Consider the following 115,343-nt stretch of genomic DNA (forward strand, 5'->3'; position numbering starts at 1 on the left):
ATGCCATGCAATGTGTGAGCGAGGCTCAGCGGGTTTCGCACTGCGGTGAAGGCTCGCCACTCAATGCATCCATCATCGGCGGATGCTCCTGCACTGCTTGGCGCAAGTCTTCGGTGACGCGTAGCTCCGCGCCTGTCGGCGAGAAGGTGGCCGCTGCGGCAAACGGCGCGGGGTTGGCTGGAACCGGGCGTTTGCCGCGGCGCCAGAAGAAAAACGTGACCATGCACAGGTTGACCACGGCGAACACCCAGAACAGGCCGTTGGCGCCGATGGCGTTCATCACCGGCGAAATCATCATCGGGCTGATGGCCGAACCCAGCGAGTTGATCAGCAGCAAGCCTTGAATCATCGGCACCAGCGCTTCGGCAGGAGCGCGGTCGGCGGCGTGGCTGACGGCAACCGGGTACAGCGCAAACACGCCGCCGCCGAGCAGAAACAACATCGCCGCGAGCATCGTCGATGACAACGGCAGCAACACAATCACCAGCGACAACACGGTGCAGGCCAGCGTCAACAGGGTCAGCACCTGCAAGCGATCCTTACGGTCGGACCAGCGTCCGACCGGATATTGCAGGAGCATCGCGCCGAGAATCGTCCAAGCCATCATGCTTCCGACTTCACCGACATTCAGCCCGGTGCGTTGCAGGTACAGCGGCAGCAAGGTGTAGATCGCCGCAATGGTGATGCCCGAGCCGAAACAACCGACCAACCCGGTCGGCGTGACCCCCAGCAACTGCCGGGGCTTGAGCGGCTCGACCTGATCGAGCAATGGCGACACGCGCGGCAGGATCACGATCGGCAGCACTGAAAACGAGGCGAGCATGCCGGCGACCATGAACGGTGCGCTGTCGCCCAGCCCGGTAATCTGCCCCAGCGTCGCCTGGCCGAGCACTCCAGCGCCGTACAGGACGATCATGTACAACGCCAGCAAACGCCCGCGAATCTTCGCGTCGCCCGCCAACAGCAGCCAGCTTTCGATCACCAGAAACACACCGACCGTGGCCCACCCGTTGAGCAGGCGCAGCACGAACCAGCCCCACGTGTCATAAAACAAGCCCTGCAACAGAATGGTCACGGCAATCAGCGACGCGAAGCTGCCGTAAGCGCGGATGTGGCCGATGCGCAGAATCAGGCGGTCGTTGAACAGTGCGCCCAGCGTCAGGCCGATGAAGTAAGCGGACGAAACGATGCCGATCATCGTCGCCGACGCACCGGCGGCGTCCAGGCGCAGGGTGGTCAGCGACGACAGGAAACCGTTGCCCAGGGCAACAATGAACAGCCCGAGCAGGGGCGCCAGCGCCATGGCCAGCAAACGCGGAGACATAAAAACCTCTAGAGATCGAACAGCGCAACGTGCGCTAATGCGCAGGCATGCCAAGCCAAAAATGTGTGGGGTGCGGGGCGGTGGACCTGGACACGTGATTCAGTGTCGCCGGCCATTCGGGAGCGCGCTTTGAGCCTTGCGCCTCCGGGTCTGCGGCGGCAAGAGAGCGCGGGATTCTACGGCTTGTGCGGGATTTGCCAAGTGCTGTTGCCTGCGACGTTAGGACGCAGGCCAGGCAAGGCTCATGACATAACCACAGCGCATCGTTTACACGGCACAAATGTCGCTTTATCAGGCCCGTTGCACTGGTTAGCCTGTGCGGTCGGGTTGGCAGTTTTAATCAGGGGGCAGGATGCAGATCAGAGGCGAGCGGGCCGCCACCACGTGTGGTTTGGTGGCGATTGTTTTATGGAGTACCGCCGCCGGATTGATCAGGGGCGTCAGTGAACAGTTCGGCCCGCTGGGCGGCGCGGCGATGATTTATTCGTTGGGCGCGATGCTCTTGCTGATGTTTCTTGGACGCCCGCGCATTCGCTCGACGTCAACTCTTTATATTGTGCTCGGCAGCGGCTTGTTCGTTGCCTACGAGGTGTGTCTGTCGCTGGCGCTGGGGTTTGCCAGTGATCGGCAGCAAGCCATTGAACTGGGCGTGGTGAATTATTTGTGGCCGTGCCTGACCGTGGTGCTGGCGATTGTCATGAACGGACAAAAAACCCGCTGGTTCATCGTTCCGGGCTCGGCGCTGGCGATCTTCGGCATCCTGTGGGTTGTCAGCGGTGACGGCTTGTCGCTGCCGGGGATTGTGCGCAATGTTCAGTCCAATCCGCTGAGCTATAGCTTGGCCCTTGCCTGTGCGATCACGTTCGCGCTGTATTGCAACGTCACGCGTCGCTACGCGGGCGGGCAGAATCTGGTGGTGTTGTTTTTTGCGCTGACGTCCGCGGTGCTGTGGCTGAAGTGGTCAGCCAGCCTCGAGCAGATTCCGCCATTCAGTTGGGCAAACTCTCTGGAGCTGCTGGCGGCCGGAATCGCCATGGCCGGTGGTTACGCGTTGTGGAATATCGGCATCCTGCGAGGCAATCTTACGCTGCTGGCGACGGCATCCTACTCGGCGCCTGTGTTGTCCTCGGCGTTTGCCGCGCTGTGGCTGGGCGTAAGTCTTCATGCCCAGTTCTGGCAGGGCGCCGTACTGGTGACGGCGGGCTCGCTGCTCTGTTGGCAGGCGACCCGCCAGCGCGAAGTCTCCCTGGCGGCACCGGTCGAGGTCAGCACTGGCAAGCTTCCTGACTGAGCTCAGGCCTTGAGAAACCTCGCGGCGTAGCTGACAAATAGCAGCAGGACTATCAGGCCACCCAGTGCGACCACCAGAGTGCTGACGTGGGCAACCATGCCAATGAAAGCCGGCCCCATCAGAATTCCGGCATAGCCCATGGAAATGATCGCCGGAATCGCCGTGCGCTGCGGCATATGCTGCTGCCGACCCGCTGCGGTGAACAGCACCGGAACAATGTTCGAGCAGCCGATGCCGACCAAGGCATAGCCCAGCAATGCCGCTTGCCAACTGTCGAGCGCAAGTGACACGAGCATGCCGACCGCCGCGCAGATGCCGCCGAGCGCCACCACGCGCCGGCCACCCAAGCGGCTGACAATCGCGTCGCCGGTGAGGCGGCCAAGGGTCATCGCCGCGGCAAAACACGCGTAACCCAAACCGGCATAGCTGGGTTGCATGTCGCGCTGTGAAGCGAGGAACACCGCGCTCCAGTCGAGCATGGCGCCTTCAGTCAGAAAAACGATAAAGCACAGGCTGCCCAACAACAGCACGATCCCGCGCGGAATCGCAAACAGCGGGCCGTCTCGCTCGGTGCCGTACGGCAGCAGACTTGGCGCAGCCTTGTACAGCGCAGCAAGAATGATCGCCACCAGACACAGCACCGACGGCAAAGGATCCAGGCCCAGGCTGAGCATCGCCGTCATTGCCCCGGCACCGGCGATCCCGCCGACACTGTAGAGTCCGTGGAATCCGGACTGCAGGGTTTCGCCGCTGTTCTTTTCAACGATGATCGACTGGATGTTGATCGCGCAGTCGAGCATGCCCATGCTGGCGCCAAACACCAGCACTGCGAGCGCAAGTCCCGGCAGCCACGCCAGGTAGCTCAATAGGGGCAGCACCGCACACAAGGCGATGGTAGAAGCGACGATCACCGGGCGGCAGCCGAAACGCGCGGTCAGGTAACCGGCAAAGGGCATGGCCACGATCGAGCCGATGCCGAAGACCAGCAACAACAGACCCAGCCCGCCATCGTCGAGCCCCGTGCGGGTTTTGACCAACGGAACCAACGGCGCCCACGCCGACATGACGATGCCAGTAATCAAAAAGACGATGCGCGTGGACACGCGTTCGCCGTAGTTGTCAGAACCACTCAGGGCTGACGTTGAGGTATTCATGATCGGGGCATCCTTTTCGGCGCTTTGTGGCTGCAGGTTTGCGCGAACATCCACCGACAGTTTTGCGCCATCACCGGCCAGCGAAAGACAAAAAAAATCCCCGAGCATCCGCCGGGATGCTCAAGGGAAGAGGGAACGTATGGACGTTGCAGTGAGTGCGATCAGCCTACCGACTTCAGCGGGATCGGCCCTTTGAGCCGGTCGAGCATGGTGGCGCAGTACCAGTCATCGAACTGACAGACGCCGGTTTCCGCCGTTTCCGAGTACGGGCCGGGCTCGTACGAAGGCGAGGTCACGCCACGCTGAGTGCCTTCCACTAATGTGCGGTCCTGATCGTTGGTGGCGATCCACACTTTGGTCAGGCGATCGATATCGTAGTCAACGCCTTCCACCGCCGTTTCAGGCACCAGCCATTTAGTGGTGACCAGGGTTTGCGTCGCGCTGATCGGCAGCACGCGGAAGCTCAGCGCGTGGTCGCCGAGGAAGTGATTCCAGGTCGAGGGATAGTGGAAATACAGCAGCGCGCCGATGTCCGCTTCCGAGGTTTTATCCAGCCGCCCGGCAACGGCGGGCTTGCCGTCCATGGTGTAGCTGACGGCACCGGACGACAGCGGGATTCGGGTCATACGGAACTGGCCATTGATGTCCATCACCAGTCGGCTCGGCAATCCCGCGCTCTCGCATTTGGCCCAATAGGCCGAGAGTTCCGGATCGTCTTCGCCGCTGATGCCGCCAACCGACAGGTTATCGACGAACGAATGCAGCAGTTCGGGGTGCGAGCCGTCGCAGTGGTAGCACTCGCGATTGTTCTCGAAGACCAGTTTCCAGTTGCCTTTCTCGACGATGTTCGACTCGAACGCAACTTTGCAGTTTTCCAGATAATGTGGCGCGACAAACGGGCTTACGGCCTTGCGGAAGCCTTCGAAATCGGGGGCTTTGGCGGCAACGCAGACGTAGATATAGGTATCGACGATTTCGCAGTGCACGCTTTTCAGGTTGTATTGCGACTTGTCGAAATCCTGGCCCATGTTGCCGGCGAACAACAGATTGCCGTCCAGTTCGTACGTCCATTTGTGATAAGGGCAAACCATCTTCGCCACTTTGCCGTGATCGGCCTCACAGATTTTCGCGCCACGGTGGAGACAGGCGTTGTGAAAGGCGCGGACTTGGCCATCTTTGCCGCGGACCACGGCGACCGGATAGTCACCGATCTGCAGGGTGAAATATTGCCCTGGCTTGGTGATTTCGAATGTATGGCCGGCGAAGATCCAGTCCTTGTGCCAGATCTGCTCAAGATCCTGACGGTAAACGCTTTCACTGCTGTAGAGCGCGCCGGGCAGCGAGTGCCAGGGCTTGCGCTGTGCAATCAGATCAAAAACACTGTCTTTATTGTTCATTCTTATCCTCCCAGGACATCCATCTTGAGCGGTCACCTTTAATCGTGACTGGGTAAAATCTGAAAAACCTGCGCTGATTTGCAGTCGGACTCACGACCCGATAGAGGGACGATAGTCTTCAGCCTATATCGCTCGGGACAATCGCCACAAACGACTTTTGCTGCGGGCAATGCATGATTTGCGGTTATCAATGGGTGTCGCGCGACAATCCCGGAACACCGTGGAAAATCGGCTCGAGCGCGGTAATCGCACAGCTTGCCTGAGCGATATTGCTGATCGCGCTTTTCACCGCGGCACTGCGCTCATCACCGAGACCACGGGCAAACAAGTCGAACTTGTCACTCAGTTCATTGACGCTCAACGGCGTTTCGGGATCGCCGCGCGCCGCGGTGAGCGGAGTCACCAGCACTTCGCCATTCTTCAGGGTGACGGTCAGACGCGAGAGGATTTCATCGGGGAATCTGGCGGAGATATCCGCTGCCTCGACAATCTCGATACGCGCGCTCAGAGCCAGGATATCCGGGGCGAGGATCGCTTCTCCGGTGACTTCCTCTGGCCCGACTTTGCCCCTGACGATCAGCGCTGCCAGCGGAAAGGCCAGGGCGTATTGCGCCTGGTCGGCATCGCGCGGGGTATGTCCCTGCAAGCACATCGATTCAAAGAACGTTTCCACGCGCACGGTTTCGATCGCGTCGGCATTGAGCCGAGGGTTTTCGCGCTGCAACTCAAGCATGGCGGTCAGCGCCGGCTGCGCCCAACGACAGACCGGCCAGGGTTTGAAGTATTGACTGTCGATCTCCCAGCGCTGACCAATGTCGGTCCAGTGTTCAGCAACCGTGACATCGTCCACGGTTTCCGCCGGGGCGCCGGTGATGCCTTCCATGGCCATGAACAGCGCGTTCAACCCTGTAAATGCGCCTGCACCGTGGGCATCGCGCAGCATCGTTGGCGCTTGCACCACGCGCATCATCGGGCAGCGCGCGCTGAAGTACTCGGCGATGCCCAAGGCGTGGCGAAACGTGGGCTCATCCAGGCGCAACAAGCGCGCGCCGGCGCATACCACGCCCATCGCGGAAAAACCGCCCGAGGCATGATACGTAGGCGAAGTTGCCATGAGCGCGGAGCCTGCGCGCAACGCCGTCTCGTAACCGATGCACAAAGCGCTCAGCAACTCATGCCCGCTGATGGATTGATGTTGATCATGCAGCGCATCGGCAAGGGCGAGCAGGGCAGGGACGACGGTGGCTCCGGCGTGGCCCTTGGACTTGAAATGACCCTCGTGGGCGTCGAGGCTGTCCGCGCTGAAACCACCGGCCCAGGCTGCACCGAGGACATTGACCCGTGGCCCGCCGAAAATCAGGCGACTACTGTGAGTGCCGGCCGGGTAGTGCCGTTCTGCAAAACGCCGCATCGCGACACTGGTGTCATTGTTCGCAGCACCCGCCATGACGCCGACGATATCGAGCAGGCTGTTTTGAACGATTGCGCGGGTATTGGGCGGGGCATCCAGGAAATCAAAATCGCGACAGAATTCGAAGAGTGACATTCAACAAAGCCCTTCCTGTGAGTGGCGTCGGACCGATCGTGGCCGGCGCCGCTCAACAATGAGTCAGGCACGCGTGTCGCTCCAGCGACATTTTCGTCGGGCAATTGATAACCAAAACGCCCGACAACCGGGCGGATGGCATCAGCGCCGGGGAAACTTCGCCAGAATCCATTCGCGGAAGCGCCGCAATTCGTCTTCATTGTCCGAGTTCTCGCGACAGCTGAGATAATGCCAACTGTTGCGCAACTGCACCTGTTGCTCGATCGGGCGTACCAGCAAGCCTTGCTGCACCAGTGGCGTGACCAGGTGATTCCAGCCCAGCGCAATGCCTTGATGGGTCAGCACCATGCTGATGAGCAGGTTGTAGTCGTTGGCGTTGAAGATTTGCGGGCTGTTGGGCGGACGGTCATCGATGTCGACCGCCTGAAAGGCCAGCCACACGCCCCAGTCGACGTGCTCGGCGACTTGCGAGCGACCGTAGGGGCTGAGATTGAGTAACGCTGAATCGCGCACGCCTTCTATCGTTGAAATCTCTGGGTGCTGCTCCAGGTACTGCGGGGTGCAGACCGGGTAAATCACGTCGTGGCACAGCGGATAGCTTCTATAGCCTTCGCGGATCCGCGAAATCTTGGTGATGAAAATGTCCGGCTGCACGCCGGGCTCCATGGTCAGGAAATTCTGCGTGGTGATCAGATTCAGTTCGATGTCCGGACACTGGGCAAAGAACTCCTGCAGGTGGTTCGATAGCCACAACGCGGAAAACGCCGGGGAACAGCAAACGGTGAGTACCTTCTTGCTCGATTGACTGCTGCGGATGCGTTCCGCGGCCTGGGCGATATTGACGAACGACAGTTGCGCCGCGTCGAAAAACACCGCACCGGCAGCCGTCAGTTCCACCGCGCGGCCGACGCGGGTAAACAGTTGCGCGCCCAGGTAGCTTTCCAGCTCACGAATCTGCCGGCTGATCGCGGCTTGCGAAACGCACAGCGCCTCGGCGGCGCGGGTGAAACTCTCGTATTTGGCGGCAGCGACAAATGCCTTCACAGCCCTCAAGGACGGCATTTTCAGCAGGATGGTGTCAGGGTCGACATGCTTGGTCATTCGTACACTCTCCTAACGATACAGCTCCCCAACGAAGCGCAAGGAGGGTAACGGAACCGTGCGTGGAGGGCCACGCCAGCGTCGCTTTGGGAATAGACCCGGTCGCTCACGGTGCGAAGCACCCGCTCATGGGCGTCCTGCGCCGCAACCGATAACCCGACGTTATCAAATTGTCCCTGTAAATGTAGTTGGATTAAGCGGGGTGATGCTAATAGATTTGAAACATCCCTTATTCCTGGGTCGCCAAAAATAATAAAAGGAAGCCCGTCGTGAAGACATCAATTCATTACCGCTGCCGTTTAAACATTATTTTGCCCGTTTACCTGTCGCTTGCTGCGATAGACGCACGGTGCGAAGGAGGCAAGGTATGACAAGTTCCGACGAGATCATCTGCGTCAAGAATGTGTTCAAAGTCTTCGGTACGCAGCCAGCCCTGGCCATGAAGATGATTGAAGAGGGCGCTACAAAAGCAGAAGTATTCAAGAAGACTGGTCAGGCCATTGGTGTATTTGACGCCAACTTTTCGGTTCGTCGTGGTGAGATTTTTGTGATCATGGGTTTGTCCGGGTCCGGCAAATCGACCATGGTCAGATTGTTCAACCGGCTGATCGAACCCACCTCCGGCAAGATCTTTCTGAATGGCAAGGAAATCACCGGCCTAGCCGATAAAGACTTGCTGCAAGTGCGCCGCAAAGACATGGGCATGGTGTTTCAGTCGTTTGCGTTGATGCCGCACATGAGCGTCATCGACAACATCAGCTTTGGCCTGGAAATCAGCGGCGTCAGCGAGAAAGAACGCTACTGTCGGGCAATGGGCGCACTCGAACAGGTCGGCCTCTCCGGCCAGGAGTTCAGCTTCCCGCATCAACTCTCCGGCGGCATGCAACAGCGCGTCGGCCTGGCCCGCGCCTTGGCCAACGACCCGGCCATCCTGCTCATGGACGAAGCGTTTTCGGCGCTCGACCCGATGATCCGCAGCGAAATGCAGGGCGAGTTGCTCAAGCTTCAGGCCGAGCAGGATCGCACCATCATCTTTATCTCCCACGACATTGAAGAAGCGGTTCGCATCGGTCACCGCATTGCGATCATGGAAGGCGGGCGGGTGGTGCAGATCGGGACACCGCGTGAACTTCTTTGTAATCCGGTGAATAAATATGTCCGCGACTTCTTCAACGGTTTCGATACCAGTCGAATATTGAAGGCCGGCGATATCGCCCAGCAGGACAGCAATGTTGTTTATTTGCCCGGCAGCCAGGCCACGATCAAGGCGGAAGCATCATTGCGCGACATCTTCCATATTGTTGCCGCCTCGGCGACACCGATGCCGGTGGTGGATGAAGTTGGACTTTATAAAGGTTCAATTTCTCAAGGCCACTTACTGAGCTGCCTAAGTAACAGCTGAACTCCGAATAATCAGAATTGATAAAGCAGTTTCTGAGGGCGAGGTAGCACCATGTCAGACTTCAACTATTTAGATCCCTTCCAAAGTCTCAATATACCCTTGGGTTCGTGGGTAGAAACCGCGCTCAAATATCTGGTGAGCAACTTCCGCGAAGTATTCCGTTCAATTCGCTGGCCCGTCGATCAGGTATTGGACGGCGTGCAGTGGAGCCTGCTGTCGGTGCCTCCCACGGTATTCATCATCATTGCCGGACTGATCAGTTGGCAGATCGGCGGCAAGCGCATCGCCATCTTCAGCGTCGCGACGCTTACCGGGCTCGGCCTGATCGGCGTGTGGAACGATGCCATGGTCACGTTGGCGCTGGTGCTGACATCGCTGTTGTTCTGCGCGGTCATCGGCATCCCGCTCGGCATTCTCTGTGCGCGCAGTGATCGCACGGAAATGATCATCCCCAGTGCTCGACGCCATGCAGACGCTCCCGGCGTTCGTTTATCTGGTGCCGGTGGTGATGTTGTTCGGCATCGGCAATGTGCCCGGTGTGATCGTCACCATCATCTTCTCGGTCGCGCCACTGGTGCGCCTGACCAACCTCGGCATCCGCCAGGTGCCGGCGGACAAGGTCGAAGCGGCGCGCGCATTCGGCTGCACGGCTACGCAAATGCTGATGAAGGTGCAGTTGCCCCTGGCGGCGCCGACGATGATGGCCGGGCTCAACCAGACGTTGATGCTGTCGCTGTCGATGGTGGTGGTCGCTTCGATGATCTCGGTGGGCGGTCTGGGCTTGATGGTGTTGAGCGGCATCGGCCGCCTCGACATGGGCCTGGCCAGTGTCGGCGGTGCCGGGCTGGTGCTGCTTGCGGTGTTCCTCGATCGCCTGACCCAAGCCATGGGTGAACGCAGCAGCGATCTGGCTACCGGCCAACGCTGGTACCAGTCCGGCCCGCTGGGGCTGGTCATGAAATTCAAGAAAAAGAAGAACGTTGCACGTCCAGTGACGAATTAAGTTGGCCTGCTCACCCCTCAACAATTCCAAGCGTGGTGAAACATGAAACTGACAAATCTCAAGAAAAGCATGGTTGCGAGCCTGGTGGCTTCGGTGTTCGGCACGCTGCTCTGCTCGGCGGTTTACGCAGCCGATGCCAACAAGCCCGGCGCCGGTGTATCGATCACGCCGATTTTCCCGACCATCGCCGAAGAACGTTTTCGCGGTGAGGTGGTGCTCGCCGGCCTGAAGGAGCTTGGCTATGACGTCAAAGCGCCGAAAGAGGTCGACTACCCGGCAATGTTCCTCGCGCTCTCTTACGGCGATGCGGATTTCACCGTGCATGAGTGGGAACACTTGCACGAAGCATTCTATGAGAAGGCCGGCGGCGATGACGTGATGGTCAAGGTCGGGCAAGTCATGAAAGGCGTGCTGCAGGGCTACATGATCGACAAGAAAACCGCCGAGGCTTATCAGATCAAAGATTTGTCCGATCTGAAGAAGCCGGAGATCGCCAAGCTGTTCGACAGCAACGGCGACGGCAAGGCCGATCTGACCGGCTGCAACCCGGGCTGGGGCTGCGAAATCATGGTTGAACACCACATGAAAGCCTATGGCCTCGGCCCGACCGTGGTCGACAACCGCGGCTCTTACTTTGCGCTGATGGCCGACACCATCGCGCGCTATCAGCAAGGCAAACCGGTGCTGTTCTTTACGTGGGTGCCGCAGTGGATCGCCAGCGTGCTGGTTGAGGGCCGCGACGTGGTCTGGCTGCCGGTGCCGTTCACTTCGCTGCCGGACGGCAAGGAAAGCAAGGACACATTCCACGACGGCAAGAACCTCGGTTTCCCGGTCGACACGGTCAATGCGGTGATGAACAAAGAGTTCGCCGAGGAGAACCCGGTCGCGCGCAAGTTTCTCTCGGAAGTCAGCATTCCGACCAGCGCTGAAAGTGCGCAGAACCTGCGCATGCAGAAGGGTGAAAAGTCGCTCGCCGACATCAAGCGGCATGCCGCGGAATGGATCAAGGCCAATCAGCAGGCCTACGACGGCTGGTTGAGTGACGCCCGCGCGGCAGCGAAGTAATCGGTTCGACCACGTTCTGGCGGCGGGGATGCGTGCCGCCAGAACGCAAGGTCGTCGTTTCAAATGATGGAGAGTGGGTAAAGCGTGATGGAAACATTCCAGAGTCCGTTGAAACAACAGAACATCGGGTTTCGACAATCCACGGCGATGTCGGGTCATGAGCGTGTCGTGCGGGTAGCCTTTGTTCTGCTCGATCATTTTTCGCTGACGACCCTTTCAACAGCGATGGATGCCTTGGCAACCGGCAACCTGATCAACGGCGACACGCTGTACAAAGTGTCGATCTATTCACTTCAGGGTGGGCCGGTCGAGAGTGATATCGGCGTTCCGTTGTCCTCACAGCGATTGATGGCGGACGGTTTCAATTACGATGCGCTGATTGTGATCGGCGGTCAGCGCGTGCGGTTGGCGGCGCAACCGTTGCTGCGTCGAGTGCTGAAAAAAACCGCCGCCAAAGGCATCGTCGCCGGCTGCTGGAATGGCGCTTTTTATCTGGCCGACGCCGGGTTGCTTGATGCACAGGAGTTTGCCTGCCACAGCGACAGTTGCGCGCTGCTCAGTGAGTACTTCCCGCAGTTGCAAGTGTCCGGACTGGACTTCACCTGCGCCCAACGCCGCGCCACTTGCGCCAATGCCCAGGCGGCGCTGGATATGACTCTGGCGATTATGCAGGAGCTGGGCTCGCGCAACGACGCGGCGCTGGTCGATGAAATCAAGCGGGTGCATCAGCCACGCCAGCGCCATCCAAAGCTGTCGGCTGCCGATGAAAACATCCGTCATTCATCGATCCCGAAGCCGTTGAACATCGCGCTCAATCTGATGGAAAAAAACATCGAAGAACCGATGGAAATCGATGAGATTGCCAGCCAGGTCGGCGTGTCACGCCGGCAATTGGAACGAAGGTTTGCCCGCTACCTCAACGCAGCACCGAATCGTTATTACCTGGAGCTGCGGTTGACCCGCGCGCGGCAACTGATCGTGCAAAGTGATCGCTCAATGACCGATGTGGCGCTGGCCACCGGGTTTGTCAGCTATCCGCACTTCTATAAGCGCTTCAAGGACCTGTTCGGCTTACCGCCGATGAGCTTCCGCGATTATTACTACTCCAGCGACTGTGCCAATAGCGGGCGTTATGCCGTAGTCGCCAATTATTGATTCAAGCGCTCGATTTACTGTTTCAACGAAGTCCGTTTTTACAAGTTTCCCGATCAACGCCACTGCGTGCGTTCGCTTTGTGCCGCGTGCGTTTTGCAACTTCACCGATTAACGGTTCAACACTATGAAAGTCAGTTCATTACCCGCCGATGATGATAGCTGTGGCTGGTTTCATTTGAGTAAGCCGCGCAGCCCCGCGCCTGCGCACCGCGGCCATCGTGCAGCGCGGTGGGTAATCATTGGCGCCGGGTTCACCGGGCTCGCTTGCGCGCGGCAACTCGCGTTGAATTTTCCCGACGACGAAGTTGTGTTGGTCGAAGCGCAGGAGGTCGGGCTCGGGCCATCGGGGCGCAATGCCGGATTTGCCATTGATCTGCCCCATGACATCGGCGCCGACGATTACATCGGTGACATCACACTGGCGCGCACCAGTCTGAAATTGAACCTGGCCGGACAATCGATCCTTCGCGATCTGGTCGATCAATACAGCATCGACTGCCAGATGAAGGCGTGCGGCAAGTATCAGGCGGCAGTGGAAAATCGCGGGATTGCCGTACTCGATGCGTATCGTCGTGGTCTGGAGAAACTCGATCAACCGTTTCAAATGATCGATGCCGACGAGTTGCCGGAACATCTGGGTACGCGCTTTTATCGCAAGGCTTTGTTCACGCCCGGCGCGATTTTGTTGCAGCCGTCTGGACTGGTGAAGGGCCTGGCCGAGCATCTGCCGGCGAACGTGACGCTGTATGAGCGCACGCCAATTCTGGAAGTGGAATACGGCGCCAAGACCCTTCTCACACATGCTCACGGCAGCATTACCGCCGACAAACTGATCCTGGCGAACAATTCGTTCGGCATGCGCTTCGGTTTCCTCCAAGGGCGGATGTTGCCGATCTACACCTACGCCAGCATCACCCGGCCGCTGACCGAAGAAGAGCAGGCGCGCCTGGGCGGCAAACCGTTCTGGGGCGCGATTCCGGCGGACCCGTTCGGCACCACGGTGCGGCGCACGCCGGACAACCGCTTGCTGATTCGCAACAGTTTCACTTTCAACCCGGACGGCCGCAGCAACCGCAAGTACAACGAGCGTTTCGTGCGTCGGCACAAAGCCTCGTTCGATCAGCGTTTCCCGATGTTGCCGGACGTGACGTTCGACTACACCTGGGGCGGCGCACTGGCAATGTCGCGCAATCACAACGGCTTCTTCGGTGAACTGGCGCCAAACGTTTATGGCGCGCTGGGCTGCAACGGGCTCGGAGTCACACGCGGAACCGTCACCGGCAAGTTGCTCGCCGACTGGCTGGCCGGCGAGCGCGGCGGGTTGATCGATTTCCTTTTGCAGGCGCCCGGACCCAACAGTAATCCGCCAGAACCTCTGCTGTCGCTCGGGGTGAACATGAACCTCAAGTGGGGGCAGTACCGCGCCGGGAGAGAAAGCTGAGTCTCCGGTTGCCTGAAGTCGCGAAGATAAGGACTAGCAATGAATAATGTGAGTGTTTCAATCGAAGACGTGCCGCTCAATGGCTTTCATCGTCTGTTGACGATCCGTTCTGCCGGTGGCTCGCTGGTCGACGGCTACGTGCTGAGCATCATCGGCGTGGCGCTCATTCACATGTCGAGGTCTTTGGCGCTGGATGATTTCTGGCAGGGCATGATTGCCGCCTCGGCGCTGATCGGGATTTTCTTTGGCGGCTTTCTCGGCGGCTGGCTGACCGACGTCATGGGCCGCAGACGTCTGCTGTTCGCCGGCCCGACCTTGTTCGTCCTCGCCTCGCTGGGCCAGCTCTGGGCGGACTCGGCCGCTGTGCTGTTCGTGCTCAGATTGCTCCTGGGTGTTGCGGTGGGCATCGAGTACCCGGTGGCGACCTCGCTGCTGGTCGAATTCCTGCCGAAGAAGTATCGCGGCCCGCGTCTGGCAATGCTGACGATTTGCTGGTTCGCCGGTGCGGCGTTGGCCTATATCGTCGGCGAATTGATGTTCAAGGTCTGGGGCTCGGATGCCTGGCGCTGGGTGCTCGCCAGCGCCGCCGTCATCGGCGCGATCCTGTTTCTGGTGCGCATCGGTACGCCCGAATCGCCGCGCTGGCTGTTGAGCAAGGGGCGGGCGGCAGAAGCCGAGGTGATCATCAAAAAGATCTACGGAGACGACTTCTCCCTGGCCAATCTGCCCGAGCAGGCAACCGGCGCCAAACTGACGATTTTCAATCTGGTGCACTCCGGTTATGGCAAACGCATGCTGTTTGTCGTGGTGTTCTGGACCTGCTCGGTGGTGCCGCTGTTCGCCGTGTACGCGTTCGCGCCAAAGGTTTTGGCCGCATTGGATCTGCGGGGCGACTGGGCGTCGCTGGGTTCGGTGGCGATCACACTGTTTTTCGTTCTGGGCTGCGTGATTTCCACCCGCATCATCAATCGCGTGGGGCGGCGAAATCTGCTGATCTACAGCTTTTTGTGCTCGGGGCTGGCATTGCTCGGGCTGGCCATCGGGCACGCCGGGCCGAGTCTGCTGGTGCTGTTCTTCTTCGCGGTCTACGCGCTGTTCATCGGTGGCGCTCAAGTGCTGACACTGGTGTATCCCAACGAACTTTTCCCCACGGAAATCCGCGCCTTTGCGGTGGGCGTCGGCACCTCGCTGTCGCGCATTGGTGCCGCGGCAGGCACTTATCTGGTGCCGATTTCCCTAAGCCAGTTGGGCATCGCTCAAACCATGTACGTCGCGGCGGCGGTCACCCTGGTCGGGCTGATTCTGTCATGGATCCTCGCGCCGGAAACCCGCTCGCTCAACCTGCAACAAGCGGCCTCACTCAATTAACCACGCTGCCCCGGCGTGCAAGTCGGGGCGCGCATCAAACACATTGAACCCCTGGAGACACGCAATGAACTTTGACGGAATTTTCACCCCAGCCATTACTCCGCTGGCCGCCGATGGCCAGATCGACTACTCGGCGTTCTCCGAGGTGCTCGAATACCTGATCGAGTCCAGAGTTCACGGCATCGTGATTGGCGGTTCGACCGGCGAATACTACGCGCACACCGCCGAGGAGCGCGTTGCCGTGGCCGAGCGGGCAAAAGATGTGATTCGCGGTCGTTTGCCACTGGTCATTGGCACCGGCGGCATTCGCACGGAAGACTCGGTGTACTTCGCCGAGAAAGCCAAATCACTCGAAGCGGATGCCATTCTGGTTGGCTCGCCGCCCTATGCGCTGCCGACGCAGAAGGAAATTGCCGCCCACGTGCTCGCCGTGGACAAGGCTGCCGGCCTGCCGATCATGCTTTACAACTATCCGTCGCGAATGGGTGTCGCCATGGGCGACGAATTTTTCGAAGCCATCGCGGGTTGCCAGAACATCGCCGCGATCAAGGAAAGTTCAGGGGAGATGAGTCGCCTGCACCGCCTGGCGCATGCGCATCCGTCGATCCAGTTGTCGTGCGGCTGGGACGATCAAGCGCTGGAGTTTTTCGCATGGGGCGCGCGCAGCTGGGTGTGCGCCGGTTCCAATTTCATCCCGCGCGAACACATTGCGCTCTACGAAGCCTGTGTGCTGGAGAAGAACTTCGACAAGGGCCGGCGGATCATGTCGGCGATGTTGCCGCTGATGGATTTCCTCGAGAGCGGCAAGTTTGTGCAGTCAATCAAACATGGCAGCCGACTCAGCGGCCTGCGTGCCGGCGGCGTGCGCGCGCCGCTGCAAGCGCTGGAACCTGCCGAGGAGCAGGCATTGGAAAGCGTGATCAAAACCCTGCAGAAAAATGTCGCGCGGATCGTCGAGGAGGCTTGAAATGGCAGACCTGTTGAGCAAAGAGCAATACCGTGAACTGGCGGCGACGCTGGAGTTTCGCAATCAGGCGTTCATCAATGGCCAGTTTTGCGCCGCGCGGTCGGGCAAGACCTTTACCACTACCAACCCGGCCACCGAGCAGGTGCTGACTGAAATTGCCGCGTGCAATGCCGACGATGTCGAAGATGCGGTCGCGGCGGCCAAGCAGGCTTTCGATGATGCGCGCTGGCATTCGCTGGCGCCGGCGGCGCGCAAGTCAGTGCTGCAGCGCTTCGCCCAGTTGCTGGAGGACAACGCCCATGAGCTGGCGGTGCTGGAAAGCCTGGACAGCGGCAAGCCGATTCGTGAGTGCCAGAACATCGACGTGCCGGAAACCATTCATACGTTGCGCTGGCACGCCGAGCTGATCGACAAGATCTATGACGCCACGGCGCCCGTCGGCTCCGGTGCGGTGACCATGGTCGTGCGCGAGCCGATTGGCGTCGTCGGTCTGGTGTTGCCGTGGAACTTCCCGCTGCTGATGCTGGCCTGGAAAATCGGTCCGTCGCTGGCCGCAGGCTGTTCGATTGTGGTCAAACCGGCGAAGGAAACCACGCTGAGCACCTTGCGCGTCGCCGAACTGGCGCATCAGGCGGGAATTCCCGCCGGCGTGTTCAACGTAGTGCCTGGAGGCGGCAAGGAGGCGGGCGAACCGCTCGGCCGTCACCCGGACGTGGCCATGGTCAGCTTCACCGGTTCGACGGACACCGGGCGGCTGTTCCTCAAATATTCCAGCGAATCGAATCTGAAACGCATTGTGCTGGAGTGCGGTGGCAAAAATCCGGCCGTGGTGATGAACGACGTCGAGGACATTGACGTTGTCGCGCAACACGTGGTCAACGGCGCGTTCTGGAACATGGGCGAAAACTGCTCGGCGTCGTCGCGGTTGATCGTTCACGCCGACGTCAAGGATGAGCTGCTGCAGCGTGTTCAGGTGCACTTGGGCGACTGGAAAATGGGCGATCCGATGGACCCGGAAAACCGCCTGGGTTCGATGATCAGCAAGGCGCATTTCGAGAAGGTGCGCTCGTACCTGGACGTGGCCCGCGAGGAAAGCCTGAGCGTGCTGGTCGGCGGGCAGACCAGCAATAACATCTTCGTCGAGCCGACCATCGTTGACGGCGTGGGTCGCGACAGCCGGCTGTTTCAGGAGGAAATCTTCGGCCCAGTGCTGAGCGTCACCACGTTTCAGACCGTCGATGAAGCCATCGCGCTGGCCAACGATACGGCGTACGGCCTGGCGGCCTCGGCGTACACCGGCAACCTGCGCCACGCGCTGAAACTGTCGCGCGGGATTCGCGCCGGGATCGTCACGGTCAACTGCTTCGGCGAGGGCGATGCCTCAACGCCGTTTGGCGGTTACAAGGAGTCGGGATTCGGCGGGCGCGACAAATCGATCTGGGCGCACGACCAGTACACCGAGCTGAAAACCATCTGGATCGACGCTTCCTGAGGCAATTTTGCATCGATAACCCATCGCCCCGACCACTGCATTGAGTGGCGGGGCGATTTTGTTCGCGCGATCCATTTACTCCCCGGCTCAACGGCTCAACGACGCCCGGTGCGCGTGCTCACGTCGACCCACACCGCCAACACCAGAATGCTGCCCTTGACGATCATCTGCCAATAACTGTCGACGTCGAGCATCGACATGCCGTTGTCGAGGCTGGTGATGACCAGCGCGCCGAGGAGGGCGCCGTAGACCGTGCCGGAGCCACCGCGCATGGAGGTGCCACCGATGAAGCAAGCGGCGATGGCGTCGAGTTCGCCCATGCTGCCCGCCGAAGGCGATCCGGCCGCCAGACGCGCGGTATTGACCACGCCGGCGAGGGCGCACATCACGCCCATGATCCCGAAAATCCACAGCTTCACCGCTTGCACATTGATCCCGGACAGGCGGGTGGCTTCCATGTTGCTGCCCACGGCGTAGACGCGGCGGCCAAACACGGTCTGACTGGTGACGTAGCTGAAAACGCCCAGCAAAATCAGCAACAGCAGAACCGGCACCGGTATGCCGTCGTAGCTGTTGAGCGTCTGCACAAAGCCGGCCAGCACCGCACCGATCACCAGCACCCGCACCACATCACGCACCAGCGAATGCGCGGCCAACCCATGCAGGGCGCGATTGCGTCGCTGTTTCCAGGTCAGGAACACCGTCAACGCGAACAGCAGAACGCCCAGGCCAGTGCCGATCGCATGGGGCAGATAACCCTGGCCGATGTAGACCAGTTCCGGCGAGACCGGGGCGATGGTCGTGCCGCCAGTGATGCCCAACAGAATCCCGCGAAACGCGAGCATCCCGCCAAGGCCGACGATGAACGACGGAATGCGCAGATACGCGGCCATGTAGCCGTTGGCGAGACCGATTATCAATCCACACAGGGCGACCAGACTGAGGTTGGCGAGCAGCGGGATGTGATAGACCACGTCGAGAATCGCCGCAAGGCCACCGAGCAATCCGAGTAATGAGCCGACCGACAAATCGATCTCGCCGCTGATGATCACCAGCACCATGCCGCAGGCCAAAATTCCGGTGATCGACATTTGCCGCAGCAGGTTGGAGAGGTTGCGCGGGGTCAGAAATCCGCCCTCGGTCTGCCAGCTGAAGAACAGCCAGATAAACACCACGGCAAACACCAGCGCGAGCATCTTGTAGCGGGTGAACAGTTGTTTGACCTGATTCATTTACGCGGTTTTCCGATCATTATTGTTATGGCTGCCAGGTTGGCTGAGGGCGGCGGCGAGCAACTGTTCCTGGGTGAGGTTGTGGTTGACGAAGTCGCCGCGCAACTGGCCTTCGCCGATCACCAGCACGCGGTCGGACACGCCGAGCACTTCGGCCAGTTCCGAGGAAACCATGATGATCGACACGCCGGCGGCGGCCAGCGCGCCCATCAATTTGTAGATTTCATATTTGGCGCCGACGTCCACCCCGCGGGTCGGCTCGTCGAGGATCAGCACCCGCGGTTTGGCCAGCAGCATTTTTGCGAGCACGGCTTTCTGCTGATTGCCGCCCGACAGGCTGGTGATCGGCAGGAACGGGCTGGCGGTCTTGAGGTGCAGACGGGAGATTTCCCGGTCGATGCAGCCCAGTTCCGCTTCGGCATCGATGCGCGTCAGTTTCGAATAATTGTCGAGTACGGCGAGGGTGATGTTCTGACCGACGCCGAGGTCGGGAATGATGCCTTGGCGTTTGCGGTCTTCGGGGACAAGACACAGGCCGGCGCGGATGGCTTTGAGCGGCGTGCAGGTGTCGATTGGCTGACCATCGAGCCAGACTTCGCCGTCCTGGCGGCCGGGATAGGCGCCGAACAGCGCGGTCACCAGTTCGGTGCGGCCAGCGCCCACCAGCCCGGCAATGCCGAGGATCTCGCCGCGCTTGAGACTGAACGAGACGTCGTCGACGCGTTTACGCTTGGGGTTGTCGACGTCGTAACACGTGATGTGCCGCGCCTCGAAAATCACTTCGCCAATGTCGTGCGGCTCGCTGGGGTAAAGGTTGCTCATTTCGCGACCGACCATCTGCGTGATGATCTGCGCAATGTCCATGTCGGCCATGGCGGTGGTGGCGATGTGTTTGCCGTCGCGGATCACCGAAATGGTGTCGCACACGGCGGCGACTTCATCGAGTTTGTGCGAGATATAGACGCAGGCGACGCCCTTGGCCTTGAGGTCGCGGATGATGTCCAGCAACACTTCGATTTCCGAGCGGCTCAGGGCCGAGGAGGGCTCGTCGAGAATCAACAGGCGTGCCTGCTTGTTCAGCGCCTTGGCGATTTCCACCAGCTGCTGATAGCCGCCGCCGTACTGCGACACCGGCAGCGATACGTTCATGTCAGGCACTTTCAATTCGCGCATCAGGGCTTCGGCGCGGTGGATCATCGCCGGATAATTCATGCGCCCGCCGGGCAGTGTCAGTTCATGCCCCATGAAAATGTTTTCGGCCACCGACAGGTCGGGCACCAGGGTCAGTTCCTGGTGAATGATGACGATACCGGCAGCTTCGGTATCGCTGATCGATTGCGCGCGCAGCGGCTCGCCGTCCCAAAGGATTTCACCGTCCCAGGTGCCATGGGGATAGACCGCCGAGAGGATCTTCATCAACGTCGACTTGCCGGCGCCATTCTCGCCGCACAGGCCTACGCACTCGCCGGGGCGAACCTTGATGTCGATGCCATTGAGCGCTTTGACACCGCCAAAGGTTTTGACGATGCCGTTCATTTGCAGCAGATAGTCGGACATAACGAGGGCTCGCATTCCAAAAGCTCAGACACTTGACCTGTGTGGGAGCGAGCCTGCTCGCGAAGGCGTCGGTTCAGACACAGCATGGCTGACTGACACGCCGCCTTCGCGAGCAGGCTCGCTCCCACACGGGTTTTGTATAACCAGAGTTCTTACACTCCGGTTATTTGCCAGCGATTTGCGCCTTGGTGTAGAAGCCGTCCTGTTCGAGCAGGTCGATGTTGTTCTTGGTCAACGGCGTCGGTGTGAGCAGGATGGTGTCGACTTTTTTGCTGCCATTGTCGTACTGCGAGGTGTAGGCCGGTTTCTCGCTGCGCGCCAGTTGCACCGAGAGCTTGGCCGCTTCGGTGGCGATGAGTTTCAGCGGTTTGTAGACAGTCATGGTCTGCGTTCCGGCGATTACCCGCTTGACGGCCGCGAGGTCGGCGTCTTGCCCGGAAATCGGCACCTTGCCGGCCAGTTGCTGCGCGGCCAGTGCCTGAATGGCGCCGCCGGCCGTGGCGTCGTTGGAGGCGACGATGCCGTCGATCTTGTTGTCGTTACGGGTCAGGGCGTTCTCGACGATGCTCAACGCTTCGGTCGGGTTCCATTCCTTGACCCACTGCTGGCCGACAATCTTGATGTCACCCTTGTCGATGGCCGGTTGCAGCACCTTCATCTGGCCTTCGCGCAGGATCTTGGCGTTGTTGTCGGTGGGCGCACCGCCGAGCAGGAAGTAATTTCCCTTGGGCGCCGCTTTCAGCACGCCGCCAGCCTGCATCTCGCCGACCTTTTCGTTATCGAAGGAAATGTAGGCGTCGACATCGGCGTTGAGAATCAACCGGTCGTAAGAAACAACCTTGATCCCGGCTTTCTTCGCCTCGGCGACTGCGTTGGTCAGCACCGTGGCGTTGAACGGCACGATGACGATCACGTCGACGCCACGGGAGATGAGGTTTTCGATTTGTGAGATCTGCTTCTGCTCGTTGGCATCCGCCGATTGCACGAAGACCTTGGCGTCCATTTTTTCTGCGGCCGCGACGAAGTAATCGCGGTCGCGCGACCAGCGTTCCAGGCGCAGGTCATCAATGGAGAAACCGATTTTCGGGTGGGTGGCGTCAGCCATCACCGGCAGCGACAACAACGCCAGGGCACTGGCCAACAGCGTACGTTTCAAGTTCTTCATGGTGGTGCGTCCTTTTATTTTTGTTGGAAAGACACGGCCTGACGATGAATCGGGCTGGTAGAACTGTAGAGAATCTGCCGACGCCGCAGGTACAGAATTGTCGTGCAATTGTCACAGCGTCGTTGCGCCGGCAGAGTCCGTTGGCGATCAGCGATAGAGATAGCGGTTGACGATGTTTTCGAGCATTTCCTGACGGCCGCTGACCGCTTGCGGGTTCAGTTCGTTGCTGAAGGCGTGTTCGGCCAGGGACTGAAGGTTGAAGTCGCCAGCCAGCACTGCCTGGCCAAACGGCTGCCGCCAGCCGGCGTAACGCTGGTCTTTGAGCGCTTGCAACTGATCGTTCTCGACCATGGCGGCGGAGCGCTCGAGCGACAGGGCGAGGACGTCCATGGCGCCGACGTGGCCGTGGAACAGGTCGATTTCGTCGAGACTCTGGCGGCGCACCTTCGAGTCGAAATTGAAGCCGCCATTCTTGAAGCCGCCGGCCTTGAGAATTTCATAAGTGGCCAGAGTCATCTCTTCGACGCTGTTGGGGAATTGATCGGTGTCCCAGCCGTTCTGCGGGTCACCGCGGTTGGCATCGATGCTGCCGAAGATTCCCAGCGAGGCCGCCGTGGCGATTTCGTGATGGAAGCTGTGACCGGCCAAAGTCGCGTGGTTGGCTTCGATGTTGACCTTGATTTCCTTCTCCAGGCCGTACTGCTGGAGGAAGCCGAACACCGTGGCACTGTCGTAATCGTATTGGTGCTTGGTCGGCTCCTGTGGCTTGGGCTCGATCAGCAGGTCACCGGTGAAACCGATCTTGTGTTTGTGCTCGACCACCATGCGCATGAAGCGCCCGAGTTGTTCGCGCTCGCGTTTCAGGTCGGTATTGAGCAGTGTTTCGTAACCCTCGCGACCGCCCCACAGCACATAATTCGAACCCTTGAGACGCTGGGTCGCGTTCATCGCGCTGAACACTTGCGCAGCGGCGCAGGCGAATACTTCTGGATCCGGATTACTCGCTGCACCCGCGGCAAAGCGTGGATTGCTGAAGCAGTTGGCGGTGCCCCACAGCAACTTGATGCCGCTGGCTTCCTGATGTTGCTCAAGATGATCGACCATCTTCGCGAAATGCTCGCGATACTCCTTCAGCGAGTTGCCTTCAGGGGCAACGTCGGTGTCGTGAAAGCAGTAATAGTCGATGCCCAGCTTGCTGAAAAACTCGAACGCTGCTTCGGCCTTGCCGATGGCCAGCTCAAGCGGATCGCCGCTGCGTTGCCATGGACGTTTGAAGGTGCCGGCGCCGAACACATCGGAGCCCGGCCAAACGAAGGTGTGCCAATAGCAGGCGGCCATGCGCAGGTGTTCGCGCATGGGTTTGCCAAGGATCAGTTTGTCGGCATCGTAGTGACGGAAGGCGAGGGGAGAATCACTGTCCGGGCCTTCGAAACGAATCGGCTCGACATCGGGAAAGTACTGCATGGGGCCATGTCCTTGTTGTTCTGGGCGGTGTCTCGATACTAGCAACGGCCCCAAGCCTGCTGATTATGAAAAGCATCAACCGACAGTGCGATTTTGCGTATTGAGCTTGAGCGGCTTCGCGCCTAGTCTGTGTCCACAGCCGCCGCGACAAGGCAGCTCGCAAATGGCTTAACACAAAATCCGGATCCTGAATGAAAAGCCTACCGCCCGTGCACCGCATCGCCCTGTTGTTCAACGGCAGCAAGATTTATGACCGTGGGATCATCAGCGGCATCGGCAATTACCTGAGCAGCACCCGCGCTTCCTGGGACTTGTTTCTGGAAGAGGATTTTCTTTGTCGCTTGAAAGGCATCGAGCGCTGGCAGGGTGACGGGATCATTGCCGACTTCGACGATCCGCTGATTGGCGAGGCGCTAGCCGACATTCATTTGCCGGTGGTGGCGGTGGGCGGCTCTTATGCAGATCAGAGCGCCTATCCGAAAGCGATTCCCTATGTCGCCACCGATAACCATGCGCTGATCACATTGGCGTACTCGCACTTGGTCGAGGCTGGGCTGCAGCGTTTTGCCTGCTTCAGCCTGCCGGAAGCGCAAGCCAATCGCTGGGCTCAGGAACGTGAAAAAGCCTTTCGCAAACTGATGCAACGCGATGGCCTGCACGCCGAAATCTATCGCGGCATGGGCACCAGCGCTCCGCTGTGGGACAGTGCGGTCGAGCAACTGATCGCCTGGCTGCAAAGCCTGCCCAAGCCCATTGGCATCATCGCTGTCAGCGACGCCCGCGCCCGGCAGTTGCTGCAAGCTTGCCTGACGGCCGGCATTGCCGTACCGGAGCAAGTGGCGCTGATTGGCATCGACAACGACCCGCTGACCCGCAGCCTGACCCGTGTCCCGCTGAGTTCGGTGATTCAGGGCACCGAAACCATGGGCCGTACCGCCGCGCAGTTGCTGCACCAGATGCTTCACGGCATGCCATCCAGTGGCACGCAGATTCTGATCCCGCCTGATGCGGTCAACGTGCAGGTGTCGAGCCTGCACCAACCGTTGGGCAATCCCTACGTCATGCAAGCGCTGCTGTTTATCCGCCAATATGCCTGCCAGGGCATCAAGACTGCGCAAGTAGCGGCGTACGTCGGTGTTTCGCGCTCATCGCTGGAGGCGCATTTTCGCGCTGAGCGCGGTTGCAGCGTGCATGACGAGATTTTGCGTTTCAAACTTGCGGCGGCCACCAGCGGATTGAAAAACACCGACTCCGCAATCGCCGACATCGCCCATGCGTGCGGCTTCAAATCCGCGCAGTATTTGCACACGGTGTTTCGCCGCGAGTTTGGTTGCACGCCGCGCGAGTATCAGCAGGGTGACCGCTGATCACGCGACCGCAGCGGCGCTGGTTCTGGCGCGCCAGGCGAACCCCAACACCATCAGCAGCCCCAGGCCCGCCATCGCCGCGCCGGCCAGGGATATCGCCGGATAACCCAGCCCGGCGTTGATCACCGCGCCGCCCAGCGCCGCACCGATTGCGTTGCCGAAATTGAACGCGCCAATGTTCACCGCCGAGGCCAGGTTGGGTGCGTCCTTGGCCGCTTCCATCACGCGCATCTGCAGCGGCGGCACCAAGGCGAAGCTGGCGATGCCCCAGATCAGAATGGCGACAGCGGCGGGCAGCGGCCAGCGCATCAGCACGGTGAACGCCAGCAAGATCACAATCAATACGCTCAGCGACACGATCAGGGTGCGATCGATCGAGCGATCAGCCGCTTTTCCGCCCCACATGTTGCCCAGCGTCAATCCGACACCGAACAGCACCAGCATGGCGGTGATATACGCGGTGGACGCGTGGGTTTCGCTGCTGAGAATTGGCGCAATGTAGGTGAAGACGGTGAACATCGCACTCGAACCAACAACCGTCAGAGCCAGCGCTGCCAGCACCGGACCGCGGCCGAGTACGCGGATTTCGGCCAGCGCACCGGCGCTTGGCGGCGCCTTCAGGTCGGGCAGGGCGAACCACAATGCCGCCATGGTCGCTGCGCCGAGCCCGGTGATGCCCCAAAACGCGGTGCGCCAACCGAACATTTCGCCAAACCAGGCGGCCAGTGGCACGCCGCCAATGGTCGCAAGGGTCAGGCCCATGAACATCGCTGCCACCGCGCCGGCGCGTTTTTCCGGCGCGACTAGACTGGCGGCGACGATGGAGCCGACGCCAAAGAATGCTCCGTGGTTAAGCGAGGTGACCACGCGGGCGATCATCAGGCTGTAGTAATCGGTGGCCAGAGCGGACATCAGATTACCCATGGTGAAGATCGCCATCAGGCCGATCAACAGATAGCGCCGGGGAATCTTGCCGGTGGTCAGAGTCATCAGCGGCGCGCCGAGCAAGACGCCAATGGCGTAAGCACTGACCAGGAGACCGGCAGCGGGAATGGAAACGCCGAGATCCGCAGCGATGCCCGGCAACATGCCCATGGGCGCGAACTCGGTGACGCCGATGCCAAAGGCACCGACGGCAAGTGCAACGAGAGGTGGGTTGATACGCATGGAAGTCTCCTTATCTGTGCCGCCAATGCTACGATTCATCGTTTTAGGGCGGTAGATAGCGATTTTGGCAATCACCTTTGCGCAAGAGGCACGAATGGACTTCAACGGTAGGTCAGGTGAAATGAGCGTGTTCGTCACCGTGGCGCGGGAGGGCAGCCTTTCGGCGGCTGCGCGCGCGTTGGGGCTGACGCCCTCGGCGGTGAGCCGGATCATCGCGCGCGCCGAACAGCGGCTCGGGACGCGCCTGTTGTTGCGCACCACGCGAGCCATCACTTTTACCGCCGAAGGCGAGGCGTTCCTGCGCGGTGCCCGGCGGATTCTCGCCGACATGGATGAGGTCGAAGAAGCCATCGCCGACCAAGGCGTGCCCAAGGGCCGCTTGCGCATCAGCGCCGCGCTTGGCCATGGCCGGATGGCCATCGTGCCGTTGGTCACAGCTTTCACCGCACGCTATCCGAATATCGTCGTCGACCTCACGCTCGGCGATGAAGTGGTCGACATTCTCGCGGGCCAGGCGGACGTCGCCGTGCGTTTCGGCCATCTTCCCGACAGTCCGCTGACCGCGCGCCGTATCGGCGCTACGGGGCAGATGGTGGTCGCATCGCCCGATTATCTGCAGCGACACGGCATTCCGCAGCAACCGGAAGACCTGTTGAAACACAACTGCCTGCGCTTCAACTTCCGCCGCGCCGAATCCGACTGGCCGTTTATCCGCGACGGCAAAGCGTTTGCCCTGAAGGTCAACGGCAATATCGAATGCAGCAGTGGTGAAGCGCTGGCGCAATTCGCGCGGGTCGGCGCCGGCATTGCGCGCATTGGCGAATTCACCGTCAGGGAGGACTTGCAACGTGGCGATCTGGTAGCGCTGTTGGAGCCCTGGAACCCCGGCGACGAGGAACCGATTCACGCGGTATTCGTTGGCGGGGCGACCATGCCGGTGCGGGTGCGGCTGTTCGTGGACTTTTTGCTTGAACATCACCGGATTTAGGAAACGGGGCTTATGTCACACCGGGTACATCCATGTTGATCTTGCGCCAGAACGCTTCGGAAAAGCTGTAAACCGAGAAGGCGATCAGGCCTAGCGCCATCACCATCAGAATCAGCCAGCCGGCGGGCAGATTCTGGAGTGCGTCGAGAGCTTCTTTCATGCCCGGTGGGTCCATGGCTTGATAAGCGGAACCGCTGACACTCAGCAGCAAAGCGATCTCGATGAACACCACGCCACGGGCGATCAAGCCGAACTGCGATACCGGGCGGACGTAACGCATGACCTCATCGTCGGCCTCGAAATATTTCTCGAAGGACGCCTTCCAGCCCTTGATGATGTGAGCAATCCCGACACCCAGCGGAACGAGGGCGATCAGGTACACCAGCAGGTTCGAGTGTTGCCAGGACAGAAGATCCGCGAGCCAGTCCTTGGTTTGCCCGCCGGAATCGCCCGAGCTCTTGATGCCGCTCACGAGCAGGCCCAACGCAAACAGCGCCAGCGCGCCGTTGACCAGCCCACCGGCAAACAAACCCGCGCGGATAACCAGGCCTTTGAAGTTGTTACCGTGATGATCGACATCGCGCGTGGCTTGCAGAACGCGCCAGGCCGCAAAGGCGAGCAGGCCCGCGACCACCAATCCCACCAGAAAATAGCCGAAGGGCTGGCTCAGCAGCGCTTCGAGGCTCTTGTGGCTGTCTTTCGGTTTGGTCGAATCGTGCGCCGCCAACAAGGCGAAAATCCCGATGATCAGATAAAGCATCCCGCGTGCGGCGTATCCTCCGCGCGCGAGTATGACGAGACTGTGATGCGTGGACATTGGTTGAATTCCGAGAGGGGGTAAAGAGCAGACCTTTCGCGATTGCGAATGTTCTAACGCGATACACCACCTGGCCGGCCGACGCCGACTTGCAACCGCACTTTGAACATTGATCGCAAGACGGTTTAACTCGCTGGCACCGCGAATACCGCACTGGCGCGGGCGACCATTCGCTCGCCGACATGCAGACTGACGGCGGCGAAAGCCAACTGACGGCCCTTTTTGGAATGCTCCAGACGCACTTCGAGCCACTCGCTGATCTGTACGGCGCCGAGATAATCCAGGGTCATGCTCGCCGTGATCAACGGCTGTGGCGGATCGCTGGCGAAGGCCATGGCGTAACCCATGCCGACATCGGCCAGGGTCGCCAACACACCGCCATGCAACGTGCCGCGGCCATTGGCATGGCGTGCGTCGGTCAATAAGCCCAGCTCCAATTGCAACCCATGGCCCCGTGCGTAGATCGGGCCGAGTAAATCCAGTAACGGGCTGCTGCGGGAAAACGGGGTGAAGCCTTCGGGAATGGCTTTGGTGTTCATGGATTGCTCCTGGTGCGGAAGACAAACATGGGCAATTCGCTGGATCAATCAGAGGTCTATACGCAATGGCGGAAGAGGGCGCGCACTATACGAACGCGGAATCTGCGGCGATAAGCCGTGGGATGCGTGGCACTGACAAACAGTGCTGATCAGCGCTGCATGAAATCGCGCGTGTGATCAATGCGACGACACAAACGGCGAAGGGGTCGTCGGTGCTGGCAGCGCATAAGCGCGTTTCATCCGCGCCACTTCCGCTAATGGAGTTCGGCCGAAAAGGCGTTTGAAATCGCGGCTGAATTGCGAAGCGCTCTCATAGCCCACCAGAAAGGCCGATTTGGCGGCGGTCAGGTCGTTGCGCAGCATCAGCAATCGCGCCTGGTGCAACCGTGTCGACTTCAGGTACTGCATCGACGAGGAATCGGTGACTTTGCGAAAGTGCAGATGGAAATTCGGCACGCTCATCTGCGCTTCCTCGGCCAGGGTTTCTACGTCGAGATGCTCGTGATAACAGCTGTGGATTTTGTGGATGGCGCGGGTGACCTTGCCGAACTGACCTTGCTGGGCGATGGCGGCCCGAAGCGTGCCGCCCTGTTCGCCGGTGAGAATGCGGTAATACAGTTCGCGCAACATGGCCGGGCCAAGGATGTGCGCGTCGGCGGCGTTGTTCATCACTTCCAGAAAGCGCAGCGTTGACTGGCGCAGCGGCTCGTCGAGGGGCGAGGCATACATGCCCATCGGCTGAGCTGCAGGGAAATCCCACACTTCATCCACTTGCTGAATCAGCTCGCCGGCCAGGGCGAAATCCAGACGCAGATAGACCGCCAGCATGGGCTCGGCTACGCTGGCGTCGGTCTCCATCGTGAAGGGCACCGGCACCGAGACCACCAGATAATGCTGGGCGTCGTAGACGTAGACTTCATCTCCTAAATAGCCACGTTTCTGGCCCTGGCACAGGATGACAATGCCCGGTTCATACAACACCGGCGTGCGCGTCAGTGGGCGGTCGGAACGCAGGAAACGCGCATCGTCCAGCGGGCTGAGGTTGTAGCCTTCCAGCGGCGCCAGTTCGGCCATCAACCGGACCATGCGTGCCGTGGTTGGGTCTTCAGGTTTGCCCATCGATTGAACGGTCTCCGCTTTGGTCTCAGCCATCCGTCGAGCGGCTGAGCGCTTCCCATTGTTCAATACTCTCTGCCGTCTGTCGCAGCTTGTCACGCACCAACGCCAGGGCATCGCTGCCCAGCAACAGATGAGCGGGCGGATTTGGGTTGGCGATAATCGTCAGCATGGCGCGTGCGGCTTTCTGCGGATCGCCCAGTTGTTGGCCGCTTTTTTCCTTGCGGGCGTTGCGCACTGGATCGAAGCTGGCGTCGTAATCGCTGATGCTGCGCGGCGTCCGCTGCATCGATCGGCCCGCCCAGTCGGTGCGAAACGAGCCTGGCGCCACCGCTGTGACAACAATATTGAAGGGCGCGAGCTCCTTGCTCAAAGTGTCCGAGATCCCCTCCAGCGCAAATTTGCTGCCGCAGTAATAAGCGATCCCCGGCATGGTGATATGGCCACCCATGGAGGTGATATTGAGAATATGCCCGGCGCGCCGTTGGCGGAAATACGGGACGAACGCCTTGGTCACAGCGACTGCGCCGAAGACATTGACGTCGAACTGGCGGCGCATTTCCTCCAGCGCTGACTCTTCAAAAATTCCTTCGTGACCATAACCGGCGTTGTTGACCAGGACGTCCACCGGGCCGTGACGATCCTCAACAGCGCTAACCACGGCGTCGATAGCATCAAAATCGGTAACATCCAGCACCACGCCGTGGGCGCGCTCTGCGGACAAGGCTTCGAAGGCTGCCAACGCAGATTCGCTGCGCACGGTGCCGATGACTTTATGACCCTGTGCGAGCGCTTCCTTGGCCAACGCCTGGCCGAAACCGCTGCTGACACCGGTGATAAAGAAGGTTTTTGCTGTACTCATGGCGTGCATTCCCGAAAAGATTGGAAGCGCCATGCTAGGGCAGGGAGTGGGGCGGGACTATGCCGGATCGGATCTGAGTCTTGCCTGATTCTATCAATGTGCTGGGTCGAGGTTCGCCAGCGAACTCGCCGATGACAGCCTGGCGCAATTGAAGATACGCACCGATTCGAAGCACAATCCGGATGATGCCGAGTGATCGCGTTGTAAAACAAAAGGCGCCGATGAGGGCGCCTTTTGTGTGTTCTCGCTTTTATGGTTCGCCGCGTTCCACCATCGCCCGCCATTGCTGCACGCTCGCACGCTCCTGCATGCGCATGTGCCATTCGCGCAATGCCGTGCATTCTTCAGGCACCTGCAAGTCAACCAGCGCCGAGAAAATCATCCCGCCCAACACAGCGATATCCGCCATGGAAAAGTGCTCGCCGGCCACGAACGGTTGATGACGCAGCACGTTGTCGAAATAACGCATGCCCCGAACGGCCTTGTCGCGCATGCGCATGCCCCATTCGGCGTTCTGATACAGCTCGACTTCAGGGCCAAGCCCCGGGGTTGCGTGGTGGAAATACACGCTGACCGCGTCGAGAAACTCGATTTCTGCACGCTTGTTCATCATGTGGATCTGACCTTGCTCCAGCGGCGTCCGGCCGGTGAGGGTGGGCTGACCGTCAAGTGTGTCCAGGTATTGGGTGATGGCGGTGCATTCGGAAAGTCGCGTGCCATCCGGCAACTCCAGCACCGGCAGTGTTCCGGAATAATTGATGCTCAAGAACTCCGGCTTCTTGTGTTCGCCTTTCCACAGATTCACCGAGACGAACTCGGTGCGCGACAACAGCGATTTTTCGGCAAGGGCAATGCGCACGCGGGCGGGGTAGGGGCCGTTGTACCAGTCATAGATTTTCAGGTTGGAAGGGGCGTTTGCGGTCGTGGTAGCGGTCATGGAATGTCAGCTGCCTGTCAAATGGTAGGTAGAGATTGCGGCCGTACTTACGGCTTGTCAATCCCCTACCTGCCAATTGGCAGGTTGGCCGTTCGCGGGTACACTCCCTTCATTGGTCAACGTCCATCGAGAACACGGTTATGAGCAAAAACGCCCGGGAAGCGATTCTGGAGGCTGCTAAAACGGCGGCACAGACCCACGGTTACAACGGCATTAACTTCCGCAGCATCGGTGAAGTGGTGGGCATCAAGAACGCCAGCATTTACTACCATTTCCCGAGCAAGGCCGAGCTGGGCGCTGCGGTTGCCGAACGCTATTGGCAAGACGCAGCCAAGATTCTGGATAACATTCGAGCAGCCAATCCCGAGCCAAAGCGCTGCCTGGAGTTGTACCCGTCGATCTTCCGCTCCTCGCTGGAGAACTGTAATCGGCTGTGCCTCGTGAGCTTTATGGCGGCGGAATACGAAGATCTGCCAGACGCTGTCAAAGACCAGGTCAAGACTTTTGCGCAGATCAACATCGACTGGCTCACGCAGGTGCTGATCATGGCCGGCTCGGCGAGCGAAGAGCATTGCAAATCTCGGGCTCGCGCGATTTACGCGGCTGTCGCCGGCGCGCAGTTAGTTGCCCGCAGCCGCGGCGATATCGCGCTATTTGATGAGTTGATTGGCAGTTATCAGAGTGCAGGGCTAATTTCTGCGGACTTTCCAAAGTAATTCGTTTCGCTGTGGAGAATCGTCTTGGTCAGCAAAATCATCAGCGCACGCGACTTGGGGATCGACCTTGCAGGCGCCAGCGAAGCGGGCCTGTTCAAATGGCTGGTAGCGAGTTTTCTGATGGGTAAAAGAATCCAGGGTGCGATCGCCGCCGAGGCGTACCGAGTCATCGTCGAACAGCATGAGAAAGATACCGTACAGAAGCTCGCGCAATGCACCCATCGTCAATTGGTCTCGATGCTGGGAAAGGCTCGATACGTGCGTTACGACGAGAGCACTGCGGCGCGATTGCTCGCGCTGGCCAACAAACTCAACATTGATTACGGGGGCGAGGTGAGCAAGCTTGTTGCTGCGAGCGCTGATCGCCGAGCGCTGGAAAAACGCTTGTCGGAATTCGAAGGAATCGGGCCGAAGACCATTGAGATCTTCATGCGCGAAGCCGCCGCAGTGCTGTTTTAAACTCTGCGGATTTCCGAGAGTCAACCCAACAGTACTTTAGCTTCTGGGGTCAGCGAGTAATGGGAGGCGTCGTGAGTGAAAAGAGCCAAGCGCAAATCGCCGCAATCTTCGATCAACTGCTGGCTTTGCGCGAGAGTGTGAACGAGCTGCAGGAAACCGAAAGGCGGGGAGTGGACGCACTTCGAGGTCACCAGACAATGGACGTGGCCGGGGCTTTCAATCTGGTTTTCGAGAAGCTGCAAGACAACATCGCAAGTATGGAAGAGGCGCTGGCTACGATTGCCGAAGCCACAGGCGACATTCCCAAACTTTAGCGGCTAAAACTCCTGTTACCGGGGCGCGAATATTGCGCCCGGTAGTTCTCAAGATATTCCGCGCAGTAGGTCCGCGAGCAATATCAGCGTGCCGACTGCAAAGATCGCGCTGCCGACGAAGAAAGAAGAGCGCTGAGTGATGATCGGCCAGGATGACAAACTCAAGTTTCGTTCAGATCTCATGGCGAGCCCCTTTTGTTAGCGTGGAGAAAGGCTGTTCTGCGCGGTGGAAGCTCGTTCAGCCACTGCCGTCATTCGCGGCAAGGCGTCATCGCTGTCAAATTGCGAATCCCACGTGCCATCTTCATCAGCCAGGTTGTTCGGAATCAATCTGCCCATCCCGAATACCTTCACCGCCATGTGCACTTTGAACCCTCGACAGGCTTGCTTGCAGTCGAGTTCGAAACCAGCCGAGGCGTGGTCCATGAGGTGTTGAAACGGATCGGAGGTCAGCGTAGATCGTTTGTTGTTCTTCATGTTGTTCACCTTGTGCGGGGAGCGCCCCAGACGCAGGAGGCGCTGTAATGATTCAGGCATCGTTACCTTGCACAAATCCTGACCCGAGGTCAGCGCCGGTAACGGGATCGCTGAGCGGATCAGAAGCGGTGCGAGACTTCATGGCTCCCAATGTTTCAACGTCCTCGGCAGAAAGGCCAACGGATGCGAGGCCGTCGCCACCGTCAACTGCCGGCCCGGGCTCCTCTACATATTCCCAAGCGTCACCCTCGTTCCAAGGACCGCGAACGTTTGGCTCGCCCGACATGTTGAAATATTTATGGGTGAATTCAGGCATCCCCGGCAGCTTGCCCTGCGGAAAGTGGGGCTGGATCGAATGAAGAGCTTTTTCGAACGACTGTTGATGCGCGATCTCGCGTGTCATCAAAAAGCCCAATGCTTCCTTTACGCCGGGATCGTCGGTGACATTGATCAGCCGTTCGTAAAGAATCTTCGCGCGCGATTCGGCCGCGATGTTCGAACGCAAATCGGCAGTGGGCTCGGTAATCGAATCAACGTAAGCCGCCGTCCACGGCACACCGGCTGAATTGACCAGAGGCGCGCCGGCGCCGTAGAGGAGGGAGGTGATGTGCGAATCATTGCCGGCGCCGTTAAGGGCTCGGTACAGCTCGCCTTCTTCTTGCACGCCCTCGGCAATCTGACCCTTCGCGCCTCGGTTCAGCATGACGATGATGGATCCGACGACTTCCAAGTGGCTCAATTCTTCGGTGGCGATGTCCAGCAGGAGGTCTTTGCGACCTGGATCTTCTTCAGCCAAGGCTTGGGTGAAGTAACGCGCGGCCGCGGCCAGTTCGCCATTGCCACCGCCGAACTGCTCGAGCAGTAAATTCGCCAGGCCCGGATTCGGCTCGGCGACGCGAACGGTGTACTGAAGTCGCTTGTTATGAATGAACATTCCAACCCCCTCAAATCAGGCTGTTGCGCGTTAACCATGCGGTTGTCAGCGTTTGCATGAATTGTGAGAGGTTAAAAGGCGAGAAATTTCGTTTATTACGGAATGCTCTGGACGAGCGGCTGAGTCTTGTAAGTTCAGTGAAAACGACGGTTGGCGGGTTGGTATTCAGGCCAAGCTGACATTCGGCATCAATTCATCTTGGTAATGCGTTCGAACGTTGGCGTCGGGGAAGTCATCGTCTGGGATCGTGGTATCTGGACGCCTACCGGCGACCCGATTGAGAGCGTGCTGAGTGATCGAACGATCATTGCGAAGCAGAGACTAAAGAGCAAAGCACGGCGCTTCGACAGTTGAATCTTGGCTGCGCAAGTGATTTGTTGATTGGGTGAAAAAGGGCCCCCATAGGGCCTTTTTGAAGTTCTTAGTTGGAGATTGCGGTTACCTGATCACTAATGAGCTGAGCCAGAATTCGCACAGGCTCCGTAAAACTCTGTCGAGACCTATGTACCAGCCCGATATCCCGGTGAAAGGTGTGCTCTCCCAAATCGATCGCTCGCACAGCCGCGGGCCATTCCTGATGGGGTTTTGTCTGTGGCACCAGGGCTATGCCTACACCTTTTTCAACCAGTTTTATGATGGCCTCCAGTTCATCCAGTTCGCAAACTTCCTGCAAGGTGAAATGCATCTGCCGCAGGAAACGATCGACCTGCCGGCCACCAAAGGATGATCGGTCATAGCGAATGAATGGCTGGCTGGACAGCAGTTCCGACCAGTCTTCTCCCTCTAGCTCACATGGCACGATCAGTCGGTAGGGCTCTAGCGCCAACGTCGTCCAGCGCAGGTCACTTTGGAGGGAGAAAGGCGGGCGAATGATCACGGCCATGTCGATCTCGCCGGCGTCGACGAGGTTCACCATCTCCATTGAAAGGCCTGGGATGACACGTGTGCGGCACTGCGGACACTGTTTGTGAAACTTTGCGAGCGCATCGGGTAAATAGGAGCGCTGCACGGACGCGATCGCACCGATGTTGACCAGCACGCTGGGAGGCTTGCCCAGCGTTGTAGAGCCCAGATTGTCATAAAGCCTCAGCAGCTCTTGCGCCTGCAGAAGTATCTGATGGCCCATTTTGTTGAGATGGGCCGAGCGTCCTTTCCTGTCGAAAATTTCGAACCCGAGCTCGGCCTCCAGGCGCTGGATTTGCGCGCTCACGGCGGCCTGAGTCAGGCCGATCTTGTTGCCGGCAGCGGCGAACGTGCCTTCACGCGCCACAGCAATGAGTGTCTTCAGTTCTTTGATCATTCACAAATATTAGTTGTGTTTCTAAGAAATATATATTGATTTTTATGTTTGGCTTCCCGTCCTACGATGTTTCCCATCCACGGCAACGGCTGAATCCAGAGAGCCAATGACGGTGGAAATGTTCGCCAACCAACAAAAAATATTTGGAGTTCTCATGAGCCTCTCGCCATTCCACCTTGCTATCCCTGTTTACGACTTGGCTGCAGCTCGCACCTTTTACGGTAAGGTTTTCGGTCTTGAAGAAGGGCGCTCCAGCACGCAGTGGGTAGATTTCGATTTTTATGGTCACCAACTGGTGATTCACGAACACCCAAAAACCGCTTCGCAGGAAAGCGTGCATAGCAACCCGGTTGACGGACATGATGTTCCAGTTCCGCACTTCGGCATCATTTTAGGTTGGGAACAGTGGGAGGCACTGGCCGAACGTCTGAAGTCGTTTGGTACTGAGTTCGTAATTGAGCCGTACATCCGTTTTAAAGGCCAAGTGGGCGAGCAAGCCACCATGTTTTTGTTTGATCCGTGCGGTAACGCTCTTGAGTTCAAGGCTTTCAAGGATATGAGCCAGCTCTTCGCCAAGTAACAACAGCCATGGCACAACGGCGTTGTGCCATTTGATCTCAAATGAGCTGGAAGCTCATGACTCTAGCAACTGCGAATAGACGCAGACCTTTCATTCCAACAAGAAGGCTAGACATGAAACGTATTCCCTTGGTGTGGCAAATCGTTGCCGGGCTGTTGCTTGGCGTGCTTGTCGGTTGGTATTTCAATACGCATCCGCTTTATCAGACATGGGTGAGTTCGGAGATCCTCAAACCGCTCGGAGATATCTTCATCAAGATGATGAAGATGGTGGTTGTACCGATTGTGTTCTGTTGCATGATTCTGGGCATCGCGGGCGGTGGCGATAACAAGTCGTTTGGTCGAATGGGGATCAAATCGCTTGGCTACTTTTTTGCGATAACGGCCTTGGCCATTGTTATAGGCTTGTGTTTAGCCAATGTTTTCGAACCGGGTACGGGCACCAATATTTCCGGTATTTCGCACGGTACTGCAGCGATCACTCTGGAGCCGTCCAAAGGCGCATTGGTCATCTTGCAAAACATCGTCCCTGACAATGTGCTGGTTGCTATGTCAGAAGCGAAGTTGCTGTCCGTGTTGTTTTTCGCTGTGTTGTTAGGCATGGCATTGAACGCTCTGCCGAAGGACAAAAGCGCACCTTTCATCGCAGTAGTTCAGAGCCTTTCCGATGCAATGTTCAAGGTCGTCTCAATCGTCATGGCTTACGCACCGATTGGTGTGTTTGGAATGATCGGCGCGACCGTGGCGACGTTTGGTTTCGCCTCATTGTTGCCGTTGCTCAAGCTAATCGGGGTGGTTTATCTGGCGCTGATAGTTTTTGCGTTGGTGATACTCGGTGGCATTTGCTATCTGATTGGCGAAAACATTTTCAAGTTGATCAGGTACTTTCGCAATGAGCTCATTCTGGCGTTTTCGAGTGCCGCGTCAGCCGCCGTCATGCCGCAGTTGATGACTCGATTGGAGAATTACGGTGTACCGCGTCGGATCGTCAGTTTTGTGGTGCCGGTGGGTTATGCGTTCAACCTGGATGGCGCATCGATTTTTCTCGGTGTGGCAACGATTTTCGTGGCGCAGCTCTATGGCATCGATCTGACGTTATCGCAGCAGATTCTGTTGGTGGTAACGATGGTGCTGACTTCGAAGGGCGCGGCAGGTGTGCCGGGTTTTGCCATCATCATTTTGTCAGCGACATTGGCGTCTGCCGGATTACCACTGGAAGGCGTGGCGTTGATCGCAGGCATCTTCAGGATTATCGACAGTGGCACCACCACGCTGAACGTATTGGGCAATGCCATTGCACCGTTGGTTATCGCCAAGTGGGAGAAGGTCGCACTGAAACCTTCTCAGCCGCACACGGCAGCAAGCGTTTAGTAGCGTTCGTCAGATACTGAAGATGGTTACTAGACGACCGGTCTAGTTTTGACTAGGCTGTGCGCACTATGAAAAAACCTAATCAAGACATGCGACAACACATCATCGATGTAGCGAAGTCATTGATGACCCACAAGGGCTACACCGCAGTCGGTCTTATGGAAGTGCTGAAGGCGGCGGGTGTACCCAAAGGGTCGTTTTATCACTACTTCACCTCCAAAGAGGAATTCGGCCAGGCACTATTGGACGAATACTTTCAGGGGTATATCGGGCGGGTAGACGTTGTCATGGCGGCGCAAGGGACGGGCGCCGAGCGGCTCCTTGGCTATTTGCGCTATTGGGCGAAGACGCAGGCGTTCGATCATCCCGATGAGAAATGCCTCGTGGTGAAACTCGGCGCCGAAGTGTGTGACCTGTCGGAGGACATGCGCGGCGTATTGGAGGAGGGCACCACGCTGATCATCGAGAGAATCACGCGGTGTGTTCAGCAAGGAATGGCTGATGGCTCCATTACTTCGACTCAGGACGCAGAAACACTGGCTGAATCGCTGTATCAATTATGGTTAGGAGCATCACTTTTGGTGAAGGTTCGCAATACGACGGCTGCCTTTGATACGGCCCTGATCACAAGTAAGCGCCTGCTGGCATAGGGGCGGTTTTTTTTAAGCTTTTAACTAGACGACCGGTCTATTCATTTGGAGTTTTTATGACTGATATTGCCGCAGACACCGACCTGTTTTCCCCCATGACGATGGGGGCGATGCAACTGGCTAACCGAATTGTCATGGCGCCAGTGACTCGCAGTCGAATGGCTGACGACGGCGTGCCGAACGAAATGCATGCCACTTATTACGCCCAGCGGGCCAGCGCGGGCCTGATCATCGCCGAGGCCACGAACATTTCTGCTCAAGGGCGTGGCTATGCCATGACGCCCGGTATCTGGTCGGAGGAGCAGGTGGCAGGCTGGAGAAAAGTCACTGACGCAGTGCATGCGGCCGGCGGGAAAATCGTTAGCCAGTTATGGCACGTAGGTCGCTTCTCCAGCGTTGAGTTGCAGCCAAACGGCGAAGCGCCGGTCGCGCCCTCAGCAATCAAGGCCGAAGGTACGACCTATACCAACAATGGCATGGTCGAAGTGTCCATGCCTCGGGCGCTTGAGACTTCAGAGATCCCGGGGATTATCGAGCAGTACAGGCATGCGGCAGAAAATGCAAAACGCGCCGGTTTTGATGGCGTTGAAGTCCATTCAGCCAACAGTTATCTCCTCGACCAATTCCTGCGTGATTCCACCAACCAGCGTACTGACCAGTACGGCGGCTCTATCGAAAATCGGACACGACTGACACTTGAAGTCACCGAAGCCGTGGTCGCAATTTGGGGCAATGACCGGGTCGGCATCCGCCTTTCACCAGTAACTCCTGATGCAGGTAACACGCCTCCAGACAGCAACGTCATGGCGACCTACGGTCACCTCATTCAGCAGTTGAACAGATTCAACTTGGCCTATCTGCATTTCGTCGAAGGCGCGACAGCCACCTCTCGTACCGTTCCTGAAGGGGTGGATCTGGACGCGCTGAGTGCGCAGTTCGAAGGGCCGTACATTGGCAACAACAACTATGACCTGGAAATGGCGCGGGAGCGCAGGGCGCAAGGGCGGATTGATGCCGTGGCGTTTGGTCGATTGTTCATTGCCAACCCCGATTTAGTAGATCGCCTGCGTCGGGGTCTCGAGCTGACCATAGCTCCGCGCGAGAGTTATTACGGCGGAGGCGCCAAGGGCTACATCGATTGGCCAACGGCCAACTCCAATTAATTGGAGATTCCCTTTGCGTCAGTTCGGCGCGGGGAGGCTTCGTCGCGAAAAAAAAATTCGCCGCACAAGAGGTACTCAAATATGCATTATCTGCAAAACAAGGTTGCCATCGTCACTGGCGCGTCTTCCGGCATTGGTGCTGCCACCACTCGGGCGTTGGCCGCGCATGGCGCTCGCGTCGTGGCAGCAGCACTCGATCAGACTGGATTGGAAGCGTTTGTTGCCGAGCTGCGTGAGGCCGGGAGCGACGTGGTCGCTTTCACCACAGACGTTACCCATCTGGATCAAACCAAAGCGCTCGCGAAGTTTGCACAAGACACCTATGGCGCAGTGGACATTCTGGTCAACAACGCCGGCCTGATGCTCTTTTCCAACTGGGTCGATCTGGCCGTGCAGGATTGGGAAAAGATGATTGATGTGAACATCAAGGGCTACCTCAACACTATCGCTGCTGTATTGCCGTTCATGCTCGAACAGAAAACCGGGCAGATTCTCAACATGGACTCCGTTGCAGGTCACCAGGTCGGCCCGGCGGCGGGTGTTTACAGCGCAACCAAGTTTTTCGTCCAGGCCATGACCGAATCCATGCGAAAGGAGTTGGGCGTGCAGCATGGCATCCGCGTCAACACCGTCAGCCCAGGCGTGATCAACACCGGCTGGGCGGACAAGATCAGTGATCCTGAAGGGCGTAAGGCTGCCCAAGAGCTGAACCGGATTGCCATTGCGCCGGACGATATTGCCCGCGCAGTGATCTACGCGCTTAACCAACCGGAAAATGTCACCGTCAACGATTTGATCATCTCGCCGACTCGCCAGGATTGGTAATTGTCGTTTGAGTTTTCCGTGCCCGAGTGACCAAAAGGGGCACCGGCAACATGCAACCAGGAGTACACCATGAGCAATCCAACTTACGTCCAGGAATACAACGCGATCGTTGCTGTTCTGAGTCAGTACAACGAAGGTGGTGCCAAGGCTGACAGCACTTTGATGAAGCCGGCGTTCAACGAGCAAGCAACCATGTTTGGCGTCGACGGCGACAAGCTCGTCGGCGGCGCGATCCAGAATCTTTACGACGTGATCGACAACTCTTTCCGCCCATCTCCCGAAGCCAAAGCCGCGATCGTTCGCATCGACATCGTAGGCACTGCCGCCAGTGCGCGCGTTGATACTGACAATGTTTCGGGGTATCGATTCACCGACTTCTTCAACCTGCTGAAGGTAGAAGGCAAGTGGACGATCGTCAGCAAGATTTACCACACCCATCCGACCGCTTGAGCATTTGAGCGCTTCTGGCGACGTGTGGTTTACGTCGCCCAATGAAAGGAGAGAACCATGTCAAAGAACATCAAGGCAGTACCAACCTCCGAGTACAACGCTGTCATCGCTACTGCCAATCAATATGTTGAAGGTCTGCGTTTGGGCAGTGCAGAAGGCGTTGCTCAAGCTTTCCATAAAGACGCCGTGATGTACGGTTTCACCAATGGTGAACTGCGTGGCGGCTCGATCAAGAATCTGTTTGATTTCGTTCAGAAGAATGGCAGCGCCCCAGAAATTACGACTCGCCTCGACATTCTGGCGATTACACCCACGACAGCCGTTGTGCGTGTCGATATGGAAAAGGATGCGATCGGTGCCGACTACAACGACTACCTGACCCTGATGAAAATCGACGGCACCTGGAAGGTCATCGCCAAGGTTTATCACCAGTTCGAAGGTTGAGCGCCCACCGATCCCGGTTGAATCAATGCCGGGATCGGAGCTCGTTCATCGTCAAATGGAGAAGCGATCATGAGCGCTTACAGCACATATCTGAAGGGAGATACACGATGCCGATGGTTGAGTTTTCCGCTGTCTTGGACAGCAATGTTGGTAATGCCTGGGGCGTGTTGAAAAAATTTGGAGAGATTTATAAATGGCATCCATCGATCGTCGAAAGCAGCATTGAGGACAACCAACCTGATGGATTGGTCGGCTGTATTCGCAGACTCACGTTGGCCGATGGCGCAGTTGTCAGGGAGCGTTTGTTATCGGTCGATGATCACAATATAACGCTATCCTACCGCTTCGAGGAGGCGCCATTACCGCTGGACAACTATGTTGCCACGGTGAAATTGGCCTCTCTCACTGGACAGCCCAAGACGTTCATCAATTGGTCTGCAAGCTTTGATCTGCAAGATGCGAATACGGCAGACGCTTACCAGGAACTCATTCGAGAGCTGATCATGGATGGCCACAACGGTCTTCAGTTATTTCTAGCGCAAGTCTTAGAAGGGCCCATCTCATGAGCGCTGTGGAGCTGTTCCAAAATCCAGCCCGCGCCTAAAGCCCGCATAAGCGGGCCTTGGGTTTGAATCAAAGTTACGATTGATGTGCGCTCAACGCCGAGTAGCTGTTCATCAGCTTGCGTTAGTTAGGGATCAACAATGCCGAAGCATTGGTCGGTGCCGTGCAGATGAGCACGATCGAACTCCATTCGTGGAACGCCACAACGGCCGACCTGAATCTCCCAGACAGGTTTGTCCTCGACCTTGACCCGGATGCTGCGCTGCCTTGGAAAAGCATGGTTGAAGCAACTCAACTAACGCTAACCGTACTCGATGAGTTAGGGCTCAGGGCATTTCTGAAAACCCGGTAATTTCGATTTGCTCGCAAACTACGGCTACAGCCTCAAGGATGTGATCAATCTGCTGGATCCACAGCCAAGTCGCCGCGCTCCAGCCGTCGAGTCCAAAGCTGGCAGCCGAAAGCCTCGCCAATTGAAGGTTTACAAGAATTCGCATACTGGCGAAGTGGTTGAGACTAAGGGGGGCAATCACAAAATGCTCAAGGAATGGAAAACAAAGCACGGCGCTGCGACCGTAGAGTCTTGGCTGACAAAATGATCTTGGCTTGAACTGAAAAAAAGGCCCGCGAGGGCCTTTTTCATCTTGCTTAGGGCTGAGCAATCCGCTTGGCCACTTGCTCTCCGAACGCTTTACAGCCTTGTGTTCCTCCGATATCGCCGGTGCGCAATTCAGGCACCCGTAGTACCGCGTCTACAGCTGCGGTTATAGCGTTTGAAGCACTAATGCATCCCCTGTGCTGATGACGGTTGCCCATCCATTCAAGCAGCATGGCCACAGAAAGAATCATCGATACTGGATTGGCTTTATCCTGGCCCGCAATATCTGGGGCTGACCCGTGTTGGGCCTGTGCGCAGCAGTGTTTCTCACTGGCCATTATCGACCCGGCAAGTCCTAGGCTGCCGGATAGCTCGCTGGCTAAATCGCTAAGAATGTCACCGTAAAAATTGGTAGTTACCAGCACATCGAATCGTTCCGGGTTTCGCACAAGGTGCGCAGTACACGCATCTACCAACAAGTCATCAAGCTGCACATCTGGGTAGTCTCGGCTGACGTTGCGTACGCATTCCATGAACAAACCATCGGTCATATGGAAACTGTTGACCTTGTGGATAGCGGTAACTTTTTTTCTTCTGACTGACGCAAGCTCGAAGGCGCGGCGTGCGATCCTTTCGCAGCACTGACGCGTGATCTTGCGAGTAGATAGTGCCATATCTGGCGTCGGCATCACCTCACCCCAACCCCGACTCATATTGCGATCAGGATAAAAACCTTCGGTCGCTTCACGCATGATCACCAAGTCCATGGTTCTCCCTTCACGCAAATTCGATTGCAAGAAGGGGCGCGTTCTGGCGGGTCGGATGTTCGCATATAGATCCAGACCTGTGCGGAAGGCTGCGGAGATATTGCGACCTCCCTTTTCCGGTGGGGGATAGTCTGCATGAGACTGAGTACCCAGGATAATGCCAGCGTACTTCTTCGCTTTTTCCAACACCTCATCGCGCAAAGTAGTGCCGTACTTTTCAAGGCTGGTGAAGCCGACATCGTCATGATCAAAGCTAAGTCCTAATCTGAATCTCTCGTTTGCCGCCGAGAGTACAGACAGGGAAGAATTCACAATTTCGGGCCCAATACCGTCGCCCGACAACACTAATAAACGCATAGCCTTAGCTCCTTGGCTGGCACGAAGCACCAGCCGAGTTCATTTTTTACGTTGCGACTGAGTAGAGGGGAAACAAGCCCAATAACATCGAAGACATCATGATGAGCAGGGAAAGCGCGAGTGACCATTTGAACGTGTATTTCTGATGGTCGCTGAATTCCACGCCGGCGAGACCTACAAGTAAGTAAGTGGAGGCTACCAGTGGGCTGAGTAGGTGCACCGGCTGACCTGCCATGGACGCGCGTCCTATTTCTGCGGCGGAGATACCGTAAGCCTCTGCAGCGTGAGCCAGCACTGGGAGTACGCCGTAATAGAAGGCATCGTTAGACATGAAGAAGGTGCCAGGGATGCTGATCAGGGCGGTGATCGGTGCGAGATAAGCACCCCACGACTCAGGTAAGGCCCACAGAAGCGTGTCGGACATGGCTTTTACCATCCCCGTCCCGGACAGGATGCCTGCAAAAATACCTGCTGCCAGGAAGATGGCTATCTGATTAAGTGCTGTCGGCGCATGAGCGGCAATACGTCTACGTTGGTCATCAATGCTGGGGTAGTTGATCACCAGCGCAACCGAGAAAGCCATCATGAACAAGATTGGCAGCGGCAGAAGCTCCACTACCAGACAACCCATCAATGCTATGGTCAGAATTGCATTGAGCCAAAACATTTTAGGGCGACGCAGTTCAGCGTTTTCGGCACTGAGTGTCATCAGGTCAGACATATCTTCATCTGCGCCCTGGGCGTAACGGCCGCTTCGTTCAGTCGGCAGCTTGAGCGTGCCTAACCGTCGGCGTTCTTGCATTCCCAAGTAAAAAGCAAGCAGAACTACGCCGGCAAAGCTAATGAGCATTGATGGGATTAAAGGCAGGAACAACTCGGTAGTTTCGACTTGCAGCGCTGCAGCGGCACGTGCGAGCGGCCCTCCCCAAGGTAATAGATTTGTCACGCTCGCCGCCAATATGACCACGCAGGGAAGAATCAGTGGATTGAGTCCAAGTCTCCTGAATAAAGGCAGCATGGCTGTAAGCGTAATCATGTAGGTCGTAGATCCATCGCCGTCCAGTGAAACCATGCCGGCTAGAATTGTCGCGAACACTACTGCTTTGGCTGGGTCGCCTTTGATCAGACGAATGAACGTTTTGATAATGGGATCGAAGAGGCCGGTATCGAACATCATCCCGAAATAGAGGATGGCAAACATGACCATAACTGCGGTGGGTGCGACCTTGCGCAGCCCCTCGATCATCATGGTGCCCATGTCGCCTGTAAACCCAGCCATCATGGCAAAGATGATGGGGATGATTGTCATGGCTACCAAAGGTGCAAGCCGCTTGGTCATGATCAATGTCATGAACACCACAATCATGCCGTAGCCAAAAAAGGACAGCATTGAATTCTCCTGGTCAGGATTATTTTTATAAGGAGGTGATTACGTGGAGCGCCGGCTTCATGTCATGTGTAACCCGCCGTTCACGGCGAAATCAGCACCTGTGACGAACGAAGATTCTTCTGACGCTAGCCATGCACACATCGCCGCGACTTCTTCGGGCTTACCGAGACGTTTCATCGGGATGTCTTCCACGATCTTGTCCATCAACGAGGTGTGGGTGATCGATTTGAGCCGCTCAGTGCCGATGTAGCCCGGGGAAACGGTATTGACGGTAACTCCACGGTGGGCAACCTCCCTTGCAAGGGCTCGAGTGAACCCACGAATTGAGGACTTTGCCGTGGTGTAGTTCACTTGGCCGATATGGCCTAGTTGCGCATTCACCGTTGAGATATTGATAATTCGGCCCCACCGTCGTGAGCTCATCCCGTCAACAACTTGCTTGGTTACGTTGAACAGCGAATTGAGGTTGGTATCAATAACGGTTTGCCAGTCGTTCGGAGACATGTCTTTGAAAACCACATTGCAAGTGGTGCCGGCATTGTTTACCAGCACGTCGATAGGGCCCACTTCGCTTACGATCCTGTCAAAGGCAGCCACTGTTGAGTTCCAATCCGCTACGTTGCCTTCACACGCAATGAACTCAAATCCCAGCTTTTTGTTTTTCTTCAGCCAGGCGTCCTTAATCGCAGAATCTGGCCCGCAGCCAGCGACGACTATGAAACCGTCCTGGTAAAGTCTCTGGCAGACAGCGGTGCCAATCCCACCCATTCCACCTGTTACGAACGCGATTCGTTTGGACATGAGCAGTCCTCCTAAATGACAAGGTGCATCGGAAGTTTGGGGTTACCGGAGTTCTTCGTCGGGTCAGATCGGTAATCGGCATCCCGTTTACCGCCAGTAGACGAAGGCCTAAAAAGTCATTCGGCGGTTCGGTCTGGGAGGAGGCTGCCCATGACTTTCAGTCGAGGGAAATTGATTGGTGGTATCTGAAGGACTCTATTCATGGCATGCCTCTTTTATTGTTTTCATGAACTGACTGAGTCTTCATCCTAGAGGCGTGCCGACCACATTTGAATTGGTCATTAGGTAACGAAGCCTTCTCCAAATGAGAAAGCTAACGAAAAAAGGGAGAGTGAATATCAGCCAGCATACAGAGCGAGAGTTCGCTTCCGTCCCGAGAAGAGGCATCGATGCAAACGACCAAGGAAAAAAGATGAGAGCTTGCCGACAACAGAAGGAGCGCTGAGCCGATTCTCTAGTATCTGCACCGAAGCGTGTAGCGCTTCCTCTGTGCATGACGACACATCGCCAATGCGAAAATCGCTAAAACTCTTCCAGCTTTCTGCCTATCGGAATATGCCACTCCGCAGCGTGATGCTCATTGCCGTTGTTCGTTCAGCGTTGGCCCCACGCGAACATCTCCTTGGCCGCTGGCAATCAATGCATTTAAAACAAAACCGCTGGATATCTTGCGATCCAAAAATGCTCGTACGTATTCAGCTCCGGCCTTGCGTCCTTTGGGTACCGCCATTGCCTGGCGGATTTCGGTGAAGCTGTCCGCTAGCACGCGATAGCCTTCGTTCTTGTCTGCAAATGCCTCTAAGGGCTGACGAACGCCAGCGGCGGCCTCCAAACCCTGCTCCAAAAACCATTCCACAGCTGCGGCGGATGTCGGTGCACGAACCAGTTCCGCAGCGGACAGCGTACGGCTTAGATACAAGTCGTACGCTGCGCCTTTTCCAACGGCAAGTTGTGCACCCACATGATCAAGCTGAGCTACTGATTGGTATACGCTAGCGTCATGCACCAGGTACGTGCCTTCAATGATGACGTATGGGTGACTGAACTCGATTTCCGCTGAGCGCACAGGCTCAATAGCCAGGAACGCTAGATCCCAGGTCGACTCGGTTAAAGCGGCGAATACTTTGCCCGCAGCATCGAATGTCACGAAATCGATAGCTACATTCAACTCGTCGGCCAAGGCTTTGGCTAACTGAGTAGATACCCCTACAGGGTTGCCGCTCACGTCGCGCTGAGCCAACACCGGATTTCCGAAGTTGATCGCCGCACGCAAGACACCTGTAGGAGCTAGGTCAGCCAGAACGCTTGAATCTAAAGTAATCATGGGTGCTTCTCTGCAATGGTCGGGTGCTTTTGGTTGGAGGGCTTGCCGTCATGGGTTCGCATCAACAGCGTCAGCACGAAGGCTGAACTACCGGCAGACACAGAGTCTCACGGAGCCGCTTCGAGGCGACTGGCCTTGTTCTTGTTCGTGGTCGGAAGCTTGGTGTCGAGAGAGCGGGTTAGCCTAGCTCTCGCACCGCATCAAGATGATTGCGAGGAGGAGAAAATCATGCAAACCGGGCTGCCCGTGGATACCTCGAAACCCGTGGCTCGTAACGTGCCGTGATCTTGATCCACGGCAAACGTTACGATGCTGTCGCTATCTTCATTAAGGGCTAGCAGATAGCGTCCATTCGGCGTCAGTGTAAAAAAACGCGGCGTACGCCCTCCGCTATGCACCGCCTCTATGAATCCAAGCGACCCGTTTTGAGGGTCGATTGCAAAGACGGCAATACTGTCATAACCACGATTTGATGCGTACACAAACCGTCCATCACGATCTAATTGAATTCCTGCCGCTCTGCTATTGCCGGTAAAGCTTTGTGGCAGCGTGGACAGTATTTGTTTTGGGCTGAGCGTGCCGCTCTCGGCGTCGTAATCGTAGGTGGTGACAGTTGAGTCGAGCTCGTTGACCACGTAAGAAAAATCACCTCCGGGGTGGAAGGCGGCGTGACGAGGCCCGGCTGTTTCACGGGTAGCGACCGATGGCGTTGTGGCCGGACTCAGGCGCCCAGCGGAGAAGCGGAAAGAGAAAACTTTGTCCAACCCTTTGTCCGGTACGATCACAAACCGACCATGGTTATCAAATAGGCTGTAATGGGGCTTGGCATGGGGCTGTTCGATCCTGTGTGGCCCTGGCTCGCCCACCATCTCTACCAACTGGCTCAATGGAGCAAGGCTGCCGTCATCCTGAACTGGAAAGACGGCAAGGCTAGCGCCTATGTGATTGGTAACAACCAGATACCGCTCTGATGGATCAAGCGCTAGGTGTACCGGATTCTTGCCTTGCGTATTTTGCGTATTCAAAAGGGTCAATTGCCCGGTGCGTTTGTCGATGCGGAATGCGCTCACATCGCTCTGATCACCGTGGACTGTATAGAGCGTGTCTGCGCTGCGATTGAGTGCGAGGAACGATGGATTGACCAAGTCACGTACGACTTGAGCCAGCTCCAATGTTCCTTCATCCTGATTCACGGCATAGACACTGATACCTTCTCCACGCGCGTTGCGTTCGCGAGTGGTGCGGCTACCGACGTAGGCGTACATAACATTCTCCATGATCAATGCCATCAGGCGTTGGCAGGGCTTTCTGCGCGGTGAAGCATCTTGCGCACCACGTATGGCAATATTCCGCCTTGAGAGAGATAGATGAGCTCCTGGCGGGAGTCGAGATTGAGCTGCAGATCAACATGTTGCTCCTGCTTATCAGTTCGCTCGATACGCAAAGTGATGATGTTCATGCCAACAGCCAGTTGCTCGAGCCCATTGAATGTCAGCTGTTCATGCCCTTGGAGCGACAGATCCTGAGCGCTAGTACCCTCGACAAACGTCAGCGGCAAAATACCCATCCCGATAAGATTACTGCGGTGAATTCGTTCGAAGCTACGTGCTACGACGGCACGCACGCCGAGCAATGCCTGCGCTTTCGCTGCCCAATCACGGCTGGAGCCCGCGCCATAGTTAATTCCGCCGAACACAACCAGCGGTGTTCCCTGTGCCAAGTAACTCGCAGAAGCCTCATAAACTGGCAGCACCTGTTGACCATCTGCTGTCCATGCCCAGGCTCCTAAGCCAGGCTGCTCACCGAGTAACAAATTGCGCACCGAGCGGTTGGTGAATGCACCCCGCAACATGACCTCGTGATTACTGCGTCGCGTTGAGTATTGGTTAAGGTCGACCGGATCTTCGCCATGCTCAATAAGCCATTTTCCGGCTAGGCTATCTCTAGGTATAGAACCAGCGGGCGAGATGTGGTCGGTGGTGACGTTGTCGCCCAAAACCATGAGAATCCTTGCATTGTCGATTGCCAAAGTTTTCGGCGGCTCCGCTTCAATACTTTCCAAATAGCGTGGCCGGCGGAGGTAGGTGGAGGCGGGATCCCATGGAAATTGGACACTTCCTGCTGCACTGAGCGCCTGCCAATGGTGAGTTCCGTCCCATACGGTTCGCAGACGCTCCGCAAAGAATTCTGGCTTTACTACGCGGCTAGCGAGTTCCGCAACTTCTTCATCGCTTGGCATTAGTTCGCTGAGATATACGTCCCGTCCACCGCTGTCTCGGCCCAATGGCTGATTGACCAGATCGATATGGATATCGCCCGCTATAGCGTACGCGACCACCAATGCAGGGGAGGCTAGGTAACCTGCAGGCACCTTGGGGTTCACTCGGCCTTCGAAATTCCGATTGCCCGACAGCACGGCTACGCCTTTGAGTCCCTGTTCAGCAAAGGCTTCGACGTGAGATTCGAGACTGCCCGAGTTGCCAATGCATGTCATGCATCCGAAGCCTGCGAGATCGAAGCCCAGTGCGGCGTAGTCCTCGAGCAGTTGGGCTTCACGCAGATAGTCGGCGACTACTTGGGAGCCTGGCGAAAGGGAGGTCTTAACCCAAGGCTTGCGGATAAGTCCCAGCTTTCGCGCCTTACGTGCCAGTAGGCCAGCTTGAATCATCTGTGCCGGGTTGGCCGTATTTGTGCAACTGGTGATAGCCGCAATGACCACTGCGCCATGACCAATAGACTCTCCGAAGCTTGGCTCATCAAATTGGCCAGGCGCGGTAGTTGCGATCAACTGAGCGCCGATAACATGCTCATCAAATGATGCACCTGCTTGCGCTAAAGGCTGACGCTGATGGGGCTGGTGCGGCCCAGCGACGCTTGGTTCAAGACTCGCGAGATCCAACTCGATAACATCTGCAAATACAGGCTCTGGTGTCTGCGAATGACGCCATAGTTGCTGGACTTCCATGTAACGCTCAGCTTTGGTGCGCAGGGCTTGTGAACGACCGGAAAGCTTCAAATAGCGTGACGTTTCATCGTCGAACGGGAAAAACACCACGGTCGCGCCGTACTCAGGTGCCATGTTGGCTACGGTGCCTCGGATAGCCCAAGTGAGATTATCCAACCCTGGGCCGCAGAACTCTACGAACTTGCCGACCACTTTGCGTTTGCGAAGAATCTCGGCAACGTAGAGAGAAAGGTCTGTCCCAGTGACGCCAGGTCGCAGCGCATTGGTCACGCGGATCCCAATCACTTCGGGAAAACTGATCGGTACCGGCTCGCCCAGCATGGCGGCTTGGCCTTCAAGCCCGCCAACGCCCCAGCCAAGAATCCCGATAGCGTTGATCATGGGGGTATGGCTGTCGGTCGCGACCATATCGTCTGGATGCAACAGACGCTGGCCGTCCGGGCCCTCACTTTCCCAGACGACTTGGGCCATCGCCTCCATGTTCATCTGATGGATGATTCCAGTCCCTGGCGGAATGACCTTGAAATTTGCCAGGCTCTTCTGGGCCCATTTGATGAACTGATAACGCTCACCGTTACGGCGGAAGTCGATGTCCAAATTTGCTTCTACTGCATCCGGATCGGCATAGCGCTCGACAATTACCGAGTGATCAATGGCTAGCACAGCGGGAATTACTGGATTTACTCGCTCGGGATCCCCACCCAGCTCCGCTATCCGGTCTCGCATGCCCGCAAAGTCTGCTAGCGCAGGCAGGCATGTGGTGTCATGGAACATAAGACGATTGGGGAAGAACGGAGCTTCGCAGGCAGGCCCTTTACCAACCGCACAAGCAAGTACCGATTCGAGAGCTTCTGGCGAGCAACGTGCTACGTTTTCCAGCAACAAACGAATCGAGTAAGGGAGGCTTTCTAACTCCGACTGGGTCAGAAGCTTGCGAAGGTCAACGTAGGAGTAATGCTCATTAGCTACATCTAGAAGACTGAAATAAGAATTGGAGGTCAGGGTCATGATTGTCTCGTTATTGTACGGGGCAATCTGCTGCCCTAATGACCCGATCCTAGGGGCAGAAGAGGTAAACGAAAATTGATCATTCACCAAACCAGCGTTCGTGAGAGGAGAACGCTCCGCTAACTACGCGCCGTTTGATGTCATCAATGATTTTTCCCTAAGTGTTCAACGAGCGTCCTTACTGTCGGCGAAAGCAGCTCTGAGCTCCTCATTCCAATTACCAGACTGCGCGTCGCCCATGATTCGTCAAGGAGCGTCATCTTGAGCTTTAAAGGACGAAGATATTGCTGGATAGCGGCTTTTGGCAAAATGGCGATTCCCACCTTCACGCTTACTAGCCGACACATACATTCGAAACTGCTGACACGAACGCGCACACGCATTTCTCTCCCTGTAGCGGGCTGTTGCTGGGCGAACAGCTTATAGAGAGAGCTGTCGAGGTGAGGGCCAATAAATTCATGCTCCAAGGCATCATGGAATGAAATCTTTCCCTTTTGAGTTACGACATGATCATTGGGAGTTACCACAACGAGTTGATCTTGGCGGTATGGGAGTATCTCGAGACCTGCGGCAGGGGTGTGCTCAGCGAATATGCCGAGATCAGCCCGGCCCTCTATTACGGCCTTAACCACAGCCGTTCCAACACGTTCTTCTATGTCGAAATTAATCAGAGGATAGCTGGCTAGAAAGCGCTCCAAATCGGTAGGAAGAAATTGCGCCAACACCGATGTAATTGCGTGAATCCGAATATGACCTTTCACGCCGGCGGAGTAACTGGCCAGTTCTTCGTCCATGTGGCCGAGCACCAAACGCAGTTCACGTGCGTAGTGCAGCACTGACTGACCGGCAGGTGTTAGGTCTACACCTCGTGCATAGCGCAGCAGCAGGGCCGAGCCAACCTGTTCTTCTAGCTCGGCTACCCGTTTGCTAACAGCCGATACAGCTAAATGTAAGCGTTCAGCAGCGCGGGTTAGGTTGCGCTCTTCGGCTACAGCAATGAAGACGTCCATAGTGACGAGGTCGTAACGCATTTATTCCGTCCCTTTTCGTTGAGCACCAGAATACATATCTAATGCCGACGATACGAGGCAGCCATTGGCTAGACCGTCGGCGAGGCTGACATTCCAGCGACGTCAGGTCACACCAGAGAAGGACTGCTCTTCGGATGCGCCTATCGGGGAAGCAGGCCCACTCGAAGCGTTCCATATAGGCAATGCCATTTACGGCAGCGATCACTGGTTAGTAGATATCTGTAACACGCTATGCCTCAGTTAATTGGAAGCGCAGCAGCTATCCTTGCTCGTCGCTCCTTCGGGCACGGCCCGGCTCAAAATGGCCTCTGAAGGGGAGCTAAAGTCTGCTTGATGTGACCGGTATTTTCACGAATCGCCCACAACGCGCCGCGAACGTCGTCCTCAAGCGTCACCGACAGCGTGGTGTTGTGAGTGCGATTGACCAGATGTCATGGTTACACCGAGAGCAGTCTGCTCGTTGACCTCCGACAATATGATGAGAGAAACCGCAATTTACGCAGCAGTACAAGGCCGATGCAGGCGCAGTTTCAAACTCGGCACGATGCTCTAATGGCAGGACGGATAGCCCAGGGCGCAGATCTTTCTGTTCGAAAAAATAAAGGCTGACGTCGCCGTCGGTCTCAACTAGACCGAGCCTTACTTGTCCGAGATGTTCAACCCCTTGCTGTCGTAACTCCATCAACAATTCGTTAGATGAGATGTTCAACGTTTCTAAAGACTTGAGTTCGTAGAGACCGTCGCGGATGACGGTTACCGGTAGCCCATCCATCCAGGCTTCGAACTTCTTGCTCTTCGTCATCACCAGAACGGTAAGCCGGTACAGAAGCAGGAGCGTGAGGAAGACCACTGCGACCGGCAATAGCGGAACGTCATGGTAGAAAGACACGTCTCCTGCCGCTGAGCCCAATGTCAGAATCACGACCAGCTCGAAAAGTGAAAGCTGTCTGATCCCTCGTCGACCGCTGGATTTCAAAAAAAAAAGAAACACTGCGAGAAAAGCGAAGGTGGCCCTGAATCCTACCTCCAGCAAAAATGCTAAGGGAAATTCGTCTATCAGCATCCGCTGGATATCGAAAGGCGACATCGTGACCTCGATTTTATTTACAGAGTAGACGACGGATCGAATCAACCTTCGGTTTCAAAAGCTGATGTCGAGTATTCAGCGGCTAATCGGACTTTGCGGGCGGTTACGACATGAAGCTGATTCATCAAAAGACCGCGCCATACCACACACTGCTACGTTGAGCTGGCTCGCCAAGTGACATCGGTAATGCCGTATTTTTCGGCTTGAGGCTTGGACACCATCTTCAGCGGCGGGCGGCCAGGTCTGGGAATGGGAGCTACGCCCGCATCGCAACTAGCCCAGTGCCAAGCATCAGCGTTTTGCATCGATTTGCTACGGATGATGAAGGACTTGGGCACACCATGAAGCTTGTAGTTGATGACGAATAGATTGTTTTCCATGACTTTGCTCCGTCTGCTCTGTGTTAACGGAGTCATCGAGCGCGGAAAAATTCAAAAAAATCAGGGGCTTCACCACCAGTATTGATTCAGGGCAGTGGAGATGCAGTTTCATCCGCTGAGCACCAACCAAGTCCTGCATCGCCTCACGATTTTGAAGCCAGTCTCAGCGTTTACTTATGGGATTCCCGGGCTGCAGAAGCTCCGCTACTGCGACAACCATCTCATCCAGCGACCAAGGCTTGTGCAGGTAAATCGTTTGAGCTGGCACTTCATGGCGCCTCGCTTTTCTGATCGTCCACGAGAGCATCAAACCCTTCCAATCGTGCGTTTGAGGCTACGAATGCTGCGGAGCAATCCCTTGATCTGGATCAAATATCGATCAATTTTTTCGAACTTTCCCTGAGAGGTATCTATCAAAACTAGGAATGGGGTAAGCGCATCACCGGGGAAGATCGACAAGCACTTATTCGCGAATAAATTGAGGCAGCTGAGTCAAATTCGGGTGTGCAACAGCTAGCGACCTAGGATCGATGCATGCAGCAAGAAAACCACAACCACCAAGTTTTAGTCATCGGCACGTCCATCGGCGGGCTCGGTGCATTACGTGCGTTTCTGGCGGGGCTTCCGTCTGATTTAAATGCGGCTGTCTTCGTCACGATGCACATCGGAGACCAACCTAGTTCTCTCCCCAACCTCCTTACCCAATCGAGCCAATTGCCCGTAGGCTTCGCTGTGAGCCAAGAGCAGGTAGTGACGGGTCGTGTATACATAGCCCCTCCCGATAAGCATCTCCTTGTCAAAAAAGGAGCTATTCAGATCACTCGAAGCGCAAAGGAAAACCACTCGCGACCTGCGATTGATCCGATGTTTAGATCGGGTGCCATCAGCTACGGAAGCAATGCCATAGGGGTGTTGATGACTGGCGAACTTGATGACGGTGTAGTTGGGCTTCAGGCGATAAAGGCCTATGGCGGATTGGCCTTCGTATAGGATCCTGAAACTGCCGAAGCGCCCTCAATGCCGACGAGCGCTCTTCGTCATGTAAGTGTTGACGGATGCCTGCCGCTCACCGAGTTGAGTAGGAGGCTCGTACAGATCATCAATCAACGCATAGCCGGGGCGACAGCGTCTCCTGAGTCAAAACATATCGAGCCATTCGCTACGGAGAATGATCTGGCTGAGGATTTCAGCAAGGGTGGTTCCTACGCACTGGATGAGATCGGCCAAGTTGCAGGCATCTCCTGTCCTGAATGCGGAGGCGCTCTGTGGGAGGTAGACGCGTCATCGCCCCGGTTTCGCTGCCATACCGGTCATGCCTATACCGCCGCCGCATTATTTCATGCGCAGGATGAAACGATTGAGGAAGCACTCTGGGTGGCCATTAGAGCGTTGCATGAAAAACAGTTACTCCTTGGTCGGCTCGTGCAGAGCAGCAAAGATGCCGGGCGCCAGGGCGCGTTACGAGAATACGAACTTGCAAGCGAGGGGCTCGAAAGCCACAAGGCGACTCTTCGAGGATTGGTTTCATCCTTACGTCCCGGTTGAACGCGCGCCGAATCGTTTTTTTTTATTGTGGCCCCGAGTAACGTGTGCGGCTCCGGTGAGGATGTTCAAAAGATAATTTGAAGCCTCTATCAGGGTGTCTATCGCCGAAAAAAATGAGTTTATGAGGGCTGCCGGTGCTAGATCGCCATAACAGCTCATCTAGACTGCTGAACGGATGACGGAGGAGGTGTCCATGCCGAGCCGGATCATGACCGTTAAAGACTTGCAGGTGAATGTTTCAATCGCCGGGCAAGGCCCTCCGTTAGTGCTACTCAACGGCCTGGGAGGTTTGATCAAAACCTTCGATGCTCTGCGCAACGAATTGAGCGACTACACAACGATCACGCTGGACGTGCCTGGTGTCGGAAAATCGCAAATGCCCCGTTGGCCGATGCGTTTGCCAAGTCATGCCGATCTCATTGCCGAAATGCTCAAGCAACTGGCTATCGACCATGTTGATGTATTCGGCGTCAGTTGGGGCGGTGCATTGGCGCAAGAGTTTGCTCTTCGTCATCCCACCATGGTACGACGGCTTATTCTGGCGGCGACTTCCGCGGGCCCGGTTCTACTGGTGAAGCCCGCTGACATCCTGGAGTTCTTTAGAGGAAGCGCAGGCGCCAAACAGCGGAAACGAGATGGTTCAGTCAATTCGACACAGGCGCTGCTGCGTTTCGGTGTTGTAAAGCGAATGCTAACTGTACGCCTGCGAACCTATCATCACCAGTTGGCCGCTTTGGTAGGCTGGACAAGTCTGCTGCGGTTATTCCGCTTGCGCTCGCGCACGCTTATTCTGATCGGCGACCGTGACACCCTGGTACAGCCTTACAACGCGCACATCCTGAAACGCTCAATTCCACAATCCGAACTCCGCGTGCTTCAGGGCGAAGGGCATTTTTTCGTAGTGACCAGCGCTAGGCGAACTGCTGATTTGATACGCGAATTTCTTTGCCGGCAGCAGAGCGGTGAAGGCCCAGCCCCGGAGATCGCTAACCGCGCTGGTAAGCAACGCTTGCAGCGAACCAAGACTGTTTAAGCTTTGCCATGCCAAAGCTCTCCCTGCTGTGTAGCGGCTACGCTCCGCGCGATTTCGGTGATGAACAACGTACTGAGCTATTTTCTCGGCCCTATAGCGTTTTTCGCTGCTCACATGGAACCGTCTTTGGAAGCTGGGCTTCGACATGGAGCGTTAACTCCATCAGAGCCGCCTTTAGTGCGAGCTGATTTTGATACATTCTTTCCGGCACGTCAGACAACGAGTGTTCGCCTGCCATTTTGCCTCTCCTGTCGGTGGAATCATCTGAGTTCACTGAGCGCTAACCCGACACTCCCGAACTCCCGTCTGAGGGGCCTAGCACGCCACGCAGAGAAAGACGTTTAAATTAGAAGTCGTATTTCACCCCCAGCATCCCTTCATAGCTATGGTTGTCGCCGTCGAAGGACTTCTGGTAGCCCGCAGACACGAAGAAGGTGACCTTTTTGTCTGCTTGGTAGTCGACGCCTAGATTCGCTTCCCACCAGCTTCCACCGACGTCAGATTCGAACGGCACAGCGCCATTCGCTGATGAGAATTCAGTTTTGGGTTGGCCCTTGAATTCGTGCCAGACACTTGGGCGTAGCCAGCCATTGGTACGTAGCGTTTCACCCTTGTCGTTTTCACGAAACCAGTCCTTGGAAGCTCGTACGCCGAGTCGGCCAATCAGCGAGTCGACGTCTTTGAAGCGTACGTCAGCTGCGACGTCGTCACTGTTATCAAGATCAATCTTTGAATAAATCACTTGAGCCTGCGGTTCGAGATAAAGGTTTTCGTACAGATTCTCTCCTTCACCCTCGCTGACGAGGAACGGGTATCCGGTTTCGAGAGATGCGGTGTATCCCCAACCCTTGGTTTCAAGTTTTCCTATGTCGTTGGGCTTGGCTTCGATATCGAATCGGTGAAGTTGCAGGACGCCGTCTACGTACCCTCCGTCAGGGCCAAAGTGCGTCCAGTAGCCGCCCAGGCTGTACGCTCGAAGCACGTTGTCGCCAGCGCCGAAACCGGTGTAATGCTTAACGCCACCGTCGATCTTGCCGACGGCCAACGACACGCCGGCCTGATCATGACTGCCGTCCGTGTCTTCGCCACGATACAGATCAAGACCAACCTGAAACGCTTGCATGTCGTAGTTGTATGCGGGCGAATCGCCAAATGGGCCGCTGTGGCCGCTTTCCCGCTCGCCGCTGCGATAAATCATACGACCCCAGCCAAGGGAAGGGCCATAGGTTTCTTCATGTTCCTTGACTAGCGGATCATCTGGCATCCGCCGCTCTTCGGCGACTCGCTCATGAAGGGTATCGACCAAGCCACGGCTATACACCAGCGCCAAGGCCGGAATGGCACCGTAAAGCGAGGTCTCCGGGCGGAAGTTTGGCACCGCTGGCGTCGGGGGGCCTGGGGGGCTGGGCGGCGCAGGCGGAGTCGGTTCGGCGGTTGAACGCAAATACCAGGCTTCGCCATTACTGCCATCAACACTTGCGCGTTGCAGCGTGTACTCGTAAGGGCCTGCAATGGCTCGCCCACCCAGGCGGAAGGCGTTGGCAGATGTTGTCGCGCCGTTTATGGCATCAACGACAAGGATGCCATTGCCGGTGGTCAGCGCACCTCGGCCGAGAGTGCCGCTGGCGTCGCGGGCATTACGAATCAGCAGCGCGGTGTTGCCTGTGGGCAAGGGTGTTGCCGTCCCACCGTCGATAATCAGCTTGTCCGAAGGCGATCCGTCACTTGCGAGAAAGGTGTTGAGACCGATGGCTCCATCCCCGCTGTAGTTGTTCACGGTCAGTGTTTTGAAGACGCCACCCACGGGTGCGGAAAAATCGATCAGGCTGGGATCGTTGACCAGATTGGTCACGTTCGAGTTGCCGGTCATACGCCACAGGCTGTTATTGGCCAGGGTGAGGTTGGAAACGCTGCCGGGAGCAGTGAACGCAGAACCAGTAACGGTCGATCCGGACAGTGTCACGTTTGCAAGACCGGGGCTGACCGGTGGCGCGGGTGCGGTGATCGGAGGCGACTGCAGCGGCGGTAGGTCACCGGTAATCTCATCTGGGAAATCCGCAGGGCCTGTCAGCGGGGGAAGGGGTGCTGCCAGAAGTGGAAAATCGCCGAGCGTCCCTACGCGCAGCCATTCGCTTCCGCCCGCCGCGCTGGAATTGGTCAGTGTGATGTTTGCATCACCCGCCACTCCGATTATCGGGCCACTGCTGTTGGTCAGCGTGCTGCGGGTGAAGTCTGCCGTAGAGACCGCGCCGGGAATCCCGAGAGCGTAAAGGCCCATCGCATTTGCGCCGCTAGCAGTAACCGTTGCGTCGACGCCATTGATTCGGCCACCGATTACCGCGACCGCGCCATGGGCATCAGCTCCCGTGGTCTGAATCGAGGTTTGGTTGAGTGTCACTGAGGTCGGATTGTCGCGTGAAAATGCGCCGTGCGCTCCTGCGCCGTTGGTCACTACAGAGCTGCGGTTGGCGACTACGTTAGCCTCACCCCGACCCGTGGGCGCCGTACCATAATCCTCAAGCGTTGCCCGAAGACCCGTCGCCCCGATGCCCTGGGTGGTGACAGACGTATCGTTGATCGTCACGGTTGCGGTCTCGACGGCCTGATCATTACGCGCCTGCGCAGCAACACCGTGTGCATTCAAACCGGTTGTGGCAACAGTGGTGCGGTTGGCGGTGGTATTAGCGTTGAACTGCGTGCCGACCTGCTCTGAAATCGCGAACAGCCCGATGCCGCGATCTCCGCTCGTCGTGATCCGCACATTGTTGAGCGTTGATGTACCGCCATCGTCCGACCATGCGCCCATCGCAGATAGACCAGACGTATTGACCACGGTGTCGGTGGCTACCAGCGTGCCGTTGGGGTTGCGTGCACCAAGGCCATGAGCGAATGACGATTGCCTGACTTGGTCACCGCTAGTGGTAACAGTGCCTCCGTTGAGGGTGATAGTGCCGCCAAGGTCGGCAATGGCGCCCATCGCATTGTCGTCACCGGTAGTAATGATGGTCACGTTGTTCGCTGTGACCGTCCCAGGTGTACCAGTGGTGCTACTAGCGCTGATCGCGGCGGAGTTCGGGCCGGATGTGGTGATGGAGCTGTCGCTGACGGTGATGTTTGCGCCATTCCTGGCGGTCAGGCCGATACTGACAGAGGGAGTCGTGGTGGTAATGCTGCTGTTGGTCAATGTTAGAGATGAGCCGGCGCCTTCCACTTGAACACCAGGCGCGAAGGTGCCCGTTACGCCACTGATCAAGACGCTGCTGTCGGCAACCTGCGCTGCGCCGCCTGATTTTATTGAAATTCCGAATGCCCGTGCGCCACCTACTTGGATCGCCGTATCCGAAACCTGAGCTTGAGAACCGGCGCCTTCAACTGAAAGGCCGTAGCCGCGTCCACCTGTAGTGGTAATCGAACTACCGCTTCCACTCATCACCACCTGACCACCGTTGATGGCCCTCACACCTGCGTTGGGAAAGTTGTCGTTGTTGCTTGAGCCAGTGTTGTTGAAAGTGCTGCTGATCAAATTCAGCGAGGCGCCGGCATCAGCCAGAGCAGCTGACGAATTGAGGCCTGAAGCGTTAGCCGTGACATCTGTAGCACTGATCTGACTTCCTGCGCCCGTGGCGAAGAGCGTGTGACTTCCTGCCAGGGTGGTTGCGTTCGTAGTACCTGCTGAAGTGACCTGTGTTCCGCTGAGAATTACTGCTCCCCCATCTTGAGCAAGCACACCGAAGGCACCACGTGAACTGGTGCTTACCGATCCCCCCGTGACATTGATCTGACTACCTGACCCGGTGGCTACCAGCCCGTAGTTGCCCGTTCCGTTCGCGCCGCCGGTTACCTGCACGGTGGTGTTGCTCAGCGTTACCGTTCCGCCCGAGTCTGCGGTCGCCCCGTGCATATTCAGAGAGGTTCCGGAGTTAGGTGTCAGGTCTATCGTAGCGTTGCTCGCTGAAACAGTGCTGCCGACCCCGGACGCTTGGACACCGACTTGCCCGGTAGCAGCCGCACCGACAGAGGTGGTAGCAACTACGCTGGAGTTGAAGCTGATAACTGCGCCCGTAAGCGCCATGGCACCCGTGGTGGTAGCAGCGCCAAGGTTAACAGTGATGCCGTCGCCAATTATCTGTCCAGCCGCGCCGTTGGCACTCAATCCGGTAGAGCCGGCAGGTGTAACCGTTAGGGTAGTGCCCGGCGTTACGGTACAGTCAGTATTGTTCGCTAGGGCAGGGGAAGGGCAGATACCCGCAGAATGTGCTGGAGTAGCGCCCCAGCATGTTAGGGCAAGGGCTACGGCTAGTTTCAAAGGAACCCGGCTGCTATAACAGACTTGGTAGACCGAAATGGGCGCTAACGACGGCGCACGCGCTGGGTTGTAAGTTGGACACAACCAACCCGTGCGATGAGTGAAAGCTTGGTGCGATTGAAATGATCCAAGTGTCTGCACCATGGTGACCAACTCCCTTTGTCGAACCTTACGGCGATTACCGAGCTAATCCTTTCTGTTCAACCCAGAGCGAACAGGCGCGGCTAACCCTGCGTTAAATCGGGCAGGGAGGTTTCAAACGATCTGCTTGATAGGTCTAGACGAATTTAGATGCTTTGCTAATCCAAAGTTACGACCGGTCATGCGGAATCCGGTTCATCCTTCGAATCGCTGCGGCCCGTTCAAAGCTCTAGATCAATTTCGAGGAAGCCAATGCTCAGTGCACTCGTGGTAAACGGTCAGCCACATCCACATGAACAGGGAGAGCTCTCCGTGCCTTGGTGGAGTTTTACGAAAACCGTTTTGGCTACGACGGCTCTCTCGTTAGTCCGTGACCGCCTTATAGGGCTAGACGATCCCGTTTTCGATCAGCCCTACACATTGCGCCAGCTACTGCGGCATGAGGCAGGTCTCGCCGACTACGGCGAACTTGGCGAGTACCACCGGGCCGTTGCGAGCGGTGAGTCGGCGTGGTCTGCAGATGAAATGTTAAAACGCCTTGATGGTGCTCGACTGCGATACACCCCCGGAGCCGGGTGGCGTTATTCGAATGTGGGTTATCTGCTCATCGGAAGGCTCATTGAACGGTTGACTGATCTCGCGCTTGAGGATGCTGTGAATCAACAGGTACTCGCTCCTCTGGGCTTGTCCAACGTCCGCTTCGCTAAAACGCGAGCAGACTTAAATACAAATCACATGGTGGACACTCTAAACTATGACCCCGCCTGGGTTTACCACGGCCTGTTAATCGGCTCAGTTTCGCAAGCGGCGTTATTTTTGGATCGACTCTTCTGCGCAGACTTGCTTTCAGCGGGCTTGCTCACTGAGATGCGAGGAGCACGCACATTGGGCGGGCCCATTCCCGGCCGTCCGTGGATCGCACCGAGTTATGGCCCTTGTGGGGTTACGTGTTGTTTAACGAAGTGCCGGACGCCTTTACATGGGCTGGAATGCTGTTGATCTTGATCGCAGGTTGGACGATTTTTCGCATCCAGAAAAAGGTTGGATAAGCGCCCTTTATCGCGCAACTGGCTCGTCCATTGGCCGCTCGTCACCCCCCACGTCATTTGGTTGAACATACGTTCATGTCTTCCTGACAGATTAAGTCTGAGCAGACGAAATATGTCTTTCGTCTTGCCAACAGGAGAAAAACCATGAAAGCCATCGTTTACAACGGCCCGCGTGACGTGAGCGTGCAAAATGTCACCGATGCCAAAATTGAAAAACCAACAGACGTCCTCGTTCGGATTACCACGACCAACATCTGTGGTTCAGACCTGCATATGTACGAAGGGCGTACCTCAATGGAGACCGGTCGTGTTTTTGGACATGAGAACCTCGGTGAGGTTATCGAGGTGGGTGCCGGTGTTGATCGGGTCAAGGTGGGTGACCGCGTTTGCCTGCCGTTCAACATCGGTTGTGGTTTCTGTGAAAACTGCGAGAAAGGCCTGACGGGTTTTTGCCTGACAGCGAACCCTGGAACCGCAGGCGCCGCATATGGTTTTGCCGACATGGGGCCCTATCAAGGTGGGCAAGCTGAACTGCTGCGTGTGCCATATGCAGATTTCAACTGCCTGGTGCTACCCGAGGACGCGCAGGAGCGTGAAGACGACTACGTCATGCTCTCTGACATCTTTCCGACCGGCTGGCACGCCACCGAGTTGGCCGGGTTGCTGCCCGGTGAAAGTATTGCAATTTACGGTGCTGGCCCGGTCGGCTTAATGGCAGCTCACTCCGCCATGATCAAAGGTGCATCGCAGGTCTTTGTGGTGGACAACCATCCTGACCGACTGAAACTGGCTGCTCAGATGGGCGCCACGCCAATCAACTCGCTGGAGAAGGAAGCGGTGGAGCAGATTCTCAATCTGACTCATGGCAAAGGGACTGATCGCGGTTGCGAATGCGTGGGTTATCAGTGCTGCGACCGTCATGGTCACGAAGTCAATCACCTGACCATGAACAACCTAGTCGCATCGACCAAGGCTACCGGTGGGATCGGTGTCGTCGGTGTGTTTGTGCCAGAAGATCCAGGTGCCAGGAATGACCTCGCCAAGCAAGGCAAGATGGCCTTTGACTTCGGCGCTTTCTGGTTCAAGGGACAGCAAATTCGAACAGGTCAAGCCAACGTCAAAGCTTACAATCGTCGGCTGGCCGAGCTCATTCACCATGGCCGTGCCAACCCCGCGCAGATCATCTCCCATCGGCTGAATCTCGCCGAGGGGCCTGAGGCCTATAAGCATTTCGATGCGCGTGACAATGGGTGGACAAAAGTTGTGCTCAAACCTGCGGCTTGAGCCGGATGAGGGGATGCGCCTGATCATAAGATCAGGCCCATTCACCAGCTGCGTGACCAGGAGACAAATGATGCGAGTTAACGTGTAGGGCTAATTTCTCAGCTCCTGTCCAGCCATCAGCAAAGACTCAAAATCATCACTGTTTAACGGTCGGCTCAGAAAGTATCCTTGGCCCTCTTCGCAGCAAGCCTCTTTGAGCAAATCCAGATGTAGCCCGGTTTCAATACCCTCAGCCGTTACGGTCAAAGATAAAGCGCGGCCCAAACCTACGATGGCTTGAATGATCGACCTGTCCTCCTCGCTTTCCCCTAGACGGTTGACAAAACTGCGGTCTATTTTGAGACCGTCAAACGGGAACGAGCGCAGATAACTGAGCGATGAGTAACCAGTACCGAAATCGTCCATTGCAAGACGTATACCTAGCCGCTTCAGCGCTCGCATAACCTCGAGTGCACCTAATGCGTCTTCAAGCATGACACTCTCGGTCACTTCCAATTCCAGACGTTGTGCTTCAAGCCCCGTCGTTGTGATTGCCTTCTCTACTCGCTCAACCAAATTACCGCGTTGAAACTCGGTCGGGGATAGATTGACTGAAACAAAGAGGTTTATTGGCCAGCGGGCCGCATGGTCGCAAGCGGTTGTGAGGACCCAGTTACTTAGCGGAAGGATAAGACCTGTCTCTTCTGCAATAGGGATAAAAGTATCAGGGGATACAAGGCCTCGTTTAGGATGCTGCCAGCGTACAAGCGCTTCAGCTCCGACCATTTTGCCGTCTGCAATGCGATAGCGGGGCTGGAAATGGAGACGCAGCTCACCGTGTTTTATCCCATGGCGAAGATCGTTTTCGAGCTGGCGGCGTTCGATGATCTTGGTGTTCATTTCATTGGCATAGAATCGCCAGGTATTTCGACCTGCCGATTTCGCCTCGTACAAGGCGATATCCGCATATCGGAGTAATTCTGCGGCTTGCGTTGAATCGTTAGGTGCCATCGAAATTCCGATGCTGGCACTGACAAAAACCTCTTGATCCTCGATTCTGACTGGTTTTTCAATCGAATCAATCAAACGCCGGCATGCCGTTTCTACTTCTTCAGCAGAGCTCACATCGTTAAGAATTAACACGAACTCATCGCCGCCAATCCGCGCCACGAGATCCCCGCTGCGCACACACTCGCCTAACCGGCGGGATACTTCATTGAGCACCTCATCACCGGCTGCATGACCGAGAAGGTCGTTTACCGGTTTAAAGCGATCAAGGTCTAAAATAAGCATCACGAGGGGATGCTCGGGGGTCGGCGCAGCTTTGAGTTTGCCGTCTAGAAACTCCTGTAACCTTGTCCTGTTTGGGAGCCCTGTTAGCGCGTCATGCTGCGAAAGATACTCAATACGCCGACGCGCCTCCACCTCATCCGTTATGTCGGTCGCCGTACCCCGAAATCCGTGGTCGACGAGTCCCCGTGCCGATAATCGTGCAATTCGCGCAGTGCCTTTCGTATCGACGTATGAACATTGCACGCTGATGTTGTGACGGCGACCCGGGATGCAGAGCCATTGAGATATGGCGCCGAACTCCATGCAAAGCAAATCATCAATTTTTGCACCGATCCAGGCCTCTCGAGATAGCCCCGTAACACTTTCAAATCTTTCAGAAAGGTAGGTGAAGCGCCAGTCTTGATTTATTTCCCAGATCCAATCGGAGCTTGCTTCCGCGATATCCCGAAAACGGGCTTCACTCTCAGCGAGGGCTACCTGGCTTAATTGCAAATGCTCATAGCTGCAATCGAGTGCTTTGGCGGCAGCTGTCGTACGTCGAAGAATGGCCCATATCATGAAGCCTACCAGAAGAGCACCTGTGGCAATCAATGGAAGTATGAAACCCAACAATCGGATGCCGGGCTTTGCCGGTTCCCAATGCAATCCACCGGCCGATCCGTGGTCGCCTAGCAGCAGGATGGATTTCTTGTGAATCTCGTCAGGTGTAGCGACGTGCAATCCTTCGATTCCATAATCACTTCCGATTGCCTGCAGCTTGACGTTGTCCAGTGTTTCCACGAAAAGCAGTACCGAAGATGGCCCATTTTCAGATTGGACAGTGGGATCTGCTCCAGGGGTGATCGCCGCTGCTGCAACGAGAGTAGGAACGCCGCGAACATTGAGGAAAGTAGTTACTGTTGTTTCACTATCTGCGCCCCGACGAGCTTGGTCGAGCACTGGCCCTAAAGGTTGTCCCAGCCAGTCCGCAGCTTCAACGGTCGTCAGCTCACCTTTTACGACCGAGTAGACGCTCTGATCTCCTGCGTTTACTACGAATAGGCCCGGGAAACCAAAATCAGAATAAAGCGTCGGGCCCAGGTTCTGTCGGGTGAACGCCCAGTCTGCATCCACGGTTTTGTGTAGATGTTTGTATGCGTCGCCCCAAAAGGCGTAATCCTTGATGGTGGATCGAAGATTTTTTTCAAGCGTCTGAACGGCCTTTTCGGCGTAAAAAGCGCTCCTGGTTTCTTCAGTGCCATCTAGATTTTTCGCTACAAAAGCCAGCATGCCGGTAGCGAGGATGAACACTGTACCCAGTAACCCAGCAAACTTGAATAATGAGGCTCTAGTGAGCGAAACGCTTGAATTTAACGGGGCTTCGCGGGCAGTGATAAAAGCGTCAGGTTTCGACATAACACTCCAGTGATAAATCTTAGATTTGGTCTCGGTCACTTTTAACGACAGCGGGATAATTTCTTCAGCAGTGACCAGAGCTTAGTGGCTTTTTGGGGCCATCGTAAGGGGAGTTCGTTCATGTTTAGAAGGCTTGATATTTCGCTTGCCAATCCGGGCGAAGGTTTGAGACCTATCGCGGGTGTGGGCCCTGTGTTTTCCCGAAGTAATATGTCTAGCGTCAACCGTAGGGCGATAGTCAAACGGGGCGTCGAAGTGCTCAGCAAGCCTTTGCCCTCGGCGTTAGTGAGCAGATATGAGGTAGAAAAAATTTAAAGGGGCTACCTGAAGACTGCCGAGATCATTGGGTTTCATAACCCCAAGACAATGGACGGCCGATCAATGTTCTAATAATGCGGAGGGCGCGCACTCTACAAGAAAGGATCAAAGCCAAAAAAGGCTCAGATTCACAAAAAAAGACCGTATCAGATTGACCTCAGATTGCATTCGGTGTGCGCAATGCACTTCTAGGGCGCGTGAGGCGAGGTACCAGCTGGAAGCATTAAGGGGAGGGGGATCAGAAGCGGATGGCGCACCGACTAGAACTGAAGGCACTGGTAGTTGAGCAGGAGCTTGCAAATTTTTGGTTATAACTCGACTAAACGACTATTTAGTATAGTTATATCTTTTTGTTATTTGTGTGGAGTAGGGTGGACGTTAATTAACATGATTTTCCAGCTTTTAGAAGGGCCTGAAAGGCTTCCGCAGTGGCTTGTTCCGCCTCTTTGATTTGGTTTAGGACTGCCATGAGGTGCTGGGAAATTTCTTCTTCTATTGCCGAGTTTGGTAGATCACCTAGCAGGCTCGACATCTTTTTTAGACGATTCACTTGTGAGAATGCGTTCGCAAGCCTGTTGTTGACTGTCTGGCTGAAGATGTCAGCTTTATCTAAGAATTGAGATGGTAGATCGACTGTGATTTTCGACGCTTGAGCAGCTAAATCTTTTCGGGCGTTTTCATCATTTAGCACGTCCAGTAAGTATGTTTGGTCGCTATCAGAAGGCACCACATAGCATCTGAATTTCGCTAACTCTATCTGGGTAGCGCCAACGGGTGATGTCATGATCTGCGCTAAGAGTTTCGCGCTTGCGGCCCGTTCGCGTTTTCTTTGAGCCTTGTCAAAGCTCCAGATAATGAGTGCAATGATTGCTGCAGCAGCCGTTGCGACAGCAGCTACAGCGTCCCAGTCGATTTTCCATTCTGTGCAAATCCACATGCAATTTCTCCGTCAATTGGTGAGGCAACGTTTGTCGGGCGGCATTCAAGCACGCACTGATCAGCATCGCCAAGCTGAAAGCAGGAGGCGCCGTCAGGCTTCAAATCTGACCACCAGAGCCCCCCAGCTCCGTATAGGACGGTACGCATAATGTATATTATGTTAAATGAAGTGCTATGTCAGATCTGTTCATGAGCAGCTTAAGCCACTGATTCGACAAACCAGGCTCTGACGTCCACTCTCTCAACGGGTCATGTGACGGTCGCGCTTTGATGAGACTTTCCCATCCGAAGAGCTCTTCACCCCCGTAAACACTGGGTCTTGGAAGCTGATCCTATTCGGGCATGGGCCTATTTTTGACGAAATGATGAGCCTGGAATTTTAAGCTCGTTCGCCTATATATATGATTTTATTGGCTTTTTGTTCAGGTGGCGTCGTCGGGAGAGCTAACGAAACTTTGAGACTTCCCGGTTCCGCTTCCTGGCCTGCATTCTTGTCAAGAGCACTCACAGCGGGGCTGCAGAGGCATTTGCAGCATTTGTGCGACTTGGTAAGCATCTCGGATTTTGCGCGATTGGAGAGACTAGGTGCTGATCATTCACGGTTCTCCTACGAAAAAATCACGAAAATCGTCTAAATAATTTCAAGAAATTGTCTGGATCTGCAAAAAATGTGAGATGTCGGAAATCGCTGGTGTGCCCATCCCCCCGGATTTCGGAGAGGTCGTGCGTTTATAAAAATTCAGAGACTTTGTCACACCAAGTATACTTTTCAATTAAAACGAGACTGCGTCACAAAGGCTGATCGCACCGTCAATATCAAGATATTAATGCAGTATTAGAAAGGGTTGGCACTCTACCAATTACCATTAAATTAAAATTTGGCAATATTTGGCTAATGACTGGCAATATTATCTTATTTATTTTTATTGGCGCTGCTTATAACTCTGCGCAGTATAAGTCAATGTTTTTCGCATTATAATTCGTGCTTGCTTGGGTGTTGCCACAGCTGCTTTCCAGCTATACCATCGTTGACCTCCCTATCACTTTATCCTTGAGCAGGGCTCAAACTTCCAGTAACTATCAGAACTGGAAGTCTCAATTCCTGGCGTCGGTGATTGAAAATGGCTTTTGACCCAAATCCACTATTTGAAACGTTTGAAGCTTTTTTAGATCAGGATTTTTCGAGTGAAAGTTCATCTATCAATTTTGTGAGTGACTATATCGAAAGTTTCCCCGTTGCACTGTGTGCATCTGCAGGCTACAGAGCCGTGCGTTCGTTCTTGCGCGCATACGAAGGTAGCGAGCAGACTTTCAACTCTTATAGAACCCACGTTGAACGATTACTTCTTTGGGCCCTTATTGTTAGGCATAAATCAATCTTCACCTTAAAGCGTCAAGACGCTGAAGCCTACTTGCAGTTTTGTAGGAATCCACCGACAAATTGGATTGGGTCAGTTACACGGGGTCGCTTCATCGCTAATAAAGATGCTGAAACCGCTGTGGTTTATCCCGTAGTCCCAAATCCAAAATGGAAACCCTTCAGCCAAAAGCTTAGTGCCTTAAACGCCCAGGCTGATGCTGTACAGGTGTATGCGGCTTCCAAAGGAACGATGAATCAAATCTTCTCGGTATGTAGCAGTTTTTATGAGTTTCTCGCCGAAGATAACTTGGTGAGCCTAAACCCGTTCAGACTTGTAAAAAATAAGCGGGATTTCACCGGGAATCTTACTGCCGAAGCTCAAAATCGGGCCTTAACGCCATTGCAATGGGACTACGTACTGGAGACTGCGGAGTCAATGGCTTCGGCTGAGCCGCTTCGACATGAACGTACCCTCTTCATCCTGGCTACACTTTTCGCCATGTATCTTCGGATCTCCGATCTGGTTGGCCGGTCGAACTGGGAGCCTTGCATGGGAGATTTCCGCCAAGACCCTGAAGGCAACTGGTGGTATCACGTGATCGGAAAAGGCAACAAACCAGGAAAAATTGCGGTGCGGGACGAGTATGTTGATCGGTACCTCAGACGCTATCGCACTTTTCTCGGCTTGCCGAACTTACCGGCGGAAAAAGAACGAACTCCTCTACTCACGACGCTGGAAGGCCGAGCGGGCTTGTCTGGACGACAAGTGCGCACCCTCCTCCAGTCCGTTTTCGACAACGCTCTAGCTAAGATGAAGGCTGAGGGACGCGAGGCGTACGAAATGAACAGTCTACGGTCAGCATCAGCCCACTGGCTCAGACATACATCGGCAACATTTGACGCGCCTTTTCGCAAGGCGAAAGACCTGCAGTTAGATCTTCGTCATAGCAACCTCAGCACCACCCAAGACACCTATTACCACTCTCATGATCAAGAGCGTATGCATTCTATCAAGCGCCTGGGTATGAGGGAGCGCGATTGATTTCGTTCCAAGAAACACCAGCAGCTATGTCGACCACACGCGTCTTTCGTGTAACGATCGGGCACTAAACAGCTGTGAGGAAACGTGATGGCTTTCAGCAATGACAACGGCGGTTTCGACTTCGCGTGCTCGGACGCGAAAATGTCAATTGGCGCATCCACTTGGGGCACTCGATTGAGTCAACTTAGCAGCGCCACCGGAGAAATCCTGATCTTGACCCGAGACCTAGCCGATATTGGATACATAACAAAGATTCTGGATAAGCGTCCTCATAATATCTGGATAGTGGCACACACTGACTGCATCAAAGCTGCCCAAGCCCTGAAGGCGGCCAGACCCTGGCTCAGGATCGCGGTGCATCGCGACATTGGGGCTAAAGCCGTTCTGGTTGCCCCTGATACCGTTTGGATCTCCAGTAGCGATTTTGGAAAGACTGGAAAGCTTGAGTCAGCGGTGGGCTTCCATTCACCCAGTCTGTATTCGCAAACCCGTTCGCAGCTCTTCGACAAAGCTTGGCGTGAAGCTCAGGAGCTCATGGATCATCCTGAGATTACGAAAGGTTGATCATAAGGTTACGGCTGTTTTTTCATCGCCGGCGTTGGAGGTTATCGGTGCCCCGCCGTCACCACTCACGCATGTTGATCAGACGTTCCTTAAGCTCCGGTACCAAGAATGCGAATAGACGGTTGTATTGCCGATCGGGCCGATAAGCATCATCCCGAGCTTGCAGCGCAGTGCGGATGATCTGGCGCCGCTTAGCCCAAGTCCCCTTCTTGTCTTGTTCGGCCAATAGCTCGTTCTGTTCAAAGATTTCCAGCGTCCAGCCGAATTGCAGCAGAAAGGGCTTGTAGGAGTCGAAGGCTTGGTTGCTGACATTGAGTAATCGCTCGAATCGATACCCTATCGGTCGACCATAGCGGGCGCTCAGCACTATGGAGACGGCCCCTTGGAATGGATCTGTCCAATGAGAGTTCGGAAGCTTTATATCTGGGTACGTAACTGCCATCCGCTCGCGCAGATCGACCCAGCGTTCCCGGGATTGTGGTGTGTCCTCCCTGCCCAACTCCATCCAGAAAGAATGGAAGTCACGGCGCAGCACATCAGCATTTACGGAGCTTTCCAATACCTCTCTCTGTGACAGGTAATCGTTATAGAACACGAGTTGCTTTTCCGGACTGAACGTCAGGTCATCCAGAAATACTTCAGCCCTCCTCCATTCGTTTACGATTGTACGACCGGTCAATTCCGGCACCGCGTACCAGCATTCAAACGCCATTCGCCCAGTGGCTCTGGAACGCGCCAGCGTCTGATCGTTCACGATGAAAACGTTTAGGTTGTTCAGGAAGAAAATGTCTTCTTCAGCTGTCTTGGTTGAGCTGGGATCAAAACTCTGGAATACCCAGATCATTGCCCCGCCATTAGCTCTGTAAAACTCCCGGCGTCCGACGATCTCAGTTAAAAAAGTGGTCGACAGCTGGACTTCGAACGCGATGCGCTCATTCCCCCTTACGACCTGGACATCCGGCTTGCGCCAAGTGGCACGGTCGGCGACTGGTTGGCCTTTCCAGACCTTCTCCACCAGGGGCTCGCCGCACGATCGATCAGCAATCAGACTGTCGCGAATGATCCCTTTGAGTCGGATGTGGGCCTGGCTTTCCTTCTGCGCGTTGTACTTGATCGCTGTAATCTGAGCGGAGCTGAGCTCACCCTTTGTTGAAATGTCGCATTGAATGAGCCCTTCAATGACTGGGTGATGGCGGAAGTGAAAAAAACGATGTTGTGTACGAACCAGCAACAGAGCGGCCCCGCACAGTTGGCAAACCAACCAAGGCTTGTCTCGATCCAGAATGAACCGAGAAGCTAGCTCCGCCCTATCCTGTATGACCAAGGACAATTCACGGCTTAGGAAACTGCTGATTTCGATGGGCGTTGCGCTGTCCAGATCCATTACATCTGTCAGCTTCATCTGTTCGGTAGGCTGAGCGTATTCTAAGGTGCGCACGAACTCCCTCCCTAAGCACTGTACATGTTGCCGTGCAGAACAAGAACATGATCTGTGCCCAGCTCGTACTTCAAGAGCAGCTTCCCGGTTGCAGCTTGTAGCATGGAAACTCCTTTCTGAATGAACCGACATTCCTTGGCTTCACAGCGTCTCAACTTTTCTGGCTGCGCCGAGACCCACTGCCATAAATGGTCTCGGCTTGAAATCAAACAGCTTCCTTGATTGCCCCATCCTTTGCGTCGTCAGAACTGCATGCGACCAAGTCGAGGTTGACCTGCTCCTGCGTCGACAACACCTTAGACAGGAGCGCGTCCGTGGTGAGATTGTCGTACCTATCCTCCAGAGTTTTCCGTAAACGCATCAGGCGAAGGTTGGCGGTGCTCACCAAAGCGCCATAAGTGGTGGCTCTCACTTGGCCATAGTTACGAGATTCATCACCCACTGTTTTGGACGTACTCACTCCGGCGGCGATCGACTGGCCAACGACCCAAGCCGTGATGAACGGAGAACCGTTGACGTATCCGGATGCGGCAATGTCCTGCACATACCCATCGGCCTGGTTAACCTCTTTTCGATTCAGGTTGAAGCCCCCTTTCTTGAGCTCGATAAGTAGGATGTTCTGCATTTGGGCGACTGAGGCGTCCTGGGGATCAAACTGTTCAATACCCACCAGTTGGGCAGTAGATCGGTCTGGCAGCACTACGATGTCAGGCCGTTTGCGTTCGTTAATGAACGAGGCGTCGCCCTCCCCCCAGAGCTGCTTCGCCACGCTTTTCAATGTCATGTTCGAGCAATACTCCATGGACTCGAACTCTGGCCCGAACAACCAGCGCGATCGTAGGATCAACGGATGCAGTGTATGGAGCTCGTCTGTCTCTGGATCTTCGGCCAACCTGGTGATGGCTTCGATGACGCTGAGCCGGCCATCAATCTCATCGAGCACACGCAAGGCGTCCTTGACCGACCAGTCTGCCAAAAGGGAATCCAAGCCCTCAATATCCGTCGCAGGCAGATTGGCCAATTTTTGAAGCAAGGATGCCCCGCTCTTGGATTTCTCCAGGTTGATCACTGCTTTTACGGCCGTGGCGAGAAACTCCGGAGAGACCATCGGGTGCGCTTGTGCCACAGCCTTTGTGAAGGCTGTGACCTCAAGTTGAGCGCCGTGCCCTAATGATTTGAGCTCTGACCGGTTCTGTACCAAGGCGTCTTCTGAAGTGGCTTCAACCACCTCGGTCGCCAATTCGTCTGCTACCTTGCCGATGCAATCCGCAGCGGCCTTGAACAGCTCCTCAACGACAGGCGTCGATTGAAATCCTGTCCAATCCTGGATCACTTGGTCTTCAAACCCCTGGGTGTCGACGATGACCTTATAGCGCTTAGCGAATCGTGTGCGGCCATCAAAGTTTGCGACCTGGCCGATGACCCACGAGGGGTTGCCTACGAGTCGGTGCTCAACCCAAAAGGCCACGCCTTGGTGGATGGACGAGTGGTTCTGCTGTGTGGAGTCGATGACAATGACTTTTGCTGTCCGGCCATCACTCAGTTCGAGGTTATGCGTACGAGCATGCTGCTCAAGCTTTGCCAAGGTCAGAGGTGTGCCATTAACTCGAATCTGAAAGCCCGGGTCATGGATGAATCTTGCTGCAAGGACTGTAATGATTTCATTCGCGTCCGGCAGCTTTCGGGTGACTGACACCGACAAGCGTGTACCGGAGCCTTCACGTTGGCCAAACTCCTCGGAGCGCACCACGAAAGGACTAGGCCCTGACTCCGTTCCTACAGTGAACGTACTCAGTTTGCCGTCACGCCAAGTTTCCACCTGGTATTCATCACCGAAGCAAAGAAGCCCATGCCGGCCAACTCCATTGCGGCCATAGGCTTTCCTGAATCTGGCGCTCTTGCCCTTGGGAAATTCGACCTTGAAACTTTGATGCTTGAGGCGATTGTACCGAAGCGTCATCCATCGCTTGCTGAACTGCTGGGCCGACATTCCGTGACCGTCGTCGACCACCGTCAGCGTTCCGCCAGGCTCAGAGGGTAGAAACAAGTCAACTTTGCTTGCGCCGGCATCCCACGCGTTAGCCACTAGCTCAGTAAGAGCCACCTGTGGCACATGCGCGACGGGGCCCAACTCGCGGAGAAGATAGTCCTCCTCAAACAACGACAGGTGACGGGTTTGGTCGGACATCAATTTCCTCCATGGATTGGTGCTTCCGGGCCATTGGCTCTAGCACTGCGTATTTCAGCAATCCTACCCCATTGGAATGCTAAGCAGAATCTAGATAGAGCACCTTCTAAATACCTCATCGCGATGTCTACAGCGGCAGACGATCAAGCTCCCACAGCGATTCTCGATGGTTTCAATGCAGCCTTCACGAGTGTTGTGCACCCATAAGCCTACCAATCTCAAAAACTGCAGCGCGCCTTACGTCGGTAACAGCCTCGACCTTCTCTCCATTGTCCGTTTCGTAGAAATACGCCCCGTCGCAGTGAAGGCTGTCCAAGAGGTGACTCATGTCGTACACCTTTTCAGGGATGACCTCACCCTCTCCAGCCAGAATCCCTGCAGCGATCGAGTGATTCCCTCCATATACAAAACCGATACCCCAAGGTAACCAAAGATGCACACTATGATTATCGTCCTGAACCCACGGCCCTTGATAGTTACGGCTGTAGGGCCTTGTAGATGTCTGGCTCATGGCGACGGGTGCTTTGGCGGAGCCAATAGTCGCCAGAGCTGAAACGTAACCTCGGAGACTCCATGGCCATGGAAGCACGATATCCCGGGAAAGCTTGAGGACGTACTGGTTTTGGGGAAGTGGTCGGCCAAGCCAGCGAGATCCAGAGGTGGAGAATAATCTGTCGCGCACGGCTGATCCAAAGAACCAAGCACCATCAAGGTTTGGCAGCGCGTCTTGACCACGTTCAGCTACCGCTAGCAGATGTTCGGACTGAAGCGTGAAAAACTCTCCCTAAAATCTTAATGCCACAAGGGTGAATCTTCTTCACTTCTTCAGGATAAAAATCTATCCTAAAGAAATCCTCCTCCGCTGCAGCAATAGTTTTGGGTGCGTCATGCGACTCGTAATATTCATTCCACTTGTCGAACGGGGACATTTTCAAAGCGGAGTGCACTGTGCCATGATATGTATTGATGGAATGCACTAAAAGTTCTCGAACCTCGCTAAAATTCAGAGCCGCTTTCTTCTCACTGGACTGGCCTCTTCGTTCGATTGCATTAGAGTAAGTAGTACCCCGATAAAAATGAACGCGCGTAGTCATCATTGTCCCAATCAGTCGTTCTACATGTCCACCCTGATGTTTTTTACCAATATCCCGATGATGTACCCCTATACCGTACATCGCGCATGCCGTGTGCAGCAGCTCTGTCCAAAACTCCTTTGCATTATCCATATGGATTGCCTTCATTACGCCATGCATAGGAAGCATGTCAGTGCGCATGTTGAGACGGCTAAGCAAATTTTGCTTTGGTAGTACAGCATTCGCAATCAGCATCGCGACTGTCATACTACTTGGCGGCAGTAGTGCGATATGAAACCCTACCACGGCGCGCGTAAATACATCGATTGCGAAACTTACCCAAGGCCTACCAATAATAACCGTAGGGTCTTCACTATCAACGACAAGTACATCCATGAGAGTGTGGTCAAGCTGCACCCACTCCAAAGGACTTTTGCATGGATATAATCCAGGCTTGGCACCGTAGATCTGCGCGGCTGCTTCAGCCCCTAACCGCTTTCGATCAATATCCCGTTGTTTCTTGTTCTCTTTAATCCAGCGCCGCACGGTGTGGTAGCTCGGACAGGCAACATTCTCGGTATCAGCCACTGCTTGAATCTGTCTCCAAACCTCGGCGTAGGTAGCGGCTGCCCCTTGAAAATGCTTATCAAATTTATCGCTGAAAATTCGTTCCAGCTTTATTGATATTGGCTGAGCGCCGACCTTTCTCCCTCGAGATAGCCGTCTTGCTCCCTCAATACTCCCTTTCATGGCTATGCGTTTGCACAGCCTATGAAACTGAGCAGGACTCAGCCCAAGTCTGAGCATCGCAGTTTTTCTATCGATCAGGTTGCTTTTGTAATCTTGTACTACATTATAACGCTCAGCCGCCAATCTAAGTTCATACAGCTCTTTCGTTGACGACTGCGAGTTGGGCCGCTTACTCCCTGAATCATTCATTCTGTCATTGAACCCCACGCACTTCGTTCTGATCTGATGCGGAGCGATAATAGACTTCCAGTAAAGAAAGGCAAGAATTTTCGTAACTTTTTTTAATTAATTAAGTATTGTCATTTATATATAGCGAGAATTGTATTTATATATACTAATTGTTTTTAACTTGAATGACGTATTGCCCCGCCGAGGCTTTCCGGGGCAGAGGCCTATAGGGGTGACAATTTGCTTGATATGTTTTGACGTTGTATTGTCAATTATGACTGGCAACAGGCTTTGATTAAGGAGTTAATATCTAAAAGGCGTGAAATCCGCTGACTTCGAATTTCTTGCAGATTTGGCGACTCACGGTGTTCGTCGCAGGGCGCAACGTTTCCCTCTAGCCGAATTATGGTGTAGTAAATGTGAGACTTCGTGTATTTTTATGCAGATATAGTGCGACTACGTGCAAGTGAGGTCTCACCAATTGAAAAAAATTAAGATTTTCTATATAGAATCAGTAGGTTACCCGAGTCTCTTCAATTCGCGACCGTCACAGGTCATGTCACCATGTTCATGGCAAGTCCTTCATTGAGGTAGCTGCCAATGAAGCTGGTTCAGTGCCGTGACTCTTCTGATCAGCGTGTACCGCTGCTTGTGCAGGATGGTCAGGGCGGCGCCATTGCCCAAGCTAGTGCCATTCTTCTACGTCCAGCTCAAGCTCAGGCATCGTGCATACAACACCGCCGCAGCGCACCTGCGTGCGATCCAGGCTTTCTACACCTATGCCAAAACCCGAGATCTGGATATTGATGAGGCCATCTTGGCCTGTCACTTTGAGGCGATTCTGGCGTTATTGGACGGTTACGCCATCTGGCTCCAAAGCGGCCGTCACGCCGACAACCTGATCGCCCGAATCGGCACGCGTGCTCGTCAAACTCAACCACCCTGGCAAACATCGAGGTGGCATTTGCAGATGTCGCCGACGTGATTGAACGGCGCTTTGAGAGCCATATCATCAATGTTCGTCCCGACCGCACTCGTTACCGCAGCCTGACAGATACCCAACTCCAGGTCATTCGCACACTGATTCGCCCGGGCGCCGCGGAGAATCCGTTTCCGGAACGATTGCAGTTGCGCAATTGGCTAATGATTGAATTGCTGCTGGAGACCGGTATCCGTCGCGGAGAGCTTCTGAAACTCTACACCACGGATATCAATCAGGGTTCTCAGCATGCCTATGTCAGCATCAATGACCGCGAACGTGACCCAGGCGACCCGCGTGCTGAAGAGCCTGCGCTGAAAACCCACGGACGGACAGTAGGTATCTCTGCACAGTTGTATGAGGTCTACGAGCACTATATCCAGGGCGAACGGCCCTCTGCGTGACCGCAAACCGATGAAATTGCTGTACCGCTATCTGTTCATCTCTGACCGAGGCCGCCCGCTGTCGATTCGCGCGTTGTCTAACGTCCTCGATCGGCTGTTTCTGAACATTGAACTGGCTCATCCGGGGTTGTTGCCTAACTTTCTGCGCATGACTTTCGCCACACCTTCGCCGACCGTTTCTTGGCTTACTTTGTCGAGAAGCGTGGGCATGACCTGGAGCGTGCCACGGACGAACTCCGACGAGTCTGCGGCTGGTCTAAAACTTCGGCAATGCCACGCCGTTATGCAAGTCGTTATCTAGCCGAGTCGGCTAACCGCCATAACGCCCAGCGCGCCTCGGCAGCCTGGAGCCGATTTGACAGTTTAGGAGGTACGTCGTGACCAAATCATCCGATCAAGAACACGCGTCACCCTCCTCCTCTTTGCCGGCTTACGTATTCGATAATGATTTTGTATCACCCCCTGATCCTATAGCCGCTGCGACACGCAGCTTTGGGTCGAAAGCGGCTTTTATCGCAAGCGGGCGGCTGCACTAGGAGCTTCGCTGAATAGCGTGGGAGTAAATCTCCTCGGCTGCGTCCCTATGGAGTGAAAGCGAAGGATAGAAGTGAATCTCGTGCTGAAACTCTGGCCATTGACCAGATTGCTGCCTGCATAGAAACGCGACTTCAGCCTCTACTGTTTCCAATTCTCGTAGAGTCGTGGGTTTTCCTTCGTGTTCAGCAGTCCAAACGCTCAGAGCCAGTCTGTGCCTCAGATTCTTCCACTTGTACCCATGGTAGCCGCCTTTGCCCTTCGCTCGGAAACCAAAAGAAAGGCGCGATGACATTGATTGTGACGCTATCCCTACGTAAAGGAGTTTGCCGGCTGCTGACAACGTGTACAGCTTTGGATGCTGACTTGTACTCGCGGGCTTCGAGAATTTGCATGCCACTCCGTCCAACAAAAGGCGGTATGGTCCCTCGTCAAACAACTCAAGGTGATATATCTGTGGGGACCGTAGTTTCATGTGAAAAGGCTCCAAGCTTCTGGGTGTATCGGCGCCGGATTGCAAAGCGCAGAGGGCATCAACAAGCGCAAGGTCTTGGCTTTACTCCCCCTTGTTTGTCTAGCAGGTGATGTAGGTGAGCACAAGAAACGATGACTATGGTTTCTGCTTCTAATTCTTGCAACTGATTTAAGGGTCACTTTCGGCCATATGTGACCGGAAGCTTTGGGTCGATTTCTGCCCTTGGTGACGGGCAGAAACCGGCCAAGAGAAGTCATCACCAGTCAGCAGCACGCTTCAACCGGCAAAGATATTGCGAGCATAATGAGTCATCCCCGCATGTGAGTAACATCATGACCGAAGCCCAACGCTGGACAGTGAAATGCCAAGATCCTGCGGATGGAAGTGGCGACGTCATCGTCGACTTGCCACCTGAACTACTCGCCAGTTTGGGATTGAGCGTCGGCGACGTACTGACCACAGAAGTGATCGACGGCGCGATCGTTCTGACGCCGAAGTCGAACCACTCAGCTACACCCTGAATCGAACTGGCGCGCTTTACCTAGTCTTCAAACGGGCATACGCGAACAGCACATCTGAGCGGTAACGATCGGACTAAACGACAGGTCATGTCATAGATGTTCATGAGCCGTCTAAACCACTGATTCGACAAACATTCATCTGCGTCCAACTCAAGCTCAGGCACCGTGCATACAACACAGCCGCAGCGCACCTACGTGCTATCCAGGCTTTTTACACCTATGCCAAAAGTCGAGATCTGGATATCGATGACACCATCTTGGCCTGCCACTTTGAGGCGATTCTGGCTGGCCCATATCCGAAAGGTGATTGGCAGTCCTCTGAGGATGGACAACTCATGCCATTGCTGGAGGCGTGCTACCATATCGCCACCCCACCCTAGCAGCCACTCTGCCTTCAGGTAATTGCCATGGACGACGTAGTAATAACGCATTCGGATGTGTACCAGAGCTGGCAAGACCATCTCTTCAATTTCAGTCTTGACGACCCCGCGACAAAAGCACCTGGGCTACGAAAGCCGCAACTTGCTGCGCTCTACGCAACCCTCGGTCATCTGGTAGTTGATCCCTACTCTACCGCAACCGTGGTAATGCCAACGGGCACCGGGAAGACCGACACCATGCTTGCGCTGGTAATCGCCGCAAGAATGGCAAGAACGCTAGTCCTAGTTCCTTCGGATGCCCTCAGGACTCAACTGGTGGGTAAGTGCACGGAGATGAAGACGCTTCGTACAGTGGGCGCTGTGTCTGACACAGCGCGCAATCCAATCGTTGCTGCCATCTGCTCGAAAATGTCTGAGGTCGCGGTTGCTGAACTGGCATACGCGAACATCATTGTGGCTACTCCCCAAGCCTTGTTACTGTTCGACGAGGCCGCGCTAGGCATGTTGGTGGAAACATGCAGCCACCTTATGATCGATGAGGCCCACCACGTTGCCGCGATCAGCTGGAGTCGAATCAAAACAGCCTTCAAGGGTAAACCCTGTATCCAATTTACGGCTACGCCATTTCGAGAGGATGGCTTGGCCCTGGAAGGCAAGATCATCTATAACTACCCTCTTCGGGACGCCCAGCTCGATGGCTATTTCAAAGGCATCGAGTTTCACCCGGTGCGAGAATACAACCTGGATCTGTCCGATCAGGCCATTGCTGACAAGGCTGTTGAGTTGCTTAGGGCAGACCTACAGGCTGGATACGACCATCTGATGCTGGTACGGGCCAAATCTCAAAAACGTGCAACAGACCTTTTTGAGATCTATAAGCAGCACGCCGACCTGTCTCCCGTCCTGATCCACAGTAAGGTACCGAACCAGGCCAAGGTTCTGGGTGAGATCGTCAAGAAAAAATATCGGATCATTGTCTGTGTCGACATGCTTGGCGAAGGTTTCGATCTGCCAGAACTGAAAATCGCCGCAATTCATGACCAACACCGCAGTCCAGCTGTCACGCTCCAGTTCATTGGCCGGCTGACAAGGGTTGATGCTGCTTTAGGGGACGCCAAGTTCGTTGCCAATATCGCCAATCAGAAGACTGACCATCAGATGGCAGCGCTCTACAAAGAGAGTGCCGACTGGGGGGCAGTTATCCGTGACGTGAGCCAGGAAAAAGTCACCCATGAAATCGAGAAGGAAGTCTTCACCGAGCAGTTTACCGATGGTGATGATGCGCATGTGATTTTCGGGCTCAACCCAAACCCCAAAATTAGCGCGGTGGCTTATCACATTTCTGCCGAGCAGTGGAAACCTGAGCGAGCGCGCAGCCTTGACGGGCGCAGGGAGGCGCTCCACTACATTTCGATCAACGACGAAGCCGATACGGTCATTGCGGTGACACGGCGAGAAACGTTGGTTGGATGGGCGCAAACCGAGGAAATCGTCGATACCAACTGGGTCTTGTACCTAGCTTTCTTCAATGAAGCCCAGAAAACCCTATTCATCCATACCTCTGGCGATGACAGCCAGGCAACACGCTTTTTGAATCTTGTGGCCAAAGAGCCTCGTCGCATCCATGGTGAACCAGTCTTCCGCACACTTCACGATATCAAACTCATGAAACTGCAGAACGTAGGTTTATCGCGTGCCCGTAAAGATCTTCGGTTCACGATGCATGTAGGGCGCGATATCAACCAGGTGATCAGCGACATTGAGAAAGGTAACGCCAAGAAATCCAATATTTTCGCGACAGGATTCGAGGGGGGAGAACGAACGACCGTGGGCTGCTCGCACAAAGGCAAGATCTGGGAAATGAACTCCTCCGCAATCAATTACTGGGTCGAGTGGTGCAGACACATTTCGGTCAAGCTCAACGATGCAACGATAGACCCGGGCGACGTGCTCAAAAATGTCATGCGTGCTGAAAAAATTGAAGACGCTTGGCCGAGGGGGCTTTTTTACGCGGACTGGCCTGAGTCTATCGCGATCGAGAACGAGCAAAAGATCGCTCTGTATTTCCAGGGGGAAAGCTTCAACCTGCTGGATGTCGAGCTAGGTAAACCTGAGTACGAGGATGCGCTGACCTTGGCCATCCCGGTATATGTTGCCGGCGTCGACGACGAAGAACGTCGCCTCACGACAATCTCCATCAAACTGCTGGAGGACGGGTACAAAACGTCCTGCCCTGGCTTGAAAATTCTTTTTTCCCAAGAGATGCCATTTGATTCTTATCTAGATGCGGAGCCGCTTGTCCTGTTACGAGTAGACGGGTCAATGGTTTATGGGAACTACCGCCATTACTCACCCAACAGTGTGGACGTCAGATTGCCTGTAGGCCTGCTCGAACCGTGGAATTGGGGGGCAACAAAAATTAACCAAGAATCCATGCGGGCGGAGCAACGCATGGACACCGTGCAAGGTTTCACCTACGGCAAAATTGTTGACGAGTACACAATCGTTTTCAACGATGATGGGAAGGGGGAAATTGCTGACTTGGTCGCAATTCGTGAAAGCAAAGATGCTATCTACATCGACCTCTACCACTGCAAGTACTGCCCTCAGACGGATGGGGTGGCCGCGCCCAGGGCTCGCGTCAGTGACGTCTATGAGGTGTGCGGGCAAGCCTCCAGATCAGCGAAATGGCTATCCACCGGCGAAAAATTCTTTGATCGATTGATGGATCGCTACCAACAATCGCTTCCCAAAGGCTTCGATAGAATCCTCAAAGGAACACCACACGAGCTGGAGATACTGCGCAATAAATGTCACGACCACGAGCTGATTTTCAAGTTTGTGATCGTACAGCCAGCGATCTCAAGTCAGAAAATATCGAACGAGCAGCTGGCTGTCTTAGGAACGAGCTATTCATACATCAAGAGCATTTCAGGATCGGACATAAAGGTAATCGTTAGCCCATAGCGCTTTGCTGTCAGCGGAGCTGTCAAAGCCGCGCTGACATCACGTCGAATACCTACGCCCTGCCTCCTCGGTTAGCAATCAGCGAGTGCATGCAAGGCCATACAAAAAACGCCCCTCACGACGGAAAATCCATACCCCGCGTGCCATCGGACGATCTTGAACTTCCTTTCGAGGTTCTGGACGGCGATTTGATGATCGGATTGTTTGGCGAGCTTCACTACGAATAGGCCAGACAGGTGAACGGGTGTGGGCAGCTTGCGCCACGGCGTGAAATGTCTGCGGCCACATGGCGAATCACGAAACAAGCTTCTTGGGAGAATGCTTTCGCCGGTTACCCCAACGACGCCTCAAGCCTGATCGTGATTCCGGGCTTGGAATGTGGAACAACAGGTTCTCAACTGCCGCCCGAAACTTGGCATGGGGCGCTCAATCATGCACCCAGGCCTGGAACTTCATCAGCCAGCAGCTCACAAAAGGCCGGGCAGCAGAATCTTCAGCTGAAGGAAAACAAACCATACGAAGCAGCCTCCGCTGGCCAAGAACAAGCTGATAAGTACAAACCGACTTAATGGGCGCATCGTGTTTTGCCACTGCGCGATAATTCGAGTGAATGTCAGCGCAGAGGCGTCGGTGCGAAACAGATAGATGAGCCCTTCTGCATAGGCAGACACCATCAGATTTCGATGCGTCGGTAGCTCCGAGTGGAAATCCAGCGAGCCGTCAAACCAGCGCACCACTAAATCGCCCTCCTTGCCTACCTTAGCCATTTTCACCTCGCTCCCATTCATGACACTCAAATGGATGTTACGCAAAGGTGTATTGAGTGGGCAAATTCGGTGTCCCGGCATGAGTTCCTGGAACTCGTTCGGCTTGGAATCCTCTCGCCAGATCGTTGTAGATGTCAGCTGGGCGTACTCATAAAGTGCATACTCTATCCGTGCGGATGCGAATTCACCAAAGCCACCGTAGGCTGGAATGTCACCACGCCGAGTGATTTCAAGCGCAAGCTGATGTTTACTGGACTCTGGCTTGATTATACCCGTATCCAGTTCATAGGGCTTAACGCTCCACCAGCGTCGTAATTCATCCTCAACGAGCGCGAGCAACCAGCGCCGCGCTTCGACGCCAAGGTACTCATCCTTCCCAGCAAGTGTTCGTTTTAGCAGAACCGGACATTTCCACTCGAACCAAATTACCGCCAACAAGTAGAAGCCCCCGCCGATCAGCAACCAGCTCAAAGGCCCGACCGCTGACTCTGCACCTTTCAGCGGGGGAGCAGCCTGAAGGAATGCGGCAACCAAACCTCCCACCGTTGCGAGCTTGATACCGGCGCCAGACTTCATCCGCGACCAGAACGACCAACTCGTCATTTGTCGAAACCGGTGATACGCCATTTCCTGGCGCGTGTTGCGTCGCTCGGCCAGGGCGGGCCTGTAGACCTCTTCATTCGGGAGTTCATCGCAAAACCAGGAAATCCAGCTGAACTCAAACCGCTTCTCCCGACGCTTGTAACGACGGTGCTCTTTTTCCGATTCCGCTATCCGCCGGCTCATCTCATCGGTGAGCACGAAGGCCTTTTTAGGCTTGATTGAGTCGTTTTGGTTGTTTTGGTTTTCAGGTTCTGTTGGTTGGTTTTCAGCTGACAATGTGCTGCTCCTTGTCTGTTTGCTTCCTCGGGCTGTGAAAGCAGGCGGTTCACAGCAAGCAAGTTAACGAACCAGATCAATGTCCTTGGCGTATACGAAGCCTTCGGTGGTGGTGATTGGTACGTTGGACGGGCTGCAAAAAACGTCGTGTTTGCCAATGTTATTTTCAGCACGATAAGACCAGTCGAGCTCCTGGATTACCTTCTTTTCGCGAAGCTCTGGGATTTCTCGGCATTTGTCTGCAATAGTATTCGTAATGTTGAAAACGAATTTGTACATATCGAATCCGAGTTCGTAGACCCTTCCGTCAAGCCTTAGGCTAGGCTTTTGGCAGAACATTTCGAGGTCTTTCATGAGATTTGCGGCGTAGTCGAAGATCTCAGCGATATCACTCATTTCCCTCTGCACGAATCGCAACTTGGCTTTGTAATTTTTGTTTTTTTCGTCAGGTATCGTGTTATCGATAAATGATTTCACGCTTTTTGCGAGCACTTCTAGTGGTATTAGAAGGTGTTGCGAATGGCTAACGAGAACATTTTCCTCGACCTTGACATGGAGACGAATTTCGTCGACGTCGCCGACATGGTGAAAATAGTTTCTGACAATCCGGAGCATTTTGAATTCTGGAGCAGTTTTGATGCTGCAGTTGAATAGCTCAAGCAGCTTATCAGCCGTAGAGTGGAGGTTATTCAGGTAGGTAAACAGCGTGTTGATGTCCCGCTCTTCAGAATGCCGGATGTCCAACAGTTCGCGCTGGCTGTGAAAATACCGATCAATAAACGTGTACTTCTCCATGTGGCTAGGCTCCACTCCCCGGCTGATTTCACATCTTATATACTGAGGCGCAAGATTGTTCGAACTCGTGCTCATTCACCCCGTTCTGCGCACAGTCTAGGGCGAGGTAAGCCATGTGTTGGCAACCTTCACGCCTTCCAGTCTGCGCGAGTAGGCCGGGCTATATCCATTCTATTGCATGACCACCACAGCCAATGCCTGTAGGCGGTGATGCGATTTTTGGACTGCCCCGGCCCCTGTAGACATTTTCCAGCCTCAAAGTGAGGCACTTTCGAAGGCCTCAGGGCTGACGCCGCCCAGGTGACTGTGACGACGCGGTAAATCGCTTCAATGTAGCCGCCTGCGCAGAGTCTGTCCTCTGCGCGACAGGCTCATCCGAGATGCGACGGACGCAACTTCACAACTCCGAGCGGCCCCTTTTTGACTTGGTGCCCAGCAAGCCCCTCAAACGGGTAGATTGAGGTCTGCGATGTACTTGCTCATGTGCTTATGGATCAGCATGCGACTGAAGGCGACATAGGCTTCCTTGGGATCGAGAAACGAGACCAAATCTTCCAGATCGGCGCCAGGGTCTCTGTGTCCCTCCAAAGCATCCACAGTATGACGAATCGCGGCGCGTACCATGCGAGCATGGCGTGCGCGCATTTGCAGCAGCTCCGCACGGGCTAGTCCAAGGTAATAGATGCTGGCTTTACCCTTGGGGCTCGGCTCTCCATCAATCAATCGCGGCTCCACGCGCCCATCATCCAGGAATACAAGATGGTCGGCAGGATCATCGATGCAGGGGTTCAGCAGCAACGGTTCTTCCCTGAGAACAAACCAAGGCCCAGACGCTCGCTTTGTCTCATCAGCAAGAGGGAAGAAGTTAGCCTTCCCGATCACCCTCGCGTTGCCATCGCAATCATCCTGCGTCCTCGGGCGGTTGCAGTCAGCGCAGGACAAAAGAAGGTTTGGCCACTTAGCTGCCAACCAATAATATCCAGGTGCGACCTGTGCAGGCGCATCATCAGTCTTGGGGTAGACAACCACCTTTCCCTTTGGCCTATAGTGCTCCACGTCACCGGGCTGACTACCCGCCAACAGCGATTCGCAAAACATACATTTGCGCCCGAATAATTCCGCCAGCTTCTCTTTAACTGGATCGGCCGAGTACGCGTTGAATTTTCGCTCTTTAGGTTCGAGATTACGGTGCTTCCTCAGTTCTGCGAGCCCTTTCCGGACTAAACCTTTAGGAGTACTACCCTTAGGGCGCTCAACCTTGATCATTGCCCGCTCTCTACCCGGCCAGCCAATGGCGTGACCTGCTGCATGAGGAATTTGAGCTTCGACACAGTCGAGTCAGTAAAGAGCTGTACATTCGCAGCCGCTTCCGCAGGAATATCGACCGCACCTGTAGCGTCCAGCATCTGCAGAGCCATTCGCTCTCGACGGCTGCCGCCGAGGTAACGAGTGTCCGTTAGCTCCGCTACCAGCTCGGCAAGCGACTGCTCTTCCTCGACAGACCGCTCCGGCTTGCTCAACAGCTCTTCATAAGTCTGAATCTTGATTTCGAGCTCAGGATCCACTGTGCTGCGCAGTCCAAAATGCTCTGATGTAAGGAGCTGCTCAACCCTGAGCTTGGACACAGTGGGTAGGTTTTCGAGCGCGTAGATATGGTTCAGCCTGTCCCGCCGCAGCACTGCAACCTCACCTTCCTTCAAACCACGAAGGCACAGTGGGTCATGAGTGCTGTAGATGATCTGGGCACCGGGGAACGCTTCCCGTAGCGCCGGCAGACACTGGAGTCGCCAGGCCGGGTGAAAATGGTTACCGAGTTCATCGATCAAGACTATTCCTTCTGCCGAATCAAGCGCGGCGCCGGATAGCGAGAGCACCTGCATGATGTCCACAGCCATGCCGATCATGCACTGGTACCCGTCGCTCAGCTCATGGAGCTGGCGCCCTTCGATGCCGCCAACATTGAGACTTAAGGAGCCATCGGCAGCAATGATGACCTTCACCTGATGATCCTTCGGCATCAACCTGAGCAGTACTTCGTTGACCTCTTCCAGGCGCTTGCGATCGAGGCTTACCAGCCACTCTGATGGGTTAGTGATCGGGAGGAACGGGTCGAACAGGTTATCGATCTTCGCATGGTCTTTTCCGGGCTTTGCTTTGTGGCGCTTGGTTGCGAGCAAACGCGTGGCCCCATACGCCACAACCAACGAGCGAGAGTGCTCGTTGCTGAACCGGATCTTCTTATTGCGAGTGAAGGTCATCGAGACCTGATCGCCACCCACCAAGGTGACGACGACTGAACCCTCGTAGGATCCCGTAGCCAGAAGTTTGTTGCTGGTGCGACGAAGTGCTTTCGAATACGCCTCGCCGGACAACGCCAGTGCCAAAGCCCTCAGCACCGTGCTCTTTCCCGCTCCGTTCTCACCTAGCAACGCGTAACAGGGCGCGCTCGACGCGCCGGGTGCTTCTAGGTTGAGATCCAGGTGGTCGATGGGCCCAAAGTTTTTGGTCTCAAGCCGCGTAACGTATTGGGCTTTCGTCAGGTAGGAGTCCATGCCCTCCTTGGTCTCGGTATCAATCCGCTCGGTCGGTGCAGCAGCCTCATAAGTTGCAGGTTCATCCTCACGCTCATCCACGATGGGTCTCGGGAATTCCCATGAAGTCCTGCTGAGCTCAGCCGAGAGCTGACGCCATAGAGCGGCATGTGCGCGATGGTCGCTTTCCTCATGCCAGCTAGGTTTACCCGCTGTCATCAAAACCGCCTGCTCGCGGCGGGTTTGCACCAGTTGCCGACGATTGAGATCTAGCAAGTCAATCGTGATTTTTCCACGATCACTAAGCGGAAGCACGATTCCGTTGGACTCGAACTTAAGATGGAGATCGGGCTCATCACTACAGGGATCGATTAGGCCTGGCCTTTCGACCGTTACTGTTTCCAAGTACGGGCTATCTGGACACGAATGGCCCATTTGCGGGAAGCGTTTTGATTTGTAGCGATTACATACCGGGCAGGCCCAGTATAGGTTACGCCAGTCCGCTTGCAGGTGTGCGTAGTGCGGTTCTCCTCGCACACCGGCCTTGGGGCGGAAGCGTTCGATGGCGCCGCTGCCTCGATGCGCATAGCTCTCGCAGTAACAGCAGATGGGGCCGAAAACTTTTATTAAGTCGTCTGCCAGGTCACTTCTGTATTTTCTGAGGATATCATCGCGGTGAGGCCAACCCTTTGAAGAAGGCCCGTAAAGTTGCTCCCATTGGCTCCTGTCATCCGCAAGGAAAGGGATCAGATACACAGGGCACTCAGTGCGATGAATTGGGGTCACAGCGGCATCCTTGGCGGTGTCCCCGCGCAGTGCTGTCGGGGTGGCAGCGAGATCATACGCTGCCTAGATTGGGCAATGCCACTGTGCCATACGTCGCATTGAGCCCAGTCTAAAGAACACTTTCTCGGCGATTGTCACGTTGGCTTGCTGGCGGCGGTGTTTAAGACACTACTTTTCGTACAGTGCCTAGTAGATGCGAGCCCGGCGCAGCAACTCTCTCGCGGTAAGCCTGCAGTCTATTTTGGATTTATCTAACCTCCAAAGCGGAAGCCGTAGTGCGACACGTCGGTAGTCTTGTGAACATAAATCGATGAACAGTTTCCTCAACTACTCGTCCTGTACGCCCGTAGGACAACAGGTCTACCGGCTTGTGAACATCTGACATCGCCCACTAGTTAAATTATGTGTCTGCTTATGAATGGGCCACACCACCAGCTTCCGGATCAGGACTTCAGTAACCGCGAGCCCTTCACCTCACGTAATCACAGCTTACCTGGCTCAATTTCCGCCTTCGCTAGAAGCCCCCGAGGCTATGCGCTCGTTTCTCCAGTCCTAGTCCGCCAAAGGCACAGCCCTTCAACTCGAATCGCGTCCATCAATAGAGTTCGATCACTTCGACGTCCGATAGCAAGCGCACGATTCTTCCAGCAACTATCCTGCGGCCCTGGGCGTGTGGAACCCGATGACTCGGTTTTCCATTTCAAACCTCACCACGTGGCCACGTCTAACGAATTAATTCCTTCGATTAAAGTCCGCCACCGGACTTTGCCGCTGACCTGGATAGTTCAATATCGCGTTGCCATCACTTAATGTCCGATCCCGGTTGAGAATCAAATCTCATTGTCTGCGGCACCCATCGCAGACACATTTTGTTTCCTCTTGAAATCGATCAGGTCTGACGTTCCGACAAACGGGCCATAACTTAAGATCCTTTAATATCAGCTACCTACGTGAGACTTATCACGAACCACATATCGATTGTCAAATATCAGGCAACCCTTAGCCGCGCTCTTTATCTATGGTTTTTGACATATCAATGCGGTCCGCCGACGTATTAACAGGGAGTAGTAATGGACAACATCGTTATTGCCGACAAAGCCAGTTCTCAACTCACCGCTCAGAATTGGGGCAATGTTAATCTCAGTCAGCCTTCGGTTGTACAAATTCCGGTCAAGCCCGATCAGGTCGCTTCAACCAGTCGAAGCGGTCAGGATTTGATCTTGAATCTGAAGTCCGGCGAGCAGATCAAAATCACCAATTTCTTCGTTACCAGCCCCGATGGTGTTGCCAATGACATCGTTTTTCAGGGCGATGACGCTACGCTTTGGCAGGCGCGCTACAGCGCAGAACCGTTCAATGGCTTTACCTTCGATGAAATAGGCTCGCTCGATGAGTTGATCGCGGGAGTCGGCGTGGTTGAGGGCGCGACGTCGGCGTGGGCAATTGCCGGGTTGGGGCTGTTGGGCGCGGGCGGTGCGGCTGCGGCAACGGGTGGTGGCGGAGGCGGTGGTGGCGGCGGCAATGGCGATGCGACTCCGCCCTCCCCCGCGACCGGTTTGACCTTGTCAGCCGATGGTCGTGTGCTGAGCGGATCTGGCGAGGCCGGCAGTTTGGTGCAGGTTCGCGATGCGGCGGGCAATCTGCTGGGCTCTGGCACTGTCGGCGCTGACGGGCAATTCCAGATTGACCTGAACACCCCGCAAACCAATGGCCAACCTCTCGACGTGACGTTGACCGACGGAGCGGGCAACGTATCCACACCGGGTGTGATTACCGCGCCGGACACAACCGCGCCCACCGCTCCGGCGAATCTAACCGTGAGCGCCGATGGCACGCAACTCGGCGGCACAGGTGAAGCCGGCTCAACCATTCAGGTGCGCGCAGCCGGTGGCAGCTTGTTGGGAAGCGCTGTTGTGGCCGCGGACGGGACTTTCAGCGTCACGCTCAGCCCTGCACAAATTGGCGGTCAGCCATTGACTGTGAATGCCGTCGACGCGGCGGGCAATATTTCCTCCGGCGCAACGGTCAGCGCACCGGAGATCGTCGAACCGCAAACACCCGCCAACCTCGGGTTGAGTAGTGATGGCAGCCTGCTGAGCGGCATCGCCAGGGCCGGCACTACGATCGAAGTGCGTGCTGCCAATGGCGATTTGCTCGGGCGTGGTACGGTCGCCGCTGACGGCACTTTCACGGTTACCCTCGGCTCGGCGCAAGCCAACGGTGAAGTAATCAGTGTGGTTGCGCTGAATAGCGTCGGCGCGCAATCGCCTGCCGTGACATTCAACGCACCGGACATTACCGGCCCCGTTGCCGCGACGGACCTGGCCGTGAGCAGCGATGGCCTGTCTGTTACCGGCCGAGGTGAGCCCGGCAGTACGGCCAGTGTCACCAATGCCCAGGGCACCGTGCTCGGCGCGGCGTTGGTCGCGGCGGACGGTTCATTCACGGTGCAACTCAATGCGGCGCAAGTGGACGGCGAAGCACTCAACGTGCAGCTCACCGACGTCGCTGCAAATCCTTCGCCTGCGGTGACGGTCATAGCCGGCGATCTCGACGGCCTGACACAGCCCAGCGACATCGTTCTGAGCGTGGACGGCGCGCAGATGAACGGACGCGGCCAAGTCGGATCCACCGTCACAGTCCGCGATGCCAACGGCAACGTGCTCGGCTCGGCAGTGGTCGCCGCCGATGGTACGTTCACCTTGCAACTGAGCACGCCACAGAACAATGGCGAAACCCTGCAGATCAGCGCGAGCGACAGCGCTGGCAACACGTCCGCCCCGTTGACTTATGTGACCCCTGACACTCAAGGCCCGGCGCCGCTTACGGGCGTCACGCTGGACAGTCAAGGAGAGACCCTGACCGGTCAGGGTGAAGTCGGCGCCGCAATCACTGTGCGCGATCCAGCGGGCACTATCATCGGCACCGGCACGGTCGACATCGACGGCAATTTCAGCGTCAACCTCACGACCGCGCAGACCGATGCGCAGCAACTGCAAGTCATTCAGACCGATGCCGACGGCAACCCATCGGCACCGGTCAACGTGACGGCACCGGATCTGACGACCCCGGTTGCGGTCTCCGATGTAGACATTTCCGCGAATGGCGCTGTGGTTACCGGTGCCGGTCAGCCAGGCGCTACCGTTACCGTCATCGGCGCAGGCGACGTGGTGTTGGGCACCGCCGTTGTCGGTAGCGATGGCCGCTTTGAGATCAATCTTTCCTCGCCGCAAACCAATGGCCAGAACTTAAGTGTCGTGCAGGCTGATGCCTCGACGTCGCCTTCGCCAGCGGTGCCGGTTGAGGCCCCGGACATCCAGGCTCCCGCTGCGCCTGCGAATCTGGCGCTGGATGCAACGGGCAGCACGCTCACCGGTACCGGCGAGCCCGGCGCCACGGTGTCAGTCAAGGATTTGGCCGGCAACACGCTGGGCACTGCGATCGTCGACGGCAACGGCGGCTTTTCGGTCGCGCTGAACAGCCCGCAAACCAATGGTCAGCCGCTGCAAGTCAGCCAATCGGATGGTGTGAACGTGTCCCCCAATGCGCCGCTGACCGCCGCCGACACGACGGCGCCGCTGGCACCTGACAATCTTGCGCTGAACAACAATGGCGTGACATTGACCGGCACCGGGCAGGCCGGCAGCACCGTCACGGTAACCGCGCCGGATGGCTCGGTGCTCGGCACCGCGCTGGTTGCCAGCGACGGCAGCTTCACCGTCAACCTCAGCCCGGCGCAACTCGACGGTCAGGTGCTCAGCGTCATTCAGACCGATGCGAGCACCCTGCCCTCGCCGGTCACTCCAGTCACCGCGCCGGACATCACCGCGCCGCCAGTACCGAGCGGTCTGGACATCGACCCGGCGGGTGCCACTGTAACCGGCACCACGCAGCCGAATAATACAGTCCAGGTACTCGACGCCGACGGCAACGTCATCGGCACCGCCACGGCCGATGGCACGGGTGCGTTCACGGTCAACCTCGATACCGCCCAGACCAATGGCGAAGCTTTGCAAGTCGTGGTGTCGGACGGCACCAATGAGTCGTTGCCAGGCACTGTCAATGCGCCAGACGAAACGCCGCCAGCGCCGGTCAGCGATCTGGCACTCAACCCGGCGGGCAACCAAGTTTCCGGCCTTGCCGAGCCCGGCACGACGGTCACTGTGAGTATCGCCGGCGGAGGCCTTGTGCTGGGCACAGCAACGGCGGGGGCCGATGGCCGCTTCGTCGTCACGCTGGATCCACCGGCCGAGCCTGGCGGTAATCTGGAGGTGATCAGCACGGATCGCGGCGGCAACGATTCGCCGGCTGTTCCGCTGGCGGGTCTCGACGGTAGCCAGGTCGCGACCCCGACCGATCTGGTTTTGAACGCCGACGGTTTCACCCTGACCGGCGCGGGAACGCCCGGTTGCACGGTGACCGTGAGCAACAGCAATGGCGATGTACTCGGCTCGGGGCTGATCAACAGCTTCGGCCGTTTCACGTTATTGCTCAGTGCCAAGCAGATCAACGCGCAAACGTTGCAAGTGACCGCAACCAGTCCTGACGGCGATGTATCAATACCGGGTACGGTGACGGCGGCCGATGGCACGCCGCCCGAGGCGGTAACCGATCTACTGCTGAATGCCAATGGCAGTGCGATGACCGGCCGTGGCGAAGCAGGTGCGACAGTCACCGTAACCGACAGCAATGGCACAGTGCTGGGCACCGCGCTGGTTGCCAGCAATGGTACTTTCAGTCTGACGCTGACGCCGGCGCAGCTTAATGGCCAGACGCTCACCGCGATCCAGAGTGACGCCGCCGGCAATCCGTCGCAGCCTGCCAGCATCATTGCCACCGATCTGCAGCCGCCCGCCGCCGCAACCGGTGTCACCATCAACGACGTCGGCACCGTGGTCAAAGGCCAGGGCGAAGCCGGCAGCACCGTGACTGTTCGCGATGCCGCCGGTAACGTACTGGCCACAGGTGTCGTCGATCAGAGCGGCAACTTCCAGGTCACTCTGCCCAACGCGCAGAACACGGGCGAGACTTTGCAAGTCACCCTGAGCGACGCTAACGGCAATACTTCGACTGCCACTGGCGTGCTTACCGTCGACGGCACACCGCCAGCCGCCGTACAGAACCCACTTATCAGCGCCGACGGCGCGACGCTCACCGGCACCGGCGAAGTCGGTGCGACGGTCAATGTCACCAACGCCAGCGGCACAATACTTGGCAGTGCCGTGGTCGGCGCGAACGGTTCGTTCAGTGTGACGCTGGCGCCCGCGCCCACCAATGGTGAAGCGCTGGCGATCAGCCAGACCGATCCCGCCGGCAATGTGTCGCCATCGACCAGCCTCAACGCCCCCGACATCAGCCCCCCGGCCGCGCTGACGCAAGTCGCGGTGAATGCCGACGGCGTCACCGTGACCGGTCACGGCGAGCCTGGCGCCACGGTTTCTGTACGCAGCGCCGACGGCACCGTGCTGGGTACCGCGCAGGTTGGCAGCAGCGGCGCGTTCAGCGTTACGTTGAGCACGCCACAGCTGAATGCCGAAGTGTTGACGGTCACTCAGGAAGACCCGCCGGGTAACGTGTCCACGGCCGTGGAAGTGATTTCGGTGGATCTGACCCCGCCAGCCATTCCAAGCGGATTGACCTTGAACGCCGCCGGCGTGCAATTGGCCGGTAACGCCGAAGCAGGCAGCACGGTCACCGTGCGCGACAGTCAAGGCAACTTGCTCGGCACCACCACAGCCGCCGCCAACGGCACGTTCCAACTGACACTCAATACTGCGCAAGCCAACGGCCAGTCACTGAACGTGACGGCCACGGACGCGGCGGGCAATCCGTCCGCCCCGGCCATCGTCAATGCCGCTGACACCACCGCGCCTGTGGCAGCGAACAATCTGGCGGTCAGCGCCAACGGTGCGACGTTGACCGGTACCGGTGAAATCGGCGCGAGCGTGGAAGTGCGTGACGCCGGCGGTGCGCTGTTGGGAACCGCGACTGTCGGCAACAACGGCAGTTTCAGCATCAGCCTGTCGCCGGCGGCAGTCGCCGGATCGATGCTTGCGGTTGTGCAGGTCGATGCCGCAGGCAACACCGGGCCGGCGACACCGGTAACGGCGCCGGGCAATCTGGCGGAAAGCGCACCGACCAATCTGGCCCTGAGCGCCGACGGCCTGACCCTGACCGGCTCGGCAACCGCTGGCAGCACCGTGAGCATTCGCAATGCCTCCGGCGTGGTGCTCGGCACTGCCGTGGTCGCGGCGAACGGCACCTTCAGCGTTACCCTCAACGCGGCGCAAATCAACGGCGAGCAATTGTCTGCCGTGGCGACATCGTCCACGGGGGTCAACTCGTCCCCTGCGGATTACACCGCCGCTGACATCGCGGCACCGACCGCTCTCAGCGAACTTAGCCTGGCCCCGAACGGCACCACCCTGACCGGGCGCGGTGAAGCCGGCGCCACAGTCACCGTCCTCGGCACCGGCGGAGCGATCCTCGGCAGCGCCGTGGTGGCGGCCAACGGCACCTTCAGCGTGACCCTCAACCCGGCGCAAACCTCGGGCCAGACTCTGAGCCTGAGTCAGGCCGATGGTGCTGGCAATGAATCCAACAGCGTCAATCTGGTCGCCCCAGACCTGCTAGCCCCTGCCGCTCCCGCAGGACTGGCGGTCAGCAGTGATGGCGTAGTTTTGTCCGGTACCGGTGAGGCCGGCACCACAGTCAATATCTACAATGCGGCCGGAACGCTGGTCGGCACCGGCACCGTCAGCATCGACGGTACCTTTGCAGTCACCCTGACCACGCCGCAAGCCAACGGTGAGGCGCTGACCGTTTCGCTGACGGATGCGGCAGGCAATACCTCTACGGCCACGCCGTTCACCTCGGTCGACAGCACGCCGCCAGCGGCCGTGTCGCAACTGGGCATCAGCGGCGACGGCGCAACCCTGACCGGGCGCGGTGAACCGGGCGCCCAGGTGCGCGTCATCGACAGCGACGGTAACGTGCTCGGCACAGCGCTGGTGAGCCCGACCGGCACGTTCACTCTGACGCTGACCCCGGCGCTGACCAATGCTGAAGTGATCAACGTGGTGCAAGCCGACGTCACGGGCAATGACTCCCCTGCGGTGAGCCTGACCACCCCCGACTTCACCCCGCCTGACCCGCTGGCCAACGTCGATATCAATAGCTCGGGCGCACTGGTTACCGGCACTGGCGAACCCGGCGCGACGGTGACCGTGCGCGATGCCAACGGCACCTTGCTCGGCACCAGCGTCGTGCTCGCGGACGGCTCGTTCAGCGTGACCCTCAACCCGCCGCAAATCAACGAGCAGATCCTCAACGTGCAACAGGCCGACCCGCCCGGCAATGTCAGCGCGCCGGTCCCGGTCACCGCGCCGGATCTGACCCCGCCCGCCACGCCTGAGAACCTGCAGATCAATGTGCCCGGTGACGTGCTAACCGGCCGCGGCGAAGTCGGCGCCGAGGTCAGCGTGACGCTGGCCGATGGCACCGTTCTGGGCACCGGCACGGTCGGCAATGACGGGCTGTTCCAGATCACCCTTGTACCGGCGCAAACCAATGGCGAAGCGATCTTCGTCGAACTCGCGGATGCCGCCGGCAATACCTCGCCTGCCGGCACGCTGGTGGCCGTAGACAGCACGCCACCAGCGGCACTTACGGATGTTGCAATCGATACCAACGGCAGCGTGATAACCGGCGCCGGCGCGGCGGGTTTCCAAGTGGTGGTGACCAACGCCGTCGGCACCATCCTCGGCACTGGCACCGTGGCGGCCGATGGCAGTTTCAGCGTGACGCTGAGTCAGCCGCTGCTCAACGGCGAAGCCTTGTCGGTCATCCAGCGCGATGCAGCGGGCAATCCCTCGCCCGTGGCACCCGTTACTGCGCCGGACGCTACCGCACCGGCCGCCCCGACCGGCCTGCAGCTTACGTCTGACGGGCTGACGTTGACCGGCAACGGTGAAGCCGGCGCTACCGTGCGCGTGGTCAACGCGACAGGCACGGTGCTGGGCTCGGCAATCGTGGCCGCCAATGGCTCGTTCAGCGTGACCCTCAATCCACCGCAAGTGAACGGGGAGTTGCTGAGCGTCAATCAGACGGATCTGGCGTCGAACATTTCACCGACAGCGCCCTTGCAAGCGGGCGACACCACCGTTCCACTGGAAGTCGCCGATCTCATCGTCAGCCAGGACGGCTTGACTGTGACCGGCACTGGCGAGCCCGGAGCAATTGTCACCGTGCGCGACGGCGCGGTGGTGCTTGGTACTGTGACGGTGTCTGCAAACGGCAGTTTCAATGTCACCTTGTCCGCAGCGCAAATCGATGGCCGCACACTATCGGTAGTACAGGCCGACGCGAAAAACAATCTGTCCGAACCGGCATTGGTCGACGCTCCAGACAGCACGGCACCGCTCACCCCGACCGTCACATCGCTGGCCGCCGATGGCATCCTCCTCGCGGGGACTGCCGAAGCGGGCAGCACCGTGACGGTATTGTCTGCCACCGGTACGGTGCTGGGTACGACGGTAGCGTTGGCCGACGGCACCTACACCCTCGAGCTCGATCCGCCGCAAACTAACGGCGAGGTATTGTCGGTGATAGCCACCGATGAGGCGCTCAATGCATCGCCAGAATTGCTCTACCCAGTGGACGACAGTACCGCTCCGGACGCTGTCACCGGCCTGACCATCAGCGGCGACCTGACCCAGCTCGCCGGGCGTGGTGAAGCCGGTGCCAGCATTGAGGTGACCGACGCGCTGGGCAATCTCGTCGGCACCGCCACGGTGGCGGCCAACGGCACATTCGTGGTCGACCTGCCACCGGGCATTACCGCCGGCCAAGTGTTGACGGTGAATCAGACGGACCTGGCCAACAACGTTTCCGATGACGCCATCCTGAACGTGCCGGCTGTTCCGGCGCCGGATGCGCCGGACAATCTGCTGCTGTCGGCCGATGGCGTGACGCTGACCGGCACGGCGGCAATCGGCACTACCATCAACGTTTTCGCGCCCGACAACAGCCTGATCGGGACGGCTATCACCGGTCCCGACGGCACGTTCAGCGTTGTCCTGACGCCTGCACAAACCAATGGGCAAAGCCTTGAGGTCACGGCGAACACGGCACTGGGCGGCGCATCGCTGCCAACCGGAATCACTGCCGGTGACACCTCGGCGCCCGCACCGCTCAGCGATCTGGCGGTAAACGCCAGCGGTACACTGGTGACCGGTCGCGGCGAAGTCGGCGCAAAGGTAACGATCACCAGCGCTGGCGGCGTGCTGTTGGGTGAAGCGGTAGTCGGCGCAAACGGCACGTTCAGCGCACAACTCAATGCGCCGCAGGTGAGCGGTCAGCAGCTCAACGCCACTCAAACCGACGCTGCCAATAACATCTCGCCGACGCTGCCGGTAACGGCGCCCGACTCCACCGCTCCGGCGGCACCGACCGCGCTGGTGCTCGGTGGCGCTGGTCTGGTGCTGAACGGCCTCGGTGAAGCCGGCGCCCTCGTCACCGTGCGTGGCGCCGGTGGCACGGTACTGGGCACCGCAACAGTGGCGGCGAACGGCACGTTCTCGGTAACCCTGTCCTCGGCGCAACTCAATGGCCAGCAACTGGTCGTCAGCCAGAGCGATGCGGCAGGCAATGTTTCGCCGTCGACCAACCTCAGCGTCGCCGACACAACAGCGCCGGCAGCCTTGAGCAATGTGGCCTTGAGCGGTACCGGGCTGGCAGTCAGCGGCAGCGGTGAAGCCGGCGCCACAGTCAGTGTGACCAATGCCGCCGGTACGGTGCTCGGCACCGCGGTGGTCAATGCCGGTGGCACCTTCACTGTGCAGCTGTCCAGCGCCCAGCTCAACGGCCAGCAGCTCAATGTCCAGCAGGCGGACCCTACGGGTAATCTTTCGCCGGTGTTCAACCTGACCGCCACTGACACCCAAGCACCGGTCGCGGCCAGCGGTCTGGCGCTGGCGGCCAATGGTCTGACGTTGAGCGGCACTGGCGAAGCGGGCGCGACGGTCAACGTCTATGGCCCCGGTGGCGCGCTGCTCGGCACCGCGACCGTAGGCAGTGGCGGCACATTCAGCTTCAACTTGAACACCGCGCAGTTGGACGGCCAGCTGTTGACCGTGCGACTTGTCGATCCGGCCGGCAACCTGTCGCCCAATGCCAGCCTGACGGCGCCAGATGTCACCGCGCCCGGCGCACCCACTGGCGTCAGCGTCAATGGCAGCGGCACCTTGCTCACCGGTGTCGGCGTGCCCGGTTCGACCATCAGCGTCCGGGGTGTCGGCGGTGTGGTACTCGGTACCGCCACCGTTGCGGCCAACGGCAGCTTCTCGGTGGTGCTCGCCTCCGCGCAGATCAACAGCCAGGTGCTCAGCGTCACTCAGGCAGATCCGAGTGGCAACGTGTCGGCAGCGGCGAGCGCAACCGCGCCCGACCTGACGCCGCCCGCTGCGGCCACGACGCTGTTGGTCGGCGCCGACGGCCTGACCGTCACCGGCACCGGTGAGGCCGGCGCAACCGTGACCATCAAGTCGGCCAGCGGCACGGTGCTTGGCACCGGCACGGTCAACAACCTCGGCGTGTTCAGCATTGCGCTTAACAGTGCGCAGATCAATGGCGAGAAACTCACCGTCAACCTCAGCGATGCGCGCGGCAACGTCTCGGTTGCCGCCAATGTCACGGCGCCGGATATCGACGTCAATGCGCCAGTGGTCGCCAGCGATAACCTTGCTGTCGGCGCCGTCACGCTGGCCCCGGTCACCGCGTCGCAGACGTTCAACGATTCTTTCACTACGCTGCTGGCCGGGTTCTCGAAAACCTTCACCTTCACTGTGGCCGGCGGCACGCAGCTTGACCCAACCCTGACTTTGACCACCGGCAGCCTGGTTTCCCTGCTCGATGGCGTGGTCTATACCCTGCAGGTTAAAAATGCCAGCGGCAACTGGGTCACCCTGGACGTCAACGGCAGCGGCGGTCTGCTCGATCTGATTGCCTTGACCGGCCAAGGCGTGCGGGTCGATATCGGCAATCTGCTGTCAGGCGACTACCGGTTGACAGTGTCGAGCACCGGTATCGGCGTGCTGACCACGGTCAATACGCAGCTGCAACTGGACGTCAGCAGCCTGACCCAGTTCAACGGTATCGCCGGGCCAGCCGTGACCGGCAACGTCATCACCAACGTCGGCGTCGATGGCACAGCCGACCAGACCGGCCCGGACAACGGCGCGCAATTACAGATCTTCAAGAACGGCGCCTGGGTCAGTGCCGGGGCTGGCACCACGGTGCAAGGGCTGTACGGCACGCTGACCATCGACGCCAGCGGCAACTACAGTTACAAGCCCAACGGCAGCGTCAGCAGTGTCGGCAAGGTCGACGTGTTCAACTATCAGTTGGTGCACCCGAACGGCTTGAGCGACACCGCCAATCTGTACGTGCGCATCGACAGCCCGCAAGCCACCGAAGTGTGGAATGACGCCAACCTCGGCAGCCCGGCGCTGGTGGTTGATGCCACGCCGGACATCGCTTCGACTGACGTAACGCTGGCCAACCGCGAAGTCACCACCAATTCCAATCTCGGCACGTTCAACGTGCTACTGGGCGGCGGCAGTGGCAACTACAACACCGTAGTTGCCGCAGACACCGTCAGCGACCTGACTGTGGTGGTCAATTCGAGCAACCTGCTGGCGCTGCTCGGTTCGATGACGGTGGGCCTGTACAAACTCAACACTGCCACCAACCAATACGTGCTGGTCAAAAGCTACGGTGGCAACGCGTTGCTCAATCTTGGCGGCGGCAACTACGGGATCAAGTTCGATGACCAGACCGCCGGCAGTTATCAAGTGCGGGTGGCGGTGGGCGGCCTCGGCCTGCTCACCAGCGTCAATACCAGCCTGATCAACGTCGCGACCTACAACAACCAGTTTGTGGTCGGCAGCTACACGCCGGTCTCCGGCAACCTGCTCACCGACACTGCCGGTGGCGGCGCCGATGTGTTGGGTTCGGTCTACACCTTGCTCAGTGTGCTCGTCGCCGGCAGCTACGTGGCGCCGGGTTACAACGGCGTTTCGCTGGTCGGCAACTACGGGACTCTGGTGGTCCAGGCCAACGGCAACTACACCTACACGCTCAAGGCCGGGCTGACCGATGCGATCATCGGCCAGGAGGACACGTTCACCTATCAGCTCACGCATCCGAACGGCACTGTCGACAGCGCGACGCTGACCATCGATCTGAACAGGGCCGGCGCTTTCGCGACGACCGCGTTCTCGGCGCTGACCAGCGATGACCTCGGCCTGGCTCATGCGGCTGGCAGCGAGCTGATCCAGGGCACCGACGGCAACGACACCCTCGACGGCTCGCACGGCGGCGCCATTTCGCTGCAAGGCGGAGCCGGCGACGACACGCTGATCATCGCCGACCAGCAGTTCACTTCCGTGGATGGCGGCAGCGGCACCGACACCCTGCTCTGGGCCGGAGGCGACGTCTCGATCAACCTCGGTGATCTGCAGAGCAAGATCGACAACGTCGAAATCCTCGACCTCAACCATTCCAGTGCCGTGTCACTGACGCTGAACCTCAGCGACCTGGTGGCGATCACTTCCGCTGACAACAACACACTGCTGATCAAGGGTGACAGCCGTGACAGCGTGCACATGACCGACAGCTGGACCGCCGATGGTACGCAGCAGGCCGACGGCATCGACTATGTTCAATACACGGCGCAGGAGGATCCGAGCCACCACTTGTGGGTGCAGAACGGCATTCAAGTGGTTTGAAACAAGACATCAACAACGTCCGTCTCTCAACAGTAAGGGAAGTCTGTGGAGTCAGTTTTTCGCCAGAAATGGCCGGTGGTCTTGCTGACCATCGGCCTCTACCCCGCTTTCACCGTCGGCGTTCGCGCCGACGACAACCTCGACAGCAGCTTGCGCAGCATCAGCCCGTCGCAACTGCAACAACCGGCAGGCGATGGCGTCCGTCAGCGCCCTGCCCCGGCTTCGAAGGCCTCCGCCGATGCGCAGGCGTTGGGCCTGGAACAAGCCGTGCGGCTGGCCGTGGACTGGCATCCGCGGATCGGCGAGGCCATTGGCACGCTGTTCCAGCAAGGCGAAGGCGTCAACGTCGCCGAATCCGGTTACTACCCGCAAGTCACCGGCGGCATCAAGGGCGGTTACACCAGCGGTTACGGCAGCGATGCCGGCAGCCAGTCAGTGAATATTTCGCTCAAGCAGATGCTCTACGACTTCGGCAAGGTTTCCAGTGCGGTTGATGCTGCCCGCGCCCGGGTGGCGCGCAGTCAGGCCGGGATTCTGCTGGCAATCGACGATGTTGCCCGCGACACCGCCAAGGCCTACATCGAAGTGCAGCGCTATCAACGTCTGCTCGACGTCGCCCGCGAGCAGATTCAAGGTATCGGCGGCATCGTCGACCTGGCCAGGCAACGCAACGACATGGGCGCCAGCACCCGTTCCGATGTGGTCCAGGCGCAATCCCGCGCCGAAGGCGCCACCGCTACGTTGCAGGAATTCAAGGCGCAGTACGCGCGCTGGCAGGCCACTTTGACCAGCCTGCTCGGACGGCGCACGCCGCCCGCGGTCAGCGAAGCGCCAGCGCCGACGCTGAGTCAGGCCTGCGATGCTTCGCAGATCTCCGATGCCCTGCCCGCGGTTCTGCAAGCAGCTGCGCAACGCACCCAGGCCCAGGCGGAACTGGCGCAGGCCAAGGCGGAAGCCTACCCGACCCTGTCGCTGCAACCGTCGGTCAATCAATACCTGGACGACCATTACGACGATCAGAACTCGCGGGCCGATCGCACCCAGGTCGGGATCTTCCTCAACCTCGAAGTGCCGATTTATCAGGGCGGCGCCATCAGCGCCCGCAGCCGCGCCGCTGGTCACGCTCTGACCGCAGCGGACTCAGCCGAAGACTTCGCCCGCCTGCAAGCACGTCAGGGGCTGGATGAAGCCCAGGCGCAGACGTCAGGGCTGAACCGCCGGCTGCGCTCGCTGGAATTTCGCCAGACCAGCATCACCGAGGCGCGCATGTTGTATGGCCGCCAATACCTGGAATTGGGCACGCGGCCGCTGCTGGACTTGCTCAATGCCGAACAGGAAATCCACCAGTCGCGCTTCGATCTGGTCAACACCCAGGCCGACCTGCAACGCCTGCAGATCGACTGTTTCTACAACAGCGGTGCGATTCGCCGGGTTTTCGGCATCGACCACAGCGCCATCCAGAATGTCGAGATCCTGCCATGACCGACGCCAGCATCACTATCCCGGAACCCGTCGCTGCCGAAACGCGTGAAGATTACTCGCCGTGGCTGGAGGCAGTACTCAAGGTTGCGCGCCATTATCGCCTCGACGTTTCCCCGGAAAGCGTACGTCTGGCGTCGGTACACAGCGAAGGCCGTGTCGAAGAAGTGGTCCGGCACATGGCGCGCCAGGCCGGTTTAAGCGTGAAGTTCGCGGCGTTCGACAACAAAAGCCTGAGCCGTTGGCGCACACCGCTGGTGGTGCAACTGCGCGATGGTCAGGTCGGCGTGCTCGAAAGCATCGGCGAGACTGGCGAGCTGGGAATCTGCTTCAGTGGCGACCAAGGCTTGCAGAGTCGCATGGACCCCGCTGCTCTCGCCGGGCAGGCCCTGCGCACGGTGATTTTGCGCCCGACTCAGCCTGTTTCCGACGTGCGCACCAACGACTACATCAAGCCCTACGACGAGCACTGGTTCCGCCGTATCGTGCTCACCGACCTGCGGCCCTACACCCAAGTGATGATCGCCTCGCTGGTGGCCAACCTACTGGGGATGGCCGGGGTGCTGTTTTCCATGCAGGTATACGACCGGGTGATTCCCGCCGAGTCGTTGCCAACACTGTACGTGTTGTTCGGCGGCGTGATGCTCGCCCTGCTGTTTGATTTTGTCATGCGCATTCTGCGGCTGCGCATCACCGATGTGCTGGGCAAACGCGCTGACTTGCGGGTTTCCGATCTTGTATTCGGCCATGCCTTGCGCCTGCGCAATTCTGCCCGGCCGAAATCCACCGGCTCGTTCATTTCGCAGCTGAGAGAACTGGAACAGATCCGCGACCTGATCACCTCCAGCACCGCCACGGCACTGGCCGACATGCCGTTCTTCCTGCTGTTTCTGCTGGTGTTCTATTTGATCGGCGGGCCGCTGGTGCTGATCCCACTGGTGGCGCTGGTGTTCATGTTGCTGCCGGGTATCGTCGCGCAACCGCGTCTGGCCAGACTGGCGAACGCCTCGATGCGCGAAGCCGCGCTGCGCAACGCCATGTTGGTTGAAAGTATTCAGGGCCTCGACGACATCAAGGCGCTGCAGGCCGAGCAGCGCTTCCAGCAACAATGGAATCAGTACAACGCCGCCTCGGCGGACAGCAGCCTGCGTTTGCGTACGCTGACCAATAGCCTGGTGGCCTGGACGCAGAACGTGCAAGGCGGGGTCTTCGCCGTAGTGATCGTGTTCGGCGCGCCGATGGTGATTGCCGGTGACCTGACCACTGGCAGCCTGGTCGCGGCGTCGATTCTGTCATCGCGGATGATGGGGCCGATGGCGCAACTGACCCACGTCCTCACCCGTTGGCAGCAGGCCAAAGTTGCACTCGAAGGCTTGAACCGGATCATGCAGATGCCGGTGGATCATCCCGAAGGCAGTCAGCGTGTACACCTGCCGGCCATTCGCGGCGACTACCGAATGCGCCAGGCGAGTTTCCGCTACAGCGAAGAATCGGCCCCGGCGCTCAACGCCATCGACGTGACCATTCGCCCCGGCGAGCGCATCGCCCTGCTCGGCCGCAACGGCGCCGGCAAATCGACGTTGCTCCAGGCCTTGGGCGGTGCGATGGATCTGAGCAGCGGTGAAACCACGCTGGACGGCATCGCCATGGCGCATCTGGATCCGGCCGACCTGCGCCGCGATGTCGGCCTGCTGTCGCAACAGGCGCGGCTGTTTCACGGCACCCTGCGCGACAACATCACCCTCGGCGCCGGTCAGGCCAGTGATCAGGAAATCATCGCCGCGCTGAACGTCACCGGTGCGCTGGATTTTGTCCGGCAATTGCCCAAGGGCATGGACCACTTGGTGCTTGAAGGTGGATTGGGCCTGTCGGGCGGTCAGCGCCAGAGCCTCTTGCTTTCGCGGTTGTTGCTCCGCCTGCCACAAGTGCTGTTGCTCGACGAACCGACGGCTGCGCTGGATGACGTCACCGAACGTCTGCTGCTGGAAAAACTAGCGACGTGGACCCAGGGCCGAACGCTGGTGGTCGCCACGCACCGGGTCAGTGTGTTGCAACTGGTCGAGCGGATCATCGTCCTCGACAACGGGCGCATCGTTATTGATGACCATCGCGACGCGGCCCTGGCACGGCTGCGTGCACCGGGCAAAGGAGTGGCGGTATGAAGCCGATGATGACGGACGTGCCGGATCCGATGTCCTACCTCGACGGCCGCGATGAGCGTGCGCTTGCCGGCGGCGCCAAAGTGATCTGGGGTTGCGCGCTGATGCTCGCCTGCTTCGTCGCGTGGGCGGCGTGGTTTGAAGTCGTTGAAGTCTCCACCGGCACCGGCAAAGTGGTGCCCAGTTCCCGAGAGCAAGTCATTCAGTCGATGGAGGGCGGCATCCTTGAACAGCTCAATGTCAGCGAAGGCGCATTGGTCGAGCGCGGCCAGATCCTCGCCCAACTGGATCCGGTGAAGAACCAGTCCAATGTCGGTGAAAGCGCGGCCAAATACCGTGCGGCACTGGCCAGCGTCAATCGCCTGCAAGCGGAAGTCAGCGAAAACCCGCTGACGTTCGATCCGTCGCTGCAAGAGTTTCCCGATCTGATCCGCGCCGAAACCGAGCTTTACCAGACCCGGCGCAAGGGGCTGGCGGAAACCCTCGATGGGATTCAGAGCTCGTTGAAACTGGTGCGCAGTGAACTGGCGATTACCGAGAATCTGGCGAAGATCGGCGCGTCGAGCCGAGTCGAAGTCCTGCGCCTGACTCGCCAGCGTTCGGAGCTGGAATTGAAGGCCACCGAAGCGCGCTCCGATTACATGGTCCGCGCCCGCGAAGACTTGGCCAAGGCCAACGCCGAGGCGCAGATGCTCGAAGCGGTGATCCGTGGCCGTACCGACTCGCTGTCACGCCTGACCCTACGCTCGCCGGTGCGCGGGATCGTCAAGGACATCGAAGTCAGCACGATTGGAGGCGTGATCGCGCCCAACGGCCAAGTCATGCAGATCGTGCCGCTGGATGAGCAATTGCTGATCGAGACTCGCATCTCGCCGCGCGACATCGCGTTCATTCACCCCGGCCAGGCGGCGAAAGTGAAAATCACGGCCTACGACTACTCGATCTACGGCAGCCTCGACGGCGAAGTGGTGACGATCTCGCCGGACACGATCCAGGACGAAGCCAAGCCGGAGATTTTCTATTACCGCGTGTTCATCCGCACCGCTTCGGATGAACTGCGCAACAAGGCCGGCAAACGCTTCGCAATCGTCCCCGGGATGATCGCTACGGTGGACATTCGCACCGGCGAAAAAACCGTGCTGGATTACCTGATCAAGCCGCTCAACCGCGCCCGCGAAGCGTTGCGCGAACGCTGATCAGCGGCTGGCCAGCTTGGTCGTCGGCGGCACAGTCGGAGTGATGCTGGCCTGATAGCGCGACCACTCGCGATTGATCTCCGCGTATGGCAGGAAAATGCTCACGCGCGGTTGATCGAGCAGATCCTGGCGCTTGAGGCGGCTGACGTCATCGCGTGTTAAAAACGCCACGTTGATGCCAACCACTTTGCCATCGGCGGAAAACACCGGCCCGCCGGACATGCCTTTGGCCAGCGCGCCATTGTGGGTGCCGTAAAGCACGTTGCCCTCTTTGACGTCGAGGCGAACCATGGCCGGCAGTGCCAGGCCGGTGCCCTTGACTGACATGTACAGCGAATTGAACCCCACCGAAGTCAGCTCTTCGCCTGGCGTGTAGCCGCGCCACGCCGGCACGCTACTGGCTTTGTGACGGAAGAACTGCACGTCTGCCTTGCCTTTGAATACCGCGCCCGACAGATAAGGAATGTGCTTCACCGTGACGGCGAAGTCTTCATTCCATTGCACCGCCGAACCCATCAGCACGTATGGCAAAGGCGCGCCTGAGTGAACGACAAAGGCTTGGTCTAAAACAGGATCCTGAACAAAAGCGACTGGCATTCCATTGCACCCGCTGAGCAGCATCGACGCTGCAACAAGTGACGTGAGGGGGCGCATTCTTGGCACATTTCAGGTGAGGGAAGGTGCTGCAATATGTCATTGCGCCATCACCTGTAGCAATAGCCTCAGCCTACCACTGATCGGATAGCGATATAGTCAGTCAATGATTGGATCCAAGCAAACGGCTGCTCTTGCAGTCGATTGGCGCTAATATGCAGGCAACTCCAGCGACTTGCTTCAAACCGGCCGTGCGATACCGTGCTGGCGCAATTTTCGGTAGAGCGTATTGCGACTGATGCCCAGACGACTGGCCACACGAGCTACATGCCAGTGCTCCGCCTCGATCAAGCTCAGCAGGGTCTGCCGTTCGGAAACGCCCAGCGGATCCTCAACAGGTTCGTTAGTGGCTGGAAGTAATTCTCGTACATCGTCCAGCGTGACCCGCCCTTCCACTGCCAACGCCACCAGCGTACGCAGACTGGTGCGCAATTGCCGAACGTTGCCTGGCCAAGGCTGCGCCAGCAGGCATTCCCTGACCCCTGCGTCCAATCGCACAGTGGCGCCGGCCGCTTCTTCGCGCAGCAGCAGGTCAAGCAGACGGCCCTTATCGGAACGCTCGCGCAACGGCGGCAGTTCCACGGCAAAACCGCCAATGCGATAGAACAGGTCCTCGCGCAGACGACCGTCGGCCACGCAGGCTTGCAGATTCTGGTGACTGGCGCTGATCAAACGTACATCGAGCGCGCGAGGGGTTGCGCTGCCCAGCGGCACTACCTGACGCTCTTCGAGGACGCGCAGCAAACGTGTCTGTAGCGCGAGGGGCATGTCGCCGATTTCGTCGAGAAACAGGATGCCGCCGTGTGCCTGCTCGAGCTTGCCGACCATGCCGTCCTTGCGGGCGCCGGTGAAGCTGCCGCCGCGATAGCCGAACAGCTCGCTTTCGATCAACGTCTCGGGAATCGCCGCGCAATTGATCGCGATAAACGGCTCGCCGGCTCTGGAGCTGGCACGATGCAACGCCGCTGCGAACGCTTCTTTGCCGGTGCCGGTTTCGCCCTGCAGAAACACCGGCACATCGCGCTCAAGCACGCGCAACGCGCGGGCAAATCCGCGTTGCAGGCGCGGGTCTTCCAGGCACACGCGCTCATCGTTGATTTGAGGGGCAGGCGCAAGGGTCAATGGCGCCGGGCGGATCGGTTCACGCAACTGGCCGTAGAAGAGGCGTCCGTCTATCAGGCGCATCGGCCAGCAGACGTGCGCCTGAGCACTGGCGTGATTGAGCAACTGTTCCATCGGTGTTTCCAGCAACATGGTCAGCGACTGCCCGACCATTTGTTCGCGGCTCAAGCCCAACAGATCCAGCGCCGCCGCATTCACCGAGCAGATCCGCGCACTTTCGTCGAAACTGAGCAGGCCTTCGCCCAGCAGCCCGACGAACCCGGCGTCCGGATGAAACCGCAGCAAATAGCGCTGCGGATCGTGGCCGAGGAAAAAACAGCTCTCGATCAACTGGGCCGACAGGTTGGTCAGGGCCATGGCCTTGAAGCGCTGTTCAAGGCTGCTTTCCTCGCGCACGGAAGACAGGTTGAGTACGGCGAGCAACTCCCCGCTGGCGTCGAATATCGGACTGGCCGAACAGGTCAGGCCGGCGTGTTTGCCACGGAAATGTTCGTCGCGGCGAATGGTCACGTGCTGGCGCTCGACCAGGCAGGTGCCGACGCCGTTGGTGCCCTCATGTTCCTCACTCCATACCGAGCCGAGCCACAGCCCGGAGCGCTGGAACTCGTCGCGTTCGCAATCGTTGAATACGCTGTCGATCGCCACGCCACGCGCATCGGTGAGCAGTACAACGTGGCCGTCGCGCCCGAGTTGCTGGTGCAGGCTGTTCATCTGCCAGTGCGCTACGCAAATGATGTGTTCCAGTGGCGCGCGGTGTTCGCGCAGGCGTGCCTGTTCGAGCACATCCGGCGCGCGGTGGCTGGCGGGGTCGAGCTGGTATTGGTCCAGGCAGCGCCGCCATGAGCGGGTGATCGCCAGGTCTGCCGTCGGACTTGGGCTGGCAACAGAGCCCTGCACCACTTGCAATACCTGCCGTGCGTGGGCGTTGATCGAGGCCGGTTTCATTGTTGTTCTCCGCTTCGGTGAAGACACGGGTCTGTCCGCAGCTTAGATGAAAAGCCTGCCGCCAGGGAATTTCGCGCCGAGTGACACAGTGTCATCGGCAATTCCCGAATTCGTGACATAGCACCCGAGCCATTCCTCTTCTAACTTTGCGTCAGCCGCTCTGGCACGCGCTTTAGAGAGAGATGGCCCAAGCCTTGCTCTGGTGCCGTGGCTTACCAAAACAACAAGATCGGGAGTGGCCCCATGAACATTGCTATCGAAACCCCTTTGCAAACGCCAACAGCGCAACTCGCGGCCTGGGTCGAGCGCCTCGGCGAACGCCTGGCGCAACGAGATGTGGACGGCACGCTGGAATTGTTCGCCGAAGAATGTCACTGGCGTGACTTGCTGCTGTTCAGCTGGAACCTCGTCACCCTGGAAGGCAAACCGGCGATCCGCGACATGCTCGAAACGCGCCTTGAGCAGACCCGGCCCGAGCGCTGGCAAATCGAAGGTGAAGCCACGCTCACCGACGGCGTGCTCGAAGGCTGGATGAGCCTGGAAACCGATACGGCACGCGGCAAAGGCTACGTGCGTCTGAAGGACGGTCTGTGCTGGACGCTACTGACCACCATGCGCGAACTCAAAGGCTTCGAAGAGCCCAGCGGTCGCCGTCGGCCGATGGGCGCCAGTCATGGCCATGCCCACGCCGACAAGCGCAACTGGCTGGAACGTCGCCGCGATGAGGAAGCGGCACTGGGCGTCACCACGCAACCGTACTGCCTGATCATCGGCGGCGGTCAGGGCGGACTCGGTCTCGGCGCGCGGCTCAAGCGCCTGGGCGTACCTACACTGATCATCGACAAGGCAGAGCGTCCCGGCGATCAATGGCGCGGACGCTACAAATCGCTGTGCCTGCACGACCCGGTCTGGTACGACCACATGCCCTACCTGCCCTTCCCCGACCACTGGCCGGTGTTCACTCCGAAAGACCAGATCGGCGACTGGCTGGAGATGTACACCAAGGTCATGGAACTCAATTACTGGCCGCGCACCGAATGTCTCGCCGCCACGTTCGACGAACAGAGCGGCCGCTGGACTGTAGAGTTGCTGCGCAATGGCGAGCGAATCACCTTGCAACCGGCGCAACTGATCCTCGCGACCGGCATGTCTGGCGTACCCAACGTACCGGTGTATCCCGGCGCTGAGGATTTCCACGGCCAGCAACATCACTCCAGCCGCCACCCCGGCGGTGACGCCTGGAAAGGCAAACGCGCGGTGGTCATCGGCGCGAACAATTCTGCCCACGACATCTGTGCCGACCTGGTGGAAAACGGCACCGAGGTAACCATGGTGCAGCGCTCCAGTACGCATATCGTGCGCTCGGACAGTCTGATGGAACTGGTCTTCGGCGGGCTCTATTCAGAAGACGCGCTGGAGTCTGGCCTGATCACGGACAAGGCCGATCTGCTGTTCGCCTCGATTCCATACAAGGTCATGCCGCAATTTCATCGGCCGATCTTTGACGCGATCAAAGAGCGCGACAAGGACTTCTATGAGCGCCTGAGCCGGGCCGGTTTTATGCTTGATTTCGGTGACGACGAGTCGGGCCTGTTCATGAAATACGTGCGCCGTGGCTCCGGTTACTACATCGACGTCGGCGCGTCGGAGCTGATCGCCAACGGCACGATCAAGCTCAAGAGCGCGCCCGGCCTCGGTGTCGAACGCATCGAAGCAAACGCGGTGGTGCTCACCGATGGCAGTCGTTTGCCGGCCGACCTGATCGTTTATGCGACAGGTTATGGCTCGATGAACGGCTGGGCGGCGAAACTGATTTCTCAGGAAGTTGCGGACAAGGTCGGACGCTGCTGGGGGCTGGGCTCCGGCACCACCAATGATCCCGGTCCGTATGAAGGCGAACTGCGCAACATGTGGAAGCCGACGCAGCAGCAAAACCTCTGGTTTCACGGCGGCAACCTGCACCAGTCGCGGCACTATTCGCTGTACCTGGCTTTACAGTTGAAGGCGCGTTTCGAAGGCCTCGACACCGATGTTTATCGCCTTGCAGAGCGGCATCATCTGGGCTGATTTCTCAAGTGAACGTTGGTCGGTACACGTGGCAAGCGCACCGGCGATTTGGAAACTGCGTGCTTGGGTATCTAACCCGAGCACGCTTCAGTCCAGCATCGAAGATGACTTTGCTCATTGACTGATTTTGCTCACCGCGCGGAATTTGATGCGAGAGCAGCCGTGCAGCAACATCCCGACGATTATCAACGCCCCCGCCCGCAACCAGGTTTCCCAGCCCTGCTGACTGAGCAGCACCAGACACGACACGATCGCAAGCACTGGGACAACAGTCGGCACGCGAAAGTGATCCTCCTCAACCCTGTCGCGACGAAGAACGAGCACCGCCACATTGGTACTCAGAAAAACGAACAGCAACAGCAAAACCACTGTCTCTGCCAAGGTTGCCAGGGTACCGGTGAGCGTCAGGGCAATTGCCACCAAAGTGGTTGCGAGAATCGCAGCCCATGGTGTTTTTCGTTCAGGCAGCACTGCACCCAAAGCGCCCGGCAATAGTCCCAGATTGGCCATGCCGTAGGTCAAACGACTGGCCATGATCATGGTTAGCAGCGCACCGTTGGCGACGGCTATCAATGCAATAAAAGAGAACAACGCTGGCGGAATATCGAGCGTCGATGCGCGGACAACTTCGAGCAAAGGCGCCGACGTCGCCAGCAATCTCTCGGTCGGCAAAACAGAAGACGCTGCCACACCCACCGCCATGTAAACCACGCCAGCCATCAGCAAAGCCGCGAACAAGGCGCGCGGATATACCTTGCGCACGTCCTTGATTTCTTCGGCCAGATTCGCCGACGTTTCGAAACCTACGAAAGAATAGAACGCCAGCAATGCCGCACCCAGCACCGCGAGCACGGGGCTGACGCCAGGCTTGAACGTCAGCGTTCGCCCCAAATCCGCATCGCCTGTGCGGAAGTACCAGATCGCGGCGACGATCACCAAAATCAACCCTGACAGCTCAATGACGGTCATCACCAGGTTCGCCCCGAGCGATTCCTTTATCCCCCGCGCGTTGAGCAGAGCGATAGCCAGAAGAAACACCAGGGCGGCAATCTGCGGCGATACGTCAACGAAGGCGTGGAGGTAATCACCGGCAAACGCCAGCGATAAACCCGCTGCGCTGGTCACCGCAGCAGCCAGCATGCAAAAACCGACGAGGAAGGAAACAAGCGGTGACTTGAACGCCTTTTCAGCGAAAACCGAAGCCGCGCCAGCGTGGGGATATTTGGTGACCAACTCTGCATAAGAGCCCGCCGTCAACATGGCGAAGAACAGTGCAATCAGCAGCGGCACCCATATCGCACCCCCCACCTCTCCCGCAATCGTCCCGGCAAGCGCATAAACGCCCGCCCCCAGAACATCGCCGAGAATAAACAGAAACAGCATCGGGAAAGTGATAGCCCGGCGCAGAGCAGTTTTATGAGTGGGTGCGGTCACGTTCATTCCTTGGTTCAGGTGTGGTGGAGCTGGATGCTTGTCACCTCAAACAATGGAAATGGCGGGTAAAGCAAAGTTCAAAATCTGTGACGGGGCCGATTGGTCTGGCGCCAACAGAATTGCCGGCTCGGCATTTGTGGGAGCGAGGCTGCTCGCGAAGAGGCCGGCCCAAATGACATGAAGGGCAAACTGCGGACGGCTGCTTTTGGGCGATTGCTGACCGTCACGAAAGGCAGATATCGGCCAGAAGCGGTCATTCACAGCTCAGAAAAAAGTGAGACCTGACCGTGTATGAGATATTTTGCCTGCCTCGAAACCGACTTGTATTCATGGAGGAAAAATTGCGGATTTACATTACAGGTGCTTCGTGCGCGGGCGTGACCACGTTGGGTCAAAACGTCGCAACTCTGCTCGGTGTACGACAGATCGATGTCGATGATTATTTCTGGATGCCCACTAACCCTCCCTTTACGACCAAGCGACCTCCCAGTGAGCGCGTGTCATTGATCCAGCAAAAGTTCGGTGACGACGATTGGGTGCTAACCGGTTCTTGTATGGGGTGGGGAGAAGCGCTGATCACCCATGTCGATATTATTGTGTTTGTTGTAACACCAACGCCCGTTCGCCTTGAACGGCTGGCCGCACGTGAAAAGGAGCGCTTTGGAGATCGGATAGCACCGGGTGGTGACATGCATGAGATACATGTGGCCTTTCGGGAATGGGCTTCGCAGTATGACGATCCGAACTTTTCAGGACGCAACCGAGCGTGGCACGAGGCGTGGCTATCAACGCGGAACGCTCCGGTCTTACGGATTGACGGGATGAACAGTGCCGAAAAGATGGCCGATGATGTCATTCATGCTTTGTCGCAAGCAACGCAATAGCTCTAAACCGGAACGGCTTAGGCATGAATCTCAACACGCGCTTTAGCAATCTCCGCTTTGGCTCTACCGCCGTCAGGCTGATCCAGGTGCATACCGGTTCACGTCGCGAGCGCATTGCCAGCAAGCGCCGGGGTTCACAAAGTCGTGAACCCCGTAGTCCATTTAATTTACCATTCGCAGGCGGTCCGTTCCCGCGCCACCCAGCCCACGCCTGCAGTCCAAATTTCAAATGGAAGGATCCCCGCTTCATGTCCAATACTTTGTTCCGCACACTCGCCTTGTCCAGCCCGTTAGTACTAGCCAGTTGCACCACTGCAGCGCCAACCGCATCGACGCCTGTCGCCTCCAAGGCTATCGAAGCCTTCGTCGACATTTGTCTGAAGACTGCCCCCTCATTCGCTGGATCTGCGGAAGCGGCCAAGCGGTTCGGCATTAACGACCTCCAAGACATGGGTTTCACGCGCATCGGCTTCACCGCGGACAAAAACCTCTCCGTGCAACTTTCCGAAAAGGAATGCGTCGTTACGACCCCGGAGCAACCCGACGACAGCCTGACCCGCCAACTACTGAGTGCCGCGCAGACTTACTCGCAAACGCCGGTAGCAGATCGTGTGCCATCGAAGGTGCGTATCCAGGACAACAACTTTATTCTTCAGCATGACCGAAACGGCGGTGAAGCGTATGTGCTATTGCGGAACAAGTAATTAGCGCTCCTACCCTGGGTTCGAAAAAAACCCGCAAAGCGGGTTTTTTTTGTGTACCTCCTTGGGCAAATTTCAACGACTGCTCTTGGCCATTAGCGGCCACTTGCGAACGTCCGTCTTTGGCCGTTGGCGAACCCTGCTCTCAGCGAAGAAGAGCGTAACAAAGGCGTTGAGGAGCTTCTCGAAGCCATCCGTCGTTACTCCAAGTAGAACGCATTCAGGAGCGCGCTCATGAACAGCACGAACATCAACTACACACACGACCATGTGTTCCTTGGCTCAGCGCACGACGAAAATGCCAAGCGTACGCTTTGGGTTGTGGCATTGACCGTGGTCATGATGGTTGGCGAGATCACCGCTGGCTATATCACGGGCTCGATGGCGTTACTGGCTGATGGCTTTCACATGGCAACTCATGCCGGCGCATTGGGTATCGCGGCGGCGGCTTATGGATACGCAAAACGCCACGCTTCCAGCCAGCGCTACAGTTTCGGTACCGGAAAGGTCGGAGACTTGGGCGGCTTCGCCTCGGCGCTGATTCTCGGCATGGTCTCGCTGGGCATTGGCGTTGAGTCTGTCATGCGCCTGTTGCAGCCATCGGAAGTTCAGTTCGGCACCGCTACGCTCATTGCAATCGCCGGTCTGATCGTCAACATTGTCAGTGCCCTGTTGCTGGGGCACGGACACAGTCATGGGCACGATCACGATCACGGCCATGCCCATGCGCATGACCATCACGGTAACGACAACAACCTGAAATCGGCTTACGTTCACGTCATCGCAGACGCGCTGACTTCCGTTCTGGCCATCGCTGCACTGCTCGCCGGCCGGTATCTCGGCTGGGTGTGGCTGGACCCGGTCATGGGCATTGTCGGCGCCATTGTCATTGCGCGCTGGGCATGGACCTTGATAGGAATCACCGCAGGCGTATTGCTGGATCAGACAGACACACATGTGGCCGAAGAAATTCGCGAACTGGTGGAGAAACCGGGGGATGCCACCATCACGGACTTGCACGTCTGGCGGGTGGGTCCACAAGCCCATGCGGCCATCGGCAGCGTCCTGGGTGAGCCCACTGCGAACGCCGACAGCATTCGTGAGCGCCTCAAGCCAGTTCACGAAGTCAGTCATCTGACGGTCGAGTTTCGGCCTCTCTGATCCAGCGCTCCTCCCCACTTTCTTCAAAGGAACCCGCAATGCCTCCAGGGAAACGTGAACTGGCGCGAATCGAGCGTCGGTTGATAACCACACTCACCGAAGCGTGCGAAACAGCAAAAGGTGAAATCCAAGGCTTTACCTGGCTCACCCACACCGTTGACCTGAACGCATTCGCTGAAACACTGAAGATAACCTGGGTATTCGAGACCCTGGCTGATCGAAAGAACGCTCTGGTTGACGCTAAGGCGCGGATCTTTGAGCTGACATCCATCGCGTTGAAAGATGCCAACATCGAGCTGATCCCTTCAGACCACAATGTCCGATTCGACTCTGAGGAGGAGTGTCAGCGAATTCACGGAGGCGACTGGAAAATCCGCCTGACTCAATCACGTGCGGGCAAAAGCGGTTGACCATGGCCAAAGAAATCGAAAATCCCTGCATCTCTGTTTACCAGTTCAGCGGTGATTTTCAACGGTGAAGCCAACTGGGCCCTACTGACCAGGCTCTCTATACTGGCGTTCCAGGATGGAAATAGAGCGCGAAATATGTCCGTGATACCCAATCATAATTCCCCAGTCATTTTGGTTCCTGCTCAACAAAGCGACTTGGAAAATCTTGTAGCCATACGAATCGAGGCCATGCGCGAAAGTCTGGAACGTGTTGGCCGATTTGATCCGGTGCGTGCGCGTGAGCGGTTTCTTAGCGGTTTTGAAGCTCGCGACACACGCTTCATCGAGGTATCTGGAGAGAGGGTTGGTTTTGTGGTGGTCAAGCATCACCACAATGAACTCTTGCTCGACCACTTGTATGTGAGACCGAGCGCGCAAGGATCAGGTATAGGCTCCGTCGTTCTCGCGCAGATTTTCAAAGTGGCGGATGCTGCCGCGCTCCCTATCAAAGTTGGAGCTCTCAAAGAAAGCGCGTCGAATCGCTTTTATATCCGCCATGGCTTCCAATTCGTCGAAAGCACGGACTTCGACAATTATTATGTTCGTCGGAGCGTTCCGACGCCTGGCCCAGCTTGCTAGCTGGATGGACCTCGAAATACGCTTTACACACGGTGGGCGAAGAGCAGCCGTTGAAATACTCAAATCGCCTTGGGCGCCATTCCGGGTTCAGGGTATTGATTGATGCTCGACTGCTCTGACCCCCAGGCTTTGTTTGAACCGTAATAGATAGCCATCTGGGTCAAGCACCAAAAAATTAAGCTCGCCGTGCAGCCGTTCGTTGTCTCGGTACCAACATTCTTCAATGGGCCTGCGCAGTTCGATACCAGCGTCTCTTAGCGACTTGGCCATAGCTTTGGAATCGGAGCATTGAATCGAGAGATTCATTCCTCGACCATATGGAGAAACCAGCGGGCCGACGCGCCAAGCAGACTCTTCCTGATCATCCTGCTCCAGCATCAATTGGCTTCCTTGAAAAGACAGAAAAGAGAATTTGTCTTCTGGGCGCTCGTATTCGATTTGAAAGCCGAGGACTCGGCAGTAGAAATCCAGGCTTCGTTTCAAATCGGAAACAATCAACTCTGGAACCAAATTATTCATTTTCATAAACGAACTCCTTGTCGTTGATAACCCGCATCAAATCGTTGGAATTTTTAAACGATCGGTGCAAGGGCGTTATCTTGTTACTCCAAACCCTGCCATGGCTTACCTACCGGCGCAATGGTCCCGCCTATTTATCGCCACCGCTGCAGCCCTCTGGCAGAATCGGCGCCACGAATGAGCCGTTGCGCCTTACCTGGGCACTTAGCATTTAGTTGGCAAGACCGGTCTTCAGGACGAGGTCGCGAGTTGAAGGAAAAACACCGATGGTCACTGAAAAATCCGAGCGCCCTTTGATGGAGTCTGGCCATGGCGTGCGGTACGTCACAGCAAAGCTTTGCCGACCACGCCAAGGCTGCGAACTCTCCGGCCCAAAGCCACTGGGCATGGCGCGCAGCCAAATGGGCGTCCGTAACCGGCTATGGTTTTTGACGCTGGCAAGCGTACTGATC

Annotated in this window: 82 protein-coding genes and 7 pseudogenes (1 of these 89 running past the window's edge); 47 read left to right on the forward strand and 42 right to left on the reverse strand. The window is 57.1% G+C overall.

Annotated features, from left to right (window positions below; translation table 11 throughout):
• Window positions 1-25 precede the first annotated feature (25 nt).
• The gene (locus tag EL257_RS13135; RefSeq protein ID WP_126363148.1) at window positions 26-1,324 is read right to left on the reverse strand and encodes an MFS transporter; all 1,299 of its coding nucleotides are present in this window, start codon (window positions 1,322-1,324) and stop codon (window positions 26-28) included.
• A gap of 352 nt (window positions 1,325-1,676) precedes the next feature.
• On the opposite strand from EL257_RS13135, the gene yddG reads away from it, so the two are divergent.
• A complete protein-coding gene (gene yddG, locus EL257_RS13140; RefSeq protein WP_126363150.1) occupies window positions 1,677-2,615 on the forward strand; it encodes an aromatic amino acid DMT transporter YddG in 939 nt (312 codons plus the stop codon).
• A gap of 2 nt (window positions 2,616-2,617) precedes the next feature.
• Here the strand turns inward: yddG and EL257_RS13145 are convergent, their stop codons facing one another.
• The 4 genes from EL257_RS13145 to EL257_RS13160 all read right to left on the reverse strand — a co-directional run bounded on the left by EL257_RS13145 (window position 2,618) and on the right by EL257_RS13160 (window position 7,813).
• The gene (locus tag EL257_RS13145; protein ID WP_126363152.1) at window positions 2,618-3,769 is read right to left on the reverse strand and encodes an MFS transporter; all 1,152 of its coding nucleotides are present in this window, start codon (window positions 3,767-3,769) and stop codon (window positions 2,618-2,620) included.
• A gap of 161 nt (window positions 3,770-3,930) precedes the next feature.
• A complete protein-coding gene (locus tag EL257_RS13150) occupies window positions 3,931-5,166 on the reverse strand; it encodes an aromatic ring-hydroxylating oxygenase subunit alpha (RefSeq protein WP_126363154.1) in 1,236 nt (411 codons plus the stop codon).
• 187 nt (window positions 5,167-5,353) lie between these two features.
• Window positions 5,354-6,712, reverse strand: a complete 1,359-nt coding sequence (locus EL257_RS13155; RefSeq protein WP_126363156.1) for an MmgE/PrpD family protein — start codon at window positions 6,710-6,712, stop codon at window positions 5,354-5,356.
• Between the two features lie 141 nt (window positions 6,713-6,853).
• Window positions 6,854-7,813, reverse strand: a complete 960-nt coding sequence (locus tag EL257_RS13160; RefSeq protein WP_126363158.1) for a LysR family transcriptional regulator — start codon at window positions 7,811-7,813, stop codon at window positions 6,854-6,856.
• 367 nt (window positions 7,814-8,180) lie between these two features.
• Here EL257_RS13160 and EL257_RS13165 point away from each other — a divergent pair, with 367 nt between their 5' ends.
• From EL257_RS13165 to EL257_RS13200, 8 genes and pseudogenes are all read left to right on the forward strand, one after another.
• The gene (locus EL257_RS13165) at window positions 8,181-9,215 is read left to right on the forward strand and encodes a quaternary amine ABC transporter ATP-binding protein (RefSeq protein WP_126363160.1); all 1,035 of its coding nucleotides are present in this window, start codon (window positions 8,181-8,183) and stop codon (window positions 9,213-9,215) included.
• 51 nt (window positions 9,216-9,266) lie between these two features.
• A pseudogene (gene proW / locus EL257_RS13170) lies at window positions 9,267-10,218 on the forward strand (glycine betaine/L-proline ABC transporter permease ProW).
• 42 nt (window positions 10,219-10,260) lie between these two features.
• On the forward strand, window positions 10,261-11,283 hold the full coding sequence (gene proX, locus EL257_RS13175; protein WP_172604481.1) for a glycine betaine/L-proline ABC transporter substrate-binding protein ProX: 1,023 nt from the start codon (window positions 10,261-10,263) through the stop codon (window positions 11,281-11,283).
• 87 nt (window positions 11,284-11,370) lie between these two features.
• Window positions 11,371-12,438, forward strand: a complete 1,068-nt coding sequence (locus EL257_RS13180; RefSeq protein ID WP_126363162.1) for a GlxA family transcriptional regulator — start codon at window positions 11,371-11,373, stop codon at window positions 12,436-12,438.
• Between the two features lie 124 nt (window positions 12,439-12,562).
• On the forward strand, window positions 12,563-13,879 hold the full coding sequence (locus EL257_RS13185; protein WP_126363164.1) for an NAD(P)/FAD-dependent oxidoreductase: 1,317 nt from the start codon (window positions 12,563-12,565) through the stop codon (window positions 13,877-13,879).
• A 39-nt stretch (window positions 13,880-13,918) separates the two neighbouring features.
• Window positions 13,919-15,247 (forward strand): MFS transporter, encoded by a 1,329-nt coding sequence (locus EL257_RS13190; protein WP_126363166.1) that lies wholly within the window; start codon window positions 13,919-13,921, stop codon window positions 15,245-15,247.
• 64 nt (window positions 15,248-15,311) lie between these two features.
• Entirely contained in the window at window positions 15,312-16,214 is a 903-nt protein-coding gene (locus EL257_RS13195; protein WP_126363168.1) for a dihydrodipicolinate synthase family protein, read from the forward strand.
• A gap of 1 nt (window position 16,215) precedes the next feature.
• Window positions 16,216-17,706, forward strand: a complete 1,491-nt coding sequence (locus tag EL257_RS13200; protein ID WP_126363170.1) for an aldehyde dehydrogenase — start codon at window positions 16,216-16,218, stop codon at window positions 17,704-17,706.
• Window positions 17,707-17,801: 95 nt separating this feature from the next.
• Here EL257_RS13200 and EL257_RS13205 read toward each other — a convergent pair whose 3' ends face one another.
• From EL257_RS13205 to xylA, 4 genes are all read right to left on the reverse strand, one after another.
• Complete coding sequence (locus EL257_RS13205) at window positions 17,802-18,938, reverse strand: sugar ABC transporter permease (RefSeq protein ID WP_126363172.1); 1,137 nt, start codon at window positions 18,936-18,938, stop codon at window positions 17,802-17,804.
• A complete protein-coding gene (gene xylG / locus EL257_RS13210) occupies window positions 18,939-20,495 on the reverse strand; it encodes a D-xylose ABC transporter ATP-binding protein (RefSeq protein WP_126363174.1) in 1,557 nt (518 codons plus the stop codon).
• A 163-nt stretch (window positions 20,496-20,658) separates the two neighbouring features.
• Window positions 20,659-21,660 (reverse strand): D-xylose ABC transporter substrate-binding protein, encoded by a 1,002-nt coding sequence (xylF, locus tag EL257_RS13215; RefSeq protein ID WP_126363176.1) that lies wholly within the window; start codon window positions 21,658-21,660, stop codon window positions 20,659-20,661.
• 147 nt (window positions 21,661-21,807) lie between these two features.
• The gene (xylA, locus tag EL257_RS13220; RefSeq protein WP_126363178.1) at window positions 21,808-23,124 is read right to left on the reverse strand and encodes a xylose isomerase; all 1,317 of its coding nucleotides are present in this window, start codon (window positions 23,122-23,124) and stop codon (window positions 21,808-21,810) included.
• Between the two features lie 191 nt (window positions 23,125-23,315).
• Between xylA and EL257_RS13225 the strand changes: the two genes are divergently transcribed.
• On the forward strand, window positions 23,316-24,491 hold the full coding sequence (locus EL257_RS13225) for a XylR family transcriptional regulator (RefSeq protein ID WP_126363180.1): 1,176 nt from the start codon (window positions 23,316-23,318) through the stop codon (window positions 24,489-24,491).
• Here the strand turns inward: EL257_RS13225 and EL257_RS13230 are convergent, their stop codons facing one another.
• Window positions 24,492-25,658 (reverse strand): MFS transporter, encoded by a 1,167-nt coding sequence (locus tag EL257_RS13230; protein WP_126363182.1) that lies wholly within the window; start codon window positions 25,656-25,658, stop codon window positions 24,492-24,494.
• Between the two features lie 94 nt (window positions 25,659-25,752).
• Between EL257_RS13230 and EL257_RS13235 the strand changes: the two genes are divergently transcribed.
• Window positions 25,753-26,646: a LysR family transcriptional regulator gene (locus EL257_RS13235; RefSeq protein ID WP_126363184.1), complete on the forward strand. Its 894-nt coding sequence runs from the start codon at window positions 25,753-25,755 to the stop codon at window positions 26,644-26,646.
• A gap of 10 nt (window positions 26,647-26,656) precedes the next feature.
• On the opposite strand, the gene EL257_RS13240 is transcribed toward EL257_RS13235, so the two are convergent.
• The 5 genes from EL257_RS13240 to EL257_RS13260 form a co-directional block, all read right to left on the reverse strand.
• Complete coding sequence (locus tag EL257_RS13240; protein ID WP_126363186.1) at window positions 26,657-27,463, reverse strand: DUF1206 domain-containing protein; 807 nt, start codon at window positions 27,461-27,463, stop codon at window positions 26,657-26,659.
• 125 nt (window positions 27,464-27,588) lie between these two features.
• Window positions 27,589-28,002, reverse strand: coding sequence for a PaaI family thioesterase (locus EL257_RS13245; RefSeq protein WP_126363188.1), 414 nt, complete (start codon window positions 28,000-28,002; stop codon window positions 27,589-27,591).
• A gap of 177 nt (window positions 28,003-28,179) precedes the next feature.
• Window positions 28,180-29,121, reverse strand: coding sequence for an AraC family transcriptional regulator (locus tag EL257_RS13250; RefSeq protein ID WP_126368100.1), 942 nt, complete (start codon window positions 29,119-29,121; stop codon window positions 28,180-28,182).
• 25 nt (window positions 29,122-29,146) lie between these two features.
• Window positions 29,147-29,980 carry an oxidoreductase gene (locus tag EL257_RS13255; protein ID WP_126363190.1) on the reverse strand — a complete coding sequence of 278 codons (834 nt, stop codon included), beginning with the start codon at window positions 29,978-29,980 and terminating at the stop codon, window positions 29,147-29,149.
• A 250-nt stretch (window positions 29,981-30,230) separates the two neighbouring features.
• Window positions 30,231-30,917 carry a glutathione S-transferase gene (locus EL257_RS13260; RefSeq protein ID WP_126363192.1) on the reverse strand — a complete coding sequence of 229 codons (687 nt, stop codon included), beginning with the start codon at window positions 30,915-30,917 and terminating at the stop codon, window positions 30,231-30,233.
• A 140-nt stretch (window positions 30,918-31,057) separates the two neighbouring features.
• On the opposite strand from EL257_RS13260, the gene EL257_RS13265 reads away from it, so the two are divergent.
• From EL257_RS13265 to EL257_RS13275, 3 genes are all read left to right on the forward strand, one after another.
• The gene (locus EL257_RS13265) at window positions 31,058-31,633 is read left to right on the forward strand and encodes a TetR/AcrR family transcriptional regulator (protein WP_126363194.1); all 576 of its coding nucleotides are present in this window, start codon (window positions 31,058-31,060) and stop codon (window positions 31,631-31,633) included.
• 24 nt (window positions 31,634-31,657) lie between these two features.
• Complete coding sequence (locus tag EL257_RS13270; RefSeq protein WP_126363196.1) at window positions 31,658-32,092, forward strand: DNA methylase; 435 nt, start codon at window positions 31,658-31,660, stop codon at window positions 32,090-32,092.
• A gap of 71 nt (window positions 32,093-32,163) precedes the next feature.
• Window positions 32,164-32,406 carry a hypothetical protein gene (locus tag EL257_RS13275; protein ID WP_126363198.1) on the forward strand — a complete coding sequence of 81 codons (243 nt, stop codon included), beginning with the start codon at window positions 32,164-32,166 and terminating at the stop codon, window positions 32,404-32,406.
• A 198-nt stretch (window positions 32,407-32,604) separates the two neighbouring features.
• Here the strand turns inward: EL257_RS13275 and EL257_RS13280 are convergent, their stop codons facing one another.
• The 3 genes from EL257_RS13280 to EL257_RS13290 all read right to left on the reverse strand — a co-directional run bounded on the left by EL257_RS13280 (window position 32,605) and on the right by EL257_RS13290 (window position 35,117).
• Window positions 32,605-32,883 carry a hypothetical protein gene (locus EL257_RS13280; RefSeq protein ID WP_126363200.1) on the reverse strand — a complete coding sequence of 93 codons (279 nt, stop codon included), beginning with the start codon at window positions 32,881-32,883 and terminating at the stop codon, window positions 32,605-32,607.
• Window positions 32,884-32,935: 52 nt separating this feature from the next.
• A complete protein-coding gene (locus tag EL257_RS13285) occupies window positions 32,936-33,817 on the reverse strand; it encodes a manganese catalase family protein (protein WP_126363202.1) in 882 nt (293 codons plus the stop codon).
• Between the two features lie 421 nt (window positions 33,818-34,238).
• On the reverse strand, window positions 34,239-35,117 hold the full coding sequence (locus EL257_RS13290) for a LysR substrate-binding domain-containing protein (protein WP_126363205.1): 879 nt from the start codon (window positions 35,115-35,117) through the stop codon (window positions 34,239-34,241).
• A 154-nt stretch (window positions 35,118-35,271) separates the two neighbouring features.
• On the opposite strand from EL257_RS13290, the gene EL257_RS13295 reads away from it, so the two are divergent.
• The 10 genes and pseudogenes from EL257_RS13295 to EL257_RS28010 form a co-directional block, all read left to right on the forward strand.
• Complete coding sequence (locus EL257_RS13295) at window positions 35,272-35,697, forward strand: VOC family protein (RefSeq protein WP_126368102.1); 426 nt, start codon at window positions 35,272-35,274, stop codon at window positions 35,695-35,697.
• Between the two features lie 113 nt (window positions 35,698-35,810).
• A complete protein-coding gene (locus EL257_RS13300; RefSeq protein WP_126363207.1) occupies window positions 35,811-37,067 on the forward strand; it encodes a cation:dicarboxylate symporter family transporter in 1,257 nt (418 codons plus the stop codon).
• Window positions 37,068-37,135: 68 nt separating this feature from the next.
• Window positions 37,136-37,717, forward strand: coding sequence for a TetR/AcrR family transcriptional regulator (locus EL257_RS13305; protein ID WP_126363209.1), 582 nt, complete (start codon window positions 37,136-37,138; stop codon window positions 37,715-37,717).
• Between the two features lie 56 nt (window positions 37,718-37,773).
• Window positions 37,774-38,880, forward strand: coding sequence for an alkene reductase (locus EL257_RS13310; RefSeq protein WP_126363211.1), 1,107 nt, complete (start codon window positions 37,774-37,776; stop codon window positions 38,878-38,880).
• A gap of 81 nt (window positions 38,881-38,961) precedes the next feature.
• Window positions 38,962-39,705 carry an SDR family oxidoreductase gene (locus EL257_RS13315; protein ID WP_126363213.1) on the forward strand — a complete coding sequence of 248 codons (744 nt, stop codon included), beginning with the start codon at window positions 38,962-38,964 and terminating at the stop codon, window positions 39,703-39,705.
• A 69-nt stretch (window positions 39,706-39,774) separates the two neighbouring features.
• Entirely contained in the window at window positions 39,775-40,155 is a 381-nt protein-coding gene (locus EL257_RS13320; RefSeq protein ID WP_126363215.1) for a nuclear transport factor 2 family protein, read from the forward strand.
• Window positions 40,156-40,212: 57 nt separating this feature from the next.
• Window positions 40,213-40,599 carry a nuclear transport factor 2 family protein gene (locus EL257_RS13325; RefSeq protein WP_126363217.1) on the forward strand — a complete coding sequence of 129 codons (387 nt, stop codon included), beginning with the start codon at window positions 40,213-40,215 and terminating at the stop codon, window positions 40,597-40,599.
• A gap of 107 nt (window positions 40,600-40,706) precedes the next feature.
• A complete protein-coding gene (locus EL257_RS13330) occupies window positions 40,707-41,165 on the forward strand; it encodes an SRPBCC family protein (protein WP_126363219.1) in 459 nt (152 codons plus the stop codon).
• A gap of 125 nt (window positions 41,166-41,290) precedes the next feature.
• Window positions 41,291-41,509: pseudogene (locus EL257_RS13335) on the forward strand (hypothetical protein); the annotation flags it as partial.
• Between the two features lie 13 nt (window positions 41,510-41,522).
• A pseudogene (locus tag EL257_RS28010) lies at window positions 41,523-41,762 on the forward strand (histone-like nucleoid-structuring protein, MvaT/MvaU family); the annotation flags it as partial.
• A 49-nt stretch (window positions 41,763-41,811) separates the two neighbouring features.
• Here EL257_RS28010 and EL257_RS13345 read toward each other — a convergent pair.
• From EL257_RS13345 to EL257_RS13385, 9 genes are all read right to left on the reverse strand, one after another.
• A complete protein-coding gene (locus tag EL257_RS13345; RefSeq protein WP_126363221.1) occupies window positions 41,812-42,885 on the reverse strand; it encodes an isocitrate/isopropylmalate dehydrogenase family protein in 1,074 nt (357 codons plus the stop codon).
• Window positions 42,886-42,931: 46 nt separating this feature from the next.
• Window positions 42,932-44,275, reverse strand: coding sequence for a CitMHS family transporter (locus tag EL257_RS13350; protein ID WP_126363223.1), 1,344 nt, complete (start codon window positions 44,273-44,275; stop codon window positions 42,932-42,934).
• Window positions 44,276-44,332: 57 nt separating this feature from the next.
• Window positions 44,333-45,076, reverse strand: coding sequence for an acetoacetyl-CoA reductase (phbB, locus tag EL257_RS13355; RefSeq protein WP_126363225.1), 744 nt, complete (start codon window positions 45,074-45,076; stop codon window positions 44,333-44,335).
• 577 nt (window positions 45,077-45,653) lie between these two features.
• The gene (locus tag EL257_RS13360) at window positions 45,654-46,400 is read right to left on the reverse strand and encodes a transporter substrate-binding domain-containing protein (protein WP_126363227.1); all 747 of its coding nucleotides are present in this window, start codon (window positions 46,398-46,400) and stop codon (window positions 45,654-45,656) included.
• A gap of 200 nt (window positions 46,401-46,600) precedes the next feature.
• Window positions 46,601-47,665, reverse strand: coding sequence for a lactonase family protein (locus tag EL257_RS13365; RefSeq protein ID WP_126363229.1), 1,065 nt, complete (start codon window positions 47,663-47,665; stop codon window positions 46,601-46,603).
• 23 nt (window positions 47,666-47,688) lie between these two features.
• Window positions 47,689-50,373 (reverse strand): aconitate hydratase AcnA, encoded by a 2,685-nt coding sequence (gene acnA / locus EL257_RS13370; protein WP_126363231.1) that lies wholly within the window; start codon window positions 50,371-50,373, stop codon window positions 47,689-47,691.
• A gap of 143 nt (window positions 50,374-50,516) precedes the next feature.
• On the reverse strand, window positions 50,517-51,404 hold the full coding sequence (locus tag EL257_RS13375) for a LysR substrate-binding domain-containing protein (RefSeq protein WP_126363233.1): 888 nt from the start codon (window positions 51,402-51,404) through the stop codon (window positions 50,517-50,519).
• 391 nt (window positions 51,405-51,795) lie between these two features.
• Window positions 51,796-52,491, reverse strand: coding sequence for a DUF421 domain-containing protein (locus EL257_RS13380; protein ID WP_126363235.1), 696 nt, complete (start codon window positions 52,489-52,491; stop codon window positions 51,796-51,798).
• A 152-nt stretch (window positions 52,492-52,643) separates the two neighbouring features.
• Entirely contained in the window at window positions 52,644-52,871 is a 228-nt protein-coding gene (locus EL257_RS13385; RefSeq protein ID WP_073474362.1) for a DUF6555 family protein, read from the reverse strand.
• Window positions 52,872-53,405: 534 nt separating this feature from the next.
• Between EL257_RS13385 and EL257_RS13395 the strand changes: the two genes are divergently transcribed.
• The 3 genes from EL257_RS13395 to EL257_RS13405 all read left to right on the forward strand — a co-directional run bounded on the left by EL257_RS13395 (window position 53,406) and on the right by EL257_RS13405 (window position 55,449).
• Window positions 53,406-53,861, forward strand: a complete 456-nt coding sequence (locus EL257_RS13395; RefSeq protein WP_126363237.1) for a chemotaxis protein CheB — start codon at window positions 53,406-53,408, stop codon at window positions 53,859-53,861.
• 27 nt (window positions 53,862-53,888) lie between these two features.
• Window positions 53,889-54,416, forward strand: a complete 528-nt coding sequence (locus EL257_RS13400) for a hypothetical protein (protein WP_126363239.1) — start codon at window positions 53,889-53,891, stop codon at window positions 54,414-54,416.
• A gap of 193 nt (window positions 54,417-54,609) precedes the next feature.
• Window positions 54,610-55,449, forward strand: a complete 840-nt coding sequence (locus EL257_RS13405) for an alpha/beta fold hydrolase (protein ID WP_126363241.1) — start codon at window positions 54,610-54,612, stop codon at window positions 55,447-55,449.
• A 346-nt stretch (window positions 55,450-55,795) separates the two neighbouring features.
• On the opposite strand, the gene EL257_RS13415 is transcribed toward EL257_RS13405, so the two are convergent.
• Window positions 55,796-59,602: an autotransporter outer membrane beta-barrel domain-containing protein gene (locus tag EL257_RS13415; protein ID WP_172604482.1), complete on the reverse strand. Its 3,807-nt coding sequence runs from the start codon at window positions 59,600-59,602 to the stop codon at window positions 55,796-55,798.
• 546 nt (window positions 59,603-60,148) lie between these two features.
• Between EL257_RS13415 and EL257_RS13420 the strand changes: the two are divergent.
• Window positions 60,149-60,829, forward strand: a pseudogene (locus EL257_RS13420) (serine hydrolase domain-containing protein); the annotation flags it as partial.
• 260 nt (window positions 60,830-61,089) lie between these two features.
• Window positions 61,090-62,229 (forward strand): glutathione-independent formaldehyde dehydrogenase, encoded by a 1,140-nt coding sequence (locus EL257_RS13425; RefSeq protein WP_126363247.1) that lies wholly within the window; start codon window positions 61,090-61,092, stop codon window positions 62,227-62,229.
• A gap of 90 nt (window positions 62,230-62,319) precedes the next feature.
• Here EL257_RS13425 and EL257_RS13430 read toward each other — a convergent pair whose 3' ends face one another.
• Window positions 62,320-64,896, reverse strand: coding sequence for an EAL domain-containing protein (locus tag EL257_RS13430; RefSeq protein ID WP_126363249.1), 2,577 nt, complete (start codon window positions 64,894-64,896; stop codon window positions 62,320-62,322).
• Between the two features lie 700 nt (window positions 64,897-65,596).
• The gene (locus tag EL257_RS13435; protein WP_126363251.1) at window positions 65,597-66,151 is read right to left on the reverse strand and encodes a hypothetical protein; all 555 of its coding nucleotides are present in this window, start codon (window positions 66,149-66,151) and stop codon (window positions 65,597-65,599) included.
• 1,123 nt (window positions 66,152-67,274) lie between these two features.
• On the opposite strand from EL257_RS13435, the gene EL257_RS13440 reads away from it, so the two are divergent.
• Window positions 67,275-68,555: a tyrosine-type recombinase/integrase gene (locus EL257_RS13440; RefSeq protein ID WP_078833759.1), complete on the forward strand. Its 1,281-nt coding sequence runs from the start codon at window positions 67,275-67,277 to the stop codon at window positions 68,553-68,555.
• A gap of 87 nt (window positions 68,556-68,642) precedes the next feature.
• Entirely contained in the window at window positions 68,643-69,119 is a 477-nt protein-coding gene (locus EL257_RS13445; protein WP_078833758.1) for a hypothetical protein, read from the forward strand.
• A gap of 58 nt (window positions 69,120-69,177) precedes the next feature.
• Here the strand turns inward: EL257_RS13445 and EL257_RS13450 are convergent, their stop codons facing one another.
• From EL257_RS13450 to EL257_RS13460, 4 genes are all read right to left on the reverse strand, one after another.
• On the reverse strand, window positions 69,178-70,557 hold the full coding sequence (locus tag EL257_RS13450; RefSeq protein WP_092224494.1) for a DUF6035 family protein: 1,380 nt from the start codon (window positions 70,555-70,557) through the stop codon (window positions 69,178-69,180).
• A gap of 205 nt (window positions 70,558-70,762) precedes the next feature.
• The gene (locus EL257_RS13455) at window positions 70,763-72,745 is read right to left on the reverse strand and encodes an ATP-binding protein (protein WP_126363253.1); all 1,983 of its coding nucleotides are present in this window, start codon (window positions 72,743-72,745) and stop codon (window positions 70,763-70,765) included.
• 184 nt (window positions 72,746-72,929) lie between these two features.
• Window positions 72,930-73,499, reverse strand: a complete 570-nt coding sequence (locus tag EL257_RS28420; RefSeq protein ID WP_419866623.1) for a DUF6710 family protein — start codon at window positions 73,497-73,499, stop codon at window positions 72,930-72,932.
• Window positions 73,483-74,775: a DDE-type integrase/transposase/recombinase gene (locus tag EL257_RS13460; protein WP_126363255.1), complete on the reverse strand. Its 1,293-nt coding sequence runs from the start codon at window positions 74,773-74,775 to the stop codon at window positions 73,483-73,485. The genes EL257_RS28420 and EL257_RS13460 overlap by 17 nt, the downstream gene beginning before the upstream one ends.
• Before the next feature lie 561 nt (window positions 74,776-75,336).
• Between EL257_RS13460 and EL257_RS28425 the strand changes: the two are divergent.
• From EL257_RS28425 to EL257_RS13480, 4 genes and pseudogenes are all read left to right on the forward strand, one after another.
• Window positions 75,337-76,500, forward strand: a pseudogene (locus tag EL257_RS28425) (tyrosine-type recombinase/integrase).
• 960 nt (window positions 76,501-77,460) lie between these two features.
• On the forward strand, window positions 77,461-77,649 hold the full coding sequence (locus tag EL257_RS13470; protein ID WP_126363257.1) for an AbrB/MazE/SpoVT family DNA-binding domain-containing protein: 189 nt from the start codon (window positions 77,461-77,463) through the stop codon (window positions 77,647-77,649).
• 92 nt (window positions 77,650-77,741) lie between these two features.
• A pseudogene (locus EL257_RS28270) lies at window positions 77,742-77,936 on the forward strand (hypothetical protein); the annotation flags it as partial.
• A gap of 120 nt (window positions 77,937-78,056) precedes the next feature.
• A complete protein-coding gene (locus EL257_RS13480; protein ID WP_126363259.1) occupies window positions 78,057-80,996 on the forward strand; it encodes a DEAD/DEAH box helicase in 2,940 nt (979 codons plus the stop codon).
• A gap of 467 nt (window positions 80,997-81,463) precedes the next feature.
• Here EL257_RS13480 and EL257_RS13485 read toward each other — a convergent pair whose 3' ends face one another.
• The 4 genes from EL257_RS13485 to EL257_RS13500 form a co-directional block, all read right to left on the reverse strand.
• A complete protein-coding gene (locus tag EL257_RS13485; RefSeq protein WP_126363261.1) occupies window positions 81,464-82,642 on the reverse strand; it encodes a hypothetical protein in 1,179 nt (392 codons plus the stop codon).
• A 63-nt stretch (window positions 82,643-82,705) separates the two neighbouring features.
• Window positions 82,706-83,437, reverse strand: a complete 732-nt coding sequence (locus EL257_RS13490; protein WP_197722583.1) for a hypothetical protein — start codon at window positions 83,435-83,437, stop codon at window positions 82,706-82,708.
• A 444-nt stretch (window positions 83,438-83,881) separates the two neighbouring features.
• A complete protein-coding gene (locus tag EL257_RS13495) occupies window positions 83,882-84,703 on the reverse strand; it encodes a hypothetical protein (protein WP_126363265.1) in 822 nt (273 codons plus the stop codon).
• Window positions 84,700-86,724, reverse strand: coding sequence for an AAA family ATPase (locus EL257_RS13500; protein WP_126363267.1), 2,025 nt, complete (start codon window positions 86,722-86,724; stop codon window positions 84,700-84,702). Before EL257_RS13500 ends, EL257_RS13495 begins: the two co-directional genes overlap by 4 nt.
• 1,100 nt (window positions 86,725-87,824) lie before the next feature.
• Here EL257_RS13500 and EL257_RS13505 point away from each other — a divergent pair.
• Genes EL257_RS13505 through EL257_RS13520 form a run of 4 tightly spaced genes read left to right on the forward strand, consistent with a single transcriptional unit; the run spans window position 87,825 to window position 104,376 of the window.
• Window positions 87,825-99,542, forward strand: coding sequence for a BapA/Bap/LapF family large adhesin (locus EL257_RS13505; RefSeq protein ID WP_126363269.1), 11,718 nt, complete (start codon window positions 87,825-87,827; stop codon window positions 99,540-99,542).
• Between the two features lie 45 nt (window positions 99,543-99,587).
• Window positions 99,588-101,024, forward strand: a complete 1,437-nt coding sequence (locus tag EL257_RS13510) for a TolC family outer membrane protein (protein WP_126363271.1) — start codon at window positions 99,588-99,590, stop codon at window positions 101,022-101,024.
• Window positions 101,021-103,183 (forward strand): type I secretion system permease/ATPase, encoded by a 2,163-nt coding sequence (locus EL257_RS13515; protein WP_126363273.1) that lies wholly within the window; start codon window positions 101,021-101,023, stop codon window positions 103,181-103,183. Before EL257_RS13510 ends, EL257_RS13515 begins: the two co-directional genes overlap by 4 nt.
• Before the next feature lie 5 nt (window positions 103,184-103,188).
• Window positions 103,189-104,376, forward strand: coding sequence for an HlyD family type I secretion periplasmic adaptor subunit (locus EL257_RS13520; protein ID WP_419866624.1), 1,188 nt, complete (start codon window positions 103,189-103,191; stop codon window positions 104,374-104,376).
• Here EL257_RS13520 and EL257_RS13525 read toward each other — a convergent pair whose 3' ends face one another.
• Together EL257_RS13525 and EL257_RS13530 are read right to left on the reverse strand one after the other, a co-directional pair.
• A complete protein-coding gene (locus EL257_RS13525) occupies window positions 104,377-104,898 on the reverse strand; it encodes a serine protease (RefSeq protein ID WP_232013109.1) in 522 nt (173 codons plus the stop codon). It abuts the gene before it with no gap.
• A gap of 312 nt (window positions 104,899-105,210) precedes the next feature.
• On the reverse strand, window positions 105,211-107,097 hold the full coding sequence (locus EL257_RS13530; RefSeq protein ID WP_126363277.1) for a sigma-54-dependent Fis family transcriptional regulator: 1,887 nt from the start codon (window positions 107,095-107,097) through the stop codon (window positions 105,211-105,213).
• 243 nt (window positions 107,098-107,340) lie between these two features.
• On the opposite strand from EL257_RS13530, the gene EL257_RS13535 reads away from it, so the two are divergent.
• Window positions 107,341-109,164, forward strand: a complete 1,824-nt coding sequence (locus EL257_RS13535) for an NAD(P)/FAD-dependent oxidoreductase (protein ID WP_126363279.1) — start codon at window positions 107,341-107,343, stop codon at window positions 109,162-109,164.
• Window positions 109,165-109,278: 114 nt separating this feature from the next.
• Here the strand turns inward: EL257_RS13535 and EL257_RS13540 are convergent, their stop codons facing one another.
• Window positions 109,279-110,604, reverse strand: a complete 1,326-nt coding sequence (locus tag EL257_RS13540) for an APC family permease (protein ID WP_126363281.1) — start codon at window positions 110,602-110,604, stop codon at window positions 109,279-109,281.
• 335 nt (window positions 110,605-110,939) lie between these two features.
• Between EL257_RS13540 and EL257_RS13545 the strand changes: the two genes are divergently transcribed.
• The 6 genes and pseudogenes from EL257_RS13545 to EL257_RS13570 all read left to right on the forward strand — a co-directional run bounded on the left by EL257_RS13545 (window position 110,940) and on the right by EL257_RS13570 (window position 114,372).
• Complete coding sequence (locus tag EL257_RS13545) at window positions 110,940-111,482, forward strand: adenylate kinase (protein WP_126368106.1); 543 nt, start codon at window positions 110,940-110,942, stop codon at window positions 111,480-111,482.
• Between the two features lie 23 nt (window positions 111,483-111,505).
• The gene (locus tag EL257_RS13550; RefSeq protein ID WP_232013090.1) at window positions 111,506-112,186 is read left to right on the forward strand and encodes a hypothetical protein; all 681 of its coding nucleotides are present in this window, start codon (window positions 111,506-111,508) and stop codon (window positions 112,184-112,186) included.
• A gap of 126 nt (window positions 112,187-112,312) precedes the next feature.
• Window positions 112,313-112,396 (forward strand): annotated as a pseudogene (locus tag EL257_RS13555) (metal/formaldehyde-sensitive transcriptional repressor); the annotation flags it as partial.
• 21 nt (window positions 112,397-112,417) lie between these two features.
• Window positions 112,418-113,344 (forward strand): CDF family Co(II)/Ni(II) efflux transporter DmeF, encoded by a 927-nt coding sequence (gene dmeF / locus EL257_RS13560; RefSeq protein ID WP_126363283.1) that lies wholly within the window; start codon window positions 112,418-112,420, stop codon window positions 113,342-113,344.
• Between the two features lie 38 nt (window positions 113,345-113,382).
• Entirely contained in the window at window positions 113,383-113,754 is a 372-nt protein-coding gene (locus EL257_RS13565) for a hypothetical protein (protein WP_126363285.1), read from the forward strand.
• Between the two features lie 135 nt (window positions 113,755-113,889).
• On the forward strand, window positions 113,890-114,372 hold the full coding sequence (locus tag EL257_RS13570; RefSeq protein WP_126363287.1) for a GNAT family N-acetyltransferase: 483 nt from the start codon (window positions 113,890-113,892) through the stop codon (window positions 114,370-114,372).
• An 87-nt stretch (window positions 114,373-114,459) separates the two neighbouring features.
• Here the strand turns inward: EL257_RS13570 and EL257_RS13575 are convergent, their stop codons facing one another.
• The gene (locus EL257_RS13575; RefSeq protein WP_126363289.1) at window positions 114,460-114,897 is read right to left on the reverse strand and encodes a bleomycin resistance protein; all 438 of its coding nucleotides are present in this window, start codon (window positions 114,895-114,897) and stop codon (window positions 114,460-114,462) included.
• 260 nt (window positions 114,898-115,157) lie between these two features.
• Here EL257_RS13575 and EL257_RS13580 point away from each other — a divergent pair, with 260 nt between their 5' ends.
• Window positions 115,158-115,343: the beginning of a DUF695 domain-containing protein gene (locus tag EL257_RS13580; RefSeq protein ID WP_232013091.1), read on the forward strand. It continues 636 nt past the right edge of the window; 186 of the gene's 822 nt are visible here — the first part of the coding sequence; the start codon lies at window positions 115,158-115,160; its stop codon lies beyond the right edge, outside the window.

Source organism: Pseudomonas fluorescens (assembly GCF_900636825.1).
GTDB classification, from domain to species: domain Bacteria; phylum Pseudomonadota; class Gammaproteobacteria; order Pseudomonadales; family Pseudomonadaceae; genus Aquipseudomonas; species Aquipseudomonas fluorescens_BG.

Coding starts and splice junctions, on each gene's coding strand:
- EL257_RS13360 (WP_126363227.1), bottom strand. CDS start 46,400: ATGATTACTTTAGATTCAAGCGTTCTGGCTGACCTAGCTCCTACAGGT.
- EL257_RS13150 (WP_126363154.1), bottom strand. CDS start 5,166: ATGAACAATAAAGACAGTGTTTTTGATCTGATTGCACAGCGCAAGCCC.
- EL257_RS13255 (WP_126363190.1), bottom strand. CDS start 29,980: ATGAGTACAGCAAAAACCTTCTTTATCACCGGTGTCAGCAGCGGTTTC.
- EL257_RS13230 (WP_126363182.1), bottom strand. CDS start 25,658: ATGCGTATCAACCCACCTCTCGTTGCACTTGCCGTCGGTGCCTTTGGC.
- EL257_RS13225 (WP_126363180.1), top strand. CDS start 23,316: ATGAAAAGCCTACCGCCCGTGCACCGCATCGCCCTGTTGTTCAACGGC.
- EL257_RS13235 (WP_126363184.1), top strand. CDS start 25,753: ATGGACTTCAACGGTAGGTCAGGTGAAATGAGCGTGTTCGTCACCGTG.
- EL257_RS13180 (WP_126363162.1), top strand. CDS start 11,371: ATGGAAACATTCCAGAGTCCGTTGAAACAACAGAACATCGGGTTTCGA.
- dmeF (WP_126363283.1), top strand. CDS start 112,418: ATGAACAGCACGAACATCAACTACACACACGACCATGTGTTCCTTGGC.
- EL257_RS13265 (WP_126363194.1), top strand. CDS start 31,058: ATGAGCAAAAACGCCCGGGAAGCGATTCTGGAGGCTGCTAAAACGGCG.
- EL257_RS13240 (WP_126363186.1), bottom strand. CDS start 27,463: ATGTCCACGCATCACAGTCTCGTCATACTCGCGCGCGGAGGATACGCC.
- EL257_RS13155 (WP_126363156.1), bottom strand. CDS start 6,712: ATGTCACTCTTCGAATTCTGTCGCGATTTTGATTTCCTGGATGCCCCG.
- EL257_RS13375 (WP_126363233.1), bottom strand. CDS start 51,404: ATGCGTTACGACCTCGTCACTATGGACGTCTTCATTGCTGTAGCCGAA.
- EL257_RS13435 (WP_126363251.1), bottom strand. CDS start 66,151: ATGTGGATTTGCACAGAATGGAAAATCGACTGGGACGCTGTAGCTGCT.
- EL257_RS13320 (WP_126363215.1), top strand. CDS start 39,775: ATGAGCAATCCAACTTACGTCCAGGAATACAACGCGATCGTTGCTGTT.
- EL257_RS13380 (WP_126363235.1), bottom strand. CDS start 52,491: ATGTCGCCTTTCGATATCCAGCGGATGCTGATAGACGAATTTCCCTTA.
- EL257_RS13295 (WP_126368102.1), top strand. CDS start 35,272: ATGAGCCTCTCGCCATTCCACCTTGCTATCCCTGTTTACGACTTGGCT.
- EL257_RS13160 (WP_126363158.1), bottom strand. CDS start 7,813: ATGACCAAGCATGTCGACCCTGACACCATCCTGCTGAAAATGCCGTCC.
- EL257_RS13490 (WP_197722583.1), bottom strand. CDS start 83,437: ATGGAGAAGTACACGTTTATTGATCGGTATTTTCACAGCCAGCGCGAA.
- EL257_RS13520 (WP_419866624.1), top strand. CDS start 103,189: ATGATGACGGACGTGCCGGATCCGATGTCCTACCTCGACGGCCGCGAT.
- EL257_RS13305 (WP_126363209.1), top strand. CDS start 37,136: ATGAAAAAACCTAATCAAGACATGCGACAACACATCATCGATGTAGCG.
- EL257_RS13205 (WP_126363172.1), bottom strand. CDS start 18,938: ATGAATCAGGTCAAACAACTGTTCACCCGCTACAAGATGCTCGCGCTG.
- EL257_RS13565 (WP_126363285.1), top strand. CDS start 113,383: ATGCCTCCAGGGAAACGTGAACTGGCGCGAATCGAGCGTCGGTTGATA.
- EL257_RS13440 (WP_078833759.1), top strand. CDS start 67,275: ATGGCTTTTGACCCAAATCCACTATTTGAAACGTTTGAAGCTTTTTTA.
- EL257_RS13385 (WP_073474362.1), bottom strand. CDS start 52,871: ATGGAAAACAATCTATTCGTCATCAACTACAAGCTTCATGGTGTGCCC.
- EL257_RS13570 (WP_126363287.1), top strand. CDS start 113,890: ATGTCCGTGATACCCAATCATAATTCCCCAGTCATTTTGGTTCCTGCT.
- EL257_RS13430 (WP_126363249.1), bottom strand. CDS start 64,896: ATGTCGAAACCTGACGCTTTTATCACTGCCCGCGAAGCCCCGTTAAAT.
- EL257_RS13515 (WP_126363273.1), top strand. CDS start 101,021: ATGACCGACGCCAGCATCACTATCCCGGAACCCGTCGCTGCCGAAACG.
- EL257_RS13300 (WP_126363207.1), top strand. CDS start 35,811: ATGAAACGTATTCCCTTGGTGTGGCAAATCGTTGCCGGGCTGTTGCTT.
- EL257_RS13190 (WP_126363166.1), top strand. CDS start 13,919: ATGAATAATGTGAGTGTTTCAATCGAAGACGTGCCGCTCAATGGCTTT.
- EL257_RS13470 (WP_126363257.1), top strand. CDS start 77,461: ATGACCGAAGCCCAACGCTGGACAGTGAAATGCCAAGATCCTGCGGAT.
- acnA (WP_126363231.1), bottom strand. CDS start 50,373: ATGACCCTGACCTCCAATTCTTATTTCAGTCTTCTAGATGTAGCTAAT.
- EL257_RS13400 (WP_126363239.1), top strand. CDS start 53,889: ATGCCGACGAGCGCTCTTCGTCATGTAAGTGTTGACGGATGCCTGCCG.
- EL257_RS13330 (WP_126363219.1), top strand. CDS start 40,707: ATGCCGATGGTTGAGTTTTCCGCTGTCTTGGACAGCAATGTTGGTAAT.
- EL257_RS13540 (WP_126363281.1), bottom strand. CDS start 110,604: ATGAACGTGACCGCACCCACTCATAAAACTGCTCTGCGCCGGGCTATC.
- EL257_RS13250 (WP_126368100.1), bottom strand. CDS start 29,121: ATGGGCAAACCTGAAGACCCAACCACGGCACGCATGGTCCGGTTGATG.
- EL257_RS13495 (WP_126363265.1), bottom strand. CDS start 84,703: ATGATCAAGGTTGAGCGCCCTAAGGGTAGTACTCCTAAAGGTTTAGTC.
- EL257_RS13260 (WP_126363192.1), bottom strand. CDS start 30,917: ATGACCGCTACCACGACCGCAAACGCCCCTTCCAACCTGAAAATCTAT.
- EL257_RS13405 (WP_126363241.1), top strand. CDS start 54,610: ATGCCGAGCCGGATCATGACCGTTAAAGACTTGCAGGTGAATGTTTCA.
- EL257_RS13365 (WP_126363229.1), bottom strand. CDS start 47,665: ATGTACGCCTACGTCGGTAGCCGCACCACTCGCGAACGCAACGCGCGT.
- xylG (WP_126363174.1), bottom strand. CDS start 20,495: ATGTCCGACTATCTGCTGCAAATGAACGGCATCGTCAAAACCTTTGGC.
- EL257_RS13310 (WP_126363211.1), top strand. CDS start 37,774: ATGACTGATATTGCCGCAGACACCGACCTGTTTTCCCCCATGACGATG.
- EL257_RS13535 (WP_126363279.1), top strand. CDS start 107,341: ATGAACATTGCTATCGAAACCCCTTTGCAAACGCCAACAGCGCAACTC.
- EL257_RS13165 (WP_126363160.1), top strand. CDS start 8,181: ATGACAAGTTCCGACGAGATCATCTGCGTCAAGAATGTGTTCAAAGTC.
- EL257_RS13315 (WP_126363213.1), top strand. CDS start 38,962: ATGCATTATCTGCAAAACAAGGTTGCCATCGTCACTGGCGCGTCTTCC.
- EL257_RS13345 (WP_126363221.1), bottom strand. CDS start 42,885: ATGCGTTTATTAGTGTTGTCGGGCGACGGTATTGGGCCCGAAATTGTG.
- EL257_RS13145 (WP_126363152.1), bottom strand. CDS start 3,769: ATGAATACCTCAACGTCAGCCCTGAGTGGTTCTGACAACTACGGCGAA.
- EL257_RS13480 (WP_126363259.1), top strand. CDS start 78,057: ATGGACGACGTAGTAATAACGCATTCGGATGTGTACCAGAGCTGGCAA.
- EL257_RS13285 (WP_126363202.1), bottom strand. CDS start 33,817: ATGTTCATTCATAACAAGCGACTTCAGTACACCGTTCGCGTCGCCGAG.
- EL257_RS13575 (WP_126363289.1), bottom strand. CDS start 114,897: ATGAAAATGAATAATTTGGTTCCAGAGTTGATTGTTTCCGATTTGAAA.
- EL257_RS13395 (WP_126363237.1), top strand. CDS start 53,406: ATGCAGCAAGAAAACCACAACCACCAAGTTTTAGTCATCGGCACGTCC.
- EL257_RS13200 (WP_126363170.1), top strand. CDS start 16,216: ATGGCAGACCTGTTGAGCAAAGAGCAATACCGTGAACTGGCGGCGACG.
- EL257_RS13445 (WP_078833758.1), top strand. CDS start 68,643: ATGGCTTTCAGCAATGACAACGGCGGTTTCGACTTCGCGTGCTCGGAC.
- EL257_RS13290 (WP_126363205.1), bottom strand. CDS start 35,117: ATGATCAAAGAACTGAAGACACTCATTGCTGTGGCGCGTGAAGGCACG.
- phbB (WP_126363225.1), bottom strand. CDS start 45,076: ATGTCCAAACGAATCGCGTTCGTAACAGGTGGAATGGGTGGGATTGGC.
- EL257_RS13280 (WP_126363200.1), bottom strand. CDS start 32,883: ATGAAGAACAACAAACGATCTACGCTGACCTCCGATCCGTTTCAACAC.
- EL257_RS13325 (WP_126363217.1), top strand. CDS start 40,213: ATGTCAAAGAACATCAAGGCAGTACCAACCTCCGAGTACAACGCTGTC.
- xylF (WP_126363176.1), bottom strand. CDS start 21,660: ATGAAGAACTTGAAACGTACGCTGTTGGCCAGTGCCCTGGCGTTGTTG.
- proX (WP_172604481.1), top strand. CDS start 10,261: ATGAAACTGACAAATCTCAAGAAAAGCATGGTTGCGAGCCTGGTGGCT.
- EL257_RS13185 (WP_126363164.1), top strand. CDS start 12,563: ATGAAAGTCAGTTCATTACCCGCCGATGATGATAGCTGTGGCTGGTTT.
- EL257_RS13505 (WP_126363269.1), top strand. CDS start 87,825: ATGGACAACATCGTTATTGCCGACAAAGCCAGTTCTCAACTCACCGCT.
- xylA (WP_126363178.1), bottom strand. CDS start 23,124: ATGCAGTACTTTCCCGATGTCGAGCCGATTCGTTTCGAAGGCCCGGAC.
- EL257_RS13530 (WP_126363277.1), bottom strand. CDS start 107,097: ATGAAACCGGCCTCGATCAACGCCCACGCACGGCAGGTATTGCAAGTG.
- EL257_RS13135 (WP_126363148.1), bottom strand. CDS start 1,324: ATGTCTCCGCGTTTGCTGGCCATGGCGCTGGCGCCCCTGCTCGGGCTG.
- EL257_RS13350 (WP_126363223.1), bottom strand. CDS start 44,275: ATGCTGTCCTTTTTTGGCTACGGCATGATTGTGGTGTTCATGACATTG.
- EL257_RS13245 (WP_126363188.1), bottom strand. CDS start 28,002: ATGAACACCAAAGCCATTCCCGAAGGCTTCACCCCGTTTTCCCGCAGC.
- EL257_RS13550 (WP_232013090.1), top strand. CDS start 111,506: ATGAATCTCAACACGCGCTTTAGCAATCTCCGCTTTGGCTCTACCGCC.
- EL257_RS13195 (WP_126363168.1), top strand. CDS start 15,312: ATGAACTTTGACGGAATTTTCACCCCAGCCATTACTCCGCTGGCCGCC.
- yddG (WP_126363150.1), top strand. CDS start 1,677: ATGCAGATCAGAGGCGAGCGGGCCGCCACCACGTGTGGTTTGGTGGCG.
- EL257_RS13455 (WP_126363253.1), bottom strand. CDS start 72,745: ATGTCCGACCAAACCCGTCACCTGTCGTTGTTTGAGGAGGACTATCTT.
- EL257_RS13425 (WP_126363247.1), top strand. CDS start 61,090: ATGAAAGCCATCGTTTACAACGGCCCGCGTGACGTGAGCGTGCAAAAT.